The following is a 114,302-nucleotide window of genomic DNA, read 5'->3' on the forward strand; positions in this document are numbered from 1 at the left end:
CAACCGGCCGGCCGGAGTCAGCCGGGCATTAGCGTGAGACACGAGAGACCTCCGTGCGATCGAGATGAAGAACTAGACAGCTCCAACTCGACCCCTAGGCGCGGTTTCCCGCCAGCTTGTTTGCCCCAGAACGGGGGGCAGCTGGCGGGAACGGAGTGGCAGTCGCCTCACGAAACGGAATCCGAAATAGGCTGCGAATCGATGCTCCACGTCGAATCGCTGGGAGCGTGAGGATGGTGCGCCCGCGAGGCGACACACATCGATAAAGGTTCGAATCAATACCCGTTCGGACTCTGCTGACCGAAGGTGCACAGTGCTAACAGCTCAAGAGCAGGCGACCCTGACATTCCTCAACGAACTGATCGCACGCGGCTTCTCACCGCAAGACGCCGTGTCGCAGATGCGGGTGATGATTGGGGATGACGCACTGATTGATCGCGTCGTCGATGAGCGTGACGCGATTGTTCGAAGCCAACGAGTGTTGGTTCTTGATAAGGCGTTGGCAGACGCTGAGGACTTGGGTTTGTCTTGGTACCCGGGGCCACAAGCACATGACAGGTTTTGGCCAGCGCTTCATAAACACCTTGCCAGCGACCCTGGTTGGGCTGGTGCCGTCCAGAGTCTGGATAGCACCTCGAGCGAGGTTGTGGGCTTGCTGGGCAACCCGCACGCACGTCGCATCAGTACGCGAGGCCTCGTTCTAGGTCATGTCCAATCGGGAAAGACCGCCAACTTTACTGCGACGATCGCGAAGGCGGCGGACGCCGGATACAGACTCTTCATCGTTCTTTCTGGGGTGCACAACTCGTTGCGTCGCCAGACCCAGCTCCGCCTCGACGAGCAGCTCTGTGACCTTCGGCCTGCAGACTGGGTGCAACTTACGACCGAGGATCGCGATTTCGGTACCCCTATTCGCGCCCTTCCTTTGGTCGCAGGGACGGACTTGCGATTGCTGGCCGTGGTGAAGAAGAACGCAACTCGACTAGGTCGCCTTAGGCAATGGCTTCAGCTTGCCCAGGAACAGGGTGGACTCGACAAATGCCCGGTGTTGGTCATCGACGATGAAGCCGACCAAGCCAGCCCGAACTCGCACCGAGATCCCGAGCTGGACCGCACTCGGATTAACGACGAGATCGTAAGGCTCTTGGCGCTCCCGAAGGTTGCTTACGTCGGATATACGGCCACGCCATTCGCGAATGTGCTGGCGAATCCAGCTGATCCGTCTGACATCTATCCAAGGTCCTTCATCTATCCACTGCCGAAGCCTGCAGGGTACTTCGGTGCAGAGGAGCTCTTCCGGCCGGGCGAGAACGAGGAGGAAGGCAGTCATCCCGCTCACGACATGATTCGGTTTGTGCCTGAGGATGAAGCCGCCCAGTACGTGGTGAGGGCGAAGAGTCCGCACTCACCCCAGCTGACGCCTTCACTTAGACAGGCCATCCGATGGTTTGTCTTGGCCACTGCGGCTAGACGCTTTCGTACCGGGACCGCCCAGCATTCGAGCATGCTCGTTCATACGACGATGCGCGTACAGCCCCAGCTCGACCTCATGCCCGTGATCGAGTCCTACGTTGGCGAACTAGCGCGTGAATGGACGGAGGGCGCCACAACGGAGTGGGAGGCCCAGTGGCGGACCGAAGTTGCGCGGGAACCCGCGAAACTGCACGGGCTGCACCTTGTGACGTTTTCCGAGCTGTCGTTGCATGTCAACGACGTCCTCAACTCTGCAAAGGCCGTTGCCGATAACAGCTACTCCGTAGAGCGGCTTATCTACACTGATGAGCCTGCCACGGTGATCGCGGTCGGTGGGAACACCCTTTCTCGAGGTCTGACGTTGCATGGTCTGGTCTCGTCCTTCTTCATGAGAACAGCCTCCGCGTACGACAGTGTTCTGCAGATGGGGCGTTGGTTTGGATATCGACGCGGCTACGAAGACCTTCCTCGAGTTTGGATGACCGAGTCACTGGCGAGCGACTTTCAGTTCCTCGCGGGCATTGAAGCAGAGATTCGTGAGGACATCGCGCGGTATGCAGCCAACCATATGAGTCCGAACGAACTCGCGGTCCGCATCGCGCTCCACCCAAGAATGCAGGTGACCTCGAAACTCAAGATGCATTGGGCGATTCCAGCCGCACCGTCGTTCTCGGAGACGAGGCCGCAGACGACCCTCTTTCGTCACAGTGATCGGTCGGTCGCTCGGGATAACACTTTGGCTGCGCGCGCTCTGGTTCAATCAGCGCAAGAGTCTGGGGACGTTGAAGACGGGCCGTCGTACATCGTGATGCGCGGAGTACGGGTCGACCGGGTGCTGGACTTCCTCAAGTCGTATCGTTTTCATCCTGACTCCGAGATGAGCAAGAAGGATGCACTTCGTAAGTACGTGGAGAAGCAGCTATCTGCTGGCGCGTTGACCACTTGGAATGTCGCAATCGCAACAAAGCGGGGTGGGCAGCCCATCGATGTTGGATACTCCCGTCAAGTGAGCAAGATCTCGCGTTCGAGGCTCACACTCGGAAGTGATGCTGAGAACGCGAACATCGGGACACTGATGTCACGCGCGGACCGTCTAATCGACCTTGCAGGATTTGCCGTGGACGTTCGAAGCTCCGATGCAGAGATTCAGTTGGCACGCAACGCGCTTGGCGTTCCCCTTCTGATTCTGTATCCAATCGATGCTTCCTCCATGCCAGGAGCAAGTGCGAAGAACAGAGAAGGGCTCGGGGCGATCGACGATCAGATCGGGGTGGCTTTCGTGTTCCCGCGCGCCGCGATTGGGACGGAAGCGCGCGACATGATCCAAGTAGACCTCGATCGCGCTGCTGCGGACGATGATGGCACCGAATACGAGGACTCGGAGGGGGCTCAGGACGATGTCGATTTCGTATGACGGTGAACCCCGGGTTGATGATCCCGAATCTGTGTGGCGGATCCTTGAGACTCAGACACCACCGGTAGCTGGGTCGGTTGCGGTGGCGCCGCTTCCGAGGCGAGTTGAAGCCGGTGCTGTTCAAGTTGGTGTGGACCATGATCGAAACAGGCACTTGCTCGTACCGATGTTAAACGATGAGGATGTCGAACCGGTGACAGCCTCAGCCGGTATACATCTGGTGCAGATTAAGTCCAATGGGCTGCGCTACCTGAGTCTGATGTGCCTCGACCGGTACTTGTTCGATGCATTCAGCAAGCTTGCGGTGGAGGTACTGTCCGTTCTCTCCAGTACCGGACCGACCAGCCCGTCGGTACGGCGACTCTTCCTTGATTGGGAGGAGCTGTTCGCGCGCTCAGCCGGAGGGATGTCTTCCGTCGAACAACTCGGTCTTTACGGTGAACTTCTTGTGCTGGAGCAACTTCTTGCGCACCGGGCGGTGGATGCAGTTAGTGCTTGGACGGGACCGGATCGCTCGCAGCACGATTTCCGATTCGCCCGCCGCGCGATAGAGGTAAAGGCATCTGCGGCGCGCGAGGGGCGCTCTGCTCGCATCAGCAGCCTTCAACAACTTGAGCCGCCTGTCGGCGGGAGTCTCGTTCTCGTTTACGTCAGGCTGGAGATCGCGCCGAATGGGCGGTCCTTGAAGCATCTGGCTCACGCCGTCGGGGCTTCTTGCGAGTGGCACACTGAGTATCGGTCGCGCCTTCGTGCCGCCGGATACTCATTCGCTCTCGAGTCCACCTACAATACGCCGATGCTCGTCGTCGAGCAGCGCTGGTACGACGTCTCTGAGCCACACTTCCCAAGGATCACGGGAGCATCGTTCAAAGCGGGAGTGCTACCACCTGGCACACGCGAGCTGGAATACACAATTGATCTCTCGAACGAACCGCCGATGCCGCTGTCGATGAGCGAGATCGACGGGCTCTGGAGCGAGTTGAGGCGGAAATGAAGTTGCAATGGGTTCCAGAGCAGAACGCACCCGGCGGCTCACTCGGAGCCGAAGGATTTGCGAAGCTGCTGGGTCGGCCCGAACTCGACCCTCTGACAGTTCTCGTCCGGGAAACTGCGCAAAATAGCTGGGACGCTCGAGATCAGAGCGGGCGCCCGGTTGATTTCTCGATCAGTCTTCGTCATCTTTCCGAGGGGGTTGCTGAGACCTTAGCCACCGACGTGTTCGCAGGGGTGAAGGACGCACCTCACTTAACTGTCAATTCAGAACTAGCAGCGGGGCATGTCCTCGGACTCGTTGTCTCCGACCGGAAAACGCGGGGGCTCGGTGGACCGGTTCTCGCCAGCGAGGTCGACCCGGGAGATGTCTACGATTGGGCCGACTTTGTACTAAATGTCGGGAAAGCTAACAAGCAGGGGCACTCTGGCGGAACCTACGGATTCGGTAAAACAATTGCATACGTAGTTTCGCGTCCGCGAGCCGTTGTGATTCATACTCGGACGCTTTGCGAAGGACGGTTTCAGACTCGGCTGATCGCCAGCGCGGTCGGATCGGAGTTCACGGTGGGTACACAAAAGTACACCGGCCGCCACTGGTGGGGCGTGCCGAATTCTGGGACGGCCGTTCCAATTTTGGATGCCGAAGCGGATGCGCTCGCGGCTCGGATTGGCATGCCTTCGTTTGACGGCGCGCAGCTGGGAACGAATCTCTTGATTCTTCAGCCCGAACTCGCGGGGCGAACACCCGAGCAAGCCGCCAATTACATTGCGGATGCCATCGTGTGGAATCTCTGGCCGAAGATGATTTCCCATGATCGAAGCCAGAAGATGAACTTCAGGCTCGATCTCGATGGAGTGCAGGTGCCAGTCCCAAGCCCTGATGAGCGGCCACCGCTGCACGGATTCGCCCAAGCCTTTCGCGAGCTCACCGAGCCAGTTGACGACGGTGAAACTCCGCTCGGCTATCAGCACACACGCATCGATCGCCTCAGGCCGAAGATCACGGTCGGGCACCTTGCGACGCTTCCAATTGTGGTGCGTGATCGAGTTCGAACAGATCAGGGCAGCGACCCCGAGGACCCGAGCGCGCCCAACTCCGCGTGGTTTGCTCCCGCTGAGGGATGCCATCATGTGGCGCTCTTGCGTTCACCTCGGCTGATCGTCGACTACCTAGAGGGCCCTGCCTCCCCAGAGGCGGGGGTTGAGTGGGCGGGGGTCTTCATCGCCGAGGATGATCTCGACGAGGTCTTTGCGAAGGCTGAACCACCAACCCACGATCGTTGGTCACCGAGCCTCATCCAGGAAAAGCCAGATCGTACGAAGGTACAGAAGGCGCTGGTCGACATCCGCAATGCACTCGAGGTTCGGTGGGGTCGCCGCGCGGATGCGCCGGTGCAGGCGGTTGGCACCACGGCTGTTGTTGCCGACCGGTTGGGTTTTCTCGTTGCCCGTTCGAAGGGTGCTGGTCCCGGACGGCGGAATGAAGCGCGATCGAACAGGAGCGGGAGGCACGACACTCTACCCGTCGTACGCTATTCGGCTTCGGGGCCGCGAATGTACCGAGATGCACTCGCGACCAGCGCGACATTTGAAGTCATTCCTGCCGCCGGAGACACGTGGACACGCGTCCATTTCGACGTGTCGGTCGCACTGGAAGGTCGCGTGGGTGATGCCTCGCTCGACCCGACGCTCCGATTGCTGGTCGCCATCGTCGGCGAGAACATCCACGAATTGGATGGCTTGGCGTCATGCGTCGATGTCGAGTCCGTTCGCCCCTTCCAGATCGAGGTCGTTGCCGCGCGATCAGGCGTCAGCACAGTCTTGTTTGACGTTCAAGCCGCGAAAGTCCCGGCCGGAGCTGACGCATGAGGGTTCCTGTAGCGCCATTCGCTCGGCCCAAACGAGGAATAGAGCATCGCGGCTGGACGCTGGAAGCGGAGTCCGTCGCGCAGCCGCTTCCGAGCGATGTCGAGCATTGGGATTACCAGACAACCTTGACTCTCTCCGCCGGCGTCCATCTGGATCGCCTGGCGGTTGTAGAGGAATGCGGGCTCGGATACGCGACGGACTTCGCTGTGCTGGTGTACGTAACGTCATCCTCTACAAAAATGCAGAAGCTCGTACTTCGGGCTGATTTCCCGCCCAGAGATCAGTATGAGCTTGTCGTGGAGTTTTCGCTCGACGGCCGCGAGCTCGGGGGAAGGCTCACGATCGATACCCAAGTAGTGGTCTTCAACCCCGTTACGGTCGCTCCGTTCGCACCCGCGTCCAATGGGAGCATCATTTGGAGGGAGTCGCACTCGACTTACTTGGAGGGTGTAGGTAGTCAATTTCCCACGGACTCCGAAGATTTTGCGATCACTCGCCCTGCGAGTGCTGATGCCGCTTGGACTCTCCGCGTCGACACGAGCGACATGCAGGCGCTCTTTGTGTCCGCGGTACGCCTGACACTCAACTCTGGGTCGTCAGCGGTAGCAAACATGCTGCGGGGCAGCAAAGCCCCCGCTTCGATGGCGCTCGCTCGATTTCTGGAAGTCGATATCACCCGCCAGTTGGTAGAAGTGGCGCTGAACTGCGACGAGGTCGCGGCAGAGTCGGTGGAGGACTCGGACGAGGAAACAGTGTCCGCCGTCCTGCGGTCGCTTCTCTCCACGATCTGGCCGGGTGTCCCTTACGAGACACTGCGGCGATGGAGAGACCACGACCCTGCGCGCATCGACTCGCAGATTCAGCACGCTAGAGGGCTAGGAGTTGGCTGACGGCATGGATTACATCTACCCAAGGCTTGCCAGGCACGCGGCTGACCAGCTGATCAGCGAGCAGTCAGGGATGAATCTCATCGAACTGAGGGAAGCGAGCCGGCTCGGCCACCCTTTGGCCGCGCCGGCCGCCACGGGTGGGCGCGCAGCTGGGACAGAGGAGTTGGCGGCCCTGCGGGGATTGATAACCGAGATCGCGGACGAGTTCGGCTTCCCATCCGTGCTTAGCGCAGAACGCCAAGCGGAGTTCGACCGCGTTTGCGGCACGCAGCTCTTCGCCTCGATGGAGATCGTCCCTGCGGACGCTGCGATTTCAGAAGTATGGTCGTTCATCGCCCTCGTGCTTGCTCCTGAGGTCGCACCATGGAGATTCGTCAACCGCACGCCGGAGCGGCTTCGCGGCGGGCCACGAAACACCTTCCAGCGACTTTGGTGGCGTGCCTGGTCGCTAGGGCCAGATCTTGCTGCAGTGCCGCCCGGCGCCCACCCGCTCGGTGAGGACGACTTCGTTCAGATTATGGAGCGACCAACTTTGGGTGGGAATCGCGTCGTAGCAGCTTCAATCCGAGATGCGATCTGGCGGGCTGACGAACGCGGAGACTCGCTAACTCGCTCTGATCTCGTTCGAGGGCTAACCAAGAGAGTGCTGGCTCTCAAATCGCATCTAGCCCTGGATGCGCTCGATGAGGATGAGCGGGACGCAGTACTGGACAAGCTCGTCGGGCAGATGATCTCTTAGTTTCCTAGAGCCCGTTTCGTTCAGCGGCGTGCATGGCCAGGATGAAAATCATGATCCAAACGTCATGGGCGTCGTCGGACGGTTCGCGCAATACAATGCGTGCGAATCGCTCCAGGGATACCGGGCCCGAGCTCGCAATCAGGCGACTGCTGCACTCCCGTGGCCGCCGCTATCGTGTCAACTTCAAACCAATCCAGGGTCTGCGTCGCTCGGCAGATGTTGTGTTCACGAAGCAGCGGGTTGTGGTGTTCATTGACGGCTGCTTCTGGCATGGATGCCCGGTTCACTACGTTGCACCAAAGGTCAACGCTGCGTTTTGGTCCGCGAAGATCGACGCCAACCGAGCGCGGGATGCGGACACCACGGACAGGTTTCTGGCCGAGGGATGGTGTGTCGTGCGGATATGGGAGCACGAGGCGCCTGATATCGCTGTCGCCTTGATCGAGTGCGCGCTTTCCGGCGGGCGAGCTACGCCATCACCTGTGCTGGTTCAGGAAGCATCATCTCCGCCGCGGCTGGGTCGTCAACCGCCTCCGTGAAAACCGCAGCGACAATCTCTGCGAGCCTATACGCAAGCAGGGGCGGCACCGCGTTGCCGACCTGGTGGTACTGCTGAGTCCGGTTGCCCGCAAAGAAGTAGTTGTCAGGGAAGGACTGCAGCCGTGCAGCCTCACGAACCGTCAGACTGCGCATCTGATCCTCATCCGGATGGATGTAGTAATGCCCGTCCTTCGAGATATGCGAAGTCACCGTTGTGGCGGGATCCTCGTTCACCTGCACGCGGAATCGATCGTCGAAGGGGCGGTCCTTCTGGTCGATGTTTGCATGCTTAGGTAGCAGCTCCCGTGGAAAGTCATCGAGCTTCGGGGATCGGCCAAGCTCTCGAGCTTTGCGCGCCGCGAAGTAGTACCGACGCAGGTCCGACTCCATGTGCGAGCGAGACTCGTGCTGGATGTAGCCACCGATTCTTGAATCAGAGATCCACGCTTCAAAATCGGTGGTCGGCGAGGATCCGCCGTTGTGCTGGACAAACTGAGCACCCCGAGAGCTCGGTCCGGAGGTGGGAGCCGGATCCAAACCGGCCTCCACTCTCGCGGCCTCACGGACATCGCGCCAGCCTTCGAGCGAGTCGGCGCGAACAGGACTGATGCCGGAGCGTACGGGAGGAAGGTGGCCAATCGAGTCAGCGACGCTCACCTTCTTGACGGGGGCGAGCTGGCCCGGACGCTGTCCTGCGCGGAATCCTCGGCGAACGCCGAGCAGGATCACACGGTGTCGTTTCTGCGGAACACCATAGTTCTCGGCGCGAATCACGAAATCACCCGGCTTCACATCACTCGGTTCCGAGTCGACAACGAACGAGTACAGGTCATAACCAGCCGTTCCCGCGCCTTCAAGGTCCGACCGAATCATTTCGAACATCTGAGTTCCACGGTTGGTCGACGAAAGGAGGCCCTTCACGTTCTCCATAACGAAAACCGGGGGTTCGAATGTCTCAAGGATGTGGAGGTACTCCCGGTAGAGGAAGTGCTTCTTGTCGTCCTCGAAGGTGTCGTCCTTGCTCCGACGAGAGCGTCCGACCAGTGAGTACGCCTGGCACGGCGGGCCTCCGACGAGCACCCAGTCGCCCCCTTCGGGCAATGCTCGGGTCAGGGCGGCCTTGATGAGCTCATCCGAGATGCTGCGATCGGTGCCGAGCTCGATCTGGTGGACCGAAGCGACTGCGCGACCATGAGCATCCGCAACCTCCGGTACTGAGAGCAGAGAATCCAGAGTCCGCTGTCCTCGAACGAATTCGTAGTAGGCATCGGGCACGCCATCTTCGCTCCGGGCCAATGAGTGGAACGTGTGTCGAAGCCGGAGCGTCCGGCACGCGACGGGATCCATCTCGAATGATCCGATTGTCTCGAACGTTGCGTTCTTCCCAGCCTCCCCTAAACGTGAGAACCCCTCGTTGAGCCCGCCCGGCCCGGCGAAGAGGTCGATCACTGGTATCACGAAGTACTCCTTGGGTGGTGGCGATCCAGGATATTCCGAATCTGCTGGCTTGTCCAAGTCAGGAAGGCGCGGCGCGTCAGTACCAAAGACGGTGTCTGCCATTGTTCTCTCAACAGCTGACATCTTGATTCCATCGGCTGCCCAAAGGGGAGGACATGGAATGGCGCGCGAAAAGGCTTTCGTGGAAGGCGAGCAGACAATTCGGCTTCACCCCACGAAGGTGGACTGCTTCCATCAGGTGATCAGAGACGATGAGGGGGCGGCCGTGCTCCACCTCACCACGTTCGGATCTGCCGACCGCGCGTCCACACCGAAGAGTAGCCAGTCGATTCAGCTTGATCGAAAGACCGCCCGCGAGCTCGTCGGGATCATTGAGGACGCGTTCCCGGGGCTCGTGGTCAGCGGCATGACTTGGTCGGGCTAGTCAGCGGAGGCGGAGGGCGGACAGACTCCGCATCTCGAAGAAGCTCACTCGGACTCACCGCACCAACGCCACCCCCAGCGAAGCCGCCACCCCTGCCACCACACCCCAGATCACGATCGACACGATCTGCCACGCGATCACCGCGTTGCGATTCGCACCGAACGAGACCATTGCGGCCGAGGTGAACTGGCTGGGCAGCACGAACGGGCCGAGCAGGCTCACGCCGGCGACGCCGTACTTGTCGAAGGCGCGGCGCACCTTCTCGTTGCGCGACGACGAGCGGTCAGACGACAGCGAATCGGCCGGAGCTCCGGCACCGGCCGCTGCCGCTTTCCCCGCCACGACCTTCGACCGCACCCCGCTCGCGGCGAAGACGAACCCGAGCATCGACGCCACGTTGCCGATGATGGCCGCCCCGATCGCGACCGCGGGCGGCAGCCCGATCAGCACGCCGACGACCGAGCCGAAATACGAGTCGATGAACGGAACGGCCGAGATGAGCATCACCCCGAACCACTGCATGAAGTCGGGGAGCGAGGAGGCGAAATCCTGGAGTGCGTCGAGCATGATGAGTCCTTTCAACGAGGTGAAGTCGGCCAGCGAGCACCATGCGAGCAAGTGCTGCAGTAGCTGGGGCAGGCAAGCGAGGAGTGAGCTGATGCCTCAAGCCTCCGAGAATCGCCGGAGCCGCGGCAGTGCCGCCGCGTCATCCGTTCACGTGCGAAAGCGCACTCGCCCGGCATGACAAATGTCACGGGCATAGGCTCGGACGCATGCCAGCCGAACCCGCCGCCCGCAGCGTGCACACCACGTGGTGGTACACGCTCTCGTCGATCGTGTTCTTCTTCGGGTTCTTCGACCTGATCGTCGGGTTGGCGATGTTCGAGGCGGTGCTGGGTCTCGATACGCTTCGCTACTCGACCACCGGTAGCGAAGAGGCGGGTCTCGATACGGGCGCTGGCGCTCCCTACTCGACCACCGCAGCGTGGGCCGTGCTTGTGCTCACCGTCATCGCCACGGCGACCCAACTCCGCTACTGCTGGTTCCTGCGGGTCGGGCGCGGCGGCGGGCTGCCCCACCCCGGCTGGACGGTCGCGCTCATCGCCCCCGCCGCGCTCGTCTGGGTCATCGGCCTCGCAGCCCCGGGCGAGGCGCTCGCCTCGGCGGCACCGCTGTGGGCCGCGGCATCCCTCATCGCCGCCCTGCTGCCGAAGCCGCAGCGGCGACTCGTGCTGCTCGTGGGCGTCGTCCTCACCGTCGGGCACGTCGCAATCACGAGGATGCTGCCGGGCGGGCCGGACCCCGCGGCGCCGAACTCGAGCACCTTCATGATCGGCCTCTTCGCCGCGATGCTGCCGATCATGCTGCTCACGAGCCTCTGGTGGTGGGAGGTCGTCGTGCAGCTCGACCGCAACCGGCGCACGGCCGCCGAGCTCGCCGTCACGCAGGAGCGGCTGCGCTTCGCCTCCGACCTGCACGACATCCAGGGGCACCACCTGCAGGTCATCTCGCTGAAGTCCGAGCTCGCCGAGCGGCTGCTCGAGGTCGACCCGGCGGCCGCGCGCGAGCTCGTGCACGAGACGCGCCTCATCGCGAAGGAGGCCCTCGAGGAGACGCGTTCGCTCGTCGCCGGCTACCGCCAGGTCGCCTTCGACGACGAACTCGAGAACGCCCGCGAGGTGCTCACCGCCTCGGGCGCCGAATGCGAGCTGCGCCTGGGTTCGAGGCCCGCGGCTGCCTCCGCGCGCAGCGCGCTCGCCTCGGTCGTGCGTGAGGCGACGACGAACATCCTGCGGCACAGCGCCGCGACGACGGTGACGATCGAGCTCACGACCGACGGAGCCCAGAGCCGCCTGCGCATCGTGAACGACGGCATCGCGCCGGTCGGCGCTGGCGCTTCGCGCACGCCCGGTTCGGGGCTCGCGGGCCTGCGCGAGCGGCTCGCCGCCGTCGGCGGCACGCTCGACACCACGACGGATGCCTCGGCCGGCACCTTCGAGGTCACCGCCACCGTGCCTGTTCCGGTGCGCGCGGGAGTGACGGCGTGAGCGGCATCGGCGTGAGTGACGGCGTGAGCGGCCGCGACGTGACGAGCGTCGGGCCGACGGGCTCGGGGGAGGGCGGAGCCCGTGGCATCCGCCTCATGGTCGCCGACGACGAGCACCTCATTCGCGGCGCGCTCGTCGCGCTGCTGAACCTCGAACCCGACATCGAGGTGGTCGCGAGCGCCGACAACGGCGTGACCGCCGTCGAGCAGGCCATCGCGACGCAGCCCGACGTGTGCCTGCTCGACCTCGAGATGCCGGGCGCCGACGGCCTCGAGGCGGCGGCGCGCATCCTCGCGGCGGTGCCGACGCGGGTCGTCATCGTCACCCGGCACGCGCGCCCGGGCGTGCTGCGGCGGGCGCTCGCGACGAAGGTCTCGGGGTTCGTGCCGAAGTCGACGCCCGCCGAGGAGCTCGCGCACGTGATCCGCGACGTCGCCGGCGGGCGCCGCTACATCGACCCCGAGATCGCGGCGACTGCGCTCACCGCCGAGCGATGCCCGCTCACCGACCGCGAACTCGACGCGCTGCGGCACAGCCGTTCGACGATGAGCGTGCAGCAGATCGCCGAGCGCCTGCACCTCGCGCAGGGCACCGTGCGCAACTACCTCTCGTCGGCGATGACGAAGCTCGACGCCACCTCGCGCCACGAGGCCGCCGAGACAGCGTGGCAGCAGGGGTGGATCTGAGGTTCCGCGCCGATGGGCGCGCCGCCGCCGGTGGGGCTGACGCACTCGTCGCGAGGGAGGGGAGGCGGTGCCCAGGGTCGGTGGTGAAGCAGAGTTGCAGAGCACCTTCCAGAAGCGAAGACGCCCGCCGGGCTCACGCCACCGTCGCCTCCGCGATCCACTCGGCCGCGATGCGGTCGTAGGCCTTCGCGCCCTCGGTGCGCTCGGCCCCCGCGTCTTCGGGCCACGCCGCGAGCGGGTGGGCGACGCCGTCGACGAAGCGCACCTCGCCGATGCCGAGGCCCTCGATCTCGCGCACCGCGGCGATGAAGTGCGGCTCGTCGTCGGATCCCTCGACGATCAGCAGGTGGTCGTGGGCGAGCTCGGGCGCCCGGGCGACGAAGTCCATGCGCGTGGCGACCGCGTCGGCGGCCGGAGTCCACTCGTAGGGCGACGGCAGGAACTCACCCATCGCGTCGATCATCGGCCGCAACTGCAGCATCGGGTTGAGCAGCACGCACGCGGCGATGTCGTGCGAGGCACCGTAGGTCGCGAACACCTCGGCAGCGACGGATGCCCCGGCCGAACCGCCGAGCACGGCGAGCGCCGAGTCATCCGATGCGCCCAGCGTGCCGCGCAGCTCGGCGAGGGCCGACGGCAACTCGGCGAGCGCCTGCTCGTGCATCGGGCCGAAGTAGTCGGTGACCATGTCGATGCCGCTCATGAGCAGCGCCTCGAAGTCGGGGTGGGGCGCGCGCTCGCCGCTGAGCGGCAGGCCGAGGTAGATGACGTGCGCGTCGAGTCCGTCGAGCGGCAGCGCCGCGGCCATGCCGGCGGGCGTCGAGGGCGGGTCGAGCAGGTGCCAGCCGACGACGATCGGAGCGTCGGGTCGGGTCGCGGCGCGGGCGGTATAGGGCACGCCGGCGGAGGTGGTTCCGTGCATCCAGGTCATGGGCGCGAGGCTAGCGCGTACGGGGGAGCGCGGCCAGAGGGTGCTGCCGGAGGCAGCAGCACCCCAGGGCGGCGCACCTAGCGATGCACGTGCGACGGCTGCCCGGTGACGCCCGAGATGTCCTTCTCGGTCACGTGCAGCAGGCGCTCGGCGAGATCGCGCAGCGCGCGCGAGACGGCGAGCTCGTCGCCGATCGCCGGCACGTTCGGATCCAGCGGATTGCGGTCGGCCTTGCCGATGCCGGTCACCTCCCACCCCGTGGGCGTGCGCACCGTGGCCTCCGCCATCGTGCTGTTCTCTTCTTCGTCGATGTCGACGGTGATGCTCCACTGCTTCGACGCATCCATGGAACTCACCACCTTCCGGTCCGGTTCCACCTCTCAGGGTACCGACCTGCCGCCCGCGCGGCGAGGGATGTCGCGCTGCACCTCGTGCAGCAGGCGGAACTCGTGCCGGCGCAGCAGCCGCAGCACCCACGAGGCGGGCGGGCCGAAGGCGCGCAGGCCCGCCGCGGTCTCGATCGACTCGATGCCGGCCACCTCGAACTCGCGGCCCTGCCAGATGACGGTCGCGCGGTCGGCCGCCACGACGTTGCGGTACCAGTTCACCTCGGGTCCGTAGGTGAGCTCGGCGACGAACCCCTCGGGCACCCGCGCGAGGATGAGCGGGGTCTCGAACGTGCGCCCGCTCTTGCGCCCCGTGTGCCGGATGAGGGCGAACGGGCCGAGACCGCGCCGCGCCATCCCGAGCGTGAGCGGGTTCAGCGTGTGCTGGATGAACTTCAGCCAGCCGCGCTTGAACCACCCCATCGCCATGCTTCGTTTCTAGCGACCCGGCTGGGCCGTGTGAAGCCCTCGGGATGCGTTCGGTGCGTCTGCGGCCGCGAATGTCGGAGGGCCCTCGTAGCGTCGTGATCTTCGGCTCAGCCCGGAGTCACTTCAGGAGACGACCATGGGGTTCGACTCTTCCCGCACCGTTCCGACGGCGCCGTCCACTCGCCGGATGCCTTCGTCGGCCGAGCTCGGGGCCACCTCGGCACGGCTCGCGGCAGCAGCGCGCATCCGCCTCGAGCACTCGAGGTTCTTCGCCGAGGTCAAGGAGCTCGAGCTGCGCCTCGCGATCATCGACGATCGCTTCGAGCGGCTCGCAGCCCGCCCCGACGAGCCGTATCAGGCGTGGCGCCGCGACCTGGTCGCGCGCATCCGCTCGCTCGCGGCGAAGGCCGGCGATCTCGAGGCCGCGCTCCTGCTCGAGGCCCACCATCGCGATCGGGTCGCCGCCCTGCTGCTGACCCTGCGTCATCGGCTCGGCGTGCTCGACGCGCGGCACCGCGCGCTGCACGAGCGGAGGCGGAGCTGAGTGGCGGGGCGGTGCTGATCGTCCGAGGTGGGGTTCGCTTCAGAGAGGTCGACCACTCGACCACATGACCACAGGCCCGCCGACCACATGACCACATGACCACTGCTCGCGCGGAGGGACGTGCCCGACGGCGGCGGAGTGTTGCGCAACGGTGATCGGTCGGCCACGGGTCGGGTCTCGATACGCGTCCGACTTCGTCGGGCGCTACTCGACCACCGGTTGGGACGGCGTGATCTCGAGACCCGTCTGACTTCGTCGGGCCGCCATCGGCGACCACCGGCCCGAAGCCAGCGCTAGCCGACCGGCGCCTCGAGCACGCCGTCGGGGTCGCGCACCTCGACGCGCGGGCGACCGTCGTCGAGGCGGCCCATCGTCTCGGGCAGGGCGCTGAAGATCTTGCGCGACCCCGCCGCCACTCGCGTCACGGCGGTGAAGTCGAGCACGAGGCATCCGTGATCGCCGACCAGGGGAGCGAGGCGCGTGAGGATCTCCTCCGCCTCCGAGAACAGGATCTCGCCGCGCAGCACGGCGACGGTGTCGCCGCCGGCGCCCGACGCGCCCTCGCGCGAGAGCGACGAGATCGGCGAGAGGGGCGCCCCGTGGTGCTGCAGCATGTGCAGGCCGTGCCGCTGCGACAGCTGCTCGAGCGTCGCGACGCCGCGCACGCTGTTGCCGCGCGCGTCGAGGCGCGGGCTGAAGGTTCCGATGCCGAACTGCCCGGGCTGCACCGCGGCGATGCCGCCGCCGACGCCGCTCTTCGCGGGCAGGCCGACGCGCACCATCCAGTCGCCCGACTCGTCGTACATGCCGCAGCTCGTCATGACCGCGGTGGTCCAGCGCGCGGCATCCTCGCTGATGACGCGTTCGTCGGTGACGGGGTTCACGCCGCCCGTCGCGAAGGTCGCCGCCATGATCGCGAGGTCGCGCGCGTTGACGGTGAGCGAGCACTGGCGGAAGTAGGCCGTCGTCGCGACCTCGACCGTCGAGCCGAGGGTGCCGGCCGAGCGGGTGAGGTAGGCGAGTGCGCGGTTGCGGTCGCCGGTGGATGCCTCGGAGGAGAACACCTCCTCGTCGACCTGCAGGTCGCGGCCCGCGAAGCGATCGAGGCCCGCGCGCACGACGGCGAACTTCTCCTCGGCGGTGTCGCCCTGCATGAGCGAGGTCATCACGATGGCGCCCGCGTTGATCATCGGGTTGCGCGGGCGACCGGATGCCTCGTCGAGGCTGATGGCGTTGAACGGTTCGCCGCTCGGCTCGAGGTCGACATGCCGGCGCACCTCGTCGAGCCCGAGCGCGTCGACCGCGAGCGCGAAGACGAACGGCTTCGACACCGACTGGATCGTGAACTCCGCCTCGACGTCGCCCGCTTCGTGCACGACGCCGTGCGCGCTCGCGAGCGCCGCGCCCAGCTGCTCGGGCTCGACCTTCGCGAGCTCGGGAATGTACGACGCGACCTCGCCGTCGGTGCGATCTCGAACGGCATCGAGCACCGACTCGAGTGCGTGACGAACCGGATCCCCCAGAGCGGCAGCCATGGGGTCAGCCTACGACCGACACCGGCGGTTTGAGTAGGGCCGACGGGGAGCTCCGACGGGAGCTCCGACGCGTACCGTCAGAGCGGAGTCGAGCCGGCCCGCGCCCGTTCGAGCGCCGGCTTGTCGAACAGCTCGAGGCGCGTCGCCGATTCGACGCGCACCCGCGTGCGCAGCAGCTTCGAGGCGATCGTCTCGAGTTGGTAGGCCTCCCCGCTGCCGCGGTGCAGCGCGGTCGTGACGAGCAACTCGAGCGGGCGCGGGGGAGTCCAGGGAGCATCGTCGTCAGGATCGTTCTCGCCGTCGCCGATCTCGTCGCCCAGATGGAGCACGCGGATGTCGGTCGCCTCGCGCTTCGCGAACACACGGATGAGTTCGTCACGTCGGAGTGCGAGCCGATCGGCGACCGGAAGCTCGTCGAACGTCACCCTTCCGTCGACGCGGACGATCGACCCGCGACGCTCGGCGTACTCGGCGATCGCGTCGGCGACGACGTACGTCCTCGTGGCGTCGAGGAGGTACGCGAGCTCGCTGATCGCACGGTGGGTCTCTTCATCGACCCTGATCGATCGTGTCGGCATGATGCTCCTCTGTTGTCTCCGTCTCGACGGCTCGCGGTGGTCGGCACGGGTGAGGTGTCGCTCAGCGGACCGTGTGGAAAGGTGGAATCGTGGTCGGCCCGGGTGTGGTCATGTGGAAATGTGGCCGGCCGGGAAGTGGCCATGTGGAAATGTGGTCGGCCCGTGCGAATGGATGCTCCCACCCCGGCGACGCGCGGAGATGCGACGGCGCGTCGACCGGGCAACATCTCGTGCAGCGTCCGCTGGGGAGGACGAGTCGACCACGGTCGGGGCCGGCCGGTGGGATGCGTCGAGCGGTGCGCGACCCGCACGCAGCCGGGAACATCGACGCGCGCGCCGCGTTGCACTCACCATGACCACTCTCGGAATCATCGGTGCAGGACACATCGGCAGCCAGGTCGCCCGCGCGGCCGTGAAGAGCGGATACGAGGTGGTCATCGCGAACTCGCGCGGACCCGAGACGCTCGAGGGCCTCATCGCCGAGCTCGGCCCGTCGGCCCGCGCCGCCACCGCGAGCGAGGCCGCCTCGGCCGCCGACATCGCCGTCGTGACCGTGCCGTTCAAGGCGTACGCGTCGATCCCGGTCGAGCCGCTCGCCGGCAAGATCGTCATCGACACCGACAACTACTACTGGGAGCGCGACGGCCACGTGCCCGCCCTCGACGAGGGCCGCGACACCGTGACGGGCATGCTGCAGAAGCACCTGCCGACGAGTCACGTCGCGAAGGGCTTCAACCACATCGTCGCGGCCGACATCACGACCGACGGCCGCCCGGCCGGCGACCCGGCCCGCCGCGCGCTCGCCACGTCGAGCGACCACGACGATGCCGCGGCCTTCGTCACCTCGCTGTACGACGAGTTCGGCTTCGACACCGTGAACGTCGGCCCGCTCGACGACAGCTGGCGCGTCGAGCGCGACCAGCCCGCCTACTCGGCCGGTGCCCAGACCCGCGACGAACTCGTCGCGAACCTCGCGAAGGCGGAGCGCCAGACCGACGCCGGTTGAGTAGCGCCGGCGCGACGCGACGACGCGTATCGAAACCAGGTGATCGGGTCTCGAGACCGTCTCACCGGGTTTCGATACGCGCGCTCCTTCGTCGCCCGCTACTCAACCGCGGATGCCGGGTCAGTCCTCCTCGTCGGGCGCGACGCCCGCGACGAACTCGACCGTCACCGTCTCCGAGCGGTTGCCGACCATGTCGACGGCCGTGACCTCGGCCACGTACGCGGTGCCCGTCGTCAGCCCGACCTTCGTGCCGGGCAGGCGGCCGTTGATCACGGCGAGCGGGATCTCGAGCACCGACGGGCGCGGCGCGAACTGGAAGTCCGACAGCACCTTCGCACCCGCACGGATCGGCAGCGCCACGGCGCCGGTCGCGGCATCCTTCACGCGCACGTCGTAGCCGTAGACGGCGTTGTCGTCGCTCGCCGCGGGAACCCGCAGCACCGAGGTGCCGGCCCCGTTCACGGTGACGGTCGGCGTGCCGGTCATGACCGGGGCGACCGCGTCGCGGGCGTCGCGGGTGTAGTCGAAGTTCGCACGCACCTCCTCGGGGGTCGCGCCGTCGAGGCGCACCGTCCACGTGCGGCCCGCGAGGGTGCCGGCGCTGTCGAACGGGGCATCCTGCTGGTACTGGCCCCAGACGCCGTCGAGCGTGTAGGTGCGCTCGGGCTCGGCGGCGAAGTTGATGCGCTCGATCTCGGTGCGGTCGTCGTACACGTCGACGACGAGGGCCTGCGCGGTGGCGATCGTGAACTCGTCGTAGAGCGCGTCGCCGTAGACCTGGTAGGCGTCGTGCGGGGTCTCGGTGTACGACATCGAGCCGTCGTTCACCGCCGTGTAGCTGCCCTGCCAGATCGAGCGCTCGTCGTTCAGGTGCAGGTGCGAGTGGCCCGAGAAGTAGACCGCCTGCGGGAACGCCGAGAGGTCGGCATTGAGCGCCGGGTTCGACGACTGCGCGCCGTCCATGATGGTGCCCGAGGTCGGGCGGTGGCCGACGACGAACACCGGCTCGTCGACGGCGCCGGGCTCAGCGGTGAGGGCCGCGAGGCGCGACTTCAGCCACGTGCGCTGCGCGCCCGAGTAGGCCTCGGTGTCGACGATGAGGAACGTCGAGTCGCCGATCTTCTGCTCGTAGTAGCCGGTGGCGCCGCCCGGGAACCAGTCGGCCGGGTAGTACTGCGCCATGTCGGAGTTGCGCACGTCGTGGTTGCCGTGCGTCATGAGCACCGGGGTGTCGGCGAGGTCGAGGCGGTCGAGGTTCTCCTCGAAGATCGTGCGCACGACCTGGTGGTCGGGTGCGGTGTTCCAGTTGTTGTCATTGATCTGGTCGCCGTTCGAGATGATCAGGTCGGGGTCGGGCACGAGCGTCTTCAGCGTGTCGAAGTTCGCCGCCCAGCGGGCCCGGTTGACGTCGGAGAGCGACGAGGTGTGCACGTCGCTCATGACGACGAACGACAGCTTCGGCCCCTCGGCCGACTTCACGACGTAGCCCTCGATCTCGGTCTCGGAGACGAACCGGCCGCGCACGGCGATCGCGGCGAGGTTCGTCGACTCGTCGATGGTGATGGGGCCGCGGTACTGCGGGCTGTCCTTCGTCGGGGTCGATCCGTCGAGCGTGTAGTGGATCTTCGTTCCCGGCTGCGAGCTGAGCTCGACCGTCGTCGACCCGGTGTAGCGGCCGCCGGGCTCGCTGAACACCGGGGCGTCGAGCGGCTTCGGGGCGGCCATCGCCGCTCCGACGGGCAGGCCCGCCGCGAGGAGGGCGCCTGCGGTGAGGGCGCAGGCGGTGGCGAACGTTCGCTTCGCTGGCATCATGTTCCGTTCCTTCGTGGATGTCTCGTGCATCGGCGCGATTCGGCCGGTGACGCTCGCTCGGGCAGGTGCGCACCGCGCGTCGTCGACGCAGGCGACGCTATGAACCGGCGGACAACGGCCGGTGGACGGCGTCGGGCCGCCGGCTGAACCGTCGGTGAGGGTGCGTCGAAGCTGTCCGGACAACTCCGCATGCGCGGGAATTCGACCACAAAGATCCGATCAAAATACGGCCCAATACCGTGCGCAAGGCGCAATTCGGCCTGAATAGGGCGACCAGATCGCGCATCGTTGCTTAAACATCGGATAACTACTACGCTCCCCGGCAGGGCGGCAGTGCCGCCGCCCGCGAGTGATCCGCTACTGGAGTGACGTTGACGATGACCGAGCCGAGTACCACGACCGCACCACGACCACCACGAACCCCACGATCCCGCCGCCGAGTCCTCGCCCTCGTCGCCGCGCTCGGCGTGACCCTCACGGGGCTCGCCCCCGCGGGCATCGCGAGCGCCGCAGAGGGCGACGACCTCGACATCCGCTTCGGGGGCTCGCTCGTCGGCACGACCGCGTACACGACCACCGAGGGCGAGTCGATGCGCGGCGTCGTGCGCCGGCTCGCGGGCGGCGAAGAGCAACTCGCGGCCGGCGGCGTGCGCCTGCACGGCGGCACCGAGGGCATCCGCTTCGAGGCGGCCGACTTCTCGTTCGGCGGCGCGACGCCGACGCCGGGCTTCCTCGCCGAGGTCGAGTTCACGCCGACCGGCGCCCAGTCCGACATGGCGACGATCCTCTCGGCAGCGGGCAACCTCTACGTGCGCACGCAGGGCGGCAAGCTCGTCTACGGCTTCGACTCGTACGACGGCTCGAGCTGGTCGAGCCACCGCGCCGAGGCGCCTGTTCCGGCCGCGGGCGTCGCGCACCAGCTCTCGGTGCAGTACGTCACGACCGACGACGGCGCCGAGCTGCACACCTGGCTCGACGGCGTCGAGCTGCAGACCCTCGCCGCCAACGCTGGCGTCGGCGTGCACTCCGCCGCCCAGAACGCCTTCGGCTTCGGCAACGAGGTGCACCCCGCGGGCGCCGGCCGCGGCATCGTCGGCGAGCTCGGCCACGTGCGCGTCGTCGGCGACGTCGCAGCCTACGACCCCGAGCTCTTCGAGTTCCAGCCGACCCCGATCACGACGACCCTGCTCGACGTGCAGTTCGACGGCTCGGTGGATGCCTCGGCGTACACGCCGGCCGCCGGCGAACGCCTCGACGGGGCCGTCGCATTGCGCAGCACCGCGAGCGTGAGCGGCGGCGACCTGCAGCTCGGCGGCGCGAACCAGGCCGCCGACTTCACGGCGACCGAGGAGCTCTTCACCGGGGCATCCCTCGACCGCGCCTTCGTGATCGAGACCGAGTTCACCGCCTCGGGTGCGCAGGCCGACCTCGCGACCGTGGCCGCCGTCGGCGGCAACCTGAGCGCGCGCTACCGCAGCGACGGGCTGCAGTACGGATTCAGCGCGAACGTCGGCGGCACCTGGCGCGACTACATGGGCAAGGTCGCCCTGCCCGCCGCCGGGCAGGCGCACGTGCTCTCGCTCGCCTACGTGCCCGGCGAGACCGAGACGAAGGTCGTCGCGTGGCTCGACGGCACGGAGCTGCCCGAGGTCACCGCACCCGCGCCCTCGACCCGCAACGCGAAGGCGACGCAGACCCTCGCGATCGGCAACGAGGTCGCCGCGATCGGCAACCGCGGCTTCAAGGGCACCGTCGAGCGCACGCGCTTCGCGCTGCTCAACGGCGAGTTCGAGGATGCGGCGTTCCGCTACCAGGAGCTCGACGAGCCCATGGAGTGCCTGCCGCTCGGCGAGATCGCCCCCGCGAACTACATCCAGGTGACGAGCGCCGACTGCCCGGCGAACGTGCTCGCGAAGGCCGCGCTCGTGCGGCCCACCGAGGCCCAGCTCGACTGGCAGGAGCTCGGGCTCACCGCGTTCGTGCACTTCGGCATCAACACCTTCTACAACCAGGAGTGGGGCCACGGCACCGAGGACCTCGGCCGGTTCCAGCCGACCGGCGAGCTCGATGTCGACGCGTGGGTGAAGTCGCTGCGCGACAGCGGACACCGCATGGCGATCCTGACGCTGAAGCACCACGACGGGTTCCTGCTCTATCCCTCGCGCTACTCCGACTTCGACGTCGCCTCGACGCCGTGGAAGGACGGCCAGGGCGACATCGTGCGCGACTTCACGACCGCCGCGCACAAGTACGGCATGAAGGTCGGCCTCTACATGTCGCCCGCCGACTCGCACGAGGAGCAGTTCGGGGTGTTCGGCAACGGCAGTGCGAAGACGCCGCGCACGATCCCGACCCTCGTCGAGGGCGACGACCGCGCCGGCAAGGACCTGCCGAGCTTCGAGTACCCGGCGACCGACTACGGCGCCTTCTTCCTCAACACCCTCTACGAGGTGCTCACCCAGTACGGCGAGGTCGACGAGGTCTGGTTCGACGGCGCCCAGGGCAACACCGGCAAGCAGGAGTTCTACGACTACCCCGCCTTCTACGACCTCATCTCGAAGCTCCAGCCGAACGCGGTCGTCGCGGTCGGCGGTCGCGACGTGCGCTGGGTCGGCAACGAGAGCGGCACCGCCCGCCAGGACGAGTGGGCGCCCGTGCCGATCAGCGACGCCGGCGACGGCGGCAAGATCGGCGTCGTCGGGGGCGGCACCTTCGAGCAGGTCGGCTCGGCCGCGATGCTGCAGTCGGCCGTGCAGAGCGGCGCGAACGCGTTGCACTGGTGGCCGACCGAGGCCGACATGAAGCTCACGCAGGGCTGGTTCGCGCATCCGACCGACACGCCGAAGACGCCGTCGGCACTGCTCGGCCACTACCTCGGCACGACCGGGCGCAACTCGGTCATGCTGCTCAACACCCCGCCGACGGCCACCGGCACCTTCGCCCCCGCGTCGGTCACCGCGCTCGACGGGTTCGCCGCCGAGCGGCGCAAGGCGCTCACCCTCGACCACGCCCTCGGGCTGCCGGTCGCGGTCGGCGCCGACGGCGAGGCATCCGCCGCCCTGACCGACGGCAACAGCCGTTCGTCGTGGCTCAGCACGAGCGCCGAGCCGGGCGACGTGACGATCGACCTCGGTGCGCCGCAGTCGGTGCGGCGCATCGAGCTCGGCGAGGGCGTGCTCGACCACGGGCAGGTCGTCGAGAAGTTCTCGATCGACGCCGAGGTCGACGGCGCGTGGGTCGAGGTCGCGAAGGCGGGCACGATCGGCGTGAGCCGCATCGTCACCCTGCCGCAGGCGGTCACGGCGCAGAAGTTCCGCGTCTCGATCGACCAGGCGCGGGCGCCCTACTCGCTCGCGAAGCTCGCCCTCTACGAGCAGCTGGCCGACGACCCGGGCAAGCTCACCGAGGCCTACCTCGACTGCGCGGCGCCCGCCGCGGGCGACGGCAGCGCCGAGCACCCGTTCACCTCGCTCGAGCAGTTCCGCACCGCGGAGCTCGCGGTCGGCGCGCAGGTGAAGGTGAAGTCGGGCAGCGAGTGCGCCGACTCGTCGACGCCGTTCTGGGGCTACGGCACCGCCGACGACCCGATCACCGTCTCGGTCGACGGCGGCGACGTCGAGCCGAGCTTCGGCGACCGCACCCTCGAGGAGGTGTTCGGCCCGCTCGCCGCGCAGGGCTGGGTCGTCGAGCTGCCGAACCCGGTCGAGCCCGGCGCCGAGGCGGTCACGCTCACGGTGTGCAAGGCCGCGATGGGCGAGGAGCTCGAGGTCGCCGTCGCCGGGTTCGCCCGCGGAGCGACGGTGGAGCTCGCGCTCGCCGCGAAGACGCCGAAGCACGGCCTTGCCGTCGAGCTCGGCAGCGTCACCGCCGGGGCCGACGGAACGGGCACGGCGACGGTCGCGCTGCCGACCACCAAGCCCGGCATGCGCACGCTGACCGCGACCGCGGGGGATGCCTCGGCGAGCACCCGGCTCGTCGTGACCCCCGCAGCGGCGGCCGGGTCGGGCGACGGCTGCGGCACCGACTGACCGCGAGAAGAGAGGGGATGCCCCGGGCTCCGGCCCGGGGCATCCCGCTGTCATGGACGCGGTGGACCGGTGACGTCGGTGGGACCGGTGGGACCGGCGGAACCGCCCGACTCAGCCGAGCTCGGCGACGAATGCGCGCACGCGGGCCGCGAGGTCGTCGGGCACCTCGGCCGCGGTGAAGTGGCCGCCGGCCTCGAGCCGGTCGAAGACCCGCAGGTCGAGGTAGTGCCGCCGAGCGAGCGACTCGGGATACGCCGCCTCGTGCCGCTGGATGAACACCGCCGCGGGCACGGTCGTCGGCGGGATGGGGCCGTCGCCCTCGCCCTCGTAGTACGGCCGGAACGAGCTCGCGATCGACTGGGTGACCCAGTAGATTATCGCCTCGGTGAGGATGCGCTCGCGTGAGATGCGGCGTTCGACCAGACTCGGGTCGCCCGGCGGGGTGTCGCTCCACGCGACGAGCTTCTCCGCGATCCAGGCGAGGAGGCCGACGGGGGAGTCGTTGAGCGCGGCCGCGAGCACGTCGGGCCGGGTGTTCTGCACGTGACCGTAGGCGCCGTCGGGCCCCTCGCGGTCGGCGAGCGCGGCGAAGAACTCCACCTCGCTCAGGGCGGTGAGCGCGGCGCGCTCGGCGGAGGTCGGGAAGTGCGCGTGCGTCGCGACGATGCCGGCGACGTGCTCGGGGTAGCTCGCGGCGATGAGGTCGCTGACGTTGGCCGAGACGTCCTCGCCGTAGGTGAGGTAGCGCTCGTAGCCGAGCACCTCGGTCATGAGCGCGTGCATCGTGGCCGCCAGACGAGCCTCGGAGATGGGCCCTTCGGTGTACGGCGACGAGAAGGCGAAGCCGGGCAGGCTCGCGACGACCACGTCGAAGTCGGTCAGGCGGTCGGCGAAGTCGAGCTGGAGGGCGAAGGTGTGGGGCCAGCCGTGCATCACGAGCAGGGCCGGGGCGTCGGGTCGCGCCGACCGCAGGTGCGCGAAGTGCACCTCGGCACCGTCGATCGGGGCGATGAACTGCGGGTGCGAGTTCAGCCACGCCTCGCGTGCCCGCCAGTCCCAGGCCGCCCACGACTCGACGAGCTCGCGCAGATACGCGGCGCTCATGCCCGAGGGCGGCACCCGAGGCGAGTCGTCGAGCAGGCGCGTGCGCCTCAGGCGATCGCGCAGATCGTCGAGGACGGCATCTGAGACGTGGAGTTCGAACCGCTCGAGGGCGCTCATGCGCCCGACGGTACCGGGTACCACCGACGCCGTGAAGGGTGGCGCCTCGGCGGTCTGAGGTGCCCACCGCCGATCTGAGGTGCCCGGGTCGCCGATCTGAGGCACCAGGGCCCGCGAAATAAGGCACTCGCCCGATCCACCCGCCCCACCTCAGCGAGGAGTCTGAGTTCAGGCAGCCACCACGGCGCCGCACCGAAGGGAATCGGGACATGAACCTCGCAGTCGGCTACATCGCACAGACTCTCCAGACCGCCGACGAGCGCGAAGCCGCGATCGTGAACGAGCGTCGCCGGCGCGCCCAGGAGCGCCGCCTCGACAAGGCTGAGCGCACCGAGCGTGCGGCGGGGCGCCGAGGCATCCTGCACCGCATCGGCGGGGGAGCGCAGCCGCGCCGCGGCAGCGGAACCGCCGCGCCTCGCCCGGCCGCCTGAGTGGGACCGCGGGCGCGCTCGCGGGCGACCCGCTCGCGGTAGGGTCGTCTCGCCGATTCCGGCGATCCCGACGACCCGAACAGGACCCTTCTCCATGACCCAGCTCATCCTCTCCGGCGACGACCAGCTGACCGTGCCCGTCGTCATCTCGATCGCCGAGGGGCTCGGGTACACGGCGACCACCCCGTCGGAGGGCAGCATCAAGCTCGAGCGCGGCAGCCTGCACAAGACGCTGTGGCTCGGCGCGATGGCCGGGAAGGGCTTCCACATCTCGTTCACCTTCGCGATCGGCGTCGACCAGTACGGCAACACCTGGCTGCGCTTCGACGAGAAGGGCGGCCTCGGCGCGGTCAAGGGCGGTGCCATCGGCTACGCGAAGAGCAAGGCGGCGTTCGAGGAGTTCGTGGCCGCGGTGCGTGCGCAGACGAGCGAGCGCGGCATCCTCATCGGCGAGCAGTAGGCGCCTGCGCGAACTGCCATCCCATTTTCTCCATCGATGTGACAAACTCGACGGAGGAGCGCGTCCGCGCCCGACGGGAGGTGGTCGCCGATGACCGGTTCGGCCCCTCCCGCCGCGCGGCGCGGCACCAACCTCCCGCGCATGGGCGACTTCAACCGCTCGGTGATCTTCGACGCCATCCGGCGGGCGCCCGAGGGGTGCAGCCGGGTCGAGCTCGTCGAGCTCACCGGCCTCTCGACGCAGACGGTGTCGAACATCGCGCGACGGCTGCTCGATGACGAGCTCATCGTCGAGGCGGGCAAGACGAGCGCCGCGGGCCTCGGCAAGCCGCGCACGATCCTGCGGCTGAACCCCGGCGGGCTCTACGCCGTCGGCGTGCACATCGACCCGGCCGTGATGACCTTCGTGCTGCTCGACCTCACGGGGCAGGTCGTCGCCCACGCGCGCCACCGCACGCCCGAGGCGAGCGACCCCGAGCACGTGATGGAGCGCATCCGCGACCACGTCGAGGGCCTCGTCGCCGACTCGGGCATCGCCCGCGAGAAGCTCGTCGGCCTCGGGCTCGCCGCCCCCGGCCCGATCGACCAGGAGCGCGGCACGATCGTCGACCCGCCGAACCTGCACGGCTGGCATCGCGTTCCGCTGCGCGAGGCGCTCGAGGATGCCACGGGGCTGCCCGTGCTCGTCGACAAGGACGTGACGGCCGCGGCCGTCGCCGAGACCTGGTCGGGCGGGGCGAGCGGCACCGGATCGTTCGTCTTCCTCTACCTCGGCACCGGCATCGGCGCGGGGCTCGCGCTCGGCGACGAGCTCATGCGCGGCGTCTCCGGCAACGCCGGCGAGATCGGCCACATCGTCGCCGACGCCGACGGGCCGCCCTGCGCGTGCGGGCAGCGCGGCTGCATCGCGGTCACCATCACCCCGCAGGCGATGGTCGAGGAGGCCGAGCGACTGGGCGTGATCCGCGCGGCGGCGCCGCACGAGACGCCGGTCGAGATCGACGGGCAGTTCGACCTGCTGTGCGCGGCGGCCGACGCGGGCGACGCGGTGGCCGGCGGCATCCTCGAGCTCGCGGCCGATCGCACCGCGCGCGCGGTCGCCGTCATCACGAACCTGCTCGACGTCGACCGCGTCGTCTTCGGCGGACCGTTCTGGTCGCGCCTCGAGACGCGGTACCTCGAGCGGGTGCCGCCGCGACTCGCGGAGTACAGCGCGACCGCCGCACTGCGCACGCTCGAGGTGGTCGGCACCGGCGTCGGCGAGGATGTCGCGGCGGTCGGCGCCGCCAGCCTCGTGCTCGAGCGCACCTTCTCGCCGACGGCCGACCGCCTGCTGCTCGGCTAGGCCCCGTCTGGGTCTGTGGCGTTCGGCAGAACTCGGGTCTTGCAGAGTAACTCCATTCGATTTACTATGTGCGAGTGGGGATTGCGATCGCCCCGCGGAGCACGGTTCGGGGGAGCCGGCTTGCTCCCGGGGCGGATCGCGTCTTCCGCATTCGGAGCACCGCACTGCAGTACTCGAGCAAGGAGCACGAGCACCATGCAACGATGTCGCGCACCGCTGGCCGCTCCGACACCTCGACCGCGATACGTCGTGTCGCGCCCGGCTTCCTGGCCGGCCGGCCGCAGGCACCCGTAGACCGCCGGCCGTCGCGGGACGACCCGAACGCCCGCGCCGGCCGGCAACCTCTCGACACGGGCGATGGTCGTTCGCCCGTCTTCCTCCCCGGATCTCCTCCGTCCCGCTGTTCGCCCGCATCGCCGCGGGCGGACCGCGCAGCACCGTCGGAGCTTCGGGGCAGGGGATAGGAGCTCCCTCCGATGCATGACGATTCGGCCCTGGTGGAGATGCGCATCGCGCGGTTCGTGCGCGAGCGGCTCGAGCCCGCCCGGTATCGGGAGCGCCTGCCCGCGACGCTCGAACGGTGGGAGGCGCCCGGCGAACCGGTGCCGTTCGCGGAGGCGGTGGGGCAGCGGTTCGAGCCGGTGTCGCCCGGTGCGCCGTGGGGGCGTGCGTGGGGGACGACGTGGTTCAGGGTCAGGGTGCCGTCGGTGGCGGAGCTGCTCGGCCCTCCCTCGACCGAGGTCGTCGCGACCCGAGGCGGCGGCGTGGTGTCGATCGACGGCGCACGGCCCGAGCTCGTGGTCGATCTCGGGTTCTCGTCGGTGACGCCCGGGTTCCAGGCCGAGGGGCTCGTGTGGCGACCCGACGGCACGATCGTGAAGGCGGTCGAGCCGCGCAATCGTGCGGTGCCGCGCGAGCTGATCGGCGCGGGCGACGGGTCGACCCTCGTCTACCTCGAGGCCGCGTCGAACCCCGACGTCATGCAAGGCTGGAGCTTCGCCCCGACCCACCGCGGCGAGTGGCAGACCGCCGGCGACGAGCCGCTCTACGTGCTCGGCGCCGTCGAGCTCGCACTCCGCGACGTGACCGTCGACGAGCTCCTGCACGACGTGCGGGTGCTCCGCGAGCTCGCGGCCGAGCTGCCCGCCGACTCCACGCGGCGCGCGCAGATCGTGCGGGCCCTCGAGCGCATGGTCGACGCGATGGACCCCGACGACGTCGCCGGCACCGCGGCGGAGGGCCGGGAGCTCCTGGCCCCCGTGCTCGCGGCGCCCGCCTGGGCGAGCTCGCACCGCGTGCACGCCGTCGGCCACGCGCATATCGACAGCGCCTGGCTGTGGCCCGTGCGCGAGACGGTGCGCAAGGTCGCCCGCACCTTCTCGAACGTCGACGCGCTCATCGCGGAGCATCCCGATTTCGTGTTCGCCGCTTCGTCGGCGCAGCAGTACGCGTGGCTGAAGCGCGACTACCCCGAGCTGTTCGAGCGCGTGCGCTCGCGCGTGCGCGAGGGGTCGTTCGTGCCGGTCGGCGGCATGTGGGTGGAGTCCGACACGAACCTGCCGGGCGGCGAGGCGCTCGCGCGCCAGTTCGTCGCGGGCAAGCGCTTCTTCATCGAGGAGCTCGGCATCGAGCCGCTCGAGGTCTGGCTGCCCGACTCGTTCGGCTACTCGGCGGCGCTGCCGCAGATCGTGCGCGCGGCGGGGTCGCGGTGGTTCCTCACGCAGAAGATCTCGTGGAACGAGACGAACCGCTTCCCGCACCACACCTTCCGCTGGCAGGGGCTCGACGGCACCGAGCTGTTCACGCACTTCCCGCCGGTCGACACCTACAACGCCGAGCTGACCGGCGAGGAGCTCGCCCGAGCCGAGCGCCAGTACGCCGAGAAGGGCGCCGCGAACACCTCGCTCGTGCCGTTCGGCTACGGCGACGGCGGCGGAGGACCGACCCGCGAGATGCTCGCCTCGGCGCAGCGCACCGCCTCGCTCGAGGGGTCGCCGCAGGTGCGGCTGTCGTCGCCGCGGGAGTTCTTCGAGGCGGCCGAGGCCGAGTACCCGGCGCCGCCGGTCTGGGCGGGTGAGCTCTACCTCGAGTTCCACCGGGGCACCTACACCTCGCAGGCGCGCACGAAGCGCGGCAACCGCCGCAGCGAGCACCTGCTGCGCGAGGCCGAGTTGTGGGCGACGACGGCCGCGGTGCGCGGCGCGGCTGAGTACCCGAAGGCCGAGCTCGACGAGGCCTGGCGCACCGTGCTGCTGCAGCAGTTCCACGACATCCTGCCGGGATCGTCGATCGCGTGGGTGCACCGCGAGGCCGAGCGGCGCTACGCCGAGGTCGCCGAGGTGCTCGAGCGGGTCATCGTGCGCTCGGTGCGCGCGCTCGCCGGGTCGGGCGATCGGATGCTGCGGCTGAACGCCGGGCCGTACGAGGTGTCGGGCGTGCCGGGGTTGGGCGGGGTGGCGTCGGCGTCCTCCCGGCGGTCGGGTAGCGACGAAGGAGCGTATCGAGACCCGGTGACGAGCGAGACGGGTCTCGATACGCTCGCTGGCGCTCGCTCCTCGACCGACGAAGGTGCTCGATACTCGACCGGCGAGGATGAGCGCATCACGCTGTCGAACGCGCACCTCGAGGCGGTGCTCGGCGTCGACGGACTGCTCGTCTCGCTGCGGCATCGCGAGCCCGACGGGCGGCTCGGCCGCGAGGCGATCGCGCCGGGGCGGGCGGGCAACCTGCTCCAGGTCTTCCGCGACACCCCCAACCAGTGGGACGCCTGGGACATCGACGCCCACTACGCCCGCAACGTCGTCGAGCTGCGGGAGGCCGAGTCGGTCGAGATCGTCGGGTCTCGATACGCGTCGCCGCTCCGCGGCGGTGCTCCCCGACCACCGGATGACGGCGGGGTCGCCGTGCGGATCACGCGTCGCTTCGGGGCATCCGTCATCGTGGAGACCGTGTCGTTGGGAGCGGACGCCCGCGCGCTCGAGTTCGACCTCGAGATCGACTGGCACGAGCGGCAGAAGCTGCTCAAGCTCGCGTTCCCGCTCGACGTGCACGCCGAGCGGGCGACGAGCGAGATCCAGTTCGGGCACATCCACCGGCCGACGCACGCGAACACCTCGTGGGATGCCGCGCGCTTCGAGACCGCGGCGCACCGCTGGGTGCACGTCGGCGAGCCCGGATACGGCGTCGCGATCGCGAACGACTCGACGTACGGTCACGACGTCCGCCGCGACGCCGATCCCGTGCGTCCCGGGTCGACGGTGACGACGGCGCGGCTCTCGCTGCTGCGCGCACCGCGCTACCCCGACCCCGAGGCCGACCAGGGCGAGCACCGCTTGCGCGTCTCGATCATGCCCGGCGCCGGAATCCCCGACGCGATCGCCGAGGGCTACCGGCTGAACCTCCCGCTCCGCGAGGTCGACGGCGTGGATGCCTCGTCGATCGCGCCGCTCGTCGACGTGACCGGTGCGGTGGTCGAGGCGGTGAAGCTCGCCGAGGATGCCTCGGGCGACGTCGTCGTGCGCCTCTACGAGCCGCACGGCGCGCGCGCACGCGCGCGGCTGGAGGCATCCTTCGCGGCCGACGCGGTGGCGACCGACCTGCTCGAGCGCCCGTTCGACGCCGACGACCCGACCGGCGGCGGCGTCGGCGTGGTGCTGGACGATGCCGCCGAGCCGAACGCGTGGGAGTTCGAGCTCCGCCCGTTCCAGATCGTCACCCTGCGCCTCCGCCCCCGAATCCCGGTGGTGGAGTAGGTCACGCCCGCCGCCCCGCCCTCACCGTTGGTCGAGTAGGCGCGCCAGCGCCGTATCGAGACTCAGCCGCCCGCTCCGGCTGACGTGCGTGGGGCGCACCATCGGTCACGACTGGGGCACGTGGCCTCGGCGCCTCTGACACTGACCCGCTGGGCGGGTCAGTGTCAGAGTCCGCGAGTCGGGCATCGTCCGACTGCTGCCCAGGCTGATCGGCCTTGGATCCGGCCGGGGGAGTCTGCTCCCGGGACTACGTCACTGAGTCGCCGGTGGCATCAGTGACGTAACGCGTGACGAAGGCCCCTCGCGCGAGCCGTGCCAGCGATGCGGGCGAGGTGCTGAGTCGCTGGTGGGGTCAGTGACGTAACGCGTGGGAGAGAATCCCGCGGCGCGAGCCGCAAGCGATCGGTCGGCGGCGGCTACGCGCGGCCGGCGGCGGCGATGACCTCGCGGTGCAGGGCGAGCAGCCCTGCCGTGCGCTCGGCGGGACCGCGACCGAAGCCGCACTCGGTGCCGACGCCGAACGAGGCGACGCCCGCACGGGCGAAGGCCTCGCGTGCCGGGGCGATGCGCGCGAGCGCGCCCTCGACGCCGTCCTCGTGGTGCACGAGTCCGAGGTAGGGGGTGGTCGTGGCGGGCAGCTTCCACTCGGCGAGCGGGGCGAAGTACTCGGCGTCGTGGCGCTCGATCGGCACCGGGAGGTGCACCCAGTCGATCTGGCGCGCGACCTGCGCGGCCAGGGCGTTCGCGACGGCCACGAGCTTGCCGGCGTCGGCCGGTTCGACGAAGTGCTTCTCGGCGACGTCGCCGTAGCAGAGGTGGAATCCGAGCTGCGCGCCCTCGGGCACACGGTCGGCGAGCTCGGCGGCGAGCGACGCGATCGCCTCGACGAGGGCCGGGGCATCCGCACCCCCGTCGGCGAAGAACGCCTCGAGCGGTCCGCCGCCGAGGCTGACGCCCTCGAGGTACGCGAACTCGGTCGCGAGGTCGACCTGCACGGCGAGGTCGCCTGCGGGCGCGAGCTCGGCGATGCGGTCGAGCTCGGCGGCGAGAGCGGCGGCGTAGGCCGGGTACACGGCGGCACGATCGGCGGGGGCGACGTACGTCGTGACCGGGGCGAGCGGCGAGGGCAGACACACCTGGAAGCGGGCGTCGCGCGCGATGACTCCCGCATCGCGCAGGCGCACGAAGTCGGCGTAGCTCGTGGCCGCCGCGTCGGCGTAGCCGAGCGGGCCGAACGCGAGCGAGCTCGGCTCGACGGTGCCGTCGAGCACGGTCGGGCGCAGGTCGAACCCGGCGACCACGATCGGGTCGATCGGCACGCGGCTGAGCCCGGCGACCGCGTCGAAGGCCGCGCCCTGGAAGAGGATCCAGTGGAAGCGCTCGCCGACCTCGCCGTCGGGGAAGCGGGCGAGGTCATCACCGAGCTCGGCGGCGACGACGCGGAACGTCGCCTCCGCGCTCGGCTGGTTGATCGATCCGACGAGGTGCGCGCCGGCGACGCGGGGGAGTTCGGGCATCCCGCAATCGTAGATCGGCGTCGCGCCGACGCTCATTCGTGTTACCCGAGCTGACGCGGGACGCGGGACGCGGGACGCGACGCGGGACGCGGAGGGCACGCGAGCAGCATCGACGAGCGCGCTCAGCCGTCGTGCACGAACAGCACGACCGCGATCTCGTCGCCCTCGCCGATCTGCTCGGCCTTCAGCACGGCGCGCTTCAACGGGAGCGCGTACGTGCCGCCTCCCGGGAAGATCGAGGTGTCCCAGGTCGTGCCGCCGACGGTCGCGGTCACGCGCACCGAGTCGAAGCCCCGAGGCATCCGCGGGCGGTCTGCGATGTCGGCGCTCGGCTCGGGCGGCACGTCGACGAAGAACCAGTTGCGCCGCGACGACCACTCGTAGATCACGGCGGTGAAGTCGACCTGCATGCCGCCGGCCGGGCGAGGATCGGGCATGCGGTCATCCTAGATCGCGCCACCGTCACGGAACCGGCGGCCACTCGCGGGCACGGCTGCCTCGACGTCCGATTCCCGCTGCCTCGCGCTCGCGCATCGGGGGCAGGATGGAGGCATGACCCGCCGCCACGCCACCCTGCCGACGCCGCTCGGCGAACTGCTCGTGGTCGCGGAGGGCGAGGCGCTCGTCGGCATCTACTTCCCGGGACACTGGCACCCGCCGGCCGCAGGCACGATCGGCGTCGACGTCGCCGCGCGCGACGACGCCCTCATCACGCGGCTCGGCGCCGAGCTCGACGAGTACCTCGCGGGCGAGCGCTCGGCCTTCGACCTGCCGACCGCGCCCGACGGCGACGAGTTCCAGCACGAGGTGTGGGGCATGCTGCGCGAGATCCCGCTCGGCACGACCGTGACGTACGGCGAGCTCGCGGTCCGCCTCGGCGACCGCAACCTCGCGCGTCGCGTGGGCAACGCCGTCGGCCGCAACCCGCTCAGCATCATCGTGCCGTGCCACCGCGTCGTCGGCGCCGACGGCTCGCTCACCGGCTACGCCGGGGGCCTCGAACGCAAGCGGTACCTGCTCGAGCTCGAGGGCGCCCCGGTCGTCGCGCAGGCCCGTTTGTTCTAGTCGCTGCCGCCCGGTCGGCTCGATCGATCGCGGGCAGGGCGTTCAGCCGGCGCGGGACACCACCGAGCCGATGACCTCGGCGAGGTCACGGGGACGGCTCCACATGGGCCAGTGCCCCGTGGGCAGGTCGATGACGTCGAGGTGTTCGAGGTTCGCGACCTCGGCGAACATGGGATGGCCTGCTCGGGCCAGCTCCAGCAGCTGGGCGCTCGGGATCGAGCAGCACACGAGGGTGGTCGGGACCGTGCGACGGGCATCGTTCGCGAGTTCGACGGGCTGACGGAGCACGGGGCCCGGCTCGGGCACGGCCTTGGCGCGGAACTGCTCGAGGTCCTCCGCGCTCAGGCCCTCGAGGCTCGCCTGCTCTGCGAGCACGTCGAAGGGCGGAAGCGGAAGCTCGTACACCGCCTCCGGGAGGTCGGGGGCGAAGGCGCCTCCGGCCGAAACGGGGCCGGAGTCCACCCACACCACGCGGTGGACGAGCTCGGGGTGCCGGTCGAGGACGAGGCTGACGGGGGCATTGGCCCCACTGTGGGCGACGAGGATCACCGGCTGATCGTCCGAGGTCCGGGCCCGGCCGATGACGTCTTCGATCGCCGCGACTTGGTCGTCGAGCGTCTTGGTCGCGCGTGCGGGGTCGTGCTCGTCGAGCCCGGGGAGGGTCATCGCGATGGCGCGGGCGTGGTCGGTCGTCAGGTGTTCGAGCACTGCGTCCCATGCCCAGGCACCGAGCCAGTGGCCGGCGATGAGAACGATGGTCGGGCTGTTCGTCATGGTCGTCATGTCTCGACTCTCGCAGGCGCTGCGGGCAGCAGTGTGTCACTATTTCTGTCATGAATTTGCTGGAGGTCGAACAGTGAAGCGAGCGGAGCGGCTCCATGCGCTGTCGGAGATGCTGCGCCGCAGCGGCGTGCGAGGACGCACGGCCGAGCGACTGGCGAGGGAGTTCGGCGTGTCCGTGCGCACCATCAAGAGGGACCTCGTCGCGCTCGAGCACAGCGGGGCGCCCATCTGGTCGCGCCCGGGGCCGGGCGGTGGCTACGGACTGGCGGCGGGTGCGTCCTTGCCGCCCGTCAGCCTGTCGCCGGCGCAGGCGGTCGCGCTCATGGCGTCGGTCTCGGCTGCGTCCGACGCGCCCTATGCCGATCTGGCGGCCGCCGGCATCCGGAAGATCCTGGACGTCCTCGATCCCAGAACCCGAGCACGAGCCGATGAACTGGCCGGCCGCGTGTGGGTCGATGCACCTCCGCCGTCGTCGCGGGCAGTCAGGTCGGCGCTGGAGGAGGCGATGGCCGAGCAGCGCGTCGTCCGGATCCGCTACACCTCGAAGGAGGGAGCCACGACCTCCCGCGACGTCGAGCCCGTCATGTTCGCGTCGACGAACGGCCAGTGGTATCTCGTCGGGTGGTGCCGGCTGCGCGACGCGATGCGCTGGTTCATCGTGTCGCGCATCGAGCGGGCCGGCGTCACCAAGCTGGCCTGCACGGGCCACACCATCCATGAAGTGGGAAGCCCTCCGGCGACGGCCAGACCGGTGCACGGCTGGGGCGAGTGATTTCCCGGCCTTCTGTTGCGGAATGCAACGCACGCGCGTAGCGTTGCATATGACAACAGAAGGAGCCGGGCATGGACGAGCGCATCACTCGTGACGAGCACGCCGCGGCGATCCTGCGCGAGCTCATCGTCATCAGCCGTCGCGGCGTCGCCGACGCGCGCACCGCACCGCTCAGCCTGAGCATGACCGACCAGTCGATCCTCGGCTACATCGTCGACCACCCCGAGTGCCGCTCGGTCGACATCGCCGAGGCGTTCCGGCTCAACCGCTCGACCGTCTCGCGTCAGCTCGCGGGCCTCACCCGCCTCGGCGTCGTGCGCGAGATCGCGGATGCCTCGGGCCGAGGCCGTCCGCTCGAGCTCACCGAGACCGGCTGGGCCGCCTACCGCGAGGCGATCGAGCTCCTCCAGCGCGTCGTCGACCGGCACCTCGGGGGCTGGCACGACCAGGAGGTCGCGCGCTTCGCCGCCGACCTCACCCGCTTCAACGACGCCGCGACCGACGACGATCGGCCGAGGCATCCCGAGACGAACGCGCCGGCCGACGCCTGACGCGCGCGAAGCCCCACGAGGGCATCGACCCGAGCCCCACGAGGGCACGACAGGAAGAAGGAACCACCATGACCGCAGTGCAGCACGTGACCGTGCTCGGAACCGGAGTGCTCGGCTCGCAGATCGCGTACCAGACCGCGTTCCGCGGACTCGAGGTCGTCGCCTACGACCTCGACGACGCCGCGCTCGCCGCCGCGAAGCAGCGCTTCGAGAAGCTCGCCGCCACGTACGTCGCCGAGGGCGTCGCGGGTGCCGCCGACGGCGCGGCGCAGGCCGCCCTCGCACGCATCGCGTACTCGGCTGACCTCGGCGAAGCCGTGGCGAACGCCGACCTCGTCATCGAGGCCGTGCCCGAGAGCATCGACATCAAGCGCGCCACCTACGAGAAGCTCGCCGCCGTCGCGCCCGAGCGCACGATCTTCGCCACGAACTCGTCGACGCTCCTGCCGAGCGCGATCGCCGACGCGACGGGCCGGCCCGACCGGTTCCTCGCCCTGCACTTCGCCAACCGCATCTGGGCGCACAACACCGCCGAGATCATGGGCACGCCCGCGACCGCCCCGGCCGTCTACCGCACCGTCGTCGAGTTCGCCGAGGCGATCGGCATGGTGCCGATCGAGATCAAGAAGGAGCAGCCGGGCTACGTGCTCAACTCGCTCCTCGTGCCGTTCCTCTCGGCGGCGGGCCAGTTGCTCGTCGACGGCATCGCCGAGCCCGAGGCGATCGACGCGACCTGGCGCATCGGCACGGGCGCGCCGATGGGCCCGTTCCAGATCTACGACATCGTCGGGCTCACGACGGCCTACAACATCTCGAAGATGGGCGGCCCGAAGCAGCAGGAGTTCGCGGCGCTCATCAAGGAGCGCTACATCGACCAGGGCAAGCTCGGCGTCGCGACCGGCGAGGGCTTCTACCGCTACGGGGACTGAGGTCGGACGGCTCCGACCGGTGGTCGAGTAGCGACCGACGAAGGAGGACGCGTATCGAGACCCCTCGCGAGGTCTCGATACGCTCCTTCGTCGCTACTCGACCGCCGGTGGTGGGTCTCGATACGCTCCTTCGTCGCTACTCGACCGCCGGAACGGCGCTCAGTCGAGCAGGTGCTCCAACGCCCGGCCCATCCAGTCGGCCCGGACCAGCGGATCGTCGATGCCCTCGAAGCCGAATCCGGTCATGAGCGAACCCGGCGTCGCCACGACCGCCGCCTCGGGGAACCCGGCCGCCGTCGTGATGATGAAGTCGTTCGCGTTCGGCGCGCTCCCCTCGGGTGCTCCGGTGACCTCCCATCCGCCGGTGTCGCCGTTCTCGAAGGACGTCGTTCCGTCAGCCGTCGGCGCCTGGATGTCGTCGACGAAGACACCGAGCCCCTGGGTCGACCAGTCGCTGATGTACGCGATCGACACCTCGACCTGGCCGCCGGCGTACGCGTCGAGGTCGACCGTCCATTGCCTCCAGCCGCCCGAGTTGCCCGACGCGGCGTGCCAGCTGCCCGAGCTCCCGGTCGCCGTGCAACTGACGGCCGCCTCGTCGTACGTCTGGTAGTGGTCGAGCTGCGGATGCAGCTCGCGCCAACCGGCCGGGCAGCTCTGGCCGGTGCTGTCCGAGGTGCTGCCGTTCAGGTCGGGCAGCGTCGTCCAGTCGTCCTCACCGGGGGTGTGCGCCTCGACGGCGACATGATCCCACTCGGCCTCGGTATCGTACGACGTCCAGAACGAGAGCTCGCCGCCGGCGGCCGGTACGTCGATCGTGCGCGTCAGTCGCTTGTACGACACGTCGGAGATCTGCGAGTAGACGTAGGCGTCGCCGTTGTGCGGCTCGAACGGTCCGGTCGGGCGGTCCCAGCCTGCCGCGACCCAGCTCTCGAACTGCGGGTACTGCTGCGGATCGAGGATGCCGCTCGTCGTGATGAACGAGTTGGTGTGATCCTGGTTCTGCGCGCTGTCGTCGCCGAGCTCCCAGTTCAGGCCGGTGAACGGCGTGTCCATGCCGAGCACGTCGAACAGCTCGCCGTCTTCGTCCATTCCGGCGTCATCGATGACGAGGTACGCGCCGAGCCAGTACTGCAGCGTGTCGTTGGTGCCGTCGCCCGATCCTCCGAGCGTCCGGCAGCGCGGTGCCACCGCCGGATCGGTGCAGAGCGCGTTCTCAGCCGTCGGGTCGTAGAGGTACTGCCCGGCATACTGCGTGGCGGCGTACTTGCCGGTGTAGAGCACCTGGCCGCCCTCGTTGAGGAAGTCGCGCACCTCGAGCGTGTTGTCGAGCGCGAGCCGCGAGGCGGTGCCTGGGGTCCCGCCGGGTTCTCGGGTGATGATGTCATCGCCCGTGTACCAGACGACCGCCTCGTAGTGCGAGAGCACGCCGAGGGCGTCGGGCGCCGTCCGGCCCCGCGCATCGACGTCGTAGACGTCGTAGCCGATGCCGTTCGCGTCGAGCGCGTCCGTGTAGTAATCGAGGTACTTCGGCGCGCTGACCGCCTCAGTGGGCGAGGCGCCCGTGTAGTCCTCGGCGGAGAGGATCAGCACGTCGTCGGCCGACTCCTCGACCGCCTCGTACGTGAACGAGTCGCTCGACTCGCCGCCGCCCTCGAACCAGACCTCGACCTCGTCGCCGGGGTCGGGGCCCGTGACCAGCCCGCTCATGACCCGGTAGTGCACCCCGGTGCCGCCGTAGCGGTCGCCGCCGGTCCACTCCTCGGTCGGCACGCTCACCGGATCGCCGCCCTCGATGGAGTACTTCAGCGTGACGTCGCCGAGCTCGCGCTTGGCGATCACCCGCACCTCCTGCGGGTCGCCGTAGGAGTAGTCGAAGGTGAAGTCGACGAGCGGCAGGCCCGCCTTGTAGGTGTCGTCGCTCTCGAGGTAGAAGGGCTTCGTCTCGAGGCCGAGGTGCGACACCGGGTCGTCGGGGTCGGCCGCCGACTTCGCGACGTCGAGCGCGAACGGCAGTGCCCGCTCGAACTCCGCCTGCACCTGCGCCTCGTCATCGGGGAACACGAATCCGCCACCGGCCGGCAGTCCCTCGCCGAGTTCGGGCGTCCAGGCGAGGGTGCCCCGCTGGGCGTGGGCGAAGTCGGTCGTCTCGCCGTTCGTCACGTAGAGCACGTCCGACGAGAGTCCGGGCTCGAAGCCGGGGATCGCCGGGTTGTCGCGGTTGCCCGAGAGTGCGTAGTAGATCGGGTCGTCGGCCGTCGGGGTGCCCGTCTGCCAGCCCTCCGCGTAGAGCAGCCACTGCCCGTACGAGTGGTAGTTGACCTGGAACGAGAAGTCGGCCCGGTCGAAGAGCGACATCATCGCCTGCGTCTCGGGCTCCGATCCGGCCTCCGGGCCGCGGTACGTGTCGCTCGAGCTCTGCGATGACGAGCCCTCCTCGTCCCAACCGAAGTGCTCGGGGTAGTTGCGGTTCGGGTCGACGCCGTCGGCCCGCGTGACCTGCCCGTCGCCGTCGTTGTCGCGCAGGTTCTTGCGCCACAGCCGCTCGTGGTCGAACGTGTACTGGTAGCCGTCGGGGTTGGCCACGACGACGAACCAGAGCTCGTTCTGCTTGAGGAGGTTCTTGATCGCCTTGTCGTTGTTCTTCCAGCCGTCGATGTAGTAGTTCATCAGCCGCCGGTTGACCTCGGTCGAGATCCACTCGCGAGCGTGCTGGGTGGAGCTGTACAGCACGGCGGGTCGCGCGCCGTCGGGCGTGCCCTTCGCGGCCTGCGTGAGCTTCATGGCGATGATCTCGCGCCCCTGGTACGTATGGCCGAGCACCTCGAGCTTCACGAGCTGCGGGTTCTTCTTCGCGAGCTGGTACAGCTCGTCGCGGATGCCTCCGGGCTCGTCCCATGAGCGGAAGACCTCGTACCCCTCGGCGGCCTGCTCCTGGGCCAGCTGCCTCGCCGACTTGCCGTCCTTGTTCTTCTTGACCTTGACGTCGAGCCCGCGAGCCTGGAGGGCCTTCGCCTCCTCGGCCGTGAGCACCAGGTCGAGGCTCACCCCGGTCTCGGTCACCGTGCGGTTCGCGACGTCGAACCCGCCCGCGGCGAGCTCGGCTTCGTCGGTGCCGCTCACCTCCGCCGTGTACATGTCGAGCGCGCCGTCGTCCTCGGCGGCGCTCGCGCCGACCGGACTCAGCATCGTGAACGTCAGGGCGAACGCGGCGACCACGAAGCCGACGCGAGCGCGAATGGAGCGATTTCCAGCCATGAGCGGACTCCTTCGGCCCGTCCTCGGCCAGGGTCGGATCGTGACGACATCGTCCGTGCAGTGCATGCTCGTCACGCCTCTGGCGCTCCGCGGACCCTAGGGCTTAGCCTTCCGCGCCGTCGACGTGCCTGTCAAGGCGATTGTGAGGATTGCTCGTCGGGATCGGGCGTGCGCCGATCGCGCCGCCGCGTGCGCGGCTCGTCGAGCCCCATCCGCACCCGGGTGCGCCGCCGCTCGAGCATGATGAGGGCCGCGCCGAGGATCCAGAGCGGCACCTGGGTGAGGAACGCGAGCCGGAACGCCTCGAGCGAGTAGGTCTCGGGCGTTCCCGCGCCCTGCAGGTCCATCGCGAGGCCGATCAGGAAGATCGCGATGAGGCCGGCGATGAACCCGCCGCCGTTGACGATGCCCGTCGCGGTGCTGAGCCGGTGGCTCGGGTTGTGGGTGCGCGCGTGGTCGAAGGCGATCATCGACGCGGGCCCGCCGGTCGCGAGCGCGAGGGCGAGTGCGAAGAGCAGCCACAGCGGGGCCGGGCCGGGCCACGAGATGACGACGAGCCAGACGACCGCCTGGATCGCGATCGTCGGCAGCACGAGCATGCGCGAGCGGCGCAGGGGGTGCCGGCTCGAGAGCGCACCCATCACCGGGCCGACGAGCATGCCGAACACGACGAACGCGCTCAGCACGAGCGACGCCATCGCCGGCGTCAGCCCTTCACCCGCGGTCAGGAACGGGAAGCCCCAGAGCATGACGAACGCGGTGCCCGCGAAGGGCGTCGTGAAATGCGACCAGAACGCGAGCCGGGTGCCGGGATGCCCCCACGACTCGCGGAACCCCTGGCGCAGGTCGGCCGAGGAACGGACGACGGCGATCGCCCCGGTCTCGGTGTTGACCGAGACATCCGCATCGCTCGACGGCGGGTGGTTGCGCACGATCGCGAACGTCAGGATCGTGAAGAGCACGCCGAGCCCGGCGAGGCTGCCGAACGCGACCGTCCAGCTCGTCGCGTGCAGGAGCGCGGCCATCGGCAGGAGCGCCAGCAGCTGCCCCGTCTGCCCGACGATTCCGGTGAGCTGCACCATGAGCGGCGCCCGCTGCTGCGGGAACCAGGTGGCGACCACGCGCAGCACGCTCGGGAAGATCGCCGCGTCGCCCGCGCCGAGCAGCACGCGTGCGATGATCGCGGTGCCGACGTCGGTCGACAGCGCCATCACCAGCTGGCCCGTCGCCATCAGCGCCATGCCGGCGGTGACGATCGGGCGGGCGCCGAAGCGGTCGAGCAGCAGGCCGACCGGGATCTGCATGGCGCCGTACACGAACAGCTGGATCACCGCGAACATCGACAGCGTCGAGGCATCCGCATCGAACCGGACCGCCGCGTCGGCGCCGACCGCCGAGAGCGAGGTGCGGTTCGTGACCGAGACGATGTACGCGGCGACGCTGACGCCCCAGACCAGCCACAGCCGCCAGTTCGGTGCGAGCTGCGGGGTGCTGGTCACGAGTGCGGTGTCTCCTCGGGGCGGCGGCGCCGACGGCCGCCATCGCCTTCCAGCGTAGTCGCGTCGCCGCGGTCGGATGCCTCAGACCCAGCTGCGGCGGACGGCCTCCGCGCCGAGCTGGATGCGCGTCGACACCTTCGCGGTGTCCATGAGCTCGGCGATCCGGCGCTGCACGGTGCGCACCGAGATGCCGAGCTGCGCGGCGGCGGCGGCGTCGGTGAGGCCGAGCAGCAGGAGCTTCAGGAGGTCGCGGTCGATCGCATCGTGCGTGCCGGGCATCTCACCCGTGGTGAGGAACTCGGTCGAGCTCGCCCAGAACTCCTCGAAGATCGCGAGCACGAGGTCGAGCAGCCCGCTCGGATGCACGAGCAACGCCCCGGCTGCTCGCGCCTCGCCGTGGGAGCGCATCGGCAGCAGCGCCATCTGGTCGTCGGCGATGACGAGCCGCGTCGGCAGGGTCGGCAGGACCCGCACCTCCTCGCCGTACGCGGCGGCCTCGCGCGCCGAGTCGATGAAGCCCGGACGCTCGAGCACGGCCTTCTCGACGATGACGCGATAGCGCACGCCGCGAGCGAGGGCCCGGTCCTCCTCCTCGTTCTCGTCGGCGTCGAGGAAGGCGATCTCGTTCAGCACGAACACGCTCACCTGCTCGGTCGCCGACGCCTGCAGCTGCGCGAACCGCTGCCGCACCGCGTCGGCACCGACGATGACGTCGACGACGTCTGGGGCCACGCGCTGCGCGGCGCCTTCGCGGTAGACCTCGCTGAGCTGGAGCAGAGTCTCGTGCGCCTGGGCGAGCCCGCGCTCGCGCTCGAGCAGCATCGGGCGCAGGGCGATCGAGGGCGGGGAGGCCACGACCCGGTCGGGTGCCGAGGCCTGCCTCGCGAGGAGGCCCAGCCGTTCGAGCTCGGCGAGGATGCGCCGCATGCGGCCGCTGGTCGCCCCCGCCGCGGCGGCGAGCTCGTCGAGGCTCGCGGACGGCCGCTGGAGGATCAGGCGATAGACGGACGTGTGCTCGTCGTCCAGTCCGATCGCCTCGAGCACCCGGGCCCTTCCGTTCTCCGCGGCCCTCCGCACGGCGATCGACCTCGGGTCGAGGCGGGCCGGTCGCGACCCCGTCGTGGCGGATCGAGGCCATGGCATCTCTCCGCCACCACCCTAACCGGCGGCGTGTGGAAGCGTGCTCAGCAAGTCAGATCCGACATGCGAGAGGTATCCCTAATGCCACGAAGCACCAGTACATCCGCGTCGCGTCGCCGACGCTCGATCGCGGCCGCCATCAGCGGCATCGCGATCGGCGTCGCCGGCATCGGCGCCGCTGCCCTGCCGGCAGCGGCCGATCCCGGAGATCCGGGTGGGGGCGGCGGCGCGCCGACGACGCCGGCCGCCGCTCCCGCCGACGAGCACGCCGTCACCCTCATCACCGGCGACCGCGTGCGCGTCACCGACCTCTCCGACGGCACGCACGCCGTCGAGATCGAGACGGCGCAGCCGGGGGCCGGCGTGCAGACGATCGAGGTCGACGGAGACCTCCACGTGCTGCCCGCCGCCGCGATGCCGTACCTCGCGTCGGGCGCGCTCGACCGCGACCTCTTCAACGTGTCGCAGCTCATCGAGTTCGGCTACGACGACGCCTCGGTCGACGCGACGCCGATCATCGTCGAGCTCGAGGAGGGCGCGGCGAGCCGTCGCTCGGCGCCGCTGCCCGGCGTCGAGCTCGGCACGGCGCTGCCGAGCATCGGCGGCGCCGCGGCGACCGCCGACCACGCGAGCGCGGCGGGCACCTGGGCCGCGCTGACGGAGGCCCCCGCCGCGGGCGCCCGCGCGTTCAGCGCCGACCCGGCCGAGGCGAAGCTCGGCGGCGGCATCGAGGCCGTCCACCTCGACGGCAAGGTCGAGGCGACCCTCGACTCGAGCGTGCCCTACATCGGCGCCCCCGAGGCGTGGGCCGCCGGCTACACCGGCGACGGCGTGACCGTCGCCGTGCTCGACACCGGCTACGACGACACCCACCCCGACCTCGCGGGCCGCGTGCTGCCCGAGTCGACGAGCTTCGTGCCCGGCGAAGACGTGGCATGGGACCCGAACGGACACGGCACCCACGTCGCGTCGACGATCGCCGGCACCGGCGCCGCGAGCGACGGCACCCACCGCGGCGTCGCCGACGGCGCCGAGCTGCTCGTGGGCAAGGTGCTCGACGCCGGCGGCTCCGGCCAGGACTCGTGGATCATCTCCGCGATGGAGTGGGCCGCCGAGCGCGCCGACATCGTCTCGATGAGCCTCGGCACCCGACAGGGCTCCGACGGCCTCGACGTCATGTCCGAGGCGCTCAACACCATCTCAGCCGAGACCGACGCGCTCTTCGTCGTCGCCGCAGGCAACTCGTCGTCGCCCGAGACGATCGGTTCGCCCGGCGCCGCCGCGAGCGCCCTCACGATCGGCTCGGTCGACGACCCGAGCGGGGCGCTCTCGTGGTTCTCGAGCCAGGGACCGCTCGTCGGCTCCGGCGCGCTGAAGCCCGACCTCGCGGGGCCCGGCAACGACGTCACCGCCGCCCGGTCGGCCGACAGCGACGGCGACGGCGCCTACATCGGCATGAGCGGCACCTCGATGGCGACCCCGCACGTCGCCGGCGCCGCCGCGATCGTCAAGCAGCAGCATCCCGAGTACACCGCGGCGCAGCTGCGCGCGGCGCTCGTCAGCACCGCGACCGACGTCGGGCTCACGCCCTACCAGGTCGGCGCCGGCGTGGTCGACGTCGCGAACGCGGTCGAGTCGACGGTTGTCGCCTCGGGCTCGGGCGACTTCGGCATGCTCGCGTGGGGCGAGACCGCCGAGCCGGTCGTGCGCACCGTCGAGTACACCAACCGCGGCGACGCCGAGGTCGTGCTCGCGATCGACGCGTCGCTCGTCGACACCACCCCTGGCACGGGCGGCGGCGGCCTCGAGCCGATGTCGGCGCGCGAGGCATCCGACATGCTCGCGATCGACGCCGAGGAGCTGACCATCCCCGCCGGCGAGACCCGCTCGGTGACGATGACCGCCGACCCGGCGAAGGTGCCCGCGGGCGCGCAGCTGTCGGGCGTGCTCACCGCCTCGGTCGATGGCGACGCCGTCACTCGTACCGCCCTCGGCGTGATCGCCGAGGCCGAACGGTACGACCTCACGGTCACGGCCACCGACTTCGAGGGCGACCCCCTCGAGACCTACGGATGGATCTGGAACGCCGCGACCGGCTGGTACACCTCGTTCGGGATCGCCGGCGAGACCACCCTGCGTCTGCCGGCCGGCCTCTACTCGGTGATGTCGTTCATGGATGTCGCGCGCGACGCCGACACCCAGGCGATCGCGCTCGTCGGCGACCCCGACGTCGTGCTCGACGGGGCGAAGCACGTCGCCTTCGACGCCCGTGCCACGAAGCCGGTCACGGTCGACGTCGGCGAGGACGAGGTCGAGGCGGTCGTGCGCCGCATGGACTTCACGGTCGACGGCTTCAGCGGCAGCGCGCTCGCTCCCGTGTGGATCGACGAGCTCTACGCCCAGCCGATGGAAGCGCCCGAGGCGGAGAGCTTCGACTTCACCACCCGGTGGCGCCTCCAGGATCCGCTGCTCGCGCTGAAGGCCGGCAAGGAGGAGCTCGACCTCATCGCGCAGGCAGGCTCGACCCTCCTCGACGGTGAGATCCGCGCTCGCGCGGTCGCGGCCGGACTCGGCAGCGCCGAGGAGTTCGCGGCGGTCGACGTGAAGGGCAAGGTCGCCGTCGTCACGCGGTCCGACACGGTCTCGGCGTCGGCTCGGGCCGCGAACGCCGCGGCCGCCGGTGCGAAGCTGCTCATCGTCGTCAACGACGGCGACGGCGAGCTCAGCGAGTGGGTCGGCTCGGAGGACTACACGACCGACGTCGCCATCCCGGTCGCCGCGATCAGCGGCGTGCAGGGGCGCGGTGTGCTCGCCGCCATCGCGAAGAAGCCGACGACCGTCACGGGCGAGGGCATCCCGATCGCCGAGGAGGTCTTCGACATCGCCCGCTACAGCGACGGCTCGGTCCCCGAGAAGCTCGCCTACCGTCCGACGGAGCTCGCCCGCATCGACACCACCTACTACGGCGAGCAGGGCGAGACCGTCGGCGAGTACCGGTACGACTTCGTGCCGAGCACCGAGTACGGCACCGGGTTCCCGATGCGCACCTCGCGCGGCATCGAGCGCACCGAGTGGGTGAACACCGACCAGGTCGAGTGGTACCAGAACGCCAACGCGGTCGACTGGGGCTGGGACATCCGCGACGTCGTGCGGGCGTACGAACCCGGTGAGCGCACCGAGGCCGGCTACTTCGGCTCGGTCGTGCGCCCCTACGTGGGCCCCGGGTACTGGGCGCCGCTGCGGTCGGGCGACGGCATCCAGCTCAACCTGCCCTCGTGGGCCGACGGCGACTCGCCGAAGCGCACCGGCGGAATCGACATGTACGCCGGCACCCCCGGCATCACCCAGTCGATCGAGCTGCACCTCGACGGCGAGCTCGTCAAGACCTCGGAGTACCAGAGCCTGAACGGCTGGGGCATCGCCGACGGCGAGCACGACGTGCGGGTGGTGAACACGACGACGCAGGACGGCGGCGTCATGCCGTCGTCGACGAAGACGCGCACCGAGTGGGCCTTCTCGTCGACGTGGGACTCGAGCGACTACACCCGCACGATCCTGCCGATGATGCAGGCGTACTACGACGTCGACCTCGACGAGCGCGGCCGCGTCGGCGCCGATCGCAAGAAGGGCAAGCCCGTCGCGCTCGGGCTCGAGATCGGCCACATCAGCGGGGCCGTCGGCTCGGCGAAGGTGACGGGCACGACGCTCGAGATGCGCACCGCGGGCGGCGAGTGGACGCCGGTCGACCTCGAGGTCGTCTCGACCGACGACTCGGGGCCGGGCGAGCCGCCGGCCGGCGGGTTCCCCGAGGGCCGTTCGTACCTCGTGAGCTACGACGCCGACCTCCGCGTGCCGGATGCCGGTGGCTGGGTCGACCTGCGGGTGACGTCGACCGATGAGGCTGGCGGGACCTTCAGCCAGGAGATCGAGCGGGCCTTCGAGGTCGCGCCGGTGAAGAAGGGCGGTCGCTGAGGCGGGTGCTGCTGAGGCAGGCGTTGCTGAGGCAGGGCTCCGCTGAGGCGGGTGCTGCTGGGGCATCCTGAAAACGGGCCGAGGCCCCGACGACGTGAGTCGTCGGGGCCTCGGCCTGGTTCTGGGCCTCGCGCCTACTCGCTCGCCTCGATGATCTCCTCCTCCATGCCCCGCAGGAGCGCGGATTCGGGCTGGACGTCGGAGGAGGTGACGACCGTGCCGTCGCCGAGCGCCTGCTCGGCGTCGAGGTCGGTCGCCGCCTGCTCGAACTGCGAGTTGTAGAGGCGGTAGTACGCCCCCTTCGCGGCGATGAGCTGCTCGTGGTCGCCCTGCTCGACGATGTCGCCGTGCTCCATCACGAGGATGAGGTCGGCGTCGCGGATCGTCGAGAGACGGTGCGCGATCACGAACGAGGTGCGACCCTCGCGCAGCGCGGCCATCGCGTGCTGCAGCAGCAGCTCGGTGCGGGTGTCGACCGAGCTCGTCGCCTCGTCGAGGATGAGCACGCTCGGCTGCGCCACGAACGCGCGGGCGATCGTGATGAGCTGCTTCTCACCCGCCGAGACGTTCGAGGCGTCCTCGTCGAGCACGGTGTCGTAGCCGTCGGGCAGCGAGTGCACGAACCGGTCGACGTACGTCGCCTTCGCCGCGGCGACGATCTCGTCGTCGGTGGCGTCGGCGCGACCGTAGCGGATGTTCTCGCGGATGGAGCCGGCGAACAGCCACGGGTCCTGCAGCACCATGCCCGTCTTCGCCCGCACGTCGTACCGGGTGAGGTCAGCGATGTCCTGGCCGTTGAGCAGGATGCGACCCGAGTTCAGCTCGTAGAACCGCATGATGAGGTTCACGAGCGTCGTCTTGCCTGCCCCCGTCGGGCCCACGATCGCGACCGTCTGCCCGGGCTCGACCCGGAAGGACAGGTCCTTGATGAGCGGGCGGTCGGGAACGTACGAGAATGCGACGTGGTCGAACACGATCGTGCCGTCACCGTCGACCGGTGCCGGTGCGTTCACCGCGTCGGCCTCCTGCTCGTCGGCGTCGAGCAGTTCGAAGACGCGCTCGGCCGAGGCCGTGCCCGACTGCACCACTGCCGCCATGCCGCCGAGCTGCGACAGGGGCTGCGAGAACTGCTGCGAGTACTGGATGAACGCCTGCACGTCACCGAGGCGGAGCGAGCCGCTCGCGACCATGATGCCGCCGAGCACGGCGATGCCGACGTACTGCAGGTTTCCGATGAAGGTCATCGCGGGCATCATGATGTTCGACAGGAACTGCGCCTTGAACGAGGCCTCGTAGAGCTCCTGGTTCTCGGCCTTGAACGCCTCGCGGCTCGAGGCCTCGCGGCCGTACACCTTGACGAGCGCGTGACCCGAGAACGACTCCTCGACACGCGCGTTGAGCCGGCCGACCTTGCGCCACTGGGTGCCGAAGGCCTTCTGCGACTTCGGCCCGATGACGCCGAAGATCACGCCCATGAGCGGCAGCGAGATGAGCGCCACGAGCGAGAGCTGCCACGAGATCGTGAACATCATGAACAGCACGCCGATGACGGTGAGCACGTTCGTGAGCGCGCTCGAGAGCGACTGCTGCATCGTCTGCGTGATGTTGTCGATGTCGTTCGTCACCCGCGAGATCAGCTCGCCGCGCTGCACCTTGTCGAAGTAGCTGAGCGGCAGCCGGTTGATCTTCGCCTCGACGTCTTCGCGCAGCTTCCACATCGCGCGCACCATGATCACGTTCACCACGTAGCCCTGGATCCACATGAGCAGGGACGACGCGATGTAGAGGAACAGCACGAGGATCACGACGCGGCTGAGCGCCACGAAATCGATGCCCTCGCCCGGCACCAGGTTCATCGCCTGCACCATGTTCGCCTGGTCGGTCTGGCCGGCGGCCTCGAGCTGGTCGACGACCTGCTCCTTCGTGACGCCGGGCGGCATCTGCGCCGAGATGAAGCCCTCGAAGATGAGGTTCGTCGCCTCGGCGAGCACCTTCGGCGCCCAGACGGTCATCACGACGCCGATCGCGCCGAGCACCGACGCGACGGTGAACCCGAAGGCGTGCGGCTTCAGCAGGCCGAGCAGTCGCCCGAACGACTGGCGGAAGTTCGCGGCCTTGCCCGGTGCGACGCCGCCGCTCCAGTCGTCGGCGCTGATGCGGGCCTGTTCGGCCATCTCGAGTTCGAGCTTCTCGTCCTCGCTCAGCACGGGCTCGGCGGTCTTGGGACTCTGGTCGGTCATCGTGCCGCCTCCACTCCGAGCTGGGATTCGACGATCTCGCGGTACGTCTGGCACGTCTCGAGCAGCTGCTCGTGCGTGCCGACGCCCACGGCTGCGCCGTCGTCGAGCACGACGATGCGGTCGGCGTCGGTGATCGTCGAGACGCGCTGCGCGACAACGACCTTGGTGACGTTCGGCAGCTCTCGCCAGAGCGCCTGCCTGAGCCTCGCGTCGGTCGTGAGGTCGAGCGCCGAGAACGAGTCGTCGAAGACGAGGATGTCGGGCTGGTGCACGATCGCGCGGGCGATCGCGAGCCGCTGGCGCTGGCCGCCCGAGACGTTGGTGCCGCCCTGCGCGATCCTCGCGTCGAGCTGCCCCTCCATCTCCTCCACGAAGTCGCGGCCCTGCGCGATCTCGAGCGCGTGCCACAGCTCGTCGTCGGTCGCGTCCTCGCGGCCGAACCGCAGGTTCGACGCGACGGTGCCGGTGAAGAGGAACGGCCGCTGCGGCACGAGCCCGATGCTCTTCCACAGGAGGTCGAGGTCGGCCTCGCGCACGTCGACGCCGTTCACGAGCACGGCGCCCTCGGTCGTGTCGAAGAGGCGCGGCAGCAGCGACACGAGGGTCGTCTTGCCCGCACCCGTCGAACCGACGATCGCGAGCGTCTCGCCGGGCTCGGCCTTGACCGTGATGCCGCTGAGCACGGGGTGCTCGGCGCCCGGGTAGGTGAAGCCCGTGCCGCGGAACTCGACCGTGCCCGGGGTCGGGAAGCTCGTCACGGGGTTCGCCGGCCGCTCGAGCGTCGAGTCGACGTCGAGCACGGCGCCGATGCGCTCGGCCGAGACGGCCGCGCGCGGGATCATGATCGTGATGAAGCTCGCCATCATGACGCCCATCAGGATGAGCATGACGTACTGCATGAAGGCGAAGAGCACGCCGATCTCGGTGTTGCCCTCGTCGACCTCGATCGCGCCGAACCAGATCACGCCGACGAGCGTGACGTTGAGCACGAGCATGACGAGCGGGAACATCAGCACGAAGAGCGAGCCGACCTTGCGGCCGACCACCATGATGTCGGTGTTCGCCTCGCGGAAGCGGGCCTCCTCGATGTCCTCGCGGACGAAGGCGCGCACGACGCGGATGCCCGTGAGCTGCTCGCGCATGATGCGGTTCACGCCGTCGAGCTTCACCTGGTACGAGCGGAACAGCGGCACCATGCGCCAGATGATGATGCCGGCGACGATGAGCAGCGTGGGCACCGCGACCGCGATGATCCAGCTCAGGCCGACATCGACCGACAGGGCCTTGTAGATGCCGTAGAACGCCATGATCGGCGCCGCGACGAGGAACGTCGAGCCCATCATCGCGAGCATCTGCACCTGCTGCACGTCGTTCGTGTTGCGGGTGATGAGCGAGCCCGGCCCGAAGGTCGACACCTCGCGCTCGGAGAAGCCCGAAACGCGCTCGAACACGTCGTCGCGGATGTCGCGGCCGAGCTTCATCGCGGCCATGGCGGCGAACCAGGTGGCGACGAGCTGGGTGACGATCTGCAGCAGCGACATGCCGAGCATGAGGGCGCCCGACTGCCAGATGACGTCGGTGTCGCCCTTGGCGACGCCGTCGTCGATGATCTGCGCGTTGAGCGTCGGCAGCTGGAAGTTGGCGTAGGCGGCGACGATCTGGAACGCCAGTACGCCGAGTAGGAGAGGCCAGTACGGCCTCAGGTATCTGAACAGGAGTCTTCCGAGCATGTGATCTCCAGGAATCGGCGAAACGGCGGATGCTTCGACCGCGGCGAATTCGTGCGCGCGCGACCGTCGCGGAGCTGGTCGCTCCTCCGCCCGGACTGCATCGTCGCACCCCCGTCCGACATTGCAGCGTTACAGCCAAACACGGGGCTGATCAGGAATCAAGCGCACCGGGTCATCCGACCCATTGCGTTCACCGAGGGCGAAATCGAGGCGCCTCCACGCTCGCATGAGCGCTCGAATCGGGGATGCCTCGGGGTGCCGTTGCAGCGCCGCAGAGGGCGAGGGCGAGCCGTTCCCGACGAGACAGACGGCCGACGCAGGGGCAGGATGTCAACCGGAGGTCGACGATGATCCAGACGCACGAGGTCGTGAACCAGGCTCCGCCGCGGGAGGGGGTCGACGAGTTCGCCGCGCATGCGCCGCTCGTCGAGGCGGTGGCGCGCTGGGGGAGCGGCGCCGCGGTGCCCGCACTCCACGAGATCGGCCGCCACGTCGGTTCAGCGGCCTTCCAGCGCGACGCCGAGCGGGCGAACACGCACCCGCCGGTGCTCAACACGCACGACCGCTGGGGGCACCGCATCGACGAGGTCGAGTACGACGAGGCCTACCACCGGGTGATCGGGGCCGCCGTCGCCTCGGGCGCCCACACGGGCGCCGAGGCCGCGCCCGGACCGGGGGCGAACGTCGACCGGGCCGCGGCGTTCCTCCTCTTCGCGCAGGTCGAGCCCGGCCATGCCTGCCCGGTGTCGATGACGCATGCCGCCGTGCCGACGCTCGAGCTCGCGGCATCCGGCCTTCGCGAGCACTGGATGCCGCGGCTGCTGAGCCGCGCGTACGACCCGGCCCTCTCGTCCACGAAGGCATCGGCACTCATGGGCATGGCGATGACCGAGAAGCAGGGCGGCTCCGACGTGCGCGCGAACACGACGCGCGCCGAGCGTCGCGCGGGCGACGGGCTCGCACCCGAGTGGGGTGCCGAGTACACGCTGACAGGCCACAAGTGGTTCTGCAGCGCGCCGATGAGCGACGCGTTCTTCGTGCTCGCGCAGGCGCCGCACGGACTCGGCTGCTTCTTCGTGCCGCGCGTGCTGCCCGACGGGTCGCGCAACGTGTTCCGCATCCAGCGGCTGAAGGACAAGCTCGGCAACCGCTCGAACGCGTCGAGCGAGATCGAGCTCGACGGCACCACGGCGTGGCTCGTCGGCGACGAGGGTCGCGGCGTCGCGACGATCGTGCAGATGGTGACGCGCACGCGCCTCGACTGCGTCATCGGCACCGCGGCCGGCATGCGGCAGGCCGTCGCCGAGGCGGAGTGGCACGTGCGGCACCGGAAGGCGTTCGGGGCGGCGCTCGTCGACCAGCCCGCGATGTCGGCGGTGATCGCCGACCTCGCGCTCGAATCCGAGGCGGCGACCTTGACGGCCATGCGGCTCGCGCGGGCGTTCGACCCCGATGCGACGGCGTCGGCCGGGACGAGCGGCTCGGAGCAGGCGTTCCGGCGGCTCGCGACGGCGCTCGCGAAGTACTGGGTGTGCAAGCGCGGGGCCGGGCATGCGGCGGAGGCGTTGGAATGCCTCGGCGGCAACGGGTACACGGAGGCGTTCCCGCTCGCGCGGCGCTATCGCGAGCAGCCGCTGCTCGCGATCTGGGAGGGCTCGGGCAACGTCATCGCGCTGGATGTGCTGCGGGTGCTCGCTCGCGAGCCCGAGGCGTTCGAGGCGTTCTTCGCCGAGGTCGGGTCGGCGGCGGGCTCGTCGCGCGCGTTCGACGTGGCGCTCGCGGAGGTGCAGGCGCTCGTGCGCACGGTGGGCGCGGCGCTCGCCGACGACCGGGCCGGAGCGGGCTCGGCCTCGCTGCGCGCGCGAGAGCTCACCGAGCGGCTCGCGCTCGTGCTGCAGGCCTCGCTGCTCGTGCGGCTCGCACCCGACGCGGTGGCCGACGCGTTCGTGCGCTCCCGGCTCGGCGGCGAGGGCGGGTCGCAGTTCGGCGCGTTGCCCGCCGGCGTCGATCCGGCCGCGCTCGTCGCCCGAGTGGTCGGGTAGTACGCGTCGATCACGCCCGTCGGCGTCGTGACGCTGCGGCCTGTGGATAACCGCCTCGGCGCGGTGTGCCGCTCACCTATCGTGGACGCCATGTCGATCCCGAGCCTGCGCATCGCCGCGCTCGCCGCGGCCGGTGCGCTGGCACTCGCGCTGAGCGCGTGCACGCCCGAGGCCGAACCGTCGCCCGAGCCGACGCCGACTACGAGCGCGGCCCCGATCTTCGCCTCGGATGAGGAGGCGCTCGCGGCGGCGGTTGCGGCGTATGAGGCGTACCTCGCAGTTGTCGATGAGCTCACGCAGGCGGGAGGTGAGAACCCCGAGCGGATTCGCGCATTTGCAGAGACGGCCTATGCGGCGGAACTCGAGGAGTCACTGGCGCAACTTCGTTCAAGCGGGAACAGGACATCTGGTGATTCGAGTGCCGATGGCATGGAGCTGATTCAGTATGACGAAACGAGCGGTGGCGCCGCAGTATCCGTCTATGCATGCCTGGATGTCTCGGAAGTCCGTGTCTTGGACGCCGACGGCGTCGATGTCACGCCGATCGACAGGATCGAACGTCGCCCCCTTCAGCTCGAGTTCGTCTCTGCGCTTGACGACCCCGAACGATTGCTGCCCGCGGGAACCGAGCCATGGCCCGGCGACGATTTCTGCTAGCGGGTAGCGTCGTACTCGTGGCGCTCGGGTTGCTCTTCTTTGGTGGCGCCGCGGCGTATGCGGACAATGAGGTCGACTATCTGACGGGCCAAAACACCGACGACGCAACCGAGATCGAAGCGGGAATCCGTGGCGAGGATTCTGACGCTCCTCGCACGGACCCTCAATTGCCGAACAGTGATGGCGACTCGGGTTCCGGCAACGCTCTCCCACCACCCGGCGAAGCCGACGTCTGGTCGGGCGAGGACTGGGCGCGGTTGTGCGACGCCAACTTCCAGCAGGCGTGCGCCCGCCCGGAGGCGACCCCGCCGCCCACCACCCCCGGCGCCCCGGCCACCGTCACCCTGCGCGACATCGCCTCGTTCAGGCCGGCGAAGCCGGCAAGCGAGATGCAGCCGGGCGGGTGGGCGGTCGCGGGGCTGCCGGCGAACTTCGTCGCCGACGCCTCGGTCGAGGTCGTCGCGGGAACGCTGCTCGGTCGTCCAGCCGAGGTGCGGTTCACCCCGGTCGGCTACCGCTGGGTGCACAGTGACGGGGCGACGGTGACGAGCTCGACCGCGGGCGCGACGTGGGAGCGGCTCGGACTCCGCGAGTTCAGCCCGACCGACACGAGCCACGTCTACGCCGAGCCCGGCGAGTACACGGTGACGCTCGAGGTCGCGCTCGCCGCGGAGTACCGGTTCGGCGGGTCCGCCTGGCACGGCATCGCCGGCACGCTCGCCGTCGCGGGGCCGCCGCAGCCCGTGCTCGTCGGAGAGGTCGACACCGTGCTCACGAAGGACGACTGCCGGGCGAACCCTGCCGGCCCCGGTTGCTGAGGCGACGGTGCGCGCCCGCGCCCGGCGCCCCGGCCCGACCCCTGGCGGCGTTCGGGGGCGACGCGGTGTCGGTGGACCACGTGAGAATCTCCGCATGACCTTCGCGAATGTCGGGCGGCTCGGCGTGCAGCCGGGTGCCCGAGACCAGGTGATCGAACTCCTCACCCGACCGGGCGCCGAGCTCGGGCGCCACGGCTGCCTCCTCTACGAGGTCGGCTTCAACGACGAGCAGCCCGACTTCGTCTACGTGAGCGAGCTCTGGGAGTCGGCCGCCGCGCACCAGGCCTCGCTGCAGCTGCCCGAGGTGCGGGCCGCGATCGCCGAGGTCATGCCGCTGCTGAACGGCCAGCACGACGGCCACCGCTTCGAGGTCGTCGGCTCGCCCCTCCGCGGCTGATCCGGGTTCGGCAGCTTGAACAGGATGAGCCGTTCGGCACCTTCGTCGGCGGGGCCGCCGGCGCGTTCATCCTGCTGAAGCCGCCCCGCAGCCGCTCTGGTTGCGCACCTTGAACAGGATGAGCCGCTCGGCACCTTCGTCGGCGGGTCTTCCGGCGCGTTCATCCTGCTAAAGCCATTCCGCGGCCGGTCTGGTTGCGCGCCTTGAAGAGGATGAGCCGTTCCGCACCCTCCCCAGCGCACCCGCCGGCGCGCTGATCCTGCTCGACCCGCGACGCGCGGGCGGCGCGCGCCCGAGCGCTCACACCCAGAGGAACGGCGGATGCCCCGTCGGCACCGCGCCGGCGGCGACGAGCCGCGCCAGCCGCACGGCGCCGTCGAGCGGCGTCGACGGGGCGACGGTGAGCGACGCGTCGGGCGCGAGCCGCGCGAACTCCGCCGTGAACGCCGCGGTGAACTCGCCGCCCGCGGCGAACACCCCGCCGACGCCCGCGGCACGGCGGGGAAGTGCGGGGTCGAGCGCCGCCGCGAGGGCGCGGGCCACGTGCCCGCCCGCCTCCGACATGATGCGTGCGGCGACGGGGTCGCCGAGCGCGGCGAGCCCCGCGACATCCGCCGCGAAGCCCGCGAGCACCGCACCGCGATCGTCGCGCGTGTAGAGCTGGGCGGGCCAGCTCGGCGCGGCGCCGAAACGCGACTCGGCCGCCGAGAGCAGCGCCGAGGCATCCGCGGTGACGCCGTCGTGCGTCTGGATCGCGGCCTTCAGGCCCTCGATCCCGATCCACGCGCCCGAGCCGCGGTCGTCGTAGAGGTGGCCCCAGCCGCCGACGCGGCGCCACACCTCGTGCAGGTCGGTGCCGAGTGCGATCGTGCCGGTGCCGACGGCGACGACCGCGCCGGCCTCGCCCCCGAGGGCGCCGAGGTGCGCGGTCACGGCGTCGATCGCGAGGGCGACGGGCGCCCCGCCCGCGGCCTCCGAGAGCGCGGCGAGCGACGCGGCCGGATTCGTGACGAGCGAGGCGATGCCGGTCGCGCCGATCGCGACGGCGGCGATGCGGGTGCCGGGCCGGCTGCCCTCCAGCGCCGAGCGCGCCTCCTCGATGAGCGCGCCGGTGACGCCGAGGGCCGAGCTGCCGCCGGCCGTGATCGCGACGGGCGGCCCGCTGAGCAGTACGCGCTCCTCGCCGAACGCCCCGTCGAGCGGCTCGATCGCGGCGCGGCCGCCGGTGCCGCCGATGTCGATGCCCAGCACGACTTCCGACTGTTCGGAAGTTTCTTGCAATCTTGGCGCCATTCCCGAATACTACTTCCAGAGCGTACGATCTGTCCGCGGATCACGTCTGTCCAGAGAATCACAGCCAGGGCCCCGCGCCCACAACCAGTTTCAACGAGGAGACCATCCTGATGAACAAGCGCTTCCTCCCGATCGCCGCGCTCGGCGTCGCCGCCGCGCTCGGCCTGACCGCCTGCTCGGGCGGCTCCGGCGACAACGGCGACGGTGGCACGAACGCCGAAGGCCAGACGCTCACCGTCTGGATCATGGAAGGCACGAACCCCGACTCCGACGCGTACTTCGACGAGGTCGCCGAGGCCTTCACCGAGAAGACCGGCGCCGAGCTCGACGTCGAGTTCGTGCAGTGGGCCGACGCCCACGACCGCTTCGTCACGTCGATCGCGGGCGGCACCACGCCCGACGTCGCCGAGACCGGCACCACCTGGACGGCCGAGTTCGCCGACGCCGGCGCGCTCGCCCCGATCCAGGAGTACGTCGACGGCGACGACCTCGGCGGCGACCTCGTCGAGGGCCTCGTCACCGCCGGCACCTACGACGACCAGCTCTACGGCATGCCCTGGTACGCCGGCGTGCGCTCGCTCGTCTACCGCTCCGACGTGTTCGAGGAGCTCGGCCTCGAGGCGCCGACCACGTGGGACGAGATCGTCGCCGCGGGCGACGCCATCAAGGCCGCGCACCCCGAGATGATGCCGTTCGCCGTCCCGGGCGACGCCGAGTTCGGCGTCTACCCCTGGGTCTGGGGCGCGGGCGGCGAGATCTCGACGCTCGAGGGCGACGAGTGGGTCTCCGGCATGGCCAGCGACGAGTCGCAGGAGGGCATCGGCTTCTACACGGGTCTCGCGACCGAGCACGGCTTCTCGTCGGCCGGCGCGACCACCTGGAAGGAGACCGACGTCCTCGACAACTTCGCGCAGGGCAACATCGCGATGGCCCTGATGGGCTCCTGGACGCCCGCCGCGATCGTCGAGAAGAACGCCGAGCTCGAGGGCAAGTTCGCCGCCACTCCGATCCCCGGCAAGGACGGCGGCATCGCCCCGTCCGTGCTCGGCGGCTCGCACCTTTCGATGTTCGAGACGGCGAAGAACAAGGACCTCGCGTGGGAGTTCATCAAGCTGATGACCACGGGCGACTTCGCCAAGCAGTGGGGTGACGAGACCGGCTACTTCCCCGGTCAGACCTCGCTCCTCGACGAGGCGATCGCCTCCGACGACCCGCTGGTGCACCCCTTCGCGCAGCAGATGGTCGAGGGCGGCGGCACCCCGCCGGTGACCCCGAAGTTCGGCGCCGTCCAGGCGAAGAAGACCACCAACACCGCCATCCAGGCGATCCTCTCCGGGCAGAAGACGGTCGAGCAGGCGCTCACCGACGCCGCCGCGGAGATGGACGAGATCATGAACGGCTGACCTCGTGTCGAACACCCTTCAGGTTCCGACGGCCGCGCCGGGAGCTTCGGCTCCCCGCGCGGCCGGCGGGGCCGCCCGCAAGAGCCTCCTGACCCGGAGCCGCCCCTGGCTCCTCCTCGCCCCCGCGCTCGCGGTGCTCGCCGTGCTGCTGCTGTGGCCGCTCGTGCGGGTGCTCCTCTTCTCCCTCCAGGACTACGGCCTGCGCGAGATCGTCTCGGGCGAGCCCAACTGGATCGGCCTCGCCAACTACGGCGAGATCTTCACGAGCCCCGAGCTCTACACCGTCGTGCTGCCGAACACGGTCGGCTTCGCGGTGCTCGCCGTCGCCGGCACCGTCGCCCTCGGCACCGCCGTCGCGGTGCTCATGGCGAGCCTCGGCGGCTTCTGGCGCACCGTCGTCGGCAGCGCCATCATGATCGCCTGGGCCATGCCCGCGGTCACCGGCACCTACGTCTGGATCTGGATCTTCGACGCCGACCGCGGCATCTTCAACGAGACGCTCCAGGCGCTCGGCCTCCAGGACGAGCCCGTCAACTGGTTCACGAACCGGTACACCTTCTACGGCATCGTCCTCCTCAACGTCATCCACCACGGATTCCCGTTCGTCGCCATCACGATCCTCGCCGGCCTCCTCGGGGTGCCGAAGGAGATGCTCGAGGCCGCGGAGATGGACGGCGCGGGCCCCTGGCGCCGCTTCTGGCGCATCATCGTGCCGAACCTCAAGCAGGTCTTCGCGGTCGTCATCATCCTGTCGACCATCTGGGACTTCAAGGTCTTCGCGCAGGTCTACCTCATGCCCGGCGGCGCCGGCTCGAATCGCGAGGCGCTGAACCTCGGCGTCTGGTCGTACGTCGAGTCCTTCGGCCAGAACCGCTACGGCTTCGGCTCGGCGATCGCCGTGCTGCTCACCCTCGTGCTGCTCGGCATCACCGTCGTGTACGTGCGCACCATGCTGAAGGAGGAGGAGCTGTGAGCGCCGTCACCACCGAGAAGCGGTCGGATGCCTCGCGCGGCACCCGCTCCGAGGCATCCGCCGAGGCGACGCGACTGCGCAAGGGCCGCAAGTCGGCGCGCAAGGCGCGCATCGCGGGCGGCAAGGCCGTGCTCGTCGTGCTGCTGCTCGGCTTCACCCTCTTCCCCGCGTTCTGGATGCTCTCGAGCGCCTTCGACGCGCAGGCCGGCGCGGGCGGGCAGCAGATCCTGCCCCGCGAGTGGTCGCTCTCGAACTTCGAGTACGTGCTCACCGAGGGCGGGTTCGACGTGTTCCTCCGCAACTCGGCGATCGTCGCCGTCGTGACCGTGCTCGCGAGCGCGCTCCTGGCGCTGCTCGCCTCGGTCGCGGTCGCGCGCTTCCGCTTCAAGTTCCGCACGGCGATGCTGCTCATGATCCTCATCGTGCAGATGGTGCCGCTCGAGGCGCTCGTCATCCCGCTCTTCGTGCAGGTGCGCGACCTGCAGCTGCTGAACACGCTGCTCGGCCTCATGGTCGTCTACGTCGCGCTCTCGCTGCCGTTCGGCATCTGGATGCTGCGCGGCTTCGTCGCCGCGGTGCCCGTCGAGCTCGAGGAGGCCGCGTACATCGACGGCGCCAGCTGGGGCAGGATGTTCCGCTCGGTGCTGCTGCCCCTCGTCATGCCCGGACTCGTCGCGACGAGCGTCTTCTCGTTCATCACCGCGTGGAACGAGTTCATCTTCGCCATGACCCTGCTCGGCGGGGCCAGCGAGAACTACACGGTCGCGATCGGCCTCAAGCAGTTCTTCGGCGAGCACTCGAACGAGTGGGGCTACATCATGGCCGCATCGACGATCATCACGATCCCGGTCATGATCTTCTTCGTCATCGTCCAGCGTCGCTTGTCGAGCGGCCTCGTGGCCGGCGCGGTGAAGGGGTGACCGCCGCGGACGATCCCACCATCAGGTCTCAGGTGGGCGGAGTGCTCTGGCCCGGCTTCCTCGGCCGGAGCATTCCGGACTGGCTTCGCCGCGAGCTCGACGCGGGCCTCGCGGGGGCGGTGCTCTTCGCGCACAACCTGCACCCGGCGGGCGGCGGGCTCGCCGCCGAGTTCGCCGAGTACTCGGCGCAGACCCGGCCGCTCCTCGTCGGCATCGACGAGGAGGGCGGCAACGTCACCCGCGTCGACGCGGCGCTCGGCTCGACCCTGCCGGGCGCGGCGCAGCTCGGCTTCGTCGACGACCTCGCGGCGACCGAGGCGGTCGGCGAGCACCTCGCCGACCGGTCGCGCGCCGTCGGGGCGAACGTGGTGCTCGGGCCGGTCGCCGACGTCAACACCGATCCGCGCAACCCGGTCATCGGCGTGCGCTCCTTCGGAGCCGATCCCGAGCTCGTCTCGCGTCACGCCGTCGCGCAGCTCCGCGGCATCCAGCGCGCCGGCGCGGCCGCGTGCGTGAAGCACTTCCCGGGGCACGGCGACACCCACCTCGACTCGCACCACGCGATGCCCGAGCTCACCATCTCGCTCGACGAGCTCGAGCGCATGCACCTGCCGCCGTTCCGCGCGGCGATCGCGGCGGGGGTCGCGGCCGTCATGACCGCGCACATCATCGTGCCCGAGTGGGGCCCGACGCCGGCGACGCTGAACCCGACCGCGCTCCGGCACCTCAGGGGGCTCGGCTTCGAGGGCGTCATCATCACCGATGCCCTCGACATGGCCGCGGTGCGCGAGTCGGTCGGCGCGGGGCCGGGCGCCGTGCAGGCGCTCCGCGCGGGCGCCGACCTGCTCTGCATCTCGAACCCGACGAACCCCGGGGCGGCGGCCGCCGCCGACCAGGACGTGCGCGACTTCCGCGAGGTGCAGCAGGCGATCTTCGACGCGATCGACGACGGCACGCTCGAGGTCGCGACGCTCGAGCGCGCCGCCGACCGCGTGCGCGAGCTCGCGGCCTCGCTCGCCGAGCCGTCGCCCGACGAGCGGATGCCGCTCGACGTGCACCGGGTCGCCCGCGAGGCGATCACCGTGGATGCCGAGATCCCGGCGCTGCCCGCGGGGCGTACGGTGCTCGACGTGCGCGGGCGCTCGACGCTCGCCGTCGACAGCGACGCCGACTACGTCGAGCGGGCGCTCGCCGCCGGCGGCGAGGTGCTGCGCGGCGACGCGGCGGTGCCCGGCGCCGGTTCGCTCGTCGTGATCGTCGACGCCGTCGGCGCACCGGGCCCGCAGCGCGACCGCGTCGCGGGCATCGCGGCGATCCGTCCCGACGCCGTCGTGGTCGACACCGGCATGCCGGGCGAGCCCCTGCCGCTGCCGACGCTGCACACGCGTGCGGCGAGCCGCCTCGCAGCCGAGGTCGCGAGCGAGCTCCTCGAGTCGGGGGCCCGCGCGTGATCGTGCTCTCGCTGCAATCGGGCACCTCGGCCGACGGCATCGACGTCGCCGTGGTCGAGATCGAGACCGTCGCCGGGTCGACCTCGAGCGGGACCGGCACGGGCGCGCCGTCGCTGCGGCTCACCCCGCTGCATCACGACACCGTCGACTGGGAGCCCGCGCTTCGTGCGCGCATCCTCTCGGTCGCGGCCGGCGAGGCGCTCGACGCGGGCGCCTGGACCCGGCTCACCACCGAGCTCGGCCGGGCCTTCGCCGAGGCGGCGGCCCGGGGCATCCGGGAGGCGGGCGCGACGCCCGAGCTCATCGTCTCGCACGGCCAGACCGTGCACCACTGGGTCGAGGACGGGCACGCCCGTGGCACCCTGCAGCTCGGGGAGCCCGCGTGGATCGCCGAGCGCACGGGCGTGCCCGTCCTCTCGGACGTGCGCATGGCCGACATCGCCGCCGGCGGCGAGGGCGCACCGCTCATGGCCTTCTTCGACCGGCTCTGGCTGGGCGGCGAGGCCCGCACGTCCGGGCGCGCGATCGCGACCGTGAACCTCGGCGGCATCGCCAACGTGCAGCTCGTGACGGCCGACGGTTCGGTCGTCGCGTTCGACACCGGCCCCGGCAACTGCCTCATCGACGCCGTCGTCGACCGCTCCTCGGCGGGCGCGCAGGCCTACGACGAGGGCGGGCGGCTCGCCGCGGCCGGGCGCGTGCACGAGGGGCTCCTCGCGACGCTGCTCGCGCACCCGTACTTCGCCGCGCCCGCGCCGAAGTCGACCGGGCGCGAGACCTTCGACCTCGGGGTCGTCGACGCCGCGGTCGCGGCGACGTTCGATGACCGAGGGTGGTCCGACGCCGCCGACGCGCTGCCCGTCGCCGACCTCGTCGCGACGCTCACCGAGCTGACCGCGCGCAGCGTCGTCGACGCGCTCGCCGAGGCGGAGCCCGCCGCGCTCATCTGCTCGGGCGGCGGCGCCCTGAACCCCGTGCTGCTCGCCCGCATCGCCGAGCACGCGACCGCCCGCGGCATCGCCGTCGAGTCGAGCGCCGCCCGCGGCCTCGACCCGGCGTTCAAGGAGTCGCTCATGTTCGCGCTCCTCGGGTACTTCAGCCTGCACGGCCTGCCGGTCGAGCTCGGCGCCGAGCCGGCGGGCGCCCGCGTGCTCGGGCGTTTCTCGCCCGGCCCGGCGCCGCTCGAACTGCCCGCGCCGCTCGACGGCGTGGCATCCGTCGCCATCGAACACCGCACCATCGAACACCGCACCATCGAACACCGCACCGACGAACACCGCACCAACGGGGGAGCAACACCATGAGCGGTCACGCACCGCAGCAGTCGGCCGAGCATCACGCGCTGCGCGAACTGCTCGGCGAACTCTCGACCGAGCAGGTCAACGACGCCCACGCCGGCTTCGACCTGCTCTCGACCGAGGCGCAGATCGCCGCCATGCAGGACGAGAGCGCCCAGGCCGTCGCCGCCGTCACCGAGGCCACCCCGCAGATCGCCGCCGCCGTCGACGCCATCGTCGCGCGCCTCCGCGGCGGCGGGCGCCTCGTCTACGCCGGGGCCGGCACCGCCGGGCGCATGGGCGTGCTCGACGCGAGCGAGATCCCGCCGACCTTCGGCACCGACCCGGCGCTCGTCGTCGGCCTGATCGCGGGCGGCGACGGCGCGCTGCGGTCGGCGGTCGAGAACGCCGAGGACGACCGGGCGCTCGGCGCCGCCGACCTCGAGTCGATCGGGCTGGGGGCCGCCGACGCGTTCATCGGCATCTCCGCGTCGGGGCGCACCCCGTACGTGCTCGGCGCCATCGAGTACGCGAAGCGCGTCGGCGCGCTGAGCATCGGCTTCGCGTGCAACGAGGGCTCGGCGATCGGCGCGGCCGCCGACCTCGCGATCGAGACCGTCGTGGGCCCCGAGATCGTCGCCGGATCCACCCGCCTGAAGGGCGGCACCGCGCAGAAGCTGGTGCTCAACGCGATCTCCACGATCGCGATGGTGCGGCTCGGCAAGGTGCACGGCAACCTCATGGTCGACGTGCAGGCCACGAACGCGAAGCTCCGCGCGCGGGCCGAGCGCATCGTCATGCAGGCGACCGGGGTGGACGCCGCCACGGCCTCCGCCGCCCTCGCCGCGGTCGACGGGCACGTGAAGGCCGCGATCCTCGTGACCATGACTGGGGTGGATCCCCAACTCGCGCTGGCGCGCCTCGCCGCCGAAGATGGAGTGCTGCGCGATGCTCTCTCCAGCGTGCGCGACACGACCGGCGACTAGGGCGGCCGCGATCACGAGGAGAAGGAACGGAAGGCAGGAGATGTCGGCGAACGTGCTCTCGACCGTGCGTGAGGCGCTCCCGCGCCTGAGTTCGTCCGAGGCGCGCGTCGCCGAGGCGATCATCGCCGACCCCACGCTCGTGGTCGACCTCACGATCACCGACCTCGCCCGCGTCTGCGGCACCTCGCTGTCGACGGTCGCCCGGTTCTGCCAGACGCTCGGGTACACGGGCTACCGCGAGTTCCGGATGGAGGTGGCGAGCGCCGTGAGCCGCGAGGCCGCGGAGCGCGACCGCTTCGGCATCGCGAACGCCGACATCGACCCCGACGACACCGCGGCCGACGTGATCGCGAAGATCGCCTTCCACGAGGTGCTCGCGATCGAGCAGACGGTCGGCGGCCTCGACACGACGGTGCTCGACGGCGTCGTCGACGCCATCGTGGGCGGCGCGCACGTCGACATCTACGGATTCGGTTCGAGCGGGCTCACCGCCCAGGACCTGCAGCAGAAGCTCTCGCGCATCGGCATCTCGGCGTTCTGCTCGGTCGACGTGCACCTCGCGCTCGTCTCGGCGGCGCTGCGCAAGCCGGGGGATGTCGCGATCGGCATCTCGCACTCGGGCCTCACCGCCGAGACGAACCACGCGCTCGAGGTCGCCCGCGAGGGCGGGGCGACGACGGTGGCCGTCACCAACTCGCCCGAGTCGCCCGTCGCCGAGCTCGCCGAGTTCGTGCTGATGACCCACGCCCGCGAGTCGAGCTACCGGGTCGGGGCGATGTCGAGCCGCATCGCGCAGCTCGCCGTCATCGACTTCCTGTTCGTCAGGGTCGCGCAGCGGCTGGGCGACGCCGTCGCATCGCCGTTGCAGCGCACCTTCGAGGTCACCGCGACGCATCGGGTCGAGACGAGGCGACGCTCGGTGTGAGCCGGGTCGTCGGCGTCGAGCGCCTCAGTCGTCGGCGTCGAGCGCCTCAGTCCTCGGCCGTGAAGGTCGCCTCGTAGAGCTCCCGCAGCGCGGGCATCCCGCCCGAGGAGAACGCCCCGCGTTGCCGGGCGCCGCCGGTGCCCTCCTCGAGCAGGCGCTGGAAGCCGGTCGCCACGAGGGCGGCGTCGCCGCTCGCCTCGAGCGCGGGGGCGAGCAGCTCCCGGGTGCGGTCGAGCACCTCGGGGGCGGGGCGGAGCTCGCCGAGCACCGGATCGAGCACGAGCGAGTCGAGCCCGCTGTGCGCGGCGTGCAGCAGTGCTGCGTTCAGGAGCTCGGGGCCCGGCGCGGCCTCGTCGCTCGGCATGACCGCGTCGGCGGCGCCGAGCGAGACGTCGACGACGCTCTCGACGAGTGCGCGGCACAGGGCCGCGAGCAGCACGGCCGACCAGGCCTCGAGCTGGGCGTCGGCCACCCGCACCTCGACGGTCGGCACGTGCACCGAGAGCCGGGCGTTCCACATGATGATCGCGCGGTCCTTCATGCCGCCGACCCCGACGAGCCGCTCGAGCCGCCGGTCGTAGTCGGCTCCGTCGCGGAACTCGGGCGGGCACCCCGTCGTCGTCCAACGACGCTGCCCGACGTTCCGCCAGCTCTCGTAGCCGGTGTCGTGACCGCGCCAGATCGGCGAGTTGCCGGTGAGCGCCGACATCAGGGGCAGCCAGTTGCGCACGACGTTCAGCGCGCGCACGCCCTGGTCGCGGTCCTCGATCCCGGCGTGCACGTGCAGGCCCTGGATCTGGTGGTCGGCGATCACGCCCTGCATGTCGTCGACGATGCGCTGGTACCGGGGCGTGTCGGTGATCGTCGGGAACGGCAGCGCGTCGGGCGGGCAGCCGACGCTCGCGGCGACCACGCCGAGCTGCTCCGCCTCGGCGGCGACCTCGCGGCGGAATCCGACGAGGGCCGCCTGCGCCTCCGCCATGCTCGTGAAGACGGCCGAGGCGTGCTCGACCTGTGCGGCGAGGAACTCGCGGTGGGCGAGGGGCCGCCAGCGCGGATCGGCGGCGAGACGCGCGAAGGCGCGGTCGGCCACGTCGGCCGGGCGCAGCGTCTCGCGGTCGAGGAAGACGAACTCCTCCTCGATGCCGAAGGTGGTCATCGAGATCCCCCTCTCGCTGCTCACACTCTCAGCCCGCCGGTCGCCGTTCGTCAAGGGCTTGTCGCGGCGCCGGCGCCCCGGGTCGAGGGATCCTCAGAGAATCAGCAGCATCGCGACGCTCGACGCGAGCGCCACGACGATCGAGCCTGCGACGAGGGCGACCGCGACGATGATCACCACGCGCCCGCGGGGGAGTCGGTCGCCCGAGTGCACCGGCCGGGTCGCGAACGGCGATGCGGATGCCGCGGCGCCGCCGAGCGGCGTCGGCACCGTCGTGTGCTCGGGCACGAGGCGCATGGTCTGCATGAGGGGCTGGTCGAGCTCGTCGGCACCGTCGTGCGCGGCGAACGCGAAGACCGGCGAGGGGGCGAACGCCGGCGCGGGCGGAAGGGCGGGCGCGGGTGCCTGCGCGGTGACGAGGGGGTGCGCCGGCGCCGGGACCGGCGCGGCCGCCTTCTGCGCCGTGTGCGGAGTCCAGCCGCGGCCGTCCCAGTAGCGCAGCCACGTGGCATCCGCCTCGTCGTCGTACCAGCCGGCCGAGCGCTCAGCCATTCGCGGCCGCGGCGTCGGGGATGGTCATCCGCCCACTGTACGGCCGCGCGTCAGGCGGCGCGATCGGCAGGACTCCCCATGGCGGCGAACACGGGTTCGTGGTCGTGCGACGCGGCCTCGGCGTCGTCGCCGAACAGGTCGTCGTGGCCGAGCGCGGCCACCGGAGGGATGACCGCGGCGGCGACCGCCCCGGCCCGGCGCACCATGCGCGCGGCCATGACGAGGACCACGCCGAGCACGGTGCCGGCCGTGTTCATGACGAGATCGCGGGGGTCGGAGATGCGATCGGGCTCGGGCACCTGGATGAGCTCGATCACGGTCGTGAAGGCGAAGCCGGCGACGAACGCGAGCGGCCAGGCCCGCCGGGGGAGCAGGAGCGCCGCGAGCACCCCGACGGGGATGAACAGCGCGACGTTGAACGCGATCTCGGCGAGGTAGCCGGTCGTCCACGTCACCGGGGCCGTCCACGCGTCGGGGTTCAGGATGCCGCCCTCGAGCTGGTTGCCGGCCGTGCGCCACGGTGCAGGACCGACGGTCACCCACAGCACGAGCGCCGCATACGCGGCAGCGACGAGACCGAGGGGGCGGCGATCCATGGGCCGATTCTCCTCCTTCGAGGCTTGGAACGGGCTGGATTCCCGCAGGGAGTCCGATTCGAACGTCACAATCCGGTCGCGACCGGTGTGCTGCGGCGCAGAAGTCGATAAGGTATCTTCACTGATTCCTCCATCAAGCGGGCGCCTGCCCGCGCCTCCATTCGATTGCCCGGAGGCGGACCGATCCGCGTGGCATGACCCGATACGAGACGGCGGATGCCTGCTTGGCCCTCCGCCCCTCGCCCCCGCTCCGTCTGGCAACCTGCCGTGCGGGGCAGCGGTCGACCGTCGATCGCATCGGGCTTGCAGCAGCGGCCCATAAGGACAGAAGGACAGCAGTATGGCAACCGGAACCGTCAAGTGGTTCAACGCCGAAAAGGGCTTCGGCTTCATCGCCCCCGACGACGGCTCGGCCGACGTCTTCGCGCACTTCAGCGCGATCTCGGGCAGCGGCTACCGCTCGCTCGAAGAGGGCCAGAAGGTCGAGTTCGACGTGGCGCAGGGCCCGAAGGGCCTGCAGGCGGAGAACATCCGCGGCCTCTAAGGTCGGCAGTCGAACGCCGTCGCAGCCTCGTGCTGCGGCGGCGTTCGTCGTATCCGGCGGACTTCACAGATTGGTTCCCTAGAGTCGGAGCCGTCGAACCGCGACGACTCGCGCGCAGTGCGCGAGCGCCGAACAGTCCGATCGGTCCCGGTCGGCCCCGAAGGAGGAGCCCCCATGCAGTGCCCCAGTGACGGAAGCGTGCTCGTCATGAGCGAACGCAGCGGCATCGAGATCGACTACTGCCCGACGTGTCGCGGCGTGTGGCTCGACCGCGGCGAGCTCGACAAGATCGTCGAGCGGGCCGGCCGCGAGTTCGGCGGTGCACAGGCCGCCCCGGCCGCCCCGGCCGCGCCGCAGGCGCCGCCCGCGCCCCCGCAGCAGCCGGCCTACGGCCAGCAGGCCTACCAGCAGCCCTACGACAACCGCGGCTACGACAACCGGGGGTACGACAACCGCGGGTACGACCAGGGCTACGGCCGCAAGAAGAAGAAGGAGAGCTGGCTCTCCGAGCTCTTCGACTGAGCGTGCGAACACGAATGCCGCGCCGGCCGCCCGAGGGCGACCGGCGCGGCATTCGTCGTCGGTGCGGCCCGATCAGGCCGCATTGAACTCGTCGGGGTGCGGGCCGGTGCGGCCGTCGCGCTCGAGCGCGTCGATCGCCGCCAGCTCGTCGGCCGAGAGCTCGAAGCCGAAGACGTCGAAGTTCTCGGCGATCCGGGAGGGCGTCACCGACTTCGGGATCACAACACGGCCCTGCTGCAGGTGCCAGCGCAGCACGACCTGCGCCGGGGTCGCGCCGTGGGCGGCCGCGATCGAGGTGACGGATGCCTCGCCGAGCACGGCGCCCTGCGCGAGCGGGCTCCACGCCTCGGTGACGATGCCGTGGCGGGCGTTCGCCGCGGCGGTCGCGCGGTTCTGCAGCGCGGGGTGGAGCTCGACCTGGTTCACCGCCGGGACCACGTCGGTCTCGGCGATCAGGCGCTCGAGGTGGGCGGGCTCGAAGTTCGAGACGCCGATCGCCCGAACGCGGCCGTCGGCGAGCAGGCGCTCGAGCGCTCGCCAGGTGTCGACGTAGCGCCCGCGCTCGGGCGTCGGCCAGTGGATGAGGTAGAGGTCGAGCCGGTCGAGCCCGAGCTTGCCGAGGCTCGCGTCGAACGCGCGCAGGGTCGTGTCGAAGCCTTGATCGGAGTTCCAGACCTTCGACGTGACGAACAGCTCGTCGCGGTCGAGGCCCGATTCGGCGAGGGCGCGGCCGACACCCGCCTCGTTGCCGTAGATCGCGGCGGTGTCGATGCTGCGGTAGCCCGCGTCGAGCGCCGCGGCGACCGCGGCGGTCGTCTCGGGGTCGGGCACCTGGAAGACGCCGAAGCCGAGCTGCGGCATCTGCACGCCGTTGTTGAGGGTGACGGCGGGCACGGTGGTGGTCGAGGTCATGGAGTCGCTTTCGTGGTCGGTGATCGTGCGGGGGTCGGGGGAGGTCGGGCTCATGCGGCGGGCACGGGGGTCGGGGAGGTCGCGGGGAGCGTCGGCGCCGAGGCATCCGCAGCCTGGGAGCGTCGTGCCGACGCGGCGGCGACGCCCATGACGACGAGGGCGGCGAGCGTGATCGCGGCACCGACCCAGATGGGCGAGGTGAAGCCGAGGCCGGCGGCGATCGTGAGCCCGCCCGCCCAGGCGCCGAGGGCGTTGCCGAGGTTGAAGGCCGCGATGTTGGCGCCGGAGGCGAGCGTCGGCGCATCCGAGGCGTAGCGCATGATGCGGCTCTGCAGGCCGGGCACGGTGCCGAAGCCGAAGGCGCCCATGAGCACGAGCAGCACGATCGTGGCGACCGGGCTGAACGCGAGCCAGGCGAAGAGGGCGAGCACGACGACGAGCGCGCCGATGAAGGCGAGCAGGGTGCCGTCGATCGAGCGGTCGGCGAGTCGCCCGCCGGCCCAGTTGCCGACGACGAGGCCGGCGCCGAAGAGCACGAGCAGCCACGGCACGGCACCTGCCGCGAAGCCGCTGACCTCGGTCAGGGTGTACGCGATGTAGGTGAAGGCGCCGAACATGCCGCCGAAGCCGAGCACGGTGACCGTCAGCGAGAGCCAGACCTGGCCCGAGCGGAAGGCGCCGAGCTCGCGGCGGAGGCTCGGGGCGGCGGCGTCGCCTGCCGATCGGGCGGGCTTCGGCACGAGCACCGCGATGCCGATGAGGGCGAGGACGCCGATGACCGAGATCGCCCAGAAGGTCGCGCGCCAGCCGTACTGCTGGCCGATGAAGGTGCCGAAGGGCACGCCGAGCACGTTCGCGGCGGTGAGGCCGGTGAACATGATCGCGATCGCGCCGGCGGCCTTCTCGGGGGCGACGAGGCTCGCGGCCACGACCGAGCCGATGCCGAAGAAGGCGCCGTGGCAGAGCGCGGCGATGATGCGGCCGCTCATCATGAGCTCGTAGCTCGGGGCCATCGCCGAGACCGCGTTGCCCGCGATGAAGAGGACGAGCAGGCCCATGAGCACGGGCTTGCGGGGGAGGCGGGTGGTCGCGGCGGTGAGGCCGAGCGCGCCCACGACGACCGCGAGCGCGTAGCCCGAGATGAACCAGCCGGCTGCGGCTTCGCTCACGCCGAAGTCGGCGGCCACCTCGGGCAGCAGGCCCATGATGACGAACTCGGTGAGCCCGATGCCGAAGCCGCCGATGGCGAGTGCGATGAGGCCGAGTGGCATTGCGCGTTCTCCTGATACAGTGGAAGACAATTAGTTGCAAACGCGTTCTATTGCGTGAGCGACGTTAATACTTGCACACGCAAATACAAAGCGCAAGCAACTATATTCCGGAGGAGGGCAGCATGGGCATCGCCGACGACGCCGTCGAGGTGCGCGCACAGGGCTGGCGCACGCTCGCCGCGCTGCACGGGCTCATCGAATCCGAGCTCGAACGCGCACTCGGGGCATCCGCCGATCTCTCGGTCGTCGAGTACACCGTGCTCGACGCGCTCAACCGGCAGGACGGCTGGCACATGCGCATGCAGCAGCTCGCCCGCGCGACGGCGCTCAGCCCGAGCGCGACGACGCGCCTCGTCAATCGCCTCGAGGACCGCGGCCTCCTCACGCGGATCCTCTGCGCCGATGACCGACGTGGCATCTACACCGAGCTCACGCCGGCCGGCCGGGCGCTCTACGAGGAGGCCCGCCCCACCCACGACGCGACCCTCGAGCGCGTGCTCGCCGAGGCGGCCGGGCAGCCCGAGCTGGCGCCGGTGGTCGACGCCCTGCACGCCGCGGTGCCCGTCGCGGGCTGACGCCGGCGCTCGGTTCCGGCGCCTCGCGCCGGCGTTCGGCTCCGGCGTTTCGCGCCGGACGTCTCGCTCCGGCTCTCGCCACGTCTTCGGCGATCGCCGCTGATTCGGGCGGACTCACGGGTTCGCGTCCGAATCGGTGGTGATCGCCGAAGCAGCGCGCCCGGGGGATGCCCGGGCGCGCTGCTTCCGCGGAGTCGGCGGGTGCGGGCTCAGCCCTGCCCGGGACCCCCGATGTTCACGAGCCAGGTCACGCCGTGGCCGTCGGTGCACATGCCGAACGCATCGCCCCAGGGTGCGACCTCGAGCGGCACGATCTCCGAGCCCGAGGCCAGCAGCTTCTCCCAGTAGCCGCGCAGCGTCGCGTCGTCCTCGTAGCCGCCCGAGAGCGACACCGAGATGTTGCTCGCCCCGGGCTGCGGCGGCATGTGGCTCGGGGTGTCGGCGGCCATGAGCACGATGCCCCCCTCGCCCTCGAGCTGGCCGTGCATGACCTTGTCGGCGTCGGCGGGGTCGTCGGCCTGACCGAACTCGGCGAAGGTGCTGACGGTGAGCTCGCCGCCGAAGACCGAGTGGTAGAACTCGAGTGCCTCGCGCGCGGTGTCCTGGAAGTTGATGTAGGGGTTGAGCCGTGCCATGGTGCGTTCCCTTCGACTGGGTGAGCGATCAGTGCCGATGATTCTCGTCCCGTCGCCGCGCCGCAAGCCCCGATTCGCGTCGCCCCCGGGTGCCTCGTTCTGTCGAACGGGTGACCCTGCATGCTCCGCGGTGCGAGCCGCGCCGGGATCCGCTCCGCGACCGGAGGCTTCGTGCGCCGCTTCGCGGTGTCGTTCAGAAGGGTCTTGACCGCGGCATCCGATCGTCGTATCTTGTAATCAATCAAATGGTTGATCAATGAATCGGTTGAGGAGGCATGATGATCGTGGACCCGAGCTCGGACGACCGGCTCGACCGTGCGTTCATGGCCCTCGCCGATCCGGTGCGCCGGCGCATCATCGCCCGGCTCAGCCGGGGGCCGGCGACCGTCAACGAGCTCGCCGACCCGTTCGAGATCAGCAAGCAGGCCGTCTCGAAGCACATCCAGGTGCTCGAGCACGCGGGTCTCGTCACCCGCACTCGCGACGCGCAGCGCCGCCCGGTGCACCTCGACCCGGCGGCGCTCGAAGCCCTCACCGCGTGGATCGACCGTTACCGGCTGATCCACGAGCAGCAGTTCCGCTCGCTGGACGCGCTGCTCGCCGATGACCGCGGCACGAACGCCGCGGCATCCACCGCCGACCGGGTCGGCGACCCTCTCGAGCGCGGCCGGCCGGCCGCGCCCCAGACGAAAGAGACAGAGCAATGACGAACCCCGTCACCATCACCGCCCCCGAGGGGCTGCCCTTCATCGACACCGAGCGCGAGTTCGACGCCCCCGTCGAGGCGGTGTTCAACGCGCACCGCGACCCTGCCCTCGTCAGGCAGTGGCTCGGGCCGAACGGCTACGAGATGAACATCGAGCGGTGGGACTTCGTGTCGCAGGGCGGCTACCGCTACGTGCACACCGACACCGACGGCGCCGACTGGGCGTTCAACGGCACCTTCCACTCGGTGCGCGAGAACGAGCTCGCGATCCAGACCTTCGAGTTCGAGGGCTACCCCGACGTCGTCGCGATCGAGTCGATGACCTTCGAGGACCTCGGCGGTGGTCGCACGAAGCTCCGCATCCACTCGGTCTATCCGACCGTCGAGGCCCGCGACGGCATGGTCGCGAGCGGCATGGAGACCGGGCTCACCGAAGGCTACGCGCGCCTCGACGCGCTCGTCGCCTGAGGCCCGGCCTGAAGGGAGCAGATCATGGACTGGACGCTCGAAGTCGTCATCGTGCCCGTGTCCGACATCGACCGGTCGATCGAGTTCTACCGCGACCGCGTCGGCTTCGAGCTCGACCACCACACGGTCACCGAGCACGCGGAGTTCGCGCAGTTGACCCCGCGCGGGTCGGGCTGCTCGATCGTCATCGGCTCGCTGCCCTCGCAGAAGGAGATGGCGCCCGGCTCGCTCAAGGGCGTGCAGCTCGTCGTCGCCGACGCCGAGGCGGCCCGTGCCGAACTCCTCGAGCGAGGGGTCGATGCGGGGCCGATCCAGGTGATCGACCCGCGCGATGGCGGCACCTTCTTCGGCTTCGCCGACCCCGACGGCAACACGTGGGCGGTGCAGCAGATCAAGGCGAGGGCCGAGCACCCGCTCATCCCGGTCGAGGCGCGTCAGCGCTTCGGCGCCGAGCAGGAGGCCTGAGCCGGGCCCGCCGCGCCGGCGCCGGGTGCGGCGGCGCCGAGCGCGGCGCCACAGCCTCGGAGATCGCCACGACTTCGGACGGATTCGCGAGGATCGCCCGATCGAGTGCCGATCTCCGAGGCTGTGGCGTGCCGAGGGCGGAGAGCCGACGCGGGTTGCGGCGCGGGTTGCGGCGCAGGCGCGGGTTGCGGCGCAGGCGCGCGCTGCGGCGCGGGCGTGGGTTGCGGCCCAGGTGCGGCGCCCGGGACGGGCCCGCTCAGCCGCGGGCGACCGGCTGCCGCAGGATCGTGCGGAGCTTCTCGGGCGCCGAGCGACGCGGATCGCCGAAGTACACCTCGTGATGCCGTCCGTTGAAGCGCAGGCCCTCGGCGGGCATGAACTCGTCGTGCAGGCGGGCGAGCGTCGGGCCCTCGTCGTCGTAGGAGCCGCGGTGCAGCGTCTGCACGCAGAGCCCCTCGTCGATGGTCTCGAACCGCAGCCGCTCGACGGCCGGCGCCTTCGCGAGTGCCGTGGCGACGGCGGCCTCCTGCAGCTCGGGCGTCAGCCAGTCGGGCTGCCAGATCATCATCGTCCAGCTCCACGCCGACTTCTCGCGGGTCACGAACGTCGTGGGGTCGGCCGCGCTCCACAGGCCCTCGAGCGGGCCGACCACGTAGTCGCGATCGAGCTCGCGCTTGCTGCGGAACTTCGCCGCGTACGAGACGGCGTAGAGCGCCTCGACGGCGGCGACGTACTCGGGCACCGTGTTCGGGTCGCCCCGGCCGTCGACCGTCGCGTAGCGCAGCGGCGGCACCTCGACGAGGTCGAAGCGACCGTGCGCGGCGGTGTAGCTCGGGATCTCACGTTTCGGGTCGAACTTCGTCGTCGCCATCACCCCATTCTTCCCACCGCCGCCGACACCCACCGCCGCCGACACCCACCGCCGCCGACACCCGCCGCCGCTGACACCGCCGCCGGCATCCCCGGGGCCGCGGGTCAGGCGTCGACCGCGGCCGTCGGCGAGGTCGGGGTCGCCGACTCCGCCGCGGTCGCAGCGGGCCGGCGCCGTGCCTGCCCCGCGACCGCGAGGCTCAGGATGATCACGGCGCCCACCACGAGCAGCGCCGAGCGGGCGCCCACCTCGTCGGCGAGCAGCCCGAAGAGCGGGGGAGCCGCGAGCGACGAGATCGTCGAGAACGAGGTCACGACCGAGACCCGCTGGCCGGCCCGGGCGGGGTCGTCGGAGGCCGCCGAGATCGCGATCGGGTTGCCGAGCGCCGTGCCGCAGCCCCAGAGCACGAGGCCGACCCACGCCCAGGCGAGATCGGGGCCGAAGACGAACAGCAGGAGGCCCGCGAGCGAGGACAGCCCGGAGGCGCGCAGCACCGCGACGCGCCCGAAGCGGTCGATGAGCCCGGTGCCGACGAAGCGGAACACCGTCATCGCGCCGACGAACGTGCCGTACGCCATCGCGCCGGTCGCCTCCGCGGCGGCGAAGCCGTCGACGACCGCGAGCGAGATCCAAGTGGTCGCCGCGCCCTCGGCGAGCGAGGCCGCGAGCAGCACCACGCCGAGCAGCAGCGTGCGCGGCTCGAGCCACGCGCCGAGCGCCGACCGCACGGCGTCGCGGTTGCGCTGACGGGTCGAGACGGCGTCGATGGAGCCGGTCGCGGTGGTGACGGGCGCACGGGGCGTGAGCCGCGTGGCAGGTGCGACGAGGAGCGCACGCAGCACGGTCACGACGGCCGTGACGACGACGATCTGCAGCGCGACGTGCGCCCCGGCGAACGCGAAGGCCGCCGCGACGAGCGCGCCGAACGCGGCGCCGATCGAGAACGCGGCGTGGAACTGCGGCAGCACCGCCCGGTCGAGCCGCTGTTCGACGGCGGCCGCGTTGATGTTGATCGGCACGTTCACGAGCGCACCGCACACCCCGTTGATCGCCATTCCGGCGATGAAGAAGCCGAGTCCGAGACCGATCAGCCCCGCGGCATCCAGCCCGAAGCCGACGACGTTGCCGACGATGCCGGCGATGAGCACGTTGCGGCTGCCGAAGCGGGCGATGATCGCGCCGACGGTGAGCGCACCGGCGAGCGAGCCGAGGCCGCCGATGATGAGGAGCGAGCCGAGCTGCAGCGAGGAGAGCTCGAGCGCGTCGCGGATCGACGGCATGCGGCTCATCCAGGAGACCTGGATGAGGCCGAACAGGGCGAACTGGGCCATGAGCGCCCAGCGGGCTGAGGTGACGGTCGGCATCCGTCGAACGTAGCAGTAAGGAATCCTTACCCGACGGCGGGATCCGGCCATCGAGGCGGGACATCCTGCCGCCGTGGCAGATTCTCGTGGTCGCCGTTCAGTCGCCGGATCGCGGCGCGAACCGCCAGCCGGTGATCCACTCCGGGTCCTCGCCGTGCTCGTACGCGTACGCCCGCGCCCGCGTGCGCGCGTCCTGCCACTCCGCGACGAGCTCGGCGACCCCGGCTCTCGAGGCGAGCCCCGGCACCCGGCGCACGACGTCGAGCGCGAGCCGGTACCGGTCGAGGTCGTTGAGGTGCAGCATGTCGAACGGCGTCGTCGTCGTGCCTCGCTCGGCGAAGCCGCGCACGTGCAGGTCCGCGTGGTTCGTGCGCCGGTACGCGAGCTGGTGGATGAGCGACGGGTATCCGTGGAACGCGAAGATCACGGGCGCCGAGCTCGTGAAGATCGCGTCGAACGCTTCGTCGGTCAGGCCGTGCGGGTGCCGCGAGAGATCCTGCAGTCGCATGAGGTCGACGACGTTCACGAGCCGCACGCGCAGCTCGGGGAGGCGCTCGCGCAGCAGCTGCGCCGCTGCGATCGCCTCCACGGTGGGCACGTCGCCCGCGCAGGCGATGACGACGTCGGGCACGGATGCCGCGGGGTCGCCCGCGTCGAACCCGGGCTCGTTGCCCGCCCACGGCCAGACCCCGAGCCCGGCCTCGACGTGCGCGTCGGCCTCGTCGGGAGAGAGCCACTGCTGCTGCGGCTGCTTGCCGGCGACGATCACGTTGACGCGGTTGCGGGTGCCGAAGGCGTGGCGCATCGTCGCGAGCAGGGTGTTCGCGTCGGGCGGCAGCGCCACCCGCACGATCTCGGCCTGCTTGTTGACGACGACGTTCAGGAACCCCGGGTCCTGGTGCGAGAAGCCGTTGTGGTCCTGGCGCCACACGTGCGACGAGAGGAGGTAGGTGAGGCTCGCGACGTCCTCCCGCCACGGCACCTCGCGGGCCGACTCGAGCCACTTCGCGTGCTGGTTGAACATCGAGTCGACGATGTGGATGAACGCCTCGTAGCTCGTGATGAGCCCGTGGCGCCCGGTGAGCAGGTAGCCCTCGAGCAGGCCCTGCATCAGGTGCTCGCTGAGCGCCTCGATCACGCGGCCGCGCCGGGCGAGGTGCTCGTCGAGCGGGTGCAGCGCCTCGGCCCACACCCGGTCGGTGACCTCGAAGACCGCGCCGAGCCGGTTCGACAGCACCTCGTCGGGCCCGAACAGCCGGAAGGTCTCGGGGTTCTCGCGCATGACGTCGGCGAGCCAGGCGCCGAGCACCCGGGTGGCCTCGCCGGCGAGGCCGCGCGCATCGGACGCGACGTCGAGCGCGTGCGGCCGGGTCGGCGGGAGCTCGATCGGGCGCACGATGCCCGCGTTGGCGTGCGGGCTCGCACTCATCCGCAGCCCGCCCGACGGCCGCAGCGCGTCGAGCCCGGCCGCCGGACGGCCCGTCTCGTCGAACAGCTCCTCGGGGCGGTAGGAGCGCAGCCAGTCGTCGAGCATCGCGAGGTGCTCGGGGTTCTCGCGCACCTCGGCGAGCGGCACCTGGTGGGCGTGGAAGGTGCCCTCGACCTGCACGCCGTCGACGACGCCCGGACCCGTCCAGCCCTTCGGGGTGCGCAGCACGATCGCGGGCCACCTGGCCGCGCGCGACGCGAAGGCTCCCGCCGCGGCCTCCGCCCTGATCGCCGCGATGCGGTCGTACGCGACGTCGACCGCGTCGGCCATGCGCGCGTGCACCGCCATCGGGTCCTCGCCGTCGAAGCCGCCCGTGACGAGCAGCGGCTCGTAGCCGTTGCCCCGGAGGAAGTCGACGAGCTCCGGCTCGGGGATGCGCGCGAGCAGGGTCGGGTTCGCGATCTTGTAGCCGTTGAGGTGCAGGATCGGCAGCACCGCGCCGTCGGTCGCCGGGTCGAGGAAGGCGTGGCCCCGCCAGCTCGCGGCGAGCGGCCCGGTCTCGGCCTCGCCGTCGCCGATCACGCACGCGACGACGAGCCCGGGGTTGTCGAGCGCCGCGCCGTAGGCGTGCATCAGCGAGTAGCCGAGCTCGCCGCCCTCGTTGATCGAGCCCGGCGTCTCAGGTGCAGCATGCGAGGGGATGCCGCCCGGGAACGAGAACTGCCGGAACAGCCGCGCCATGCCCTCGCGATCGGCCGTGACCCGCGGGAACAGCTCGGAGTAGGTGCCGTCGAGCCAGGTGTTCGCGACCATCGCCGGCCCGCCGTGGCCCGGGCCGCAGACGTACAGCGTCGGGGTGCCGCGCTCGACGATCGCGCGGTTCAGGTGCGCGTAGACGAGGTTCAGCCCGGGCGAGGTGCCCCAGTGCCCGAGCAGGCGCGGCTTGACGTCGTCGCGGGCGAGCGGCTCGTCGAGCAGCGGGTTGCGCATGAGGTAGATCTGGCCGACGCTCAGGTAGTTGGCGGCCCGCCACCAGCGGTCGACGAGCTCGAGCGGTACGGCGTCGCGAACCTCGCCGGCCTCGCGAACCTCGCGAGAGGATGCCTCGGGCTCGTCGCCCGCTCGCACCGGTCGTCCGTCAGCTCCGGCCATCGTCCCACCCCGTTCGATCGTGCCCGCCACCCCGAGCCTAGGTCGGGCCCGCCGCCCCCGGCCAGCGTCCCGGTCGCCCGGGCGCGCCATCGCGACGCCGCTAGGCTCGATCGCGATGGGATCGGTCTTCACGGGGTTCGCGGTGATCGCGCTCGCCGTGTTCGTGGGATGGATCGCCGGGCGCACCGGCGTCGTGGGGTCCGAGGCGCGCCCGATCCTCGCCAGGCTCACCTTCAACGTGCTCGCCCCGTTCCTGCTGTTCTCGGTGCTCGCGACCGCCGACGTCGGCGCCCTCTTCTCCGTGCTGCTGCCGGTCTCGGCGCTGGCGGCCGTCACGATGATGCTCGTGTTCGGGCTCGTCGCCATGCTCGTCTGGCGGCGCAGCCTCGAGCGCACGGTGATCGGCTCGCTCGCATCGGGCTACGTGAACGGCAACAACTTCGGCATCCCGATCGCGGTCTACATGCTCGGCGACGCGGCGTACTCGGCGCCCATCGTGCTGCTCCAGCTGCTGCTCTTCGCCCCGGTCGCCCTCGCCATCCTCGGCGCCCGGGTCGAGGGGCGCACCTCCGCCCGCCAGATCGTGCGCGGCACCTTCACCAACCCGATCATCGTCGGCTCCCTCGCCGGGGTCGCCGTCGCGGTGTCGGGCCTCGAGCTGCCGCCGATCGTGCTCGAGCCGGTCGAGCTGATCGGCCACGCCGCCGTGCCCCTCATGCTCATCTCGTTCGGGCTCTCGCTCAACGGCCAGCGGATGCTCGCCGCAGGCAGCGGACGCCGCGAGGTGCTGCTGGCGTCGACGCTGAAGCTCGTCGTGATGCCCGCGACCGCGTGGCTGCTCGGGCGCTTCGTGTTCGGGCTCGACGACACCGCGCTCTACGCGGTCACCGTGCTCGCCGCGCTCCCGACGGCGCAGAACGTCTTCAACTACGCGCAGCGCTACGAGACCGCCGAGATCCTCGCGCGCGACACCGTGTTCATCACGACGCTCGGCTGCCTGCCGGTTCTGCTGGGGCTGGCGTTGCTGCTCGGGTGAGGTCGGCGGCGCGCGGCATGATGGGTCGCGAGCCCGAGGAGGCCGCATGCCCTTCCACACCGACGACGGCCATCGCCTCGCCGAGCTCGGGCTCGCGCAGCGCCCGGCCGACGCCGCGAGCTTCGAACTGACCGCGGCGATCGTCTACGTCGACCCCGAGACGGGCCGCAACTACCGGGTGCCGGCCCGCGGCGAGGCATCCGCCGCCCCGACCGACCTCGCCTCGGTGCCGAGCCCGCTCTGGGGGCTCATCGCGAGCTACGGTCGGCAGTCGGCGCCCGCCGTGCTGCACGACGCGCGGTCGCGGGCGGCGGCCGCGCTCGGCGACCGGCGTGCGGCGCTCGAGCAGCGCCGCGTGGACGACCGCGTGTTCCGCACGGCGCTCCGCGAGCAGGGCGTGCCTCGGCTTCGCGCCCGGCTGATGTGGGCGTGGGTGTCGGCCGATCGCGAGCGCGAGTTCGGCGGCGTTCCCGGATGGCTCGTGCTCGGCCAGTCGGTCGTCGGCGCGCTCGTGCTCGTCGCCGGCACGATCGCCGCGTTCTCGAACCCGCTCTGGCTCGTCGCCTGGCCCCTCGTCGGACTCGCCTCGCTCGTGCGCGGCCGGCTCGCGCCGCTCGTCGCGACGCTCACCTTCTCGCTCGCGCTGCTCGGGCCGCTCGTGCTCGTGCAGCTCGCCGCCCTCGTGCCGTTCCGGCTCGTCGAGGCCGCGGTCGAGCTCGTGACCGGCGGGCGGCCGGGCGACGTGTGGCGACCGACCGTGCGCGGCGGAGCCCGCGACGGCCGCGGCGGCGAAGATCAGGGTTAACCCTGATTCTCGGGCGTGCGTGCGCCCCTACGGTTGGAGGAGATCGCCGCCCGTGCACCGCAGGGGGAACTGTCAGCACGGAACCTCGGTGATCCCAGGCCGGCCAGCACCTCGTCCCGAACACGAGGTGCGGCCGGCTTCCCTGTTCCACCGGGCACGATCCCGGTTCGCGCACGATGCCCGAGCGAACGAGAGGATCGGCCATGGCCGAATGGATGACCGCGCCCGTCCGCGCGGAGCGCGTCGCCGGCGAGGGCGAGCACCGGCCGGCCGACCTCTTCCTGGTCGCCGTCGCCGCGATCGGTGCGAAGCGCGCCGAGCACGACTGGCTCGGCGCGCCGCGCGGCCGGCACGAACGCCTCGGCGACGGCCAGCAGTATCTGCGCCGCTTCGACGGGGGAGCCGTCTGCTGGTCGAGCCGCACGGGAGCGCACGAGGTGCACGGGCCGGTCGCCGAGCGCTGGGAGTCGCTGGGCGCCGAGGCCTCGCCGCTGGGCTTCCCGATCACGGACTCCGCAGCGATCGCACGGGCGGACGGCACGACGCGGGCCGGCGGCCACGCCCACTTCGAGGGCGGCTCGCTCTACTGGAGCCCCGAGCACGGCGCCTGCGTGGTGCGCGGCATGGTCCGCGACATCTGGGCCCTCCTGGGCTGGGAGCGCTCTGCGCTCGGCCTGCCCGTCGGCGACACCGAGCTCGACGACGACGGGCTGCTGTCGTGCCGCTTCGAGCACGGCCGCATCGCGTGGACGTCGTCGACGGGCCCGCTCGTCGAGATCTCCGCTGCCGGGGCGGCCGGGAGCCGAGCCGGCGAGATCGGCGCGCCGGCCGCCCCGATCCGGCTCGACCCGGCGACCGAGCGCCGGCTCGCCCGCGTGACGCCGGGATTCGCGCCGCCCGACTGAGCGGCGCGACCGGGGTGCGACCGCGCCCGTGACAGACTCGACGGGTGACTCAGCCCCTCCTCGACCGTGCCCCGCGCCCGTACGACGCCGACGCGATGTACGACGCCTTCGTCGAGTGGGCCGACGACCGCGGCTTCGCGCTCTACCCCGCGCAGGACGAGGCGGTCATCGAGATCGTGTCGGGCGCCAACGTCATCCTCTCGACGCCGACGGGCACCGGCAAGTCGCTCGTCGCGGTCGCCGCCCATGCGACCTGCGTCGCGCGCGGCGGGCGCTCGTACTACACGGCGCCGATCAAGGCGCTCGTGAGCGAGAAGTTCTTCCAGCTCGTCGAGATCTTCGGGGCGGCGAACGTCGGCATGGTGACCGGCGACAGCTCGGTGAACTCCGACGCGCCCATCATCTGCTGCACGGCCGAGATCCTCGCGAACCTCGCCCTGCGGCACGGCGCCGACGCCGAGGTCGACCAGGTCGTGATGGACGAGTTCCACTTCTACGGCGACCCCGACCGCGGCTGGGCCTGGCAGGTGCCGCTCATCACGCTGCCGCGGGTGCAGTTCATCCTGATGTCGGCGACCCTCGGCGACGTCGACGCGATCGCCGACGACCTCTCCCGCCGCACCGGCCGGCCGACCGCGCAGGTCACGGGCGTCGAGCGGCCCGTGCCGCTGCACTACTCGTACGCGAAGACCCCGGTGCAGGAGACCGTCGAGGAGCTCCTCGAGACCCGGCAGGCGCCGATCTACATCGTGCACTTCTCGCAGGCCGCCGCGATGGAGCGGGCCCAGGCGCTGTCGTCGATCCGGGTCGTCACGCGCGAGCAGCGCGACGAGATCGCGGAGGCGATCGGCGGGTTCCGCTTCACGACGGCGTTCGGCAAGACGCTGTCGCGCCTCGTGCGGGCGGGCATCGGCGTGCACCACGCCGGGATGCTGCCGCGCTACCGCCGGCTCGTCGAGACCCTCGCACAGCGCGGGCTCCTGCGGGTGATCTGCGGCACCGACACGCTCGGCGTCGGCATCAACGTGCCGATCCGCTCGGTGCTGATCACGGCCCTCTCGAAGTTCGACGGGCAGCGCATGCGACAGCTCAGCGCGCGCGAGTTCCACCAGATCGCCGGTCGCGCGGGCCGCGCCGGCTACGACACGGCCGGCACCGTCGTCGTGCTCGCACCCGAGCACGAGATCGAGAACGAGACGGCCGTCCGCAAGGCCGGCGACGACCCGAAGAAGCTCAAGAAGGTCGTGCGCAAGAAGGCCCCGGCCGGGTTCGTGACGTGGAGCGAGACGAGCTTCGACCGGCTCATCGTCGCCGTGCCCGAGGCGCTCACGCCGCACCTGAAGCTCACCGCGGCGATGCTCATCAACGTGATCGCACGGGGCGGCGACGTCGTCGGAGACATCCGCGCCCTCGTCTTCGACAACCACGAGGGCCGTGCGCGCCGCTTCGAGCTCGCGCGCAGGGCGCTCGAGATCCTGCGCACCCTCCGCGACGCCGAGGTCGTGGTGATCGCACCGACGGCCGACGCCTCGGCGCATCCCCTCGGCGTCGAGCTGCACCTCACCGTCGACCTCCAGCCGAACTTCGCGCTCAACCAGCCCCTGTCGCCGTTCGCGCTGGCCGCGATCGAGCTGCTCGACCCCCACGCTGCGCCGGGCACCGGCATCGCGACGGGGCACTACGCGCTCGACGTCGTCTCGGTCATCGAGTCGACTCTCGACGACCCGCGGCCGATCCTCTCGCAGCAGCAGTTCAAGGCGCGCGGCGAGGCGGTCGCCGCGATGAAGCAGGACGGCGTCGAGTACGAGCAGCGCATGGAGGCGCTCGAGGAGGTCACCTGGCCGAAGCCGCTCGACGAGCTGCTGCACCAGGCCTTCGAGACCTTCGCGTCGAGCCAGCCGTGGGTGCGCGACTTCGCGCTCTCGCCGAAGTCGGTCGTGCGCGACATGTTCGAGCGCAGCATGTCGTTCGGAGAATACGTCTCCCACTACCAGCTCGCCCGCAGCGAGGGGCTGGTGCTGCGCTACCTCTCCGATGCGTTCCGCGCGGTGCGGCAGACGGTGCCCGACGACGCGAAGGACGAGGAGCTGCTCGACGTCATCGAGTGGCTCGGCGAGCTCGTTCGCCAGGTCGACTCGAGCCTCGTCGACGAGTGGGCCGAGCTCGTCGACCCCTCGGCGCACCTGCCCGAGGACGAGCAGGCGGTCGTGCCCCCCGCTCCGCCCTCGGTGGTCACGAACCGCCGCGCCTTCACGGTGCTCGTGCGCAACGAGCTGTTCCGACGGGTGCAGCTCGCCGCTTTCGAGCGCGACGAGGAGCTCGCCGAGCTCGACCCCGAGGTCGACTGGCCCGGTGCGCTCGACCGCTACTACGACGAGCACGACGAGATCGGCACGGGGCCGGCGGCGCGCTCGCCGCGCCTGGTCGCGATCGACGAGTCGGATGCCTCGAGCGGAATCTGGCGGGTCGAGCAGACGATCGACGACCCCGCGGGCGATCACGACTGGCGCATCCGCGCGGAGGTCGACCTCGAGGCCTCCGCCGAGGAGGGCGCCGCGGTCGTCCGCGTGACCGAGGTCGTGCGGCTCTAGTCGCTCCGGGCCGTCAGGCGACCGCGAGCATGGCCGCCGAGGCGAGCGCGAGCACGAGGCCCGCCCACTGCACCGGGGCGATGCGCTCCTTCAGCACGATCGCCGCGAGCAGGATCGTGCCGGCCGGGTACATCGCGCCGAGCACGGCGGCGACCGCCAGCTCGCCGGCGCGGATGCCGAAGAGGATGAGCGCGTTCGCGGCCGCGTTGACGATCCCGCCCGCCGCGGCGAGGCGGATGCCCCGTGCCCGGTCCCGCGCGGCGAGGGCCGCGTCCGTCGGCTCGTCGGCGCGCGGCATCCCCGACCGCGTCGCCCGCGTGCGGAGGGCGAGGCCGCCGACGACGCCGAACATGATGACCGCGGTGACCGCGCAGTTGACCGCCAGCGGTGCGAGCCCGCTCTCGTCGCCGGTGCGGTCGATGAGGATGAAGAAGGCGCCGATCGCGGTGCCCGAGCCGACGCCCATGACGATGCCGGTGACGCTCGGCCGCACAGCGCCGCGTTCGGGCACGAACCCGACGAGCACGACCGCGACGAGCGCGAGGCCGAGCGCCCACGGCGCGAGCGGGCCGAGCCGGGTGCCGGTCGCGAGCCCCCACAGCATCGGCACGATCGCCGAGACCACTGCGGTCAGCGGCGAGAGGATCGACATCGGCCCGATCGCGAGGCAGGCGTAGAGCAGCCCGATCGCCGCGGCGCCGGCCACGCCCGCGGCGGCGCCCCACCACAGGTCGGCGGCGGTCCACTCCCCGCCCGAGAGCGGGGTCGCGACCGCGAGGCCGACGAAGCCGGCGAGGGCGGCGACCGCGGTGGCGAGCACGGCGCCGATGCGCTTCGCGGCGATCCCGCCGAGGAAGTCCGCCGCTCCGAACACGAGTGCTCCGGTGAGCGAGAGGACGGCGGTGAGCATGGTGCTGTTCAGCGTATCGGCCTCGACCACTGCGCTCGGGCTGCTCATCCGTGCGGTTGCCCCCGCGGGTTCTGCTCATGTGAGCAAGCGCCGTGAATTCCGCGTGAAATCAGGGCGAGCGGGCGGTGTAAAGCCCTTGGCAGGGGCTCGGGGCGGACTTATGCTACGGAACAATCGTCCCGCCGCCGGCGCGCTCGTTTCAGCGCCGAATCCGAGGTGGGGAGTGGTCGTTCGATGAGGAGAGTCATGCAACGTCTCACCAGAAACTGCCTGTCCGCGGTGGCGCTCGCCGCCGCGGGCACGCTCGTCGCCGGGGTCCTCGGCGCCGCGCCCGCGTTCGCCGCGGTCGACGGCTCGGGGGTCGTGATCAACGAGGTCTATGCGCGCGGCGGCAGCGCGAACCAGCCGTTCCAGAACAAGTTCGTCGAGCTCTACAACCCGACGAACGCCGACGTGTCGCTGGCGGGCTGGTCCATCCAGTACCGCTCCGCCACGAGCACCGGCGCCTCGAGCGGCGTCGGCGCGCTGAGCGGCACGATCAAGTCGGGCGGCTACTACCTCATCAGCCTCAACAGCAACGGCGGCACCGGGGCAGCGCTGCCCGCCGCCGATGCGACGTTCTCGATCGCGCCGAGCGGCACGAACGGCTCGCTCTTCCTCGCCAAGACCGCCGGGGCGATCAACCCGGGCACGGGCTCGATCACGGGCAACGCCCAGGTCGCCGACTACGTCGGCTACGGCACCTCCGCCAACTTCGAGACCGCCGCCGCCGCGTACCCGGGCGACAACGCCGTGCCCGGCAGCATCGTGCGCACCGGCTTCAAGGACACCGACGACAACTCGAAGGACTTCAGCTTCGCGTCGACGCCGACGCCCCAGAACTCGGGCAGCCCCGGCGGGCCGGTACTGCCCGTCGCGAAGACGATCGCCCAGGTCCAGGGCACCGACGTCGCCACGAGCCCCCTCGTGGGTCAGGCCGTCATCGTCGAGGGCGTCGTCACGGCAGACCACCGCGTGGGCGGCTACGAGGGCATCTACATCCAGACCCCCGGCCCCGACACCACTCCCAAGGCCTCCGACGGCGTGTTCGTGTACCTGCACGGCGAGAACCCGGCCGTCTCGATCGGCGACAAGGTGCGCGTCACCGGCGTCGTCGAGGAGTTCAACGGCCAGACGCAGGTCAGGCCGGCGACCGCGGCCGACGTCGTGCTCGTGCAGGCCGGCGTCGGCGTGCCCGCGCCGACCAAGCTCCCCGCGACCGCCGTCGGCAACACCGCCCGCGAGGTCTTCGAAGGCATGCTCGTCGTCCCCGACGGCACCTACAAGGTCATCTCGAGCCACAACCTCAACCGCTTCGGCGAGCTGTGGCTGAACGCCGGCGCCACGATGCCGGTGAAGTCGACCGAGACGCAGCTGCCCGGTTCGAAGGGCGCGAGCGACGTCGCCGCGGCCAACAAGGCGAGCCGCATCCTGCTCGACGACGGCTACAGCATCGCCGTGCGCAACTCGAACGGCACCGACAACCCGGCCCACCCGGGCGACCAGCCGTACTTCACCAAGGGCACCGTCGTCCGCAACGGCGACGTCGCGAAGTTCCCGACCACCGGTTACGTGCTCGGCTGGGGCTTCAACGAGTGGCGCCTCCAGCCGACGCAGCCGATCAACGACGCGAGCCCCGCGTCGACGAAGCCGACGTTCGCGAGCCTCGACTCGGCGGGCAAGGTCATCGGCAACCCGCGTCCCACCGCGGCGCCCGCCGTCGGCGGCGACATCACGGTGGCGTCGTTCAACGTGCTGAACTACTTCACGACGCTCACCTCGGAGAACCCCGAGGCGCGCGGCGCCGACACCGCCGAGGAGTTCGCGGTGCAGAAGGCGAAGATCGTGAAGGCGATCAACGGCCTCGACGCCGACGTCGTCGCGCTCCAGGAGATCGAGAACTCGGTCGCGCTCGGCGAGAAGCCCGACGAGGCGCTCGCCGACCTCGTCGCCGGCCTCAACGCCGCCGCGGGCGCCGGAACGTGGAAGTACGTGAAGACGCCCGAGGCGCTGCACGACCCCGCGATCACCGACGTCATCACGAACGCGATCATCTACAAGCCCGCATCGGTCAAGCCGAGCGGCGAGGCGCAGACGATCATCGACGAGACCGTGTGGGACATCGCGCGCGAGCCGATCGCCCAGACCTTCAAGCACGGCAAGCAGTTCGTCACCGTGATCGCGAACCACTTCAAGTCGAAGAGCGGCAGCGACCCGACACCCGAGCCCGGTCAGGACGCCTTCAACGACGAGCGGAAGAAGCAGGCCGAGTCGCTGCTCGCCTTCGCGAACGAGCTCTCCGAGGGGCGCAAGAACGCCGTCTACCTCGTGGGCGACTTCAACTCGTACGCCAAGGAGGACCCGATCAAGGTCTTCACCGACGCGGGCTGGAACGACCTGCTCTTCAGCAAGGCGCGCGGCCAGTACACCTACACCTTCGACGGCGAGCTCGGCTCGCTCGACCACGTGATCGCCTCGCCCGCCGCGAGCGACCGCGTGACGAAGGCCGCGGTGTGGTCGATCAACTCGCCCGAGTGGGCGGGCCGCGAGTACTGGGGCCCGGCGGCCGAGACCGTCGCCGAGGCATCGGTCTTCCGCTCGAGCGACCACGACCCGATCCTCGTCGGCGTCGGCTCGGAGGGCGTGCCCGGCAAGGTCGACATCGACCTCGTGACGGTGAACGACTTCCACGGCCGCATCGAGCAGTCGGCGCCGTCGGGCGGCATCGCCGCGCTGTCGAGCGCGGTGAAGCAGATCCGCGCAGAGAACCCGAACACGGTCTTCGCGGCCGCGGGCGACATGATCGGCGCCTCGACGTTCACCTCCTTCATCCAGCAGGACAAGCCCACCATCCTCGCGCTCAACGAGGCCGGGCTCGACGTCAGCGCGGTCGGCAACCACGAGTTCGACCAGGGCTTCGCCGACCTCACCGACCGGGTGATGCCGCTCGCGCTCTGGGAGTACCTCGGCGCCAACGTGTACGACAAGGAGACGGGCAAGCCGGCCCTTCCCGAGTACTACACCGAGACGTTCGACGGCGTGACGATCGGCTTCATCGGTGCGGTCACCGACGAACTGCCCTCGCTCGTGAGCCCCGCCGGCATCGAGGACATCACGGTGGGCGACCCCACCGAGGCCGTGAACCGCGTCGCGAACCAGCTGAGCGACGGCAAGAAGCAGAACGGCGAGGCCGACATCGTCGTGCTCCTCGTGCACGAGGGGGCGGCGACGACCGATGTCGCGGCGGCGACCGACCCCGAGTCGCGCTTCGGCGAGATCGTGCTCGGCGCGAACAAGAACGTCGACGCGATCGTCTCGGGTCACACCCACCTCGCCTACAACCACGTGATCGACGGGCGACCGGTGATCTCGAGCGGCCAGTACGGCGAGCGCTTCTCGCGCATGGACATCCAGTACGACCGTGCGAAGAAGACCTTCACCATGAAGAACGAGATCTACAGCCTGATGGACGGCACGACGGCGCTCTACCCGAACGACCCGGCGGTGCAGAAGATCGTCGACGACGCCGTGAAGGTCGCCGACGAGCTCGGCAGCGTGGTGCTCGGCGAGGCGAACGCCGACTTCGGTCGGGCCGTCGCGTCGAACCCCGACGGCGCCTCCTCGTTCCCCGAGAACCGCGGCGGCGAGTCGACGCTCGGCAACCTCGTGGCCGACGTCCAGCAGTGGGCGCTCAACGCCGACGGCACTCGCGCGGTCGACATCACCTTCATGAACCCGGGCGGCCTGCGGGCCGACCTGGCCGCGGGTGAGGTCACCTACCGCGAGGCCGCCAACGTCCAGCCCTTCGCGAACACCCTCGTGACCGTCACCCTCACCGGTGCGCAGGTCAAGAAGGTGCTCGAGGAGCAGTGGCAGCCCACCGGTGCTTCGCGTCCGTTCCTGAAGCTCGGCGTCAACAAGGAGCTCGCCTACACGTACGACCCGACCGCGCCGGCCGGATCGCACATCACCGAGATCCTGCTGAACGGCGAGCCGATCGACCCCGCGGCGAACTACCTCGTGGGTGCGAACTCGTTCCTCGCGGCCGGCGGTGACAACTTCACCACCCTCGGCCAGGGCACCGGGCGCGCCGACACCGGCAAGATCGACCTCGAGTCGATGGTCGACTACTTCGAGGTGAACCCCGAGATCTCGCCCGACAACGCGCAGCGTGCGGTCGGCGTCCACGTGGACGGCGACGGCACCTACGCGCCGGGCGAGACCGTCACGGTGCAGCTGTCGTCGCTCGACTTCAGCCGCAACGAGCCGGCCGCGGGCACCGTCGTCGTCTCGTTCGACGGCACGCAGCTCACGACGGCGGCCGTGAACCGGGCCTACACGCCGACGGTCGACGAGATCGGCAAGGCGACCGTGACCTTCACGGTGCCGGCCGGCCTCAGCGGCGCCCAGCGCTTCGACATCGCAGTGCCGTCCACCGGCACGGCGAGCTCGTTCACGCTGAACATCGGCTGAGCCCGAGCACTCCTCCACAGTGGGGCGAGCGGATCCCATCCGCTCGCCCCACTGCCGTCTCGGGCGGCATCGGTGGTGCTCAGTAGACTCGACGGGTGAGCTGGAACGCCGAACCCGATGGGCCCGAAGAGGCCGCGTGGAACCTCGACGAACTCGCTCCGCCGCCCGACGACGAGTGGGCGCCTCCGCCCCCGCCCGACGAGTACGCGGGGGGAGCGGTCGCGTGGGGCGCACCGACCGGCTCGCGTGCGTCGACCCCGGCGGGCGAGCCGCCCCGCTCGTCGGCATCCGGCCTCCAGCGACCCGCTGCCGCCGCGCCCGCCCGCTTCGCGAGCGCCCAGGAGGCGCTGCACACCGTCTTCGGCTACGACGCGTTCCGCGGCGAGCAGGCCGAGATCATCAAGCAGGTGGCCTCCGGCGGCGACGCCGTCGTCCTCATGCCGACCGGCGGCGGAAAGAGCCTCTGCTACCAGATCCCGGCGCTCCTGCGCGAGGGCACCGGCGTGGTCGTGTCGCCCCTCATCGCACTCATGCACGACCAGGTCGACGCGCTCGTGCGCAACGGCGTGCGCGCCGCGTACCTCAACTCGAGCCAGCAGGCCGGTGAGCGCGCCGCCGTCGAGCGCGCCTACCTCGACGGCGAGCTCGACCTGCTCTACATCGCCCCCGAGCGCCTCAACACCGAGGGCGCGAAGCAGCTGCTCGCCCGCGGCACCGTGTCGCTCTTCGCGATCGACGAGGCGCACTGCGTGGCGCAGTGGGGCCACGACTTCCGGCCCGACTACCTCGCGCTCGCCGAGCTCGCCGAGCGCTGGCCCGAGGTGCCGCGCATCGCCCTCACGGCCACCGCGACCGAGGCGACCCATCGTGAGATCACCGAGCGGCTCTCGCTCGGCGATGCGAAGCACTTCGTCTCGAGCTTCGACCGGCCGAACATCCAGTACCGCATCGCGCCGAAGCTCGAGGTGCGTCGCCAGCTGCTCGACTTCGTGCGCAGCGAGGGCGTCGACGCCGACGGCCGGCCCGTGCCGGGCATCGTCTACGCGCTGAGCCGGGCGAGCACCGAGAAGATCGCGGCGTTCCTCGCGGCGAACGGCGTCAACGCGCTGCCGTACCACGCGGGTCTCGACCCCGAGCTGCGCCGCTCGACGCAAGACCGCTTCCTCCGCGAAGACGGCATCGTCGTCGTCGCGACGATCGCGTTCGGCATGGGCATCGACAAGCCCGACGTGCGCTTCGTCGCCCACGTCGACCTGCCGAAGTCGGTCGAGGGCTACTACCAGGAGACTGGGCGTGCCGGGCGCGACGGTGCCCCCGCGACCGCGTGGCTCGCGTACGGCCTCCAGGACGTGGTGCAGCAGCGTCGCATGATCGACGACAGCCCGGGCGACCTCGCGCACCGCCGTCGGCTGTCGGCGCACCTCGACGCGATGCTCGCCCTCTGCGAGACCGTGCAGTGCCGCAGGCAGAACCTGCTCGCGTACTTCGGCGAGGCGAGCGAGCCGTGCGGCAACTGCGACACCTGCCTCGAGCCGCCCGCCTCATGGGACGGCACGGTCCCGGCGCAGAAGCTCATGTCGACGATCGTCCGGCTGCAGCGCGAGCGGCGGCAGAAGTTCGGCGCCGGGCAGCTCATCGACATCCTCCGGGGCAAGGAGACGCCGCGCGTGCGCCAGTACGGCCACGACACGCTCTCGACGTGGGGGCTCGGAGCCGACCTCAGCGACCAGCAGTGGCGCGGCGTGGTGCGCCAGCTGCTCGCGCAGGGGCTGCTCGCGACGCACGGCGAGTACGGCACGCTCACCATCACCGAGGCGTCGGGCGAGGTGCTCGCGGGCCGCCGCACCGTGATGCTGCGCACCGAGGTCGAACGCGCACCGCGCTCCCGCGGCGCCAAGGCGGCGCCCGCTGCGGCCGACCTCGAGCCCGCCCAGGCCGAGCTCTTCGAGCAGCTCCGCGCGTGGCGCGCGGGCGAGGCGCGCGAGCAGGGGGTGCCCGCCTACATCGTGTTCGGCGACGCGACGCTGCGGGCGGTCGCGGTGGCGAAGCCGGCCAGCCTCGGCGAGCTCGACGGCATCACGGGCATCGGCGCCAAGAAGCTCGAGGCCTACGGCGAGGCGCTGCTCGCCGTGGTCGCCGCCGCCTGAGCGCCGCCGCCCGAGCATCGCGCGCGATGCATCTCGGGTCAGCTCGGCGCACGTCGGGGGCGGCCTCCCGGCGCGCTCCCCGGCACGACGAGCTCGTCGAAGTACGCCCGCAGGTGCACGCCGACGTCGATCGCGGGGTCGTACGACCACTGGATCTGCAGTCCGTCCCACACCGCGGGCAGCCACGCGGACTCGTGCCTCGGGTCGCGATCGTCGCGCAGGGCGCCCTCGTCGCGCATGCGACGCAGCAGGTTCAGGAAGTAGCGTCGGCTCTCGCGGAACCGCCGGGCGAAGTAGTCGTGCGCCGGATGCCCCGGTGTGGCCCCCTCGCACGAGAGCACGGAGTACAGCTCGATCAGGCCGGGCTCCTCGCGGGCGGTGCGATCGGCCGTGTCGGCGAGTGCGTAGAGGCGGTCGACCGCGCGGTCTCCGTCGGGCTCTGGCGTGATCGTGCGGCGGTCGCGCAGTCGCAGCACCGCGGTGAGCAGTTCGTCCTTCGAACCGACGTGGTGCACGAGGGTCGCCTTCGAGATGCCCGCGCGCTCGGCGATCTCCCGGAGACTGGTGCCGTGGTACCCGGTGCGGGCGAACAGTTCGATGGCGCTCTCGGCGATGCGCGCACGGCGCTCGCGGCCGAGCCGGCCGCCGGCCCCGCTCGGCTCCTCGTCGACGATGACGGTCGGCGGGAGGCGCTCCGCGACGGCGGTGCGCTCGCCGGGGTCGACGGCGGGCGGTGAGCCGAGCAGCCGCTGCTCGTGCCGCTCCAGATGCGCGACCAGGTCGAGCTCGGGCGCGTAGCGCTGCTGCAGCTGGAGGCCGTCCCACGCGGCGATGACGAGTGCGGCCTCGATGGCCGGGTCGAGGCCGCCGCCGAGCGGCAGGGCCGCGAGCTGCTCGGTGATCGAGGCGCGCACGCGGGCATAGCGTTCGCGCAGGTGCTCGTGGGCGGGATGGCCCGCGCTCGTGGCCTCGCCGGCGAGGGCGGTGTAGAGCTCGAGGTAGCCCGGCGTGCCGGCGTTGCGCTCGGCGAGCGCCGCCATGCCGAGGGTGCCCGGGGCGAGTTCGGCGGCGTCGATCCACTCCGAGTTCTCGCGGTCGAGGCGCTCGACGACGGCGCCGAGCAGGGCGTCCTTCGACGCGAAGTGCCGGAGGAGTCCGGGATGGGTCACCCCGGCGAGGCCCGCGATGTCCCGGAGGGAGACCGCGGCGATGCCGTCGTCGACGAACGCGGTCGTCGCGGCGTCGAGGATCCGCCTGCGGGTCTCGGCGGAACGCGCCTGCCGGGTCGGTGCGGCTCCGCCGCCGAACTCCGCCGCACTCATCGGGTCATCCTCATCGTTCTCGAGGCTACCGCCGCGGTCATCGGAGAAAATGTTACCAAGCGGTCGAATTTCGGTTAGGCTCCCTCCAATCGCACCCCCAACCGAACCGAAAGGTCACCCGGACAATGTCGTCTCGTCGTCTCATCCGCCTCGCTGCGGCCGGCACCGTCGCCGTCGCACTCTGCTCGTTCGCCGCGATGTCGGCCCAAGCCGTGGAGCCCGCCGTCAAGAAGCCCAAGGGTCAGCCCGTCACGATCTACCTCACCCGCCACGGCGAGACCATGCTCAACGCGCTCGAGCGCGTGCAGGGCTGGTCCGACTCGCCGCTCACCGAAGACGGGCGCCAGGTCGCCGAGCACCTCGGCGCAGGGCTCGCCGAGGCGGGCATCGACTTCGAGGCCGCCTACTCGGCCGACATGGTGCGGCACTGGGAGACGGTCGCGCTCGCGCTCGACGAGGTCGGCTACCGCGGTGAGGCCGTGCGCGACGAGCGACTGCGCGAGATCGCGTTCGGCAAGTACGAGGGCGGCGACGGCCTCGAGATGTGGAACGAGATCGCCGTCGAGCTCGGCTACGCCCACGTCGGCGAGCTCTTCGAGGACCCCGAGTTCGACATGGGTGCCGCGCTCGACGCGATGGCTCGGCTGAACGAGGGCTCGGGCCTGAAGGCCGAGACCTCGGGCGAGGTCGCCGATCGTGCGCTCGCGGCGCTCGAGGAGATCGCGCAGAAGCAGTCGAAGAAGGGCGGCGACGTGCTCGTCGTCTCGAGCGGCCTCACGATCATCGCCGCCCTCGAGGCGCTCGGAGCCGACCTCAGCGAGGTCACTGCCGGCATCGAGAACGGCGCCGTGTCCGAGCTGGTCTACCGCAACGGCGAGTGGACCGTCCGCACGGTGAACGACCTCGGCTACGTCGAGGCGGGGTCCGACTGACCCGGGAACCACCCGGAAGCCGACCGGGCGGCATTCAATACCGAATGCCGCTCGGTTTATGATGAAGGAGCGTCGAGGACACCGAAGCGCCTCGAGCCCGATGCATGAAGGAGTGCCGGCATGACCGATCTGCACCACACGGATGCCGCGGCATCCGCCGAGACCACGACGCCGGTCGACGAGCGATACCGCGACGCGAGCCTGCCGGTCGCCGAGCGCGTCGAGATCCTGCTCGCGCAGATGACGCTCGAGGAGAAGGCCGGCCTCCTCTTCCAGACCGTCATCGGCATCAACCCCGACGGCACCCTGGCCGAGGAGGCGGGCGTCGCCGGCGGCGGCTCGACGGACGAGTTCGTCAACGGGCTCAGGATGAACCACTTCAACATCCACCAGGCGCCCGCCGACCCGGGTGCGTTCGCCGAGTGGCACAACCGCCTGCAGGAGCTCGCGGCGTCGACGCGCCTCGGCATCCCGGTGACGATCTCGAGCGACCCGCGCAACTCGTACAGCGACAACCCGCTCGCCGCGCTCTTCGCCGGGGCGTTCTCGGTGTGGCCCGAGCCCATGGGCCTCGCGGCGATCGGCGACGAGGCGACGGTCGAGCGGTTCGCCGACATCGCACGCCGGGAGTACACGGCGGTCGGCATCCGCGTCGCCCTGCACCCGCAGATCGACCTCGCGACCGAGCCGCGCTGGTCGCGCGCCCTGCAGACCTTCGGCGAGGACGTCGAGCTCGCCAGCCGACTCGGCGCCGCGTACATCCGCGGATTCCAGGGCGAGACGCTCGGCCACGACTCGGTCGCGACGATGACGAAGCACTTCCCGGGCGGCGGCCCGCAGCGAGACGGCGAGGACCCGCACTTCGCGCACGGCCGCGAGCAGGTCTACCCCGGCGGCGAGTTCGAGCTGCACCTGAAGCCCTTCGAGGCCGCGTTCGAGGCCGGCACGAGCCAGATCATGCCGTACTACGGCATGCCCGTCGGCACCGAGCTCGAAGAGGTCGGCTTCGGCTTCAACAAGTCGGTCATCACGGGCCTGCTGCGCGGGCGCTACGGCTTCGACGGCATCGTCTGCACCGACTGGGGCCTCATCACCGACGACGAGATCATGGGCGAGCCGTTCCCGGCGCGTGCGTGGGGCGTCGAAGGCCTGTCGCCCCGCGAGCGGGTCAAGAAGGTCATCGACGCCGGCTGCGACCAGTTCGGGGGCGAGGCGTGCCCCGAGCTCGTCATCGAGCTCGTGCGCGACGGCGAGATCACCGAGGAGCGCGTGGACGAGTCGGCGCGCCGACTGCTCCGCGAGAAGTTCGTGCTCGGGCTCTTCGACCACCGCTTCGTCGACGTCGAGCGGGCGAAGCGCATCGTCGGCTCCGCCGAGTTCGTCGCCGCCGGCGAGGCGGCCCAGCGCGCCGCGATCACCCTGCTGGTCAATCGCGAGCGCACGGATGCCACGGGCGCTGCCGCGCCCGCCCTGCCGCTCGCTCGCGGGCTGAAGCTCTACGTCGAGGGCATCGCCCCGGAGGTGGCCTCCGAGTACGGCGACGTGGTGGCGAGTCCGGCGGAGGCCGACCTCGCGATCCTGCGCCTCGCGGCGCCGTTCGAGGAGCGCCCGACCTTCTTCGAGAACTTCTTCCACTCGGGGTCGCTCGACTTCCCCGAGGAGCGACTCGCGCACGTCCGCGAGATCGCGGCGGCGGTTCCGACCGTCGTCGACGTGTTCCTCGACCGCCCCGCGATCCTCACGCCGATCGTCGACGACGTCGCAGCGCTCACGGGCAACTGGGGTGCGAGCGACCGGGCGCTGCTCGACGTCCTGACCGGGGCGGCGGAGCCGAAGGGGCGCCTGCCGTTCGACCTCCCGCGCAGCATGGCCGCCGTCGAGGCGAGCCGCCCCGACGTGCCGTTCGACACGGCCGACCCGCTCTTCCCCCACGGGTTCGGCCTCCGCTACGGGGGCTGACCCCTCCGCCCCGCGCACCGTCGTCCCGGTCGGGTCCGTCGACCGGACTCGCCGAGGTCGACGGTTCGCGGGGCTTCGGCCGATCGGGGGATAGCATCGCGGCATGGCTGGGAATCGACCCTTCGGTGTCACGCTCGTCGCCGTGCTCACCTGGATCTCGGGGCTGCTCGACATCATCGGCGGCAGTCTCCTGCTCTTCCAGACGAGCGTCGCCTCGACCGTCGAGATGTTCGGAGGGGCGAGCCAGCTCATCACCTCCGCAATCCTCTCCATCCTCATCGGCGCGATCGTGATGGTCGTCGGCGTCGGGCTCCTCCGCGGCAGCAGCGGGGCGCGCCTCGTCATCACGATCGTCCAGATCCTCTCGATCGGCGCGTCGGTCTACCTCGCGATCACCTACCCGCCGGGTGCGATCGCCGAGTACTTCAGCGCCGCGGTCTCGCTGATCGTGATCGCGCTGCTCTGGACGGGCCGGGCACGCGACTTCTTCGGCAGCTAGCCGCGGCCGCGGCCACGGCCATCAGGCCGGCCTTGTGGATGCCCCAACGCTCGCCCCGCTCGTCTTTGTAGAGGGTGCACAGCCTCCTCCGAGCCGCCTCCGCTCTCGTTTGTCGGGACCGAACGCACTGTTTCGGGTGCGCGGGGCGCCGTCCTACCGTGGAAGCGGGCGTGCACCGACCGCGCCCGGACCGCAGACGAAGGACGAGACCGACGATGGTTGACACGGCACCCCGCACCTCGAAGCAGAGCCCCGCGCCGGCGCGCGCCGCCGCCCCGACCCCGCAGGCACCCGCGAAGACGGCCGGCTCCGAGGCATCCGCGCCCCGCATCGACGTCGCCTCGCTCGGCCGCCAGCTGCTCGGGACCTGGCCCGACATCCGCATCGCGGCGCGCGAGCGCGCCGCGATGCCCGAGCTGCAGCGCATCGAGGGCCAGTCGATGGCCGAGCACCGCGAGCGCGTGCTCGGGCAGCTGAAGATCCTCGTCGAGCAGGGCGCCGTGCACCGCGCGTTCCCGAAGTCGCTCGGCGGCCAGGAGGACCACGGCGGCAACATCGCCGCGTTCGAAGAGCTCGTCATCGCCGACCCGAGCCTGCAGATCAAGTCGGGCGTGCAGTGGGGGCTCTTCGGCGCCGCGGTGCTGCACCTCGGCACGAAGCCCCACCACGACAAGTGGCTGCCCGCGATCATGTCGCTCGAGGTGCCCGGCGCCTTCGCGATGACCGAGATCGGCCACGGCTCCGACGTCGCCGCGATCGCGACGACCGCGACCTACGACGAGGAGACGCAGGAGTTCGTCATCCACACGCCGTTCCGTGCGGCGTGGAAGGAGTTCCTCGGCAACGCCGGCCTGCACGGCAAGCACGCGACCGTCTTCGCCCAGCTCGTCACCAAGGGCGTCAACCACGGCGTGCACTGCTTCTACGTGCCGATCCGCGACGACGAGGGCGAGTTCCTGCCGGGCGTCGGCGGTGAGGACGACGGCCTCAAGGGCGGTCTCAACGGCATCGACAACGGCCGGCTCCACTTCACGAACGTGCGCATCCCGCGCGAGAACCTGCTGAACCGCTACGGCGACGTCGCGGCCGACGGCACCTACTCGTCGCCGATCGAGAGCCCCGGCCGCCGCTTCTTCACGATGCTCGGCACCCTCGTGCAGGGCCGCGTCTCGCTCGACGGCGCCTCGACCGTCGCGAGCGCCATGGGCCTCACGATCGCCATCACCTACGGCAACCAGCGTCGCCAGTTCACCGCGTCGAGCGACACGGACGAAGAGGTGCTGCTCGACTACCAGCGGCACCAGCGCCGCCTGCTGCCGCGCCTCGCGACCACCTACGCGCAGGTCTTCGCCCACGACGAGTTCCTCGTCAAGTTCGACGCCGTGTTCAGCGGCAAGGCCGACACCGACGACGACCGCCAGGACCTCGAGACGATCGCGGCGGCGCTGAAGCCCCTCTCGACGTGGCACGCGCTCGACACCCTGCAGGAGGCGCGCGAGGCCTGCGGCGGCGCCGGCTTCATCGCCGAGAACCGCCTCGTCGGCCTCCGTCAGGATCTCGACATCTACGTCACCTTCGAGGGCGACAACAACGTGCTGCTGCAGCTCGTCGCGAAGCGCCTCCTCACAGACTTCTCGAAGCAGTTCAAGGACGCCGACGCCGGGGCGATGGCCCGCTACGTGGTCGCCCAGACCGCGGAGCGCGCGTACCACGGCACGGGCCTGCGCCGCCTCGGCCAGACGATCGCCGACTTCGGCTCGACCGCTCGCTCGGTGAGCGAGCTGCGCGACGAGAAGTCGCAGCGCGAACTCCTGACCGACCGCGTCGAGACGATGATCGCCGAGATCGCCGGCCGCCTGCGCGACGCCCGGAAGCTGCCGAAGGCCGACGCCGCTGCGGCGTTCAACCGCAACCAGAACGAGCTCATCGAGGCGGCCCGCGCCCACGGCGAGCTGCTGCAGTGGGAGGCCTTCACGCGCGGCCTCGCGAAGGTCTCCGACCCGGGCACCAAGCAGGTGCTGACCTGGGTGCGCGACCTGTTCGGGCTCGGGCTCATCGAGAAGCACGCCGCGTGGTACCTCATGAACGGGCGCCTCTCGCCGCAGCGTGCGCAGTCGGTGACGGCGTACATCGACCGGCTCATCGAGCGCCTGCGCCCGCACGCGCAGGATCTCGTCGACGCGTTCGGCTTCGGCCCCGAGCACCTGCGCGCGACCATCGCGACCGGCATCGAGCAGGAGCGCCAGGACGAGGCGCGCGCCTACTTCGAGGAGCAGCGCCGCGCGGGCACGCTGCCCGTGCCCGAGAAGGCGAAGTCGAAGAAGAAGAAGTAGGACCGGGCGCACGGTCCGGGCGAGGCCGGGGCATCCATTCGCGGATGCCCCGGCCTCGCGTCGTTCGCGGGCGCCGCCGTGTCGTCGGGGTCGCCCGCCGGGCGGCAGACTTGTACGCATGTCGCGTCTCGTCCGGATCCTCCTCGCCGTCGCCTCGGTGATCGTGCTGTTCGTCGTCGTGTTCCTCGTGTACGCCCACACGGTGATGCAGGGCGAGCGGCCCGAGGCGCTCGAGGCGTGGCGCGACGACGCCGTCGAGATCACCTCCGACGAGGTCGGCATCGTGATCGAGCCCGTCGAGGGGGCGACCGGCGAGGGGCTCGTGTTCATCCCGGGGGCGAAGGTCGACCCGTACGCCTACCTCTACAAGCTGTCGGGCGTGGCCGAGGCATCCGGCCTGACCGTCGTGATCACGAAGCCGACGCTGAACCTCGCGTTCTTCGACCAGCGCCCCCTGTCGACGTTCACCGACCTCGCGCCCGACGTCGAGAACTGGCTCGTCGGCGGGCACTCGCTCGGTGGGGTACGGGCCTGCCAGATGGCCGCCGCGGGCGAGGGCGGCGGGCCGGTGGCCGGGCTCGTGCTGTTCGGCTCATACTGCGCGAACGACCTCTCGGACTCGGGGCTCGCCGTGCTCAGCATCTCGGGCTCGAACGACGGACTCTCGACGCCCGAGAAGATCGAGGCCGCAGCGCACCTGCTCCCCTCCGATGCCGAGTTCGTCGAGCTCGAGGGCGTGAACCACGCCGACTTCGGCGACTACGGCGTGCAGCCCGGCGACGGCGTCTCGACCCGTGACGACGCCGAGGTCCGACGCGAGATCGCGGCGGCGGTCGCGGAGTTCCTGGGCTGACCCGCGATCACCGACGCAGTCGTCGATAGGCGCTCCCGGCGAGGGGGAGGAAGACCGCGGTGATCACGAGGGGCCAGACGGATGCCGCGAGCACGGCGTTCTCGGCGAACCATCCGCTCGTCGTCCCGGTGGGGTTCCCGAACAGCTCCCGGGCCGCGGTGGCGGTCGCCGAGACCGGATTCCACTCGGCGATCACGCCGAGCCATCCGGGCATCGTCTCGGCGGAGACGAAGACCGTCGAGAGGAACCCGATCGGCCAGACGAGCACCTGCACCGCGGTCGTCGCCCCGACGCTCCGGAACCGCAGGCCGAGGAAGATGCCGAGCCAGAGCAGCGAGAAGCGGAGCCAGAGCAGCAGGGCGATGCCGAGGGCGATCTCCGCGGGGCCGGTCGTGGGACGCCACCCGATGAGCAGGCCGCCCAGCATGAGGACGCCGAGGCTCAGGGCGGAGGACGCCAGGTCGGCGATCGCGCGGCCGAGCGCGACCGAGGCGCTCGCGATCGGCAGGGAGCGGAATCGGTCGGTGATGCCGCGTTTCGCGTCCTCCGCCATGGAGGTCATGGTCGTCTCGAGCCCGAAGAGCATCGTCAGGGCGAACATGCCCGGCAGCAGGAAGTCGATGTAGTCGCCGCCGCCCGGGATCTCGATCGCCCCGCCGAACAGGAATCCGAACATCAGGATGAGCATGATGTTGAAGGCGAGCCCGAAGACGATGCCCCAGGGTTCGCGGATCCAGTGCATCATGTCGCGGCCGGCGATCAGCCAGCCCTCTCGAAGAGCGTTCGGGCGCCGATCGCGCGCGAGGGCGAGATCGGCGACCGGGGTGGGTGGGGTGACGGCGGTCATCGTGCCTCCTCGGCAGTGGGTGCGATGTCGGATGCCTCGGTGGGCGCGCCGGGCTCGGTGAGGTGCAGGAACACCTCGTCGAGCGTCGGCCGGCGCAGGGCGAGGTCGTCGACGGTGAGTGCGGCGGCGTCGAGGGCCCGGACGATCGGTGCGAGCGCCCTGGCCCCGTCGGCGACCTCGACCGTGATCGTCCGGGTGTCGGCGTCGATCGACGCGACGCCGCCGACGATGCGGCCGATGACGTCGCGAGCCTCGTCGAGTCGCTCGGGCTCGGCGATCACGGCGGTGACCCGGTCGCCGCCCAGCTGCCGCTTCAGGTCGGCGGGCGTGCCCTCGGCGACCACTCGCCCGTGATCCATCACGGAGACGCGGTCGGCGAGCTGGTCGGCCTCGTCGAGGTACTGGGTGGTGAGCAGCACGGTCGTGCCCGCGGCCGCGATCTCGCGCACCGCCTGCCAGACGGTCGCCCGGCCGCGCGGATCGAGTCCGGTGGTCGGTTCGTCGAGGAAGAGGATGGCGGGGGTCAGCACGAGGCTCGCCGCGATGTCGAGGCGGCGGCGCATGCCGCCGGAGAACCCCGAGACGGCGCGGCCGCCCGCTTCGGCCAGCTCGAACGCGGCGAGCAGTTCGTCGGCCCGTCTCCGGGCGTGGGCCTTCGAGAGCCCGCTGAGTCGGGCGAACAGCACGAGGTTCTGCCGGGCGGTGAGCGCGTCGTCGACGGCGTGGAACTGGCCGACCAGGCCGATGCGCTCGCGCACGAGGGCCGGGGAGCGGCGGACGTCGAGGCCGTCGATCTCGGCCGTGCCCGAATCGAAGGCGGTGAGGGTGGTCAGGCAGCGGACGGCGGTGGTCTTGCCCGCGCCGTTCGGGCCGAGGAGGCCGTGCACGTGGCCGGCGGCGATCTCGAGATCGAAGCCGTCGAGCGCGGCTTCGGCGCCGTATCGCTTCTGGAGACCGACCGCGCTGAGGGCCGGAGCATCGGAGGATCTGGGGTGTGGCATGGGTGTCATCGCATCCTTCAACGTACGCCGTACGAACTTATTCCGAATTTACCGTACATCATACGGAGAATGTAGGCTAGCCCCATGTCGACGGAATCCACGGGGCGCGGAGAGCCCGACCGCACCCTCCGACTGCTCTGGCGCGCGCGGCTCGGCGAACCGCTCGGCTCGCGCGGGCCCAAGCAGCGATCGAGCGTCGACGAGGTCGTCGACGCGGCGATCCAGATCGCCGACGAAGAGGGCATGGACGCCCTCTCGATGCGCCGCATCGCCGACCGGCTCGGCCTGAAGCCGATGTCGGTCTACACCTACGTGCCGGGCAAGGCCGAGCTGATCGACCTCATGGTCGACCAGGTCGCCGGCGAGACGGCGCTGCCGTCGCTCACCGGCACGCTCCGGGAGCGGCTCACCGAGATCGCGCGGTCGCAGTGGGAGGGCTACCTGCGCCACCCTTGGCTGCTCGCGATCGACACCAGCCGGCCGCCGCTCGGACCCAATGTCTCCGATCACTGGGAGTGGTGCCTCACCGCGATCGACGGCCTCGGGCTCAGCGATCTCGACATGGACCGCGTCATCACGCTGCTGCTCGGCTACGTCGTCGGGCCCGCGAGCGCCTACGTCGACGCCGAGCGGCTGCGGGCCTCCGCCCTCGAAACCGATGTCGAGTGGTGGGAGCGCAACGCGCCGCTGCTCGACGAGATCATGGACGCCGAGCGCTACCCGGTCTCGGGTCGTGTCGGGCAGGCGGCCGGCGAGGCGTACCAGTCGGCGGCGGATCCGGCCGATGCCTTCGAGTTCGGCCTCGCCCGGGTCATCGACGGAATCGAGGCGTACGTCTCAGCCGTTCGGACCGGCTGAGCAGCCGGAGCGGCACCGGTCGGCTACTCGGTCGGCGGCTTCATCAGCAGGCCGGCCACTGCGCCGACGACGGCGCCCGCGGCGAGCCAGAGCCAGAACCCCGTCCAGAGGCTCACACCCACGCCGACCAGCAGGCCGACGATGAGGCCGACGATGAGCTGCTTGCGGCGGGCTGCGGGCGACGGGGTTTCGGCCATGACTCCAGTCTAGAAGCCGGGCCGCCGCCGACCGGCGGAACCGTCGGTCAGATGAGCCCGAGCTCGCGCACCGCCGTCCGCTCCTCCTCGAGCTCGGCCACGGATGCCTCGATGCGGCCCCGCGCGAACGCGTCGACCTCGAGGCCCTGGACGATGCGCCACGCGCCGTCGACCGACTCGACCGGGAACGAGGAGATGAGGCCCTCCGGCACGTCGTACGAGCCGTCCGAGACGACCGCCGCGCTCGTCCACCCCTGCGAGGTGCCGAGCACCCAGTCGCGCATGTGGTCGATGGTCGCCGAGGCGGCCGAGGCCACCGACGACGATCCGCGCACCTCGATGATCTCGGCGCCGCGCTTGGCGACGCGCGGGATGAACTGCTCTTCGAGCCAGGCCCGATAGCCGTCGGTGCCGAGGCGTGCGGTGAGCAGCGCCGGGACCGGGTCGCCCGCCGCCGTCGCGTGGGCGAGGTCGGGGAACTGGGTGGCCGAGTGGTTGCCCCAGATGGTCACGCCGCGGATCTCGCCCACGGGCGAGCCGACGGTCGCGGCGAGCTGCCCGAGCGCCCGGTTGTGGTCGAGGCGGGTGAGCGCGGTGAAGCGCTCGGCCGGGACATCCGGTGCGTTGGAGGCGGCGATGAGGGCGTTCGTGTTCGCCGGGTTGCCGACCACGACCACCCTGATGTCGTCGGCGGCGCCGGCGTTGATCGCCGCGCCCTGCGGACCGAAGATGCCGCCGTTCGCGGCGAGCAGGTCGCCGCGTTCCATGCCGGCCGTGCGCGGGCGCGCGCCCACGAGCAGCGCGACGTTCGCGCCGTCGAAGGCCGCCGTCGCGTCGTCGAAGACCTCGACTCCGCGCAGGAGCGGGAATGCGGAGTCCTGCAGTTCGAGCGCCGCGCCCTCGGCCGCCCGCACCCCCTGCGGGATCTCGAGCAGGTGGAGCCGCACGGGGGTGTCAGGGCCGAGCATCGCCCCGGAGGCGATGCGGAACAGGAGTGCGTACCCGATCTGGCCGCCCGCTCCGGTGAGCGTGACGGTGACCGGCTTCTTCGCTGCCATGGTCCGAGCCTAGCCTCGACCGGGGGTGCGCTGCGGCGCGGCGCCGGGGCGCGGCATCCGGCGCTGGATAGCGTTGCCGCATGCGAGAGATGTATCCGGAGATCGAGCCGCTGGAGACCGGCATGCTCGACGTGGGGGACGGCCAGCACATCTACTGGGAGGTGTCCGGGAACCGCGAGGGCAAGCCGGTCGTGTTCCTGCACGGGGGCCCCGGGGGAGGCACCAGCCCGTCGCACCGACGCCTGTTCGACCCCGAGCGGTACCGGATCGTCCTGTTCGACCAGCGCGGCTGCGGGCTCTCGATCCCGCACGCCTCCGAGCCCGAGGCCGACCTCTCGGCCAACACGACCTGGCATCTCGTCGCCGACATGGAGCGCCTGCGCGGGCACCTCGGCATCGACCGCTGGCAGGTGTTCGGCGGCTCGTGGGGGAGCGCGCTCGCCCTCGCCTACGCGCAGACCCACCCCGAGCGGGTCACCGAGATGGTGCTCCGCGGCATCTTCACCCTGCGCAGGCAGGAGCTCGACTGGTTCTACGAGGGCGGCGCCTCGGCGATCTTCCCCGACCTGTGGGAGGAGTTCCTCGCGCCGGTGCCGCTCGCCGATCGTGCGCACCTGATCGAGGCGTACGGCCGCCTCCTCACCGACCCCGACCCGCTCGTCTACGAGCCTGCGGCGATCGCATGGTCGCGCTGGGAGTCGTCGACGATCACCCTGCTGCCGCAGGCCGAGACGATCGCCCGGTTCACCGCGCCCGAGTACGCCGCCGCGTTCGCGCGCATCGAGAACCACTACTTCCGTCACGGCGGCTGGTGGGAGGAGGGGCAGCTCATCAGGGATGCCTCGCGTCTCCGCGACATCCCCGCGGTGATCGTGCAGGGCCGCTACGACATGTGCACGCCCGTCATGACCGCCTGGGACCTGCATCGCGCCTGGCCCGAAGCCGAGTTCACCATCGTCGACGACGCCGGGCACGCCTTCGACGAACCCGGCATCCTCGACGCGCTCATCACCGCGACCGACCGCTTCGCGGAGGAGGCGGCGATCGCGGATCGCGCCGAGTCGGCCGGGCAGGCCGACGATTCCGAGGATTCCGGCGAGGCCGGTGACTCCGATCGCCCCGGCGTCGAGGACGACGGGGCCGCGGATGCCCCGGCCGAGGCCGACTCGGAGTAGCGTCGGGCCATGACGTTCAATCCCGACGCGGACATCCGTGGGGGCAAGGCCTCGAAGCGGGGGCGCAACACGGGCATCGCCGTGGGCGGCGGCCTCGGCGTCATCGCGCTGTTCGTGCTCTCGCAGTTCCTCGGCGTCGACCTCACCGGGCTCCTCGGCGGCGGGGGCGGTGCCCCCGCGGCCAGCGACTCGGCGCTCGAGCAGTGCCAGACGGGTGCCGACGCGAACGAGAACGTCGAGTGCCGCATGAAGGGCGCCTCGGCGTCGCTCGAGGAGTACTGGGAGCGGGAGGCGGCGGAGCTCGACTTCGCCTACGTCGGCCCGCAGGGGTTCATCCTCTTCGACCAGGCCACGACCACGGGGTGCGGCAACGCGTCGTCGGCCACGGGCCCCTTCTACTGCCCGCCCGACGAGACGATCTACATCGACGTCACCTTCTACGACGAGCTGCGCCAGCGCTTCGGCTCGAGCGGCGGCCCGCTGGCCGAGATGTACGTGGTCGCCCACGAGTGGGGCCACCACGTGCAGAACGTGCTCGGGATCCTCGAGCGTGCGCAGGACGGCCAGACCGGGCCGGCCTCGAACGCCGTGCGCGTCGAGCTGCAGGCCGACTGCTTCGCGGGGGCGTGGGCGGCGGATGCCTCGGAGGTGCCCGATGACAGCGGCGTGCCCTTCCTCCAGCCGATCAGCCAGTCGCAGTACCGCGACGCGCTGAGCGCCGCGGCCGCCGTCGGCGACGACCGGATCCAGCAGGCCGCACAGGGGCAGGTGAACCCGCACACCTTCACGCACGGCACGAGCGAGCAGCGCGTGCGGTGGTTCGAGACCGGCTTCGAGCAGGGCGCGGGCGCGTGCGACACCTTCTCGGTCTCGGGCTCCCAGCTCTGACGGTCGTCGTCGACCGGGAATGCTGAACGGATTCGGCCGACCGGCGTCATGATCGGGGCACTACCCGGTCTCTTCCGGTGAGGGACGCCATGGTGCGCGTCCGACGGGAGATCCGAGGCCATGGGACGACGACGCGCAGCTCAGATTCCGCACCGCGAGTTCTTCCGCGCGGTGACGCTCGAGGAGACCGTCGCGCTCGCGTGCACGTGTTCGCGGGGTGCGGACCACTGGTACGGCGAGGCTCGGCGCGTCACGGGTCGGGCGTCGGCGACGCCGTCGGCCGGGGCACTCGAAGCCGACGACGACGAGACCGTCGCCGCCGGAACCGCTCACTCCGACCGCGTGCCGGTCGGAGCGGACCCCTCGATCACTCTGCCGCGGCCGACGGCGTGAGCGCCGTGACGATCGCCTGACCGAGCTGCACCGGCTTGGTGAACTGCGGCCAGTGACCCGTCGGCAGGTCGACGTAGTCGACGTGCCGCACCTTCGCGAGCTCGCGCGTGAACGGCGCGTCGGCGGCGATCCACTCGGTGAGCAGCGCGCTCGGGAACTCGCAGGCGATCACCGTGATCGGCACCTCGTAGCGGCGCTCGTCGGAGAGCTCGATGCCGTCGGTCGCGACGGCGGCCGGCTCGGGGATCGCCCGCGCCCTGAACTCGGCCCTGAGGGCCTCGTCGAGGTCGACCAGGTCTTCGTCTTCGAACGCCCCCCATGGGGGCAGCGGGATCTCGTCGCCCACGATCGGGAGCTCGTCGTTGATGCAGGCGCCCTGGCCGAGCGGGCCGGCGTCGACGTAGACGACGCGGGCGATGCGGTCGGGCCGGGCGTCGGCCGCGCCGTGCGCGATGGCTCCACCGCCCGAATGGCCGACGAGCACGACCCGGCCGGGCAGTGCGTCGACAGCGGCGACGACCGCGTCGATGTGGGTTCGCAGCCCGATGCCGGCACGGTCGGCATCACGTGATTCGAGGCCGGGGAGCGTGAGCGCGTGCACCGTGTGGCCGGCCTCTTCGAGGAGCGGGGCGACCCGCTGCCAGGATGACGCGTCGAGCCAGAAGCCGGGGATGAGGATGACGTCCATGATCCGACGCTAGCGCCGGCCACCGACAGGGGGAGCGCCGTTCCGAGGCCCCGCCCGCGGGCCTCAGGGAGTGTGCAGGGCGCCGTCGCCGCCTGGAGCCGGACGGGCGGATCCCTGCCGTCCGCGCTCGGCGGCGGTGCGGTTCCCGCCCGATCCGAGGCCGCCCGTCGCGAGCACGAGGATCCCGGCCGCGAGGACGGCGAGGCCGAGGACGGCCCCGGGCGGGAGCAGTTCGCCGAGCACCAGCACGCCCAGCAGCCCGGCGGTGAGGGGTTCGGCGAGGGTCAGCGTGGAGACGGTCGCGGGCGCGAGCCCGGTGAGCCCGTAGCCGAAGAGCACATAGGCGAGGGTCACCGTCACGAGGCCCAGCCACAGCGCCATCGCGATCCCCGCGGGTTGCGCGAGCCACGAGGCATCCGTGGCGACGAGCAGGGGGAGCGCGAGGGCCGCACCCGTGCCGAACAGCGCGCCCATGCTGCCGGTGGCGCTCCACCCGCGGTCGATGAGCGCCTTCGCGGCGAGGGTGTACACCGCGTACGAGGCGCCGGCGCCGAGCGAGGCGACGAGCCCGAGCGGGTCGGCCGCTCCCGCGGCGCCTCCGTCGGGTGCGCTCGCGACGGCGATGACCGCGACGCCGACGGTGGCGATCACGGTGGCGACCGCCCATCGGTGTCCCGGGTAACGGCGTCGGAGCAGCCAGTCGAGCGCGCCGGTGATGACGGGTGCCGAGCCGAGGGCGACCACCGTGCCGATGGCGACGCCGTTCGCCTCGGTCCCGGCGAAGAACGCGGGCTGGTAGGCGAGCACGCCGGCCGCGCCGGCCCCGACGAGGAGCAGCGCGACGAGCGGGCGCCCCGCGGGGGCGCGTGTGCCGGTCGGCGACGCGGCGGGTGTCCCGTCCGCGCCGCGTCGCCGACCGAGTCGAAGGGCGAGCGCGAGTGCGCCGAGCACTCCGCCGCCGATGACGAGCCGCGCCGCGCCGAGTGAGGCCGGGTCGGCCTCGGGGCCGAGCGCCTGCGCCGTGCCGGTGGTGCCGAAGCACACCGAGGCGAGGAGCACGGCGATGACGAAGCGCATGCGGAATTGTTACACAATGTCGTCGCGTCCACGAGGTTTCGTGGACGAATATTGATTAGTGTACTAATCATCAGTACACTTAACGCCATGAGCAGCACGATGAACCCCTACAAGGGCCGCCCCGGTTTCTGGAACCGTCTGAGTGCTGCGATCTACCCGATCACCGGGCCCGCCGAGGTCGGCATCGGCGTCGGCGTGACCGAAGCGCCGTACGTGCCGCCGGCCAACCCGATGTGCCCGATCTGCTCCGCGCCGATGGCCGACCACGACATCAAGCGCGGCGACGCCTCGACGCCCACGTACTTCACCTGCCCGCGCCCCTAGCGCGAATTCTCGGCAGGGCGGTCCGGCCCGCGGCGGCTGCGACGCGTGCGGCGTTCCGTCGCGGTGGCGGTAGGCTCACGGATGTCGCGCACGCGGTGGTGAGGGGGCCGCCCGGCGACGCGGCATCCCGGCCCGACCCGACGGGCCCGCCTGAACCGAGAGGACCCCTGTGCGCGCCGTGCTCTTCACCGAATTCGGTGCCCGGCCCGAACTCGCCGAAGTCCCCGAGCCCGTCTGCCCCCCGCGCGGCGCCGTGATCCGCGTGCGCGCCACCGGCGTCTGCCGCAGCGACTGGCACGCCTGGATGGGCCACGACGAGGGCGTCGCCCTGCCGCACGTGCCCGGCCACGAGTTCGCCGGCGAGATCGCGGCCCTCGGCTCCGAGGTCTCGGCCGAGAGCGGCTGGAAGGTCGGCGACCGCGTCACCGCCCCGTTCATCTGCGCGTGCGGGCGATGCGCCGAGTGCCTGTCCGGCAACGAGCAGGTCTGCGACCACCAGTCGCAGCCGGGCTTCACGCACTGGGGGTCGTTCGCCGAGCTCGTCGCGATCGACGAGGCCGAGCTCAACCTCATCCGGCTGCCCGACTCGCTCGGCTTCGTCGAGGCCGCGTCGCTCGGCTGCCGCTTCGCGACCGCCTACCGCGCGATCGTCTCGCGCAGCAGGCTCGCGCCCGGCGAGCGCATCGCGGTGCACGGATGCGGCGGCGTCGGCCTCTCGGCGATCATGATCGCCGTCGCCGCGGGCGTCGAGGTCTACGGCGTGGACGTCTCGGACGCCGCGCTCGCCGCGGCGGCCAAGCTCGGCGCGGTGCCGGTGCAGGGCGGCGACGGCGCCGCCGAACGCATCATCGCCGCCTCCGGTGGCGGGGTGGATGTCTCGGTCGACGCGTTCGGCTCGAGCCAGACCTCGTTCGCCTCGGTGCGGAGCCTGAAGAAGCGGGGCCGGCACGTGCAGATCGGCCTCATGGTCGGCGACTCGGCGCTCTCGGCGATGCCGATGGACGCGGTCATCGCGGGCGAGCTCGAGATCCTCGGCAGCCACGGCATGTCGGCGCACGAGTATCCGTCGATGCTCGGGGCCGTCGCCTCGGGCGACTTCCGCCCGATCGAGCTCGTCGGCCGCCGCATCTCGCTCGACGAGGTGCCCGACGCGCTCATCGCGATGGGCACCGGCTCGGCCGGCTCGGGCATGACGGTCGTGGAGCTGTAGCGGCATCCCGACGCCCGGTTCCTCCCGGCGGTGCCGCACCCTACGATGGGCTGGACCCGACAGGAGCGACGATGAGCGACCCCCGTACGGCCCCGGCCGGCTGGTACCCCGAACCGAGCGGCGCCGAAGGCCAGCGTTGGTGGGACGGCACGCAGTGGACCGAGTACGCGACGCCGCTGGCGGCCCCGCCGGTCGCACCCCAGCCCGTGCAGCAGCAGCCGGCGTACGGCGAATACGCGCCGCAGCCGGCGCAGCAGCACCTTCCGTACGGTCAGGCGACGGTGTCGACGGTCGACGCTGCGACGCCGACCTCGACGGTCTGGATCTGGCTCATCGTCGCGCTGCCGGCGCTCGGCTTCGTGCCCTTCCTCCTCGTCGACTGGCAGCGGATCCTCGAGCTGAGCGTGGACGCGCAGTACTCGTCGTCCCCGGCGGCGCAGCTCGCCGTGTACTCCGACCCCTGGTACATCGTGAGCTCGCTGTCGGGCTGGGCGATCGCCGCCCTCATCGTGCTGTTCGCGTACTTCGACCGGCGCGAACTGGTCAAGCGCGGGTTCGAGCGTCCGTTCCACTGGGCGTGGGCGTTCTTCGCCCTGTTCACCTCCCTCGTCTACGTGATCGGCCGCAGCGTCGTCGTGAGGCGTCGCTCAGGGCGCGGCATGGCGCCGATGTGGGCCGCGATCGCGGTCACGGTCGTGATCACGGTCGCGGGCTTCGCATGGTTCGCGACCTTCATGATGATGGCGTTCGAGACGGTCTACGAGCAGGCGGGTCTGTACTGACCGCCCCGCAACGCGGTACCTTGTCGCAGAGCGTCGAGGAGGGGGTCGGTTCATGGATCTCGGCATCATCATCATGATCGGCGTGGCGGTCGCGATCGTCGCCGCCGCGATCTGGCTCGCGATCCGCGGGCGCCGCACCCGCTCGCTGCCGGGTGACCCGCACACCTCGTTCCACGGCGACCGGGCGCACAGCGAGGCGAGCGCGGGAGCGTACGTCGCCGACTCGGTCCGCGACGGCGGCGGCCCGATCTGATCGGCAGGCGCGCGACGCCCGCGACCGGGTGACCCGGTGCGGGCGTCGCGTCGCGTCGTGTCGTCTCGCATCGACGGGCGCCGAGCTCAGGCGTCCACCGGCTCCGCGGACGTCTCGGTCGGAGCATCGCCCGTCGTCGCCATCGGGCGCGCACTCCGCAGGAGGGCGGCGGCCGCGATGAGCCCGACGAGGGCGACGACGCCGGCCCCGAGGAACGCCGCCGAGAAGCCGCTCGTCAGCGCCGTGGCATCCGTGCCGCCGGCTGTGACGGCCGCACCCACCGCCGTGAGCACCGCGAGCCCGACCGCCGAGCCGATCTGGTAGCTCGTGTTGACGAGGCCCGACGCGACGCCCGTCTCCTCGGGCCGGGCGGCGCCGATGGCCGTTCCGAGCGAGGGCACGAAGGCGAGCGCCATGCCGAGTGCGGCGACGAGGGAGGCCGGCAGCACGTCGGCGACGTAGCTGCCGTCGGGGCGTGCGAGGGCGAGCCAGCCGAGGCCCGCCGCGAGCAGGGCGAAGCCCGCGACGATGAGCGGCTTGGCACCGAAGCGCGCCTGAAGCCGCGGCGCCAGCGCGACCATGCCGATCACGATGAGCGCGGTCATCGGCAGCAGCGCGGCCCCCGAGGCGAAGGCGCCGGCGCCCAGCACCTGCTGCAGGTAGAGGTTCAGGAAGAACCACATCGGCACCCACGCGGCGCCGAGCAGCAGCTGGGCGAGGTTCGCGGCGCCGAGCTGCGGGGCGCGGAAGATGCCGAGCCGGAGCAGCGGGCGGCGGCTCCTGGCCTGGATCACGAAGAACGCGACGAGCAGTGCGGCTCCGGCGACGAGCGCGGTGACGGTCTCGATCGAGGCCCACCCGACCTCGGGTGCGCGGACCACGCCGTAGACGACGGCCGCGAGGCCGGCGGTCGCGGTGAACGCGCCGAGCACGTCGACCGAGCCGCGGCCGCCGCGCACGGCCGGCAGCGCGAGCGGGGTGAGGACGAGGACGAGGGCCGCGATCGGCACCGTCACGTAGAACACCCACGGCCAGCTCGCGTACTCGGTGAGCACGCCGCCGAGGAACACGCCGGCGGTGCCGCCGATCGGCGCCGCGGCGCCGTAGACCGCGAAGGCGCGGGGGAGCTCCGGGGTTCCGCCGAAGAGCACCATCAGCAGGGTGAGCGCGGCGGGGGCGATGAGCGCGGCGCCGGCGCCCTGGACGGCGCGGCCCGCGATCTCGAGGCCGACGTTCGAGGCGGCGCCCGCGAGCACCGAGCCGAGCGCCAGGGTCACCCAGCCGGCGACGAACACCCGGCGGGCGCCGAACACGTCGGAGAGCCGGCCGCCGAGCAGCAGCAGGCCGCCGAAGGCGACGACGTAGGCGTTGAACACCCAGGAGAGCGACTCGGGGGTGAAGCCGAGCTCGGCCTGGATGTCGGGCAGGGCGACGCCGATGATCGACGTGTCCATGATGACGACGAACTGGGCGGCGGCGATGAGTGCGAGCCCGAGCCACCGGCGTGGCGCCGGGGCGGTGGAGGTGGACATGGCGTGGTTCCTTCTCTCGATTCTGAATACCCCTAGGGGGTATAGATATACCGAGGAAATCCGGCCGAGTCAAGCATGATGAGCGCCGCCCGCGACAAAATCGAGGTATGGACCCGGTGGCAGCCCTGGAGGAGATCGCCTTCCTGCTCGAGCGCGACCGCGCCTCCGCGTACAAGTCGAAGGCGTTCCGCAAGGCGGCCGACGCGATTCGCGCATTCGACGCCGACGAGCTCGCCGCCCGCGCGGCCGACGGCCGCCTCCGGCGAACGGCGGGCGTCGGCGACTCGACGTTCGCGGTCATCTCGGCGGCGCTCGCCGGCGAGGTGCCCGAACGGCTCGCCGACCTTCGTGCGAAGGCCGGGCTCTCGCCCGCCGGAGCCGCGGCGACCGGGCTCCGGGCGGAGCTGCGCGGCGACCTGCACAGTCACACCGAGTGGTCCGACGGCACGACGAGCCTCGCCGTGATGGCGAAGGCCGCCGCAGCGCAGGGGCTCGAGTACCTCGCGATCACCGACCACTCGCCGAGCCTCCGGGTCGCCAACGGACTCAGCGCCGAGCGGCTCGCCGAGCAGCAGGAGCTCATCGAGGTCGTGCAGGCGGGGCTGCCGGGGCTGCGGCTGCTCGCGGGCATCGAGGTCGACATCCTCGTCGACGGCGCCCTCGACCAGACCCCCGAGATGCTCGGCCGGCTCGACGTGGTCGTCGGCAGCGTGCACTCCAAGCTGCGCATGGAGCGCGCCGAGATGACGAGGCGGATGCTCCGCGCCATCGCCGACCCGCAGCTGAACGTGCTGGGCCACTGCACCGGACGGCTCGTCGAGGGCTCGCGCGGCACCCGGCCGCAGTCGACCTTCGACGCCGAGGCGGTGTTCGCCGCCTGCGCCGAGCACGACGTCGCCGTCGAGATCAACTCGCGCCCCGAACGTCAGGATCCGCCCGACGAGCTCATCGCGATCGCCCTCGAGGCCGGATGCCTCTTCTCGATCGACAGCGACGCCCACGCGCCCGGCCACCTCTCGTTCCTCGAGCTCGGCGCCGCCCGCGCCGAGGCGAACGGGGTGCCCGCCGAGCGCATCGTCACGACGTGGCCCGTCGAATGCCTGCTCGAGTGGACGGGCCGATGACCGCCGGTGACGAGGCGAAGGGCGAGGCGCTCGCCTCGGTCGCGGCGCTCGCCGCCTCGCCGCGCCGTCAGGCGGTCTCGGGCTGCAACGCCAGGTAGCGGTGGGCGTAGGCGATCGCCATGCCGCCCTCGCCGACGCCGGCGGCGACGCGCTTCACCGACCCCGAGCGCACGTCGCCGATCGCGAAGACGCCGGGGGCGCTCGTCTCGAGTGAGAACGGGCGCCGCTCCAGGGGCCAGGCGCCCGTCTCGGCGGCCTCGGCGCCGGTGACCACGAAGCCGTGCTCGTCGCGGGCGATCGCGTCGGGAAGCCACGCGGTCGAGGCATCCGCGCCGATCATGACGAACACCACCTGGCACTCGCGTCGAGCGGTCGTGCCGTGCGCGCGGTCGGCGACCTCGACCCCGTCGAGGCCGCCGTCGCCGTGCAGGCCGACGATCTCGGTGCGGGTCTCGACCCGGATCGCCTCGTGCTGCGCGAGCTGGTCGATGAGGTAGCGCGACATGCTCGCCTCGAGCGACGGGCCGCGCACGAGCATCGTGACCGAGCGGGCGTGGCGCGCGAAGAACAGCGCCGCCTGCCCCGCCGAGTTGCCCGCGCCCACGATGCAGACGTCGGCGCCCTGGGCGACCGCCGAGTCGCTGCGGGCGGCGCCGTAGTAGACGCCGTTGCCGAGGTAGCGGCCGACCCCCTCGACGGGCAGCGTGCGCCAGTCGACGCCGGTCGCGATGAGCACCACGGCGGTGCGCAGCGTGGTGCCGCCGTCGAGGCGGACCTCGTGGCGTGCGGGGTCGATCGCCTCGACGGTGCGGGTCACGACGATCTCGGCCCCGAGCCGGCCGGCCTGCTTGAGCGCCCGGCTCGCGAGGTCGTCGCCCGAGATGCCGAACGGGAACCCCGTGTAGTTCTCGATGCGCGTCGAGGTGCCGGCCTGACCGCCGGGCGCGAGCGCCTCGATCACAACGGTGCGCAGGCCCTCGGCGGCACCGTTCACCGCCGCGGTCAGCCCGGCCGGCCCGCCGCCGAGGATGACGACGTCGTACTCGCTCGCGGACGGTTCGACGTCGAGGCCGACGGCCGTCGCGACCTCGCGCATCGAGGGGGCGACGAGCCGATCGCGGCCGACGAGCTCGACCACCGGGTACCGTCCGCCCGCCTCGCCCGGCTCGACCACGCTGCGCTCGAACGCCACCTGGTTGCGCGTGAGGAACGTCGCCACCGCGTGCACCCCGGGATCCTGCCGCGGCCCGATCACCCGCACCTCGCTCGCGCGCTGCTCGGCCGCGATCTCCTGCAGCGAGTCGAGGTAGCGCCGGGCGAGGCCCGCGACGAGCGCGGGCACGTTCGGGGCCATCGCCGCGAGCGTGTAGTAGACCGTGACATCCAGCTTCACGATCCTGGATGCCTCGGCGGCGCGCCCGCTCGCGGGGAACGGCGTGCTGAGGGTCATCGGGACCTCGCCGAAGAAGCGGCCGGGCGTGCGGGTGCCGATCACCCGCTCCTCGCCGTTCACGACCTTCGTGATCTCGGCCCGGCCCTCGATCACGACGAAGAGCGCCCGCTCCTCGCCCTCGTGGGCGAAGTACTCGCCCGGCGAGAGCCGGATGTCCTCGACGGCGCCGGCGAGGTATTCGAGCGTCGGATCGGGCAGTGGCGCGAACGCCGGGACCTCGCGCAGCAACTCGGCCGTGATCATGGTCGGACGGTAGCGAGCGCCCGTTCCCGACGTCAAGGCGTCGCACGGCCCCCGTTGTCGGGGCGCGGGCCGGTCGGCGGTCGCCCCGCACACCGACGGGGCCGCGTCAAGGGGCTCGCCGGCCGTCGCGCGAGATGCGACGATCGCGCCATGGACGAACAACGCGAACCGGTCGAGGCCGGGCACGACGACGCGAGCCGCGCCGAGAAGCTCGACGGCCTCGTCGAGCAGGTGCGCGGCGATCTCGCGACCTCGGCGGTCGACGACGTGCGATCGATGATCCGCGACCGGCTGCGGGATGCGGGGTTGCCGGCCTCGGAGCGCGATGTCGACGTCGTCGCGGCCCGCGTCGACCCCTCGCCGAGGGCAGGGTAGACCCCCCTGCCGAGGGCGGGCCGGCCCGCTCGTCGCGGCGTGCCGGGCGCCGCCGTCAGGGGTGCCCGAAGACGCCCGGCGACCTCTGCGTCACGGGCGTTCGCAGCGCCGGGATCTCGGCGATGTTTACGTTGACATTCTGATCATGGCGCCCATAGCCTGACCTCGTCAAGCGCCGGCGCCGGGCTCGCACACGACCGTGGGAGGTCGCGCGCGGCAGAACAGAGAGGTTCGCAGAAATGCAACGACGCCCACTCCGGATCGCGGTCGCCCTCGCGACCGCGGCCCTCGCGATTTCGGTCGCGAGCCCCGTGCACGCCGCACCGCAGGATGAGCCGATCGAGGTGCTCACGGGGCCCGAGCTCGCAGCGTCGTGGACGGCGCCGCTCAGCACCGTCGGCCGCTACATCGTCGACGCCGACGGCGACCGGTTCAAGCTCGAGTCCGCCAACTGGGACGGGGCGCAGGGGCACTGGAGCGGCAGCGGCGACAAGAACGACCCGGCCAACCACAACAGCGGCATGAGCTCCGACATCCCCATGGGCCTCGATCGTGCGCCGATGGCGACGCTCATGAGCGACTTCCACGGGCTCGGGCTCAACAGCATCCGGTTGTCGTACTCGAACGAGATGCTCGGCATGACGGCGCCGGTGCCCGATGCCGCGGTCGCCGCCAACCCCTCGCTCAAGGGCAAGACGCCGTTGCAGGTGTTCGACGCGGTCGTCGAGGCGCTGACTGCCGACGGCTTCGCGGTGATCCTCAACAACCACACCACCACCTCGCACTGGTGCTGCGGCACCAACGACGGCAACGAGCGGTGGAACAGCAGCCAGACCACCGAAAAGTGGATCAGCGACTGGGTGATGCTGACCGAGCGCTACGAGGACAACCCTCGCGTGGTCGGCATGGACCTGCGCAACGAGGTGCGCCGCGACATCCTGAACGACGCCAACTGGGGGTGGGGCAACGAGTACGACCTCTACCAGGCGTACCAGCGGGCCGGCATCGCCATCCAGCAGGCGAACCCCGAGGTGCTCGTCATCATGGAGGGCATCAACTGGCAGGGGATCCCGCTCGACGGGCTCTCCCACGACCGCCCGCACCTGAAACCCGTCGCGAACCTCTCGAACGCCCTCCCGTACCCCGACAAGCTCGTCTACGCCGCGCACATCTACGCCTACACCGGGCCGAAGCACACGGGCGCGACCGG

General features: G+C 70.8%; 96 protein-coding genes (1 of these 96 running past the window's edge). 59 read left to right on the plus strand and 37 right to left on the minus strand.

The window, feature by feature from the left end:
• The first annotated feature begins 313 nt into the window (after positions 1-313).
• The 6 genes from ACFVSL_RS05835 to ACFVSL_RS05860 all read left to right on the plus strand — a co-directional run bounded on the left by ACFVSL_RS05835 (position 314) and on the right by ACFVSL_RS05860 (position 7,917).
• Positions 314-2,887 carry a Z1 domain-containing protein gene (locus ACFVSL_RS05835; protein WP_386939341.1) on the plus strand — a complete coding sequence of 858 codons (2,574 nt, stop codon included), beginning with the start codon at positions 314-316 and terminating at the stop codon, positions 2,885-2,887.
• Complete coding sequence (locus tag ACFVSL_RS05840; RefSeq protein ID WP_386939343.1) at positions 2,871-3,881, plus strand: PD-(D/E)XK motif protein; 1,011 nt, start codon at positions 2,871-2,873, stop codon at positions 3,879-3,881. The genes ACFVSL_RS05835 and ACFVSL_RS05840 overlap by 17 nt, the downstream gene beginning before the upstream one ends.
• Positions 3,878-5,749, plus strand: coding sequence for a hypothetical protein (locus ACFVSL_RS05845; RefSeq protein ID WP_386939345.1), 1,872 nt, complete (start codon positions 3,878-3,880; stop codon positions 5,747-5,749). Before ACFVSL_RS05840 ends, ACFVSL_RS05845 begins: the two co-directional genes overlap by 4 nt.
• A 125-nt stretch (positions 5,750-5,874) precedes the next feature.
• Positions 5,875-6,639, plus strand: coding sequence for a hypothetical protein (locus ACFVSL_RS05850; RefSeq protein ID WP_386939347.1), 765 nt, complete (start codon positions 5,875-5,877; stop codon positions 6,637-6,639).
• A gap of 4 nt (positions 6,640-6,643) precedes the next feature.
• Complete coding sequence (locus ACFVSL_RS05855; protein WP_386939349.1) at positions 6,644-7,378, plus strand: hypothetical protein; 735 nt, start codon at positions 6,644-6,646, stop codon at positions 7,376-7,378.
• Positions 7,379-7,428: 50 nt separating this feature from the next.
• Entirely contained in the window at positions 7,429-7,917 is a 489-nt protein-coding gene (locus tag ACFVSL_RS05860) for a very short patch repair endonuclease (RefSeq protein WP_386941113.1), read from the plus strand.
• Here ACFVSL_RS05860 and ACFVSL_RS05865 read toward each other — a convergent pair.
• On the minus strand, positions 7,847-9,478 hold the full coding sequence (locus ACFVSL_RS05865; RefSeq protein WP_386939351.1) for a DNA cytosine methyltransferase: 1,632 nt from the start codon (positions 9,476-9,478) through the stop codon (positions 7,847-7,849). The two genes, ACFVSL_RS05860 and ACFVSL_RS05865, sit on opposite strands and share 71 nt — an antisense overlap.
• Before the next feature lie 58 nt (positions 9,479-9,536).
• Between ACFVSL_RS05865 and ACFVSL_RS05870 the strand changes: the two genes are divergently transcribed.
• Positions 9,537-9,800: a hypothetical protein gene (locus ACFVSL_RS05870; protein ID WP_386939353.1), complete on the plus strand. Its 264-nt coding sequence runs from the start codon at positions 9,537-9,539 to the stop codon at positions 9,798-9,800.
• 54 nt (positions 9,801-9,854) lie between these two features.
• Here ACFVSL_RS05870 and ACFVSL_RS05875 read toward each other — a convergent pair whose 3' ends face one another.
• Positions 9,855-10,367, minus strand: a complete 513-nt coding sequence (locus ACFVSL_RS05875) for a hypothetical protein (RefSeq protein ID WP_386939355.1) — start codon at positions 10,365-10,367, stop codon at positions 9,855-9,857.
• 206 nt (positions 10,368-10,573) lie between these two features.
• Between ACFVSL_RS05875 and ACFVSL_RS05880 the strand changes: the two genes are divergently transcribed.
• The gene (locus tag ACFVSL_RS05880; protein WP_386939357.1) at positions 10,574-11,848 is read left to right on the plus strand and encodes a sensor histidine kinase; all 1,275 of its coding nucleotides are present in this window, start codon (positions 10,574-10,576) and stop codon (positions 11,846-11,848) included.
• Positions 11,849-11,943: 95 nt separating this feature from the next.
• A complete protein-coding gene (locus ACFVSL_RS05885; protein WP_386941114.1) occupies positions 11,944-12,534 on the plus strand; it encodes a DNA-binding response regulator in 591 nt (196 codons plus the stop codon).
• Between the two features lie 133 nt (positions 12,535-12,667).
• Here the strand turns inward: ACFVSL_RS05885 and ACFVSL_RS05890 are convergent, their stop codons facing one another.
• The 3 genes from ACFVSL_RS05890 to ACFVSL_RS05900 all read right to left on the minus strand — a co-directional run bounded on the left by ACFVSL_RS05890 (position 12,668) and on the right by ACFVSL_RS05900 (position 14,280).
• Positions 12,668-13,465: a hypothetical protein gene (locus ACFVSL_RS05890; protein WP_386939359.1), complete on the minus strand. Its 798-nt coding sequence runs from the start codon at positions 13,463-13,465 to the stop codon at positions 12,668-12,670.
• 77 nt (positions 13,466-13,542) lie between these two features.
• A complete protein-coding gene (locus tag ACFVSL_RS05895) occupies positions 13,543-13,812 on the minus strand; it encodes a DUF1876 domain-containing protein (protein WP_386939361.1) in 270 nt (89 codons plus the stop codon).
• A gap of 33 nt (positions 13,813-13,845) precedes the next feature.
• Positions 13,846-14,280, minus strand: coding sequence for a nitroreductase/quinone reductase family protein (locus ACFVSL_RS05900; RefSeq protein WP_386939363.1), 435 nt, complete (start codon positions 14,278-14,280; stop codon positions 13,846-13,848).
• Between the two features lie 187 nt (positions 14,281-14,467).
• Between ACFVSL_RS05900 and ACFVSL_RS05905 the strand changes: the two genes are divergently transcribed.
• Positions 14,468-14,824 carry a hypothetical protein gene (locus ACFVSL_RS05905; RefSeq protein WP_386939365.1) on the plus strand — a complete coding sequence of 119 codons (357 nt, stop codon included), beginning with the start codon at positions 14,468-14,470 and terminating at the stop codon, positions 14,822-14,824.
• A 293-nt stretch (positions 14,825-15,117) separates the two neighbouring features.
• On the opposite strand, the gene glsA is transcribed toward ACFVSL_RS05905, so the two are convergent.
• Both glsA and ACFVSL_RS05915 read right to left on the minus strand, forming a co-directional pair.
• Positions 15,118-16,359 (minus strand): glutaminase A, encoded by a 1,242-nt coding sequence (gene glsA, locus ACFVSL_RS05910; RefSeq protein WP_386939367.1) that lies wholly within the window; start codon positions 16,357-16,359, stop codon positions 15,118-15,120.
• A gap of 77 nt (positions 16,360-16,436) precedes the next feature.
• Positions 16,437-16,937, minus strand: a complete 501-nt coding sequence (locus ACFVSL_RS05915) for a hypothetical protein (protein WP_386939369.1) — start codon at positions 16,935-16,937, stop codon at positions 16,437-16,439.
• Positions 16,938-17,289: 352 nt separating this feature from the next.
• Between ACFVSL_RS05915 and ACFVSL_RS05920 the strand changes: the two genes are divergently transcribed.
• Positions 17,290-17,943 (plus strand): NADPH-dependent F420 reductase, encoded by a 654-nt coding sequence (locus tag ACFVSL_RS05920; protein ID WP_386939371.1) that lies wholly within the window; start codon positions 17,290-17,292, stop codon positions 17,941-17,943.
• Positions 17,944-18,063: 120 nt separating this feature from the next.
• Here ACFVSL_RS05920 and ACFVSL_RS05925 read toward each other — a convergent pair whose 3' ends face one another.
• Entirely contained in the window at positions 18,064-19,752 is a 1,689-nt protein-coding gene (locus ACFVSL_RS05925; protein ID WP_386939373.1) for a chitobiase/beta-hexosaminidase C-terminal domain-containing protein, read from the minus strand.
• Positions 19,753-20,132: 380 nt separating this feature from the next.
• Between ACFVSL_RS05925 and ACFVSL_RS05930 the strand changes: the two genes are divergently transcribed.
• Positions 20,133-23,783, plus strand: coding sequence for an alpha-L-fucosidase (locus ACFVSL_RS05930; protein WP_386939375.1), 3,651 nt, complete (start codon positions 20,133-20,135; stop codon positions 23,781-23,783).
• Positions 23,784-23,894: 111 nt separating this feature from the next.
• Here ACFVSL_RS05930 and ACFVSL_RS05935 read toward each other — a convergent pair whose 3' ends face one another.
• A complete protein-coding gene (locus tag ACFVSL_RS05935; RefSeq protein ID WP_386939377.1) occupies positions 23,895-25,004 on the minus strand; it encodes an epoxide hydrolase family protein in 1,110 nt (369 codons plus the stop codon).
• Between the two features lie 209 nt (positions 25,005-25,213).
• On the opposite strand from ACFVSL_RS05935, the gene ACFVSL_RS05940 reads away from it, so the two are divergent.
• The 4 genes from ACFVSL_RS05940 to ACFVSL_RS05955 all read left to right on the plus strand — a co-directional run bounded on the left by ACFVSL_RS05940 (position 25,214) and on the right by ACFVSL_RS05955 (position 30,991).
• The gene (locus ACFVSL_RS05940; protein WP_386939379.1) at positions 25,214-25,435 is read left to right on the plus strand and encodes a hypothetical protein; all 222 of its coding nucleotides are present in this window, start codon (positions 25,214-25,216) and stop codon (positions 25,433-25,435) included.
• Between the two features lie 94 nt (positions 25,436-25,529).
• On the plus strand, positions 25,530-25,895 hold the full coding sequence (locus tag ACFVSL_RS05945) for a hypothetical protein (protein ID WP_386939381.1): 366 nt from the start codon (positions 25,530-25,532) through the stop codon (positions 25,893-25,895).
• 90 nt (positions 25,896-25,985) lie between these two features.
• Positions 25,986-27,239: an ROK family transcriptional regulator gene (locus ACFVSL_RS05950; protein ID WP_386939383.1), complete on the plus strand. Its 1,254-nt coding sequence runs from the start codon at positions 25,986-25,988 to the stop codon at positions 27,237-27,239.
• Between the two features lie 476 nt (positions 27,240-27,715).
• Positions 27,716-30,991, plus strand: coding sequence for an alpha-mannosidase (locus ACFVSL_RS05955; RefSeq protein ID WP_386939385.1), 3,276 nt, complete (start codon positions 27,716-27,718; stop codon positions 30,989-30,991).
• Between the two features lie 416 nt (positions 30,992-31,407).
• On the opposite strand, the gene ACFVSL_RS05960 is transcribed toward ACFVSL_RS05955, so the two are convergent.
• Positions 31,408-32,508 carry a hypothetical protein gene (locus ACFVSL_RS05960; protein WP_386939387.1) on the minus strand — a complete coding sequence of 367 codons (1,101 nt, stop codon included), beginning with the start codon at positions 32,506-32,508 and terminating at the stop codon, positions 31,408-31,410.
• A 122-nt stretch (positions 32,509-32,630) separates the two neighbouring features.
• The gene (locus ACFVSL_RS05965; protein ID WP_386939389.1) at positions 32,631-32,945 is read right to left on the minus strand and encodes a DUF1905 domain-containing protein; all 315 of its coding nucleotides are present in this window, start codon (positions 32,943-32,945) and stop codon (positions 32,631-32,633) included.
• A 115-nt stretch (positions 32,946-33,060) separates the two neighbouring features.
• Between ACFVSL_RS05965 and ACFVSL_RS05970 the strand changes: the two genes are divergently transcribed.
• A complete protein-coding gene (locus tag ACFVSL_RS05970; RefSeq protein WP_386939391.1) occupies positions 33,061-33,573 on the plus strand; it encodes a methylated-DNA--[protein]-cysteine S-methyltransferase in 513 nt (170 codons plus the stop codon).
• Between the two features lie 42 nt (positions 33,574-33,615).
• Here the strand turns inward: ACFVSL_RS05970 and ACFVSL_RS05975 are convergent, their stop codons facing one another.
• Positions 33,616-34,356, minus strand: a complete 741-nt coding sequence (locus ACFVSL_RS05975; RefSeq protein WP_386939393.1) for an alpha/beta fold hydrolase — start codon at positions 34,354-34,356, stop codon at positions 33,616-33,618.
• Positions 34,357-34,429: 73 nt separating this feature from the next.
• Between ACFVSL_RS05975 and ACFVSL_RS05980 the strand changes: the two genes are divergently transcribed.
• The 3 genes from ACFVSL_RS05980 (at position 34,430) to ACFVSL_RS05990 (ending at position 36,608) form a co-directional block, all read left to right on the plus strand.
• On the plus strand, positions 34,430-35,128 hold the full coding sequence (locus tag ACFVSL_RS05980) for a helix-turn-helix transcriptional regulator (RefSeq protein ID WP_386941115.1): 699 nt from the start codon (positions 34,430-34,432) through the stop codon (positions 35,126-35,128).
• Between the two features lie 71 nt (positions 35,129-35,199).
• Positions 35,200-35,679 (plus strand): MarR family winged helix-turn-helix transcriptional regulator, encoded by a 480-nt coding sequence (locus ACFVSL_RS05985; RefSeq protein WP_386939395.1) that lies wholly within the window; start codon positions 35,200-35,202, stop codon positions 35,677-35,679.
• Between the two features lie 68 nt (positions 35,680-35,747).
• Positions 35,748-36,608 carry a 3-hydroxyacyl-CoA dehydrogenase gene (locus ACFVSL_RS05990; protein ID WP_386939396.1) on the plus strand — a complete coding sequence of 287 codons (861 nt, stop codon included), beginning with the start codon at positions 35,748-35,750 and terminating at the stop codon, positions 36,606-36,608.
• Positions 36,609-36,767: 159 nt separating this feature from the next.
• Here ACFVSL_RS05990 and ACFVSL_RS05995 read toward each other — a convergent pair whose 3' ends face one another.
• The 3 genes from ACFVSL_RS05995 to ACFVSL_RS06005 form a co-directional block, all read right to left on the minus strand.
• A complete protein-coding gene (locus tag ACFVSL_RS05995) occupies positions 36,768-39,866 on the minus strand; it encodes a M14 family zinc carboxypeptidase (protein ID WP_386939397.1) in 3,099 nt (1,032 codons plus the stop codon).
• 131 nt (positions 39,867-39,997) lie between these two features.
• Entirely contained in the window at positions 39,998-41,365 is a 1,368-nt protein-coding gene (locus ACFVSL_RS06000; RefSeq protein WP_386939399.1) for a nitrate/nitrite transporter, read from the minus strand.
• An 81-nt stretch (positions 41,366-41,446) separates the two neighbouring features.
• Positions 41,447-42,409 carry a transcriptional regulator TrmB gene (locus ACFVSL_RS06005; protein ID WP_386939401.1) on the minus strand — a complete coding sequence of 321 codons (963 nt, stop codon included), beginning with the start codon at positions 42,407-42,409 and terminating at the stop codon, positions 41,447-41,449.
• A 177-nt stretch (positions 42,410-42,586) separates the two neighbouring features.
• Between ACFVSL_RS06005 and ACFVSL_RS06010 the strand changes: the two genes are divergently transcribed.
• On the plus strand, positions 42,587-46,477 hold the full coding sequence (locus ACFVSL_RS06010; protein WP_386939403.1) for a S8 family serine peptidase: 3,891 nt from the start codon (positions 42,587-42,589) through the stop codon (positions 46,475-46,477).
• Positions 46,478-46,611: 134 nt separating this feature from the next.
• Here the strand turns inward: ACFVSL_RS06010 and ACFVSL_RS06015 are convergent, their stop codons facing one another.
• Both ACFVSL_RS06015 and ACFVSL_RS06020 read right to left on the minus strand, forming a co-directional pair.
• Positions 46,612-48,717 carry an ABC transporter ATP-binding protein gene (locus ACFVSL_RS06015; protein ID WP_386939404.1) on the minus strand — a complete coding sequence of 702 codons (2,106 nt, stop codon included), beginning with the start codon at positions 48,715-48,717 and terminating at the stop codon, positions 46,612-46,614.
• Complete coding sequence (locus tag ACFVSL_RS06020) at positions 48,714-50,447, minus strand: ABC transporter ATP-binding protein (RefSeq protein WP_386939406.1); 1,734 nt, start codon at positions 50,445-50,447, stop codon at positions 48,714-48,716. Before ACFVSL_RS06020 ends, ACFVSL_RS06015 begins: the two co-directional genes overlap by 4 nt.
• Positions 50,448-50,794: 347 nt before the next feature.
• On the opposite strand from ACFVSL_RS06020, the gene ACFVSL_RS06025 reads away from it, so the two are divergent.
• The 4 genes from ACFVSL_RS06025 to ACFVSL_RS06040 all read left to right on the plus strand — a co-directional run bounded on the left by ACFVSL_RS06025 (position 50,795) and on the right by ACFVSL_RS06040 (position 54,361).
• Positions 50,795-52,489, plus strand: coding sequence for an acyl-CoA dehydrogenase family protein (locus ACFVSL_RS06025; protein WP_386939407.1), 1,695 nt, complete (start codon positions 50,795-50,797; stop codon positions 52,487-52,489).
• Between the two features lie 90 nt (positions 52,490-52,579).
• A complete protein-coding gene (locus tag ACFVSL_RS06030) occupies positions 52,580-53,146 on the plus strand; it encodes a hypothetical protein (protein WP_386939408.1) in 567 nt (188 codons plus the stop codon).
• 167 nt (positions 53,147-53,313) lie between these two features.
• On the plus strand, positions 53,314-53,964 hold the full coding sequence (locus ACFVSL_RS06035; RefSeq protein WP_386939410.1) for a PKD domain-containing protein: 651 nt from the start codon (positions 53,314-53,316) through the stop codon (positions 53,962-53,964).
• Positions 53,965-54,058: 94 nt separating this feature from the next.
• Positions 54,059-54,361 (plus strand): putative quinol monooxygenase, encoded by a 303-nt coding sequence (locus ACFVSL_RS06040; protein ID WP_386939412.1) that lies wholly within the window; start codon positions 54,059-54,061, stop codon positions 54,359-54,361.
• Between the two features lie 300 nt (positions 54,362-54,661).
• Here the strand turns inward: ACFVSL_RS06040 and ACFVSL_RS06045 are convergent, their stop codons facing one another.
• Positions 54,662-55,612: a BadF/BadG/BcrA/BcrD ATPase family protein gene (locus ACFVSL_RS06045; protein WP_386939414.1), complete on the minus strand. Its 951-nt coding sequence runs from the start codon at positions 55,610-55,612 to the stop codon at positions 54,662-54,664.
• A gap of 152 nt (positions 55,613-55,764) precedes the next feature.
• Between ACFVSL_RS06045 and ACFVSL_RS06050 the strand changes: the two genes are divergently transcribed.
• The 7 genes from ACFVSL_RS06050 (at position 55,765) to ACFVSL_RS06080 (ending at position 63,589) form a co-directional block, all read left to right on the plus strand.
• Positions 55,765-57,057 (plus strand): sugar ABC transporter substrate-binding protein, encoded by a 1,293-nt coding sequence (locus ACFVSL_RS06050; protein ID WP_386939415.1) that lies wholly within the window; start codon positions 55,765-55,767, stop codon positions 57,055-57,057.
• 4 nt (positions 57,058-57,061) lie between these two features.
• Positions 57,062-58,030 carry a carbohydrate ABC transporter permease gene (locus ACFVSL_RS06055; RefSeq protein ID WP_386939416.1) on the plus strand — a complete coding sequence of 323 codons (969 nt, stop codon included), beginning with the start codon at positions 57,062-57,064 and terminating at the stop codon, positions 58,028-58,030.
• Positions 58,031-58,104: 74 nt separating this feature from the next.
• Positions 58,105-58,950: a carbohydrate ABC transporter permease gene (locus ACFVSL_RS06060; protein WP_386941116.1), complete on the plus strand. Its 846-nt coding sequence runs from the start codon at positions 58,105-58,107 to the stop codon at positions 58,948-58,950.
• Complete coding sequence (locus ACFVSL_RS06065; RefSeq protein WP_386939418.1) at positions 58,947-60,401, plus strand: glycoside hydrolase family 3 protein; 1,455 nt, start codon at positions 58,947-58,949, stop codon at positions 60,399-60,401. The genes ACFVSL_RS06060 and ACFVSL_RS06065 overlap by 4 nt, the downstream gene beginning before the upstream one ends.
• Positions 60,398-61,705, plus strand: coding sequence for an anhydro-N-acetylmuramic acid kinase (locus ACFVSL_RS06070; protein ID WP_386939420.1), 1,308 nt, complete (start codon positions 60,398-60,400; stop codon positions 61,703-61,705). The genes ACFVSL_RS06065 and ACFVSL_RS06070 overlap by 4 nt, the downstream gene beginning before the upstream one ends.
• Positions 61,702-62,664, plus strand: a complete 963-nt coding sequence (gene murQ / locus ACFVSL_RS06075) for an N-acetylmuramic acid 6-phosphate etherase (protein WP_386939422.1) — start codon at positions 61,702-61,704, stop codon at positions 62,662-62,664. Before ACFVSL_RS06070 ends, murQ begins: the two co-directional genes overlap by 4 nt.
• 40 nt (positions 62,665-62,704) lie before the next feature.
• The gene (locus ACFVSL_RS06080; protein ID WP_386939424.1) at positions 62,705-63,589 is read left to right on the plus strand and encodes a MurR/RpiR family transcriptional regulator; all 885 of its coding nucleotides are present in this window, start codon (positions 62,705-62,707) and stop codon (positions 63,587-63,589) included.
• Between the two features lie 46 nt (positions 63,590-63,635).
• On the opposite strand, the gene ACFVSL_RS06085 is transcribed toward ACFVSL_RS06080, so the two are convergent.
• The 3 genes from ACFVSL_RS06085 to ACFVSL_RS06095 all read right to left on the minus strand — a co-directional run bounded on the left by ACFVSL_RS06085 (position 63,636) and on the right by ACFVSL_RS06095 (position 65,896).
• Entirely contained in the window at positions 63,636-64,748 is a 1,113-nt protein-coding gene (locus ACFVSL_RS06085; RefSeq protein WP_386939425.1) for a YbdK family carboxylate-amine ligase, read from the minus strand.
• A gap of 93 nt (positions 64,749-64,841) precedes the next feature.
• The gene (locus ACFVSL_RS06090; protein WP_386939427.1) at positions 64,842-65,300 is read right to left on the minus strand and encodes a DUF2510 domain-containing protein; all 459 of its coding nucleotides are present in this window, start codon (positions 65,298-65,300) and stop codon (positions 64,842-64,844) included.
• Between the two features lie 50 nt (positions 65,301-65,350).
• Positions 65,351-65,896 (minus strand): VanZ family protein, encoded by a 546-nt coding sequence (locus tag ACFVSL_RS06095; RefSeq protein ID WP_386939428.1) that lies wholly within the window; start codon positions 65,894-65,896, stop codon positions 65,351-65,353.
• A 340-nt stretch (positions 65,897-66,236) separates the two neighbouring features.
• Between ACFVSL_RS06095 and ACFVSL_RS06100 the strand changes: the two genes are divergently transcribed.
• Positions 66,237-66,440 (plus strand): cold-shock protein, encoded by a 204-nt coding sequence (locus ACFVSL_RS06100; RefSeq protein WP_386939429.1) that lies wholly within the window; start codon positions 66,237-66,239, stop codon positions 66,438-66,440.
• Positions 66,441-66,614: 174 nt separating this feature from the next.
• The gene (locus ACFVSL_RS06105) at positions 66,615-66,962 is read left to right on the plus strand and encodes a zf-TFIIB domain-containing protein (protein WP_386939431.1); all 348 of its coding nucleotides are present in this window, start codon (positions 66,615-66,617) and stop codon (positions 66,960-66,962) included.
• Between the two features lie 72 nt (positions 66,963-67,034).
• On the opposite strand, the gene ACFVSL_RS06110 is transcribed toward ACFVSL_RS06105, so the two are convergent.
• Both ACFVSL_RS06110 and ACFVSL_RS06115 read right to left on the minus strand, forming a co-directional pair.
• Positions 67,035-67,874 carry an aldo/keto reductase gene (locus ACFVSL_RS06110; protein ID WP_386939432.1) on the minus strand — a complete coding sequence of 280 codons (840 nt, stop codon included), beginning with the start codon at positions 67,872-67,874 and terminating at the stop codon, positions 67,035-67,037.
• A 50-nt stretch (positions 67,875-67,924) separates the two neighbouring features.
• Positions 67,925-69,145, minus strand: a complete 1,221-nt coding sequence (locus ACFVSL_RS06115; RefSeq protein WP_386939434.1) for an MFS transporter — start codon at positions 69,143-69,145, stop codon at positions 67,925-67,927.
• Between the two features lie 122 nt (positions 69,146-69,267).
• Between ACFVSL_RS06115 and ACFVSL_RS06120 the strand changes: the two genes are divergently transcribed.
• Positions 69,268-69,720: a MarR family winged helix-turn-helix transcriptional regulator gene (locus tag ACFVSL_RS06120; protein WP_386939435.1), complete on the plus strand. Its 453-nt coding sequence runs from the start codon at positions 69,268-69,270 to the stop codon at positions 69,718-69,720.
• A 209-nt stretch (positions 69,721-69,929) separates the two neighbouring features.
• Here ACFVSL_RS06120 and ACFVSL_RS06125 read toward each other — a convergent pair whose 3' ends face one another.
• The gene (locus tag ACFVSL_RS06125; protein ID WP_386939437.1) at positions 69,930-70,355 is read right to left on the minus strand and encodes a VOC family protein; all 426 of its coding nucleotides are present in this window, start codon (positions 70,353-70,355) and stop codon (positions 69,930-69,932) included.
• 278 nt (positions 70,356-70,633) lie between these two features.
• Between ACFVSL_RS06125 and ACFVSL_RS06130 the strand changes: the two genes are divergently transcribed.
• Genes ACFVSL_RS06130 through ACFVSL_RS06140 form a run of 3 tightly spaced genes read left to right on the plus strand, consistent with a single transcriptional unit; the run spans position 70,634 to position 71,994 of the window.
• Complete coding sequence (locus tag ACFVSL_RS06130; protein ID WP_386939438.1) at positions 70,634-71,062, plus strand: ArsR/SmtB family transcription factor; 429 nt, start codon at positions 70,634-70,636, stop codon at positions 71,060-71,062.
• Positions 71,059-71,529 carry an SRPBCC family protein gene (locus ACFVSL_RS06135; protein ID WP_386939440.1) on the plus strand — a complete coding sequence of 157 codons (471 nt, stop codon included), beginning with the start codon at positions 71,059-71,061 and terminating at the stop codon, positions 71,527-71,529. Before ACFVSL_RS06130 ends, ACFVSL_RS06135 begins: the two co-directional genes overlap by 4 nt.
• 24 nt (positions 71,530-71,553) lie before the next feature.
• Positions 71,554-71,994: a VOC family protein gene (locus ACFVSL_RS06140; RefSeq protein ID WP_386939442.1), complete on the plus strand. Its 441-nt coding sequence runs from the start codon at positions 71,554-71,556 to the stop codon at positions 71,992-71,994.
• Positions 71,995-72,250: 256 nt separating this feature from the next.
• Here the strand turns inward: ACFVSL_RS06140 and ACFVSL_RS06145 are convergent, their stop codons facing one another.
• The 3 genes from ACFVSL_RS06145 to ACFVSL_RS06155 form a co-directional block, all read right to left on the minus strand.
• Positions 72,251-72,865: a GyrI-like domain-containing protein gene (locus tag ACFVSL_RS06145; RefSeq protein WP_386939444.1), complete on the minus strand. Its 615-nt coding sequence runs from the start codon at positions 72,863-72,865 to the stop codon at positions 72,251-72,253.
• 104 nt (positions 72,866-72,969) lie between these two features.
• Entirely contained in the window at positions 72,970-74,229 is a 1,260-nt protein-coding gene (locus ACFVSL_RS06150; RefSeq protein ID WP_386939445.1) for an MFS transporter, read from the minus strand.
• A 97-nt stretch (positions 74,230-74,326) separates the two neighbouring features.
• Entirely contained in the window at positions 74,327-76,810 is a 2,484-nt protein-coding gene (locus tag ACFVSL_RS06155; RefSeq protein WP_386939446.1) for a phosphoketolase, read from the minus strand.
• Between the two features lie 115 nt (positions 76,811-76,925).
• On the opposite strand from ACFVSL_RS06155, the gene ACFVSL_RS06160 reads away from it, so the two are divergent.
• From ACFVSL_RS06160 to ACFVSL_RS06175, 4 genes are all read left to right on the plus strand, one after another.
• Complete coding sequence (locus ACFVSL_RS06160) at positions 76,926-77,846, plus strand: AEC family transporter (protein WP_386939447.1); 921 nt, start codon at positions 76,926-76,928, stop codon at positions 77,844-77,846.
• Between the two features lie 46 nt (positions 77,847-77,892).
• On the plus strand, positions 77,893-78,651 hold the full coding sequence (locus tag ACFVSL_RS06165) for a DUF1353 domain-containing protein (protein WP_386939449.1): 759 nt from the start codon (positions 77,893-77,895) through the stop codon (positions 78,649-78,651).
• A 203-nt stretch (positions 78,652-78,854) separates the two neighbouring features.
• Positions 78,855-79,556 carry an LGFP repeat-containing protein gene (locus ACFVSL_RS06170; protein WP_386939451.1) on the plus strand — a complete coding sequence of 234 codons (702 nt, stop codon included), beginning with the start codon at positions 78,855-78,857 and terminating at the stop codon, positions 79,554-79,556.
• 44 nt (positions 79,557-79,600) lie between these two features.
• Complete coding sequence (locus tag ACFVSL_RS06175) at positions 79,601-82,147, plus strand: DEAD/DEAH box helicase (RefSeq protein WP_386939453.1); 2,547 nt, start codon at positions 79,601-79,603, stop codon at positions 82,145-82,147.
• Positions 82,148-82,160: 13 nt separating this feature from the next.
• On the opposite strand, the gene ACFVSL_RS06180 is transcribed toward ACFVSL_RS06175, so the two are convergent.
• Positions 82,161-83,057: an EamA family transporter gene (locus tag ACFVSL_RS06180; RefSeq protein ID WP_386939454.1), complete on the minus strand. Its 897-nt coding sequence runs from the start codon at positions 83,055-83,057 to the stop codon at positions 82,161-82,163.
• A 246-nt stretch (positions 83,058-83,303) separates the two neighbouring features.
• Between ACFVSL_RS06180 and ACFVSL_RS06185 the strand changes: the two genes are divergently transcribed.
• Both ACFVSL_RS06185 and recQ read left to right on the plus strand, forming a co-directional pair.
• Complete coding sequence (locus ACFVSL_RS06185; protein WP_386939456.1) at positions 83,304-87,569, plus strand: ExeM/NucH family extracellular endonuclease; 4,266 nt, start codon at positions 83,304-83,306, stop codon at positions 87,567-87,569.
• Between the two features lie 95 nt (positions 87,570-87,664).
• Complete coding sequence (gene recQ, locus ACFVSL_RS06190) at positions 87,665-89,716, plus strand: DNA helicase RecQ (RefSeq protein WP_386939458.1); 2,052 nt, start codon at positions 87,665-87,667, stop codon at positions 89,714-89,716.
• A 38-nt stretch (positions 89,717-89,754) separates the two neighbouring features.
• Here recQ and ACFVSL_RS06195 read toward each other — a convergent pair whose 3' ends face one another.
• The gene (locus ACFVSL_RS06195) at positions 89,755-91,038 is read right to left on the minus strand and encodes a TetR/AcrR family transcriptional regulator (protein ID WP_386939459.1); all 1,284 of its coding nucleotides are present in this window, start codon (positions 91,036-91,038) and stop codon (positions 89,755-89,757) included.
• Positions 91,039-91,163: 125 nt separating this feature from the next.
• Between ACFVSL_RS06195 and ACFVSL_RS06200 the strand changes: the two genes are divergently transcribed.
• The 5 genes from ACFVSL_RS06200 (at position 91,164) to ACFVSL_RS06220 (ending at position 97,614) form a co-directional block, all read left to right on the plus strand.
• Positions 91,164-91,970, plus strand: coding sequence for a histidine phosphatase family protein (locus ACFVSL_RS06200; protein WP_386939461.1), 807 nt, complete (start codon positions 91,164-91,166; stop codon positions 91,968-91,970).
• A gap of 120 nt (positions 91,971-92,090) precedes the next feature.
• On the plus strand, positions 92,091-93,929 hold the full coding sequence (locus tag ACFVSL_RS06205; protein WP_386939462.1) for a glycoside hydrolase family 3 protein: 1,839 nt from the start codon (positions 92,091-92,093) through the stop codon (positions 93,927-93,929).
• Positions 93,930-94,032: 103 nt separating this feature from the next.
• Entirely contained in the window at positions 94,033-94,428 is a 396-nt protein-coding gene (locus ACFVSL_RS06210) for a hypothetical protein (RefSeq protein WP_386939464.1), read from the plus strand.
• A 215-nt stretch (positions 94,429-94,643) separates the two neighbouring features.
• Positions 94,644-96,761 carry an acyl-CoA dehydrogenase gene (locus tag ACFVSL_RS06215; RefSeq protein WP_386939466.1) on the plus strand — a complete coding sequence of 706 codons (2,118 nt, stop codon included), beginning with the start codon at positions 94,644-94,646 and terminating at the stop codon, positions 96,759-96,761.
• A gap of 118 nt (positions 96,762-96,879) precedes the next feature.
• Complete coding sequence (locus ACFVSL_RS06220) at positions 96,880-97,614, plus strand: alpha/beta hydrolase (protein WP_386939468.1); 735 nt, start codon at positions 96,880-96,882, stop codon at positions 97,612-97,614.
• Between the two features lie 7 nt (positions 97,615-97,621).
• Here ACFVSL_RS06220 and ACFVSL_RS06225 read toward each other — a convergent pair whose 3' ends face one another.
• Both ACFVSL_RS06225 and ACFVSL_RS06230 read right to left on the minus strand, forming a co-directional pair.
• On the minus strand, positions 97,622-98,461 hold the full coding sequence (locus tag ACFVSL_RS06225; protein WP_386939470.1) for an ABC transporter permease: 840 nt from the start codon (positions 98,459-98,461) through the stop codon (positions 97,622-97,624).
• Entirely contained in the window at positions 98,458-99,462 is a 1,005-nt protein-coding gene (locus ACFVSL_RS06230; RefSeq protein WP_386939471.1) for an ATP-binding cassette domain-containing protein, read from the minus strand. The genes ACFVSL_RS06225 and ACFVSL_RS06230 overlap by 4 nt, the downstream gene beginning before the upstream one ends.
• An 84-nt stretch (positions 99,463-99,546) precedes the next feature.
• On the opposite strand from ACFVSL_RS06230, the gene ACFVSL_RS06235 reads away from it, so the two are divergent.
• Entirely contained in the window at positions 99,547-100,320 is a 774-nt protein-coding gene (locus ACFVSL_RS06235; protein ID WP_386939473.1) for a TetR/AcrR family transcriptional regulator, read from the plus strand.
• Positions 100,321-100,343: 23 nt separating this feature from the next.
• Here ACFVSL_RS06235 and ACFVSL_RS06240 read toward each other — a convergent pair whose 3' ends face one another.
• Both ACFVSL_RS06240 and ACFVSL_RS06245 read right to left on the minus strand, forming a co-directional pair.
• On the minus strand, positions 100,344-100,517 hold the full coding sequence (locus tag ACFVSL_RS06240; RefSeq protein WP_386939475.1) for an HPP family protein: 174 nt from the start codon (positions 100,515-100,517) through the stop codon (positions 100,344-100,346).
• A 47-nt stretch (positions 100,518-100,564) separates the two neighbouring features.
• Positions 100,565-101,575: a malate dehydrogenase gene (locus tag ACFVSL_RS06245; protein ID WP_386939477.1), complete on the minus strand. Its 1,011-nt coding sequence runs from the start codon at positions 101,573-101,575 to the stop codon at positions 100,565-100,567.
• Between the two features lie 80 nt (positions 101,576-101,655).
• On the opposite strand from ACFVSL_RS06245, the gene pip reads away from it, so the two are divergent.
• Together pip and ACFVSL_RS06255 are read left to right on the plus strand one after the other, a co-directional pair.
• Positions 101,656-102,750, plus strand: a complete 1,095-nt coding sequence (gene pip / locus ACFVSL_RS06250) for a prolyl aminopeptidase (RefSeq protein WP_386939479.1) — start codon at positions 101,656-101,658, stop codon at positions 102,748-102,750.
• A gap of 9 nt (positions 102,751-102,759) precedes the next feature.
• Positions 102,760-103,638, plus strand: a complete 879-nt coding sequence (locus tag ACFVSL_RS06255; protein ID WP_386939481.1) for a neutral zinc metallopeptidase — start codon at positions 102,760-102,762, stop codon at positions 103,636-103,638.
• A gap of 367 nt (positions 103,639-104,005) precedes the next feature.
• Here ACFVSL_RS06255 and ACFVSL_RS06260 read toward each other — a convergent pair whose 3' ends face one another.
• A complete protein-coding gene (locus tag ACFVSL_RS06260; RefSeq protein WP_386939483.1) occupies positions 104,006-104,719 on the minus strand; it encodes an alpha/beta fold hydrolase in 714 nt (237 codons plus the stop codon).
• 63 nt (positions 104,720-104,782) lie between these two features.
• Complete coding sequence (locus ACFVSL_RS06265) at positions 104,783-105,796, minus strand: EamA family transporter (protein ID WP_386939485.1); 1,014 nt, start codon at positions 105,794-105,796, stop codon at positions 104,783-104,785.
• A gap of 87 nt (positions 105,797-105,883) precedes the next feature.
• Here ACFVSL_RS06265 and ACFVSL_RS06270 point away from each other — a divergent pair, with 87 nt between their 5' ends.
• The 4 genes from ACFVSL_RS06270 to ACFVSL_RS06285 all read left to right on the plus strand — a co-directional run bounded on the left by ACFVSL_RS06270 (position 105,884) and on the right by ACFVSL_RS06285 (position 108,365).
• Positions 105,884-106,120 carry a hypothetical protein gene (locus ACFVSL_RS06270; protein WP_386939487.1) on the plus strand — a complete coding sequence of 79 codons (237 nt, stop codon included), beginning with the start codon at positions 105,884-105,886 and terminating at the stop codon, positions 106,118-106,120.
• A gap of 169 nt (positions 106,121-106,289) precedes the next feature.
• Positions 106,290-107,330, plus strand: coding sequence for a zinc-dependent alcohol dehydrogenase family protein (locus ACFVSL_RS06275; protein ID WP_386939489.1), 1,041 nt, complete (start codon positions 106,290-106,292; stop codon positions 107,328-107,330).
• Between the two features lie 71 nt (positions 107,331-107,401).
• On the plus strand, positions 107,402-108,112 hold the full coding sequence (locus ACFVSL_RS06280) for a DUF2510 domain-containing protein (protein ID WP_386939491.1): 711 nt from the start codon (positions 107,402-107,404) through the stop codon (positions 108,110-108,112).
• 52 nt (positions 108,113-108,164) lie between these two features.
• Positions 108,165-108,365: a hypothetical protein gene (locus ACFVSL_RS06285; protein ID WP_386939493.1), complete on the plus strand. Its 201-nt coding sequence runs from the start codon at positions 108,165-108,167 to the stop codon at positions 108,363-108,365.
• Between the two features lie 86 nt (positions 108,366-108,451).
• Here ACFVSL_RS06285 and ACFVSL_RS06290 read toward each other — a convergent pair whose 3' ends face one another.
• The gene (locus tag ACFVSL_RS06290) at positions 108,452-109,897 is read right to left on the minus strand and encodes an MFS transporter (protein WP_386939495.1); all 1,446 of its coding nucleotides are present in this window, start codon (positions 109,895-109,897) and stop codon (positions 108,452-108,454) included.
• A 107-nt stretch (positions 109,898-110,004) separates the two neighbouring features.
• Here ACFVSL_RS06290 and ACFVSL_RS06295 point away from each other — a divergent pair, with 107 nt between their 5' ends.
• On the plus strand, positions 110,005-111,021 hold the full coding sequence (locus ACFVSL_RS06295) for a PHP domain-containing protein (protein WP_386939497.1): 1,017 nt from the start codon (positions 110,005-110,007) through the stop codon (positions 111,019-111,021).
• A 67-nt stretch (positions 111,022-111,088) separates the two neighbouring features.
• Here the strand turns inward: ACFVSL_RS06295 and ACFVSL_RS06300 are convergent, their stop codons facing one another.
• Positions 111,089-112,717: an FAD-dependent oxidoreductase gene (locus ACFVSL_RS06300; protein ID WP_386939499.1), complete on the minus strand. Its 1,629-nt coding sequence runs from the start codon at positions 112,715-112,717 to the stop codon at positions 111,089-111,091.
• Positions 112,718-112,867: 150 nt separating this feature from the next.
• On the opposite strand from ACFVSL_RS06300, the gene ACFVSL_RS06305 reads away from it, so the two are divergent.
• The gene (locus ACFVSL_RS06305; protein WP_386939500.1) at positions 112,868-113,092 is read left to right on the plus strand and encodes a hypothetical protein; all 225 of its coding nucleotides are present in this window, start codon (positions 112,868-112,870) and stop codon (positions 113,090-113,092) included.
• A 239-nt stretch (positions 113,093-113,331) separates the two neighbouring features.
• Positions 113,332-114,302, plus strand: the 5' portion of a protein-coding gene (locus ACFVSL_RS06310) for a glycoside hydrolase family 5 protein (protein WP_386939501.1). Its footprint extends 955 nt past the window's final position; the window shows 971 of its 1,926 coding nt (coding positions 1-971); it begins with the start codon at positions 113,332-113,334; its stop codon lies beyond the right edge, outside the window.

It is taken from the genome of Agromyces sp. NPDC058064, assembly GCF_042885275.1.
Taxonomy (GTDB): domain Bacteria; phylum Actinomycetota; class Actinomycetes; order Actinomycetales; family Microbacteriaceae; genus Agromyces.

Coding starts and splice junctions, on each gene's coding strand:
- ACFVSL_RS06285 (WP_386939493.1), top strand. CDS start 108,165: ATGGATCTCGGCATCATCATCATGATCGGCGTGGCGGTCGCGATCGTC.
- ACFVSL_RS06240 (WP_386939475.1), bottom strand. CDS start 100,517: ATGGCCGAAACCCCGTCGCCCGCAGCCCGCCGCAAGCAGCTCATCGTC.
- ACFVSL_RS06085 (WP_386939425.1), bottom strand. CDS start 64,748: ATGACCACCTTCGGCATCGAGGAGGAGTTCGTCTTCCTCGACCGCGAG.
- ACFVSL_RS05970 (WP_386939391.1), top strand. CDS start 33,061: ATGACCCGCCGCCACGCCACCCTGCCGACGCCGCTCGGCGAACTGCTC.
- ACFVSL_RS05930 (WP_386939375.1), top strand. CDS start 20,133: ATGACCGAGCCGAGTACCACGACCGCACCACGACCACCACGAACCCCA.
- ACFVSL_RS06080 (WP_386939424.1), top strand. CDS start 62,705: ATGTCGGCGAACGTGCTCTCGACCGTGCGTGAGGCGCTCCCGCGCCTG.
- ACFVSL_RS06205 (WP_386939462.1), top strand. CDS start 92,091: ATGACCGATCTGCACCACACGGATGCCGCGGCATCCGCCGAGACCACG.
- ACFVSL_RS05870 (WP_386939353.1), top strand. CDS start 9,537: ATGGCGCGCGAAAAGGCTTTCGTGGAAGGCGAGCAGACAATTCGGCTT.
- ACFVSL_RS06305 (WP_386939500.1), top strand. CDS start 112,868: ATGGACGAACAACGCGAACCGGTCGAGGCCGGGCACGACGACGCGAGC.
- ACFVSL_RS06265 (WP_386939485.1), bottom strand. CDS start 105,796: ATGCGCTTCGTCATCGCCGTGCTCCTCGCCTCGGTGTGCTTCGGCACC.
- ACFVSL_RS05885 (WP_386941114.1), top strand. CDS start 11,944: ATGGTCGCCGACGACGAGCACCTCATTCGCGGCGCGCTCGTCGCGCTG.
- ACFVSL_RS05855 (WP_386939349.1), top strand. CDS start 6,644: ATGGATTACATCTACCCAAGGCTTGCCAGGCACGCGGCTGACCAGCTG.
- ACFVSL_RS06160 (WP_386939447.1), top strand. CDS start 76,926: ATGGGATCGGTCTTCACGGGGTTCGCGGTGATCGCGCTCGCCGTGTTC.
- ACFVSL_RS06105 (WP_386939431.1), top strand. CDS start 66,615: ATGCAGTGCCCCAGTGACGGAAGCGTGCTCGTCATGAGCGAACGCAGC.
- ACFVSL_RS06180 (WP_386939454.1), bottom strand. CDS start 83,057: ATGCTCACCGCCGTCCTCTCGCTCACCGGAGCACTCGTGTTCGGAGCG.
- ACFVSL_RS05905 (WP_386939365.1), top strand. CDS start 14,468: ATGCCTTCGTCGGCCGAGCTCGGGGCCACCTCGGCACGGCTCGCGGCA.
- ACFVSL_RS06290 (WP_386939495.1), bottom strand. CDS start 109,897: ATGTCCACCTCCACCGCCCCGGCGCCACGCCGGTGGCTCGGGCTCGCA.
- ACFVSL_RS06040 (WP_386939412.1), top strand. CDS start 54,059: ATGACCTTCGCGAATGTCGGGCGGCTCGGCGTGCAGCCGGGTGCCCGA.
- ACFVSL_RS06145 (WP_386939444.1), bottom strand. CDS start 72,865: ATGGCGACGACGAAGTTCGACCCGAAACGTGAGATCCCGAGCTACACC.
- ACFVSL_RS05895 (WP_386939361.1), bottom strand. CDS start 13,812: ATGGATGCGTCGAAGCAGTGGAGCATCACCGTCGACATCGACGAAGAA.
- ACFVSL_RS06255 (WP_386939481.1), top strand. CDS start 102,760: ATGACGTTCAATCCCGACGCGGACATCCGTGGGGGCAAGGCCTCGAAG.
- ACFVSL_RS06225 (WP_386939470.1), bottom strand. CDS start 98,461: ATGACCGCCGTCACCCCACCCACCCCGGTCGCCGATCTCGCCCTCGCG.
- ACFVSL_RS05960 (WP_386939387.1), bottom strand. CDS start 32,508: ATGCCCGAACTCCCCCGCGTCGCCGGCGCGCACCTCGTCGGATCGATC.
- ACFVSL_RS05985 (WP_386939395.1), top strand. CDS start 35,200: ATGGACGAGCGCATCACTCGTGACGAGCACGCCGCGGCGATCCTGCGC.
- ACFVSL_RS05990 (WP_386939396.1), top strand. CDS start 35,748: ATGACCGCAGTGCAGCACGTGACCGTGCTCGGAACCGGAGTGCTCGGC.
- ACFVSL_RS06095 (WP_386939428.1), bottom strand. CDS start 65,896: ATGGATCGCCGCCCCCTCGGTCTCGTCGCTGCCGCGTATGCGGCGCTC.
- ACFVSL_RS06025 (WP_386939407.1), top strand. CDS start 50,795: ATGATCCAGACGCACGAGGTCGTGAACCAGGCTCCGCCGCGGGAGGGG.
- ACFVSL_RS06170 (WP_386939451.1), top strand. CDS start 78,855: ATGGCCGAATGGATGACCGCGCCCGTCCGCGCGGAGCGCGTCGCCGGC.
- ACFVSL_RS05840 (WP_386939343.1), top strand. CDS start 2,871: ATGTCGATTTCGTATGACGGTGAACCCCGGGTTGATGATCCCGAATCT.
- ACFVSL_RS06130 (WP_386939438.1), top strand. CDS start 70,634: ATGATCGTGGACCCGAGCTCGGACGACCGGCTCGACCGTGCGTTCATG.
- ACFVSL_RS06125 (WP_386939437.1), bottom strand. CDS start 70,355: ATGGCACGGCTCAACCCCTACATCAACTTCCAGGACACCGCGCGCGAG.
- ACFVSL_RS06200 (WP_386939461.1), top strand. CDS start 91,164: ATGTCGTCTCGTCGTCTCATCCGCCTCGCTGCGGCCGGCACCGTCGCC.
- ACFVSL_RS05975 (WP_386939393.1), bottom strand. CDS start 34,356: ATGACGACCATGACGAACAGCCCGACCATCGTTCTCATCGCCGGCCAC.
- ACFVSL_RS06195 (WP_386939459.1), bottom strand. CDS start 91,038: ATGAGTGCGGCGGAGTTCGGCGGCGGAGCCGCACCGACCCGGCAGGCG.
- ACFVSL_RS05865 (WP_386939351.1), bottom strand. CDS start 9,478: ATGGCAGACACCGTCTTTGGTACTGACGCGCCGCGCCTTCCTGACTTG.
- murQ (WP_386939422.1), top strand. CDS start 61,702: ATGAGCGGTCACGCACCGCAGCAGTCGGCCGAGCATCACGCGCTGCGC.
- ACFVSL_RS06245 (WP_386939477.1), bottom strand. CDS start 101,575: ATGGCAGCGAAGAAGCCGGTCACCGTCACGCTCACCGGAGCGGGCGGC.
- ACFVSL_RS06260 (WP_386939483.1), bottom strand. CDS start 104,719: ATGGACGTCATCCTCATCCCCGGCTTCTGGCTCGACGCGTCATCCTGG.
- ACFVSL_RS06150 (WP_386939445.1), bottom strand. CDS start 74,229: ATGCCGACCGTCACCTCAGCCCGCTGGGCGCTCATGGCCCAGTTCGCC.
- ACFVSL_RS06235 (WP_386939473.1), top strand. CDS start 99,547: ATGTCGACGGAATCCACGGGGCGCGGAGAGCCCGACCGCACCCTCCGA.
- ACFVSL_RS05915 (WP_386939369.1), bottom strand. CDS start 16,937: ATGCCGACACGATCGATCAGGGTCGATGAAGAGACCCACCGTGCGATC.
- ACFVSL_RS06050 (WP_386939415.1), top strand. CDS start 55,765: ATGAACAAGCGCTTCCTCCCGATCGCCGCGCTCGGCGTCGCCGCCGCG.
- pip (WP_386939479.1), top strand. CDS start 101,656: ATGCGAGAGATGTATCCGGAGATCGAGCCGCTGGAGACCGGCATGCTC.
- ACFVSL_RS05880 (WP_386939357.1), top strand. CDS start 10,574: ATGCCAGCCGAACCCGCCGCCCGCAGCGTGCACACCACGTGGTGGTAC.
- ACFVSL_RS06010 (WP_386939403.1), top strand. CDS start 42,587: ATGCCACGAAGCACCAGTACATCCGCGTCGCGTCGCCGACGCTCGATC.
- ACFVSL_RS06210 (WP_386939464.1), top strand. CDS start 94,033: ATGGCTGGGAATCGACCCTTCGGTGTCACGCTCGTCGCCGTGCTCACC.
- ACFVSL_RS05945 (WP_386939381.1), top strand. CDS start 25,530: ATGACCCAGCTCATCCTCTCCGGCGACGACCAGCTGACCGTGCCCGTC.
- ACFVSL_RS06140 (WP_386939442.1), top strand. CDS start 71,554: ATGGACTGGACGCTCGAAGTCGTCATCGTGCCCGTGTCCGACATCGAC.
- ACFVSL_RS05955 (WP_386939385.1), top strand. CDS start 27,716: ATGCATGACGATTCGGCCCTGGTGGAGATGCGCATCGCGCGGTTCGTG.
- ACFVSL_RS05920 (WP_386939371.1), top strand. CDS start 17,290: ATGACCACTCTCGGAATCATCGGTGCAGGACACATCGGCAGCCAGGTC.
- ACFVSL_RS05890 (WP_386939359.1), bottom strand. CDS start 13,465: ATGACCTGGATGCACGGAACCACCTCCGCCGGCGTGCCCTATACCGCC.
- ACFVSL_RS05995 (WP_386939397.1), bottom strand. CDS start 39,866: ATGGCTGGAAATCGCTCCATTCGCGCTCGCGTCGGCTTCGTGGTCGCC.
- ACFVSL_RS06280 (WP_386939491.1), top strand. CDS start 107,402: ATGAGCGACCCCCGTACGGCCCCGGCCGGCTGGTACCCCGAACCGAGC.
- ACFVSL_RS06270 (WP_386939487.1), top strand. CDS start 105,884: ATGAGCAGCACGATGAACCCCTACAAGGGCCGCCCCGGTTTCTGGAAC.
- ACFVSL_RS06090 (WP_386939427.1), bottom strand. CDS start 65,300: ATGGCTGAGCGCTCGGCCGGCTGGTACGACGACGAGGCGGATGCCACG.
- ACFVSL_RS06100 (WP_386939429.1), top strand. CDS start 66,237: ATGGCAACCGGAACCGTCAAGTGGTTCAACGCCGAAAAGGGCTTCGGC.
- ACFVSL_RS06295 (WP_386939497.1), top strand. CDS start 110,005: ATGGACCCGGTGGCAGCCCTGGAGGAGATCGCCTTCCTGCTCGAGCGC.
- ACFVSL_RS06030 (WP_386939408.1), top strand. CDS start 52,580: ATGTCGATCCCGAGCCTGCGCATCGCCGCGCTCGCCGCGGCCGGTGCG.
- ACFVSL_RS06220 (WP_386939468.1), top strand. CDS start 96,880: ATGTCGCGTCTCGTCCGGATCCTCCTCGCCGTCGCCTCGGTGATCGTG.
- ACFVSL_RS06115 (WP_386939434.1), bottom strand. CDS start 69,145: ATGCCACTCGGCCTCATCGCACTCGCCATCGGCGGCTTCGGCATCGGG.
- ACFVSL_RS06165 (WP_386939449.1), top strand. CDS start 77,893: ATGCCCTTCCACACCGACGACGGCCATCGCCTCGCCGAGCTCGGGCTC.
- ACFVSL_RS06015 (WP_386939404.1), bottom strand. CDS start 48,717: ATGACCGACCAGAGTCCCAAGACCGCCGAGCCCGTGCTGAGCGAGGAC.
- ACFVSL_RS05965 (WP_386939389.1), bottom strand. CDS start 32,945: ATGCCCGATCCTCGCCCGGCCGGCGGCATGCAGGTCGACTTCACCGCC.
- ACFVSL_RS05935 (WP_386939377.1), bottom strand. CDS start 25,004: ATGAGCGCCCTCGAGCGGTTCGAACTCCACGTCTCAGATGCCGTCCTC.
- ACFVSL_RS06120 (WP_386939435.1), top strand. CDS start 69,268: ATGGGCATCGCCGACGACGCCGTCGAGGTGCGCGCACAGGGCTGGCGC.
- ACFVSL_RS06155 (WP_386939446.1), bottom strand. CDS start 76,810: ATGGCCGGAGCTGACGGACGACCGGTGCGAGCGGGCGACGAGCCCGAG.
- ACFVSL_RS05860 (WP_386941113.1), top strand. CDS start 7,429: ATGATCCAAACGTCATGGGCGTCGTCGGACGGTTCGCGCAATACAATG.
- ACFVSL_RS05875 (WP_386939355.1), bottom strand. CDS start 10,367: ATGCTCGACGCACTCCAGGATTTCGCCTCCTCGCTCCCCGACTTCATG.
- ACFVSL_RS06135 (WP_386939440.1), top strand. CDS start 71,059: ATGACGAACCCCGTCACCATCACCGCCCCCGAGGGGCTGCCCTTCATC.
- glsA (WP_386939367.1), bottom strand. CDS start 16,359: ATGGCTGCCGCTCTGGGGGATCCGGTTCGTCACGCACTCGAGTCGGTG.
- ACFVSL_RS06230 (WP_386939471.1), bottom strand. CDS start 99,462: ATGCCACACCCCAGATCCTCCGATGCTCCGGCCCTCAGCGCGGTCGGT.
- ACFVSL_RS05925 (WP_386939373.1), bottom strand. CDS start 19,752: ATGCCAGCGAAGCGAACGTTCGCCACCGCCTGCGCCCTCACCGCAGGC.
- ACFVSL_RS05940 (WP_386939379.1), top strand. CDS start 25,214: ATGAACCTCGCAGTCGGCTACATCGCACAGACTCTCCAGACCGCCGAC.
- ACFVSL_RS05845 (WP_386939345.1), top strand. CDS start 3,878: ATGAAGTTGCAATGGGTTCCAGAGCAGAACGCACCCGGCGGCTCACTC.
- ACFVSL_RS05900 (WP_386939363.1), bottom strand. CDS start 14,280: ATGGCGATGGGGTGGTTCAAGCGCGGCTGGCTGAAGTTCATCCAGCAC.
- ACFVSL_RS06110 (WP_386939432.1), bottom strand. CDS start 67,874: ATGACCTCGACCACCACCGTGCCCGCCGTCACCCTCAACAACGGCGTG.
- ACFVSL_RS06185 (WP_386939456.1), top strand. CDS start 83,304: ATGCAACGTCTCACCAGAAACTGCCTGTCCGCGGTGGCGCTCGCCGCC.
- ACFVSL_RS06020 (WP_386939406.1), bottom strand. CDS start 50,447: ATGCTCGGAAGACTCCTGTTCAGATACCTGAGGCCGTACTGGCCTCTC.
- ACFVSL_RS06300 (WP_386939499.1), bottom strand. CDS start 112,717: ATGATCACGGCCGAGTTGCTGCGCGAGGTCCCGGCGTTCGCGCCACTG.
- ACFVSL_RS06215 (WP_386939466.1), top strand. CDS start 94,644: ATGGTTGACACGGCACCCCGCACCTCGAAGCAGAGCCCCGCGCCGGCG.
- ACFVSL_RS05950 (WP_386939383.1), top strand. CDS start 25,986: ATGACCGGTTCGGCCCCTCCCGCCGCGCGGCGCGGCACCAACCTCCCG.